The following is a 112,825-nucleotide window of genomic DNA, read 5'->3' as shown; positions in this document are numbered from 1 at the left end:
GGACGAGGGTGGCCTCGTCGTTGGACCGGTTCGGGTCGAGCTCGTTCGGGGAGTCGAGTGAGGCCGGCACCCGGTACGTCGTGCCGGCGGCCTTCTTCGGGAAGTACCAGGCGAAGGGGAGCGTGACGGTGTCGCCCGGGGCCAAATCCTTCTCGACGTCACAGGTCAGGTAGTACGGGTCGGCCCAGCAACTCTCGTCGTAGGAGCCCCGCTCGGGCCAGTAGTCCTCGCCCATGCTGAAACTCACGGCTCCCAGCCGGGCGGGCCCGGGACCGTGGTTGGTCACGACGAGGTCGGCCTTCACCCGCTCGCCGACCTTCACCGGACCGGCGGGCGCCTTCCACGCGATGCCGAGGTCGGCGGCCGTCCCGACCTTGACCTTCCCCGTCGCGGTGTTGTCCTGGGGCTTGGGGTCGACCGCGTCGCCGATGTCGGCGGTGGCGGTGAACACGAGTTCCGTCCCCGGCGTCACCTTCGTGTCGACCTTGACCAGCACGTACGCCGCCAGGCTGGACTTGTTCTCACTGTTCGCCACACAGATGACCGTCCGGCCGTCGGCGGACGGCGTGCAGTCGGCGTTGGTCGCGTCGTCGACGTTCTTCTCGAAGGTGACGCCTTCCGGCAGCGCCAACCGGACGGCGAGCCGCGACACCTTCCCCGACACGACGTCGACGCCCGCCCGCAGGCCGAGGCTCTTGCCCGGCGCGGTGGTCTTCCGGACCGGCTCGACGCCCGCCCGCACGTCGACCGGATCGGCGGCCGGCGCCGCGTGCGCTGCCGTCGCCGTCGCGGCCAGCAGCGACAGCGTCGCCGCCCCTGTTCCGGCGTACAGGCGTCCCCATCGTGTGCGCATGTGAGAGTTCCCCCTTGGTCAACAGGAATGGTCGGGATCAGGGGCGGTCAACGCGGGTCGCGCTCGTCGCGGCGCATCCGCGCGCGTACGGCGAGCAGCGCGCCGCCCGCGACGACGAGCACCGCGGCGCCGGCGGCGAGGGCGGGCATCGGCCCGGCGCCGGTGGCGGCGAGGTGCCCGCCCCCGCTCTGCGGGGTGACGCCCGAGCCGCCCCCGGTGACCGGCGCCGGTGAGGCGGTCGCCCCGGGCCCGGACCCGGACGCCGTCGGCGTGGGAGTCGGCTTCGGGCCGGACGTGGAAGTCGGCTTGGGAGTGGGCTTCGGGGGCTTCGGGCCGGGCGTGGGCGTCTTGGCGACGTCCAGGACCAGTTCGGCGCGGTCGTTGTCCGCGCACGGGTCGAGCGCGTCGTAGAACAGGGTGGTGAGGATCCGGAACTTCTTGCCGCCCGACTCCTTCGGGAAGGTCCAGCGCAGCTCGAAGGTGTGGCTCTCGCCGGCCGCCAGCTCCGACGGGGTCTCGCAGACCAGGACGTTCGGGTCCGCCCAGCAGCTCGCGGGCGCGGCCGGCCAGGTCCGCAACGCCCCCGAGTCGATGTGCAGCTTCACGGCCTGGCCCGCGGGGGCGGCGAGCGGCCCGTGGTTGGTGACGACCAGCTTCGTCACGACCGGCCGGCCGGGCCGCGCCGGGGCGGTCGGCGGCTGCCAGGAGACGCCGACGTCCGTGCCGGTCGCCGCCCTGACGGTCGCCGTCGCCGTGTTGTCCTCCGGCTTGTCGTCGACCGCGTCGCCGATGTCGGTCGTCGCCGTGACCGTGAGGGCGGCGCCCGGGTTCACGTCCTTGTCGACGCGGATGCCGAGCTGCTCCCAGACGTGCTCGTGCGGGGCGTCCAGTGAGCGGCAGGTGACGGTCCGGCCGTCGGCGGAGGGCAGACAGCGCTGGTACTCGAGGTTGTTCGGGTCGGTGGGGCGCGCGTAGGTCAGCCCGGCCGGCAGGGTGAGCGTGACGGCCAGCTTCGGGACGGCGCCGGTGACGAGGTCGGTGACGAGGTGCAGCTGGAACACGCGGCCCGGGGCCGCGGAGGTGGGCTCGGGGCGCAGGGTCGTCCGGACGTCGGCGTGAGCGGGTGGGGCGGGTGCTGCTGCGGGTGCGGCCTGGGCGATCGTCGGAGTGAGGGAGCCGAGCAGCAGCGCTGCGGTCGCCGTGGCCCCCGCCACCGTCGTCGCCGTGGGCCTCGCCGTCGTACGTCTCGGTCCGGACCGCATGTCCCCACACCCTTCACCCGGCTGGTTCGACGAACAGTTGGACAACCCGGGGACGCCGACGGTTGTACTTGAGTCGAGCGCGACGGTCGGAAGTCGTTTTCGTGCTCGGGGGTGGGGCTGGGACAATGGGTGAGCCGGACGTGCGACCGTGACGGCCGCCGTCGGGGAAGTTGCAGACGCATCCCTGATCGATCCAGACGCATTCCTGATCGATCACTGACAAAGAGGACGTGCCGAACGTGGCTCAGAGCACCGAGACCACCGACTGGGTCTCCCGTTTCGCGGATGAGGTCATCGAGGAGTCGGAGCGTCGGGCCCCCGGCAAACCCGTCGTGGTCGCGTCCGGTCTCTCCCCCTCCGGCCCCATCCACCTGGGGAACCTGCGCGAGGTCATGACCCCGCACCTCGTCGCCGACGAGGTCCGCCGGCGCGGACACGAGGTCCGGCACCTCATCTCCTGGGACGACTACGACCGCTACCGCAAGGTGCCGAACGGCATCCCCGGCGTGGACGCCTCCTACGCCGAGCACATCGGCAAGCCCCTGACCTCCGTACCGGCCCCGGCCGGGTCGCCGTACCCGAACTGGGCCGAGCACTTCAAGGCCGCGATGGTGGAGGCGCTGGCCGAGCTGGGCGTGGAGTTCGACGGGATCAGCCAGACCGCGCAGTACACCTCGGGCGTCTACCGGGAGCAGATCCTGCACGCCGTCCGGCACCGGGGCGAGATCGACGCGATCCTCGACCAGTACCGGACCAAGAAGGCCCCGGCGAAGAAGCAGCAGCAGAAGCCGGTCGACGCCGCCGAGCTGGAGGCCGCAGAGGGTTCGGGCGCGGCCGCCGAGGACGACGGCAGCTCCGCTTCCGCCGGCTACTTCCCGTACAAGCCGTACTGCGGCAACTGCGAGAAGGACCTCACCACGGTCACCTCCTACGACGACGACAGCACCGAGCTGACGTACGCCTGCGAGGCCTGCGGCTTCTCCGAGACCGTGCGGCTCAACGAGTTCAACCGCGGCAAGCTGGTCTGGAAGGTCGACTGGCCGATGCGCTGGGCGTACGAGGGCGTCGTGTTCGAGCCCAGCGGCGTCGACCACTCCTCCCCGGGGTCCAGCTTCCAGGTGGGCGGCCAGATCGTCGGCATCTTCGGCGGGAAGCAGCCGATCGGCCCGATGTACGCGTTCGTCGGCATCAGCGGCATGGCCAAGATGTCCTCGTCGAAGGGCGGGGTGCCCACCCCCGGCGACGCGCTGAAGATCATGGAGCCGCAGATCCTGCGCTGGCTGTACGCCCGCCGCCGGCCCAACCAGTCCTTCAAGATCGCCTTCGACCAGGAGATCCAGCGGCTCTACGACGAGTGGGACAAGCTGGACGCCAAGGTCGCCGACGGCTCCGCGCTGCCGGCCGACGTCGCCGCGCACTCGCGCGCGGTGCGCACCGCCGCCGGCGAGCTGCCCCGCACGGCCCGGCCGCTGCCGTACCGGACGCTGGCCTCCGTCGCCGACATCACCGCGGGCCACCAGGACCAGGCGCTGCGGATCCTCTCCGAGCTCGACCCGGAGAACCCGCTGACCTCCCTGGAGGAGGCCCGGCCGCGCTACGACCGGGCCGAGGCCTGGATCAACACGCAGGTCCCCGCCGACCAGCGGACCATCGTGCGCGAGGAGCCGGACGCGGAACTGCTGAAGTCCCTCGACGAGACATCCCGGCAGTCGCTGCAGTTGCTGCTCGACGGGCTGGAGTCGCACTGGTCGCTGGACGGGCTGACGCACCTCGTGTACGGCGTGCCGAAGGTGCAGGCCGGGTTCGCGGCGGACGCCACGCCCAAGGAGCTGCCGGCCGAGATCAAGACCGCGCAGCGGTCGTTCTTCGCGCTGCTCTACCACCTGCTGGTCGGCCGTGACACCGGCCCGCGCCTGCCCACGCTGCTGCTGGCGGTGGGACAGGAGCGGGTGCGGGCCCTGCTCGGGGAGTAACCGCCGGACGACGAGGGGCCCTCCTCGGAGGGCCCCTTCGTCATGCGATGTGGTCTTCTTCCAGTTCCGCCGAGTGGCGCTTCTGGAAGCGTTCCGTCAGCGTCTTCAGGTCGCCCGGGCTCAGGGTCCTCCCGTAGGTCGCCTGGATGTTGTCGCCGAGGACGCGCGGGGTGGGGTAACTGCCGTCTATCGACTGGCGGAACACCTGGTAGTAGGCGTCCTCGTCCGGCTCCGGGGCGCCGCCGCCGTCGCCCAGTTCCCGGGTGCGGCCGGGAGCCACGGGGATGGGGAAGCTGCCGGTCTCCTCGGGGGAAGGCTCCTGGGACGGGGGCTCCTGCGTGTACTGCTCCTCGTACTCCTCGGCCTGGAGCTGCTCCTCGTACCACTGCTGGTACTGGGCCTCGGGGTCGTAGTCAGGGTTGTAGCCGCCGTGGTACTCGACCTGCTGCGGGTGCCGGGCGTGCAGCCACTGGCTCACGTCGGGCTCTGCCTGGCCGCCCTGCTGCGGAGCGTTCCGGTCGCCGCCCAGTGCGGGGCGCTGCCGCTCGCCGGGAGCCGCCGCCACCCGTGCCGCCTCGGCCTGGGGCTCGGGTACCGGCTCGGGCTCGGGGGCCGGGGGCAGCAGGGCCGGCTTGATGCCCGCCGCCGCGAGACCCGCCGGGGCCGTCTCGGCCAGGGGGACGCCGTAGCGGGCCAGGCGCAGGGGCATCAGCGACTCGACCGGGGCCTTGCGCCGCCAGGCACGGCCGAAGCGGGAGCGCAGCCGGGCCTGGTAGACGAGACGTTCCTGCTCCAGCTTGATGACCTGCTCGTAGGAGCGCAGCTCCCACAGTTTCATCCGCCGCCACAGCAGGAACGTCGGAACCGGGGAGAGCAGCCAGCGGGTGAGGCGGACGCCCTCCATGTGCTTGTCGGCGGTGATGTCGGCGATCCGGCCGATGGCGTGCCGGGCGGCCTCGACAGACACCACGAACAGGACCGGGATCACCGCGTGCATGCCGACGCCGAGCGGGTCCGGCCAGGCGGCGGCGCCGTTGAACGCGATCGTCGCCGCCGTCAGCAGCCACGCCGTCTGCCGCAGCAGGGGGAACGGGATCCGGATCCACGTCAGCAGAAGATCCAGCGCGAGCAGGACGCAGATGCCCGCGTCGATGCCGATCGGGAACACGTAACTGAAGTTCCCGAAGCCCTTCTTGAGGGCCAGTTCACGTACCGCCGCGTAGGAACCGGCGAAGCCGATGCCCGCGATGATGACGGCGCCGAACACGACGACACCGATGAGAACGCGGTGTGTCCGAGTCAGCTCTATAGGCGCGGCCACCCGCACCCCCTCCCTTTGCGTGTTGTTGCGCGCAACAGGGTGGCACACGTGTACGGCGAACGTACTGCCGGTCTGTCAGCTCTTCGGTGCGGCGGAGGCCGAGGCGGACGGCGACCCGGTGGACGCGGACGGCGCCGGCGAGGAGGCCGGCGGCTTGGACGGCGACCCGGTCGAGGGCTTGGACGGCGAGGTGCCCGCGCCCGAACCGCCTTCCGTGGCACCGCCGTTGGCCGCGCGGACCGCCGACACGACTTCCTTGGCGGCCTTCTCCGCGGCCTTCGTCAGCGTGTCCGCGCTGGGGGCCTTCTCGCCGGCCAGACCCGCGCCGTTGTAGTCGAGGGAGACGACGACGTTTTCCACGCGCGCGACGACCGTCTGCTGCTTGAAGGCGCCCTCGCTCTTCTTCAGGTCGTACCGCACGGTCGTCGCCTGGTCGCCGGTGCCCGTGAGCGCCTGCGTCTTCGCGTTCGCCGCGCCGGATACCTCCTGGGCGCCCTTGACCTGCTTGGCGTAGTAGTCCTGCGCCTGCTGCTCGCCGGAGGTCGACGTGGTGGAGTCGAAGCGCAGCAGGGAGACGTTCAGCCAGCGGAACTGCGAGCCCTTGACCCCGTTGTTCTGGAGGCTGGACCAGGAGCACGAGGCGCGGGCGTCGGTGTCGCTCGACGCGCCCTCCTTGCCGGACGCCGACGCCTTCGGCACCAGATCGGTGAGGGTCTGCTTCGACAGCGACTTGCAGGCCTCCGGCAGCTTCGCGTACGCGGCCGCCGGCACGGTCGGCTGCGCGCTGACCGTGGCGCCGGCCCCCGCGGCGGCTTCGGCGCCGGTCTTCTGCGCGGCGTCCTCCGAGCCGGAGTCGGAGGAGCAGCCGACGGCGAGCAGCATCACGGGCAGCGCGGCCGCTGCGGCGAGGGCGCGGTTCAGGCCTCCGACGCGCCGCGTGCGGCGCTCGTGCGGGGCGCGCCCGTCACGGTCCGCGCGCTGGTCGTGCTGGTCGTCTCGCTGGGCTCGTCGCTGCATGGTTCCTTCACTCATCACGCTCGTGGTTCCTGCGGTCTGATCGGGTCCAAGGGGTCACGGTACGCCGTGAAGGAGGCGTGCGGTTCCGCTTCCCCCGGGCGGCCGGCGGAGGGCGGGCGGGGGTGAAGTCGCCTCAGCCGCGCAGGGAATCGGCGAGCTGGGCGGCCAGATTCCGGGCCCTGTCCTGCATTTCCTCGCTGTCGGGGACCGTGCCGATCGTCGTCGGCTGCTCCTCGTACCGGACGGTCACAATGACGTTCGACGTGCGGAACGCCACAGTCACCGTCCGCTGCTTGGCCGTCGAGGCGGAGCTGTCGAGGGCGTCGTCGACGAACGCCTCGTCGCCCAGGCCTTCGAGCAGGCGGGGCTGGAGCTCGGCGGAGGTGGTGGCCGACGGGGACGGGCCGGTGGACGAACTCCCCGAGGGGCTCGCGGGGGCGCTCGCCGGGGGAGCGGCCGAGGCGGAGCCCGCGCCGCCGGCCGCGGGGCTGACGCCCGAGGAGGGGCTCGTGCCCGTCGGCGAGGGGGCGGCGGAGGAGGAGGGCGAGGCGGACGGGGAGCCGGTCGCCGAGGAGACGGCGGGCGCGGGCAGGTCGGCCGCCGTGACCTTGCCCGCGAACAGGTCCTCGGCCTCGGTGTCGTCGCTGACGGCGGTGTCGTACGACACCACGCGCTCGAAGTCGACGAGGAGGTGGTCGGTGGCGTCCGCCGACTCCACCTTCCAACGGCAGCCCGTCTTGCGGTCGGTGTCGAACGTCTGGGTCGCCTCGCCCTCGTAGGCGGCCTCGCGCCGGACCGGGTCGGCGATCTCGCGCGCGCCGGGCAGCAGTGCGTCGAGCGTGCCGCGGCTGACGGCGCGACAGGCCTCCGGGAGGGTGGCGTACCGGCCGGGCTCCGCGGCGGCGCTGGCGGTGCCGGCCTTGCCCGGGTTGGCGTCGTCGGTGGGGCCCCGGTCGTCCGAGCCGCCGGTGCAGCCGGCCAGCAGCGCCGCGATGAGGGCGGCGGCGCCGGGTACGTACGCCTTCCGCTGCACGGTCGGCTCCTCTCGACGGTCACATCCTGGACGGTTATTCGCTTGCCGGGCGGGGGCGGCCGCTGCAGACAATGTGTATCGCACGCGACGCCGTGGATGCCGGTCCGCCGTCCGGTACGTCGACCTTGGCACCGGTTTTGCGATTCGATACTTCTGTTGGTTTTCCGGGGGAATGAGGGCTGTATGTCGTACGTGGAGATGCCAGGCGCGAAGGTCCCCATCCGTATGTGGGCCGACCCGGCGACGGTCGAGGAGGGGGCGCTCCAGCAGCTGCGCAACGTCGCCACCCTGCCCTGGATCAAGGGGCTCGCCGTGATGCCGGACGTGCACTACGGGAAGGGCGCGACGGTCGGTTCGGTCATCGCGATGCGGGGCGCGGTCTGTCCGGCGGCGGTCGGCGTCGACATCGGCTGCGGGATGTCCGCGGTGAGGACCTCCCTCACGGCGAACGACCTTCCCGGGGACCTGTCCCGGCTGCGCTCCAAGATCGAGCAGGCCATCCCGGTGGGGCGCGGGATGCACCAGGACGCGGTCGACCCGAGCGGGATGCACGGCTTCGCGACCGCGGGCTGGGACGACTTCTGGGGACGGTTCGACGGGATCGCGGACGCGGTCAAGTTCCGCCAGGAGCGCGCCACGAAGCAGATGGGAACGCTCGGTAGCGGTAACCATTTTGTCGAGGTCTGCACGGATACGACCGGTGCCGTCTGGCTGATGCTGCACTCCGGTTCCCGGAACATCGGCAAGGAGCTCGCCGAGTTCCACATCGGCGTGGCCCAGAAGCTGCCGCACAACCAGGGCCTGGTCGACCGTGACCTCGCCGTCTTCGTCGCGGACACCCCGCAGATGGCGGCGTACCGCAACGACCTGTTCTGGGCGCAGGAGTACGCGAAGTACAACCGCACGCTCATGATGGCGCTCCTGAAGGACGTGGTCCGCAAGGAGTTCCGGAAGGCGAAGCCGACGTTCGAGCCGGAGATCAGCGCGCACCACAACTACGTCGCGGAGGAGCGCTACGACGGGATGGACCTGCTCGTGACCCGCAAGGGCGCGATCCGGGCCGGTTCCGGCGAGTACGGGATCATCCCGGGCTCCATGGGCACGGGTTCCTACATCGTGAAGGGCCTCGGCAACGAGAAGGCGTTCAACTCGGCCTCGCACGGCGCGGGTCGGCGCATGAGCCGCAACGCGGCCAAGCGGCGCTTCTCCACGAGGGACCTGGAGGAGCAGACGCGGGGCGTGGAGTGCCGCAAGGACTCCGGCGTCGTGGACGAGATCCCGAGCGCGTACAAGCCGATCGAGCAGGTCATCGAGCAGCAGCGTGACCTGGTGGAGGTCGTGGCGAAGCTGAAGCAGGTCGTCTGCGTGAAGGGCTGACGACGGTGAGGGGCTCGGGCCGGTGGCCCGGGCCCCTTCTGCGCGCGTCAGCCGAGCCGTTTCTCCAGCAGTGTCACCGCGTACGGGCTTCCGCCGCCGCCGGGGCTGCCCGGGGTGTGGGGTTTGGCGCGCTGCTCGCCCACGACCTTGTAGCCGGCCGCCTCGTAGTAGGCGCGCAGGCGGGGGTTGGAGGCGAGGCAGTCCAGGCGGGCGTAGGCCCGGCCGGTCGCGGCGATGACGGACTCGGCGTGTGCCAGCATGCGGCGGCCGGTGCCGGGCGGGGACGTGTGCGGGGTCGTCATCAGACGGTGCACGTAGCCGGCCTCGGGCGGGCGGGGGCCCCAGGCCGCCGGGTCGTCCCACCAGAGTTCCCAGGCGCCGGCGACCGCGCCCGCCGCCCGGGCCAGCCACACCTCGCCCTCGCGCATCCGGGTGCGGAAATGGGCCTCGGACTTGCCGCCCGGCGCCCACTGGTCGATGCCCCGGGCCGTCTGCCACAGGGCGGCCGTGTCGTGCAGACGGACCAGCGCGGGGGCGTCCTCGGGGGTCGCCCGGTGGAACGTCAGCTCGGGCCAGGAGGTGGGGACCGGCTCCAGGAGCTTGCCGCGCAGGGTGGCGGCGAGGGCACGCGGGTCCAGGCCGAGGACCTGGGCCACGTACCGCTCGGCGCTGCCGTGGCGGGAGTTCAGGGCCGCGAGGTACAGGCGCATCACCTGCGCGGGGGCGCGGCCGAAGCCGGGCCAGGCGGGCGTGCGGCCGTCGTTGCGTGCGCGCCAGTCGGCGAGCAGGGCGCCCGTCGCCAGTTCCGTGAGGCTGAAGTCCTCGGCGATCACCTGCTCCTCGACGCCGAGCAGCCCCAGGACCAGCGCCGCCAGCTGGCCCGTGCGGTCCTTGCCCGAGGCGCAGTGGAAGACGAGCGGGGCGTCGGTCGCCGCGATCAGCTCCAGCGCCTCGCGGATCTCCTTCGCGCCGTCGTGCGCGACCTCCATGTACCGCTCGGCGAGGTAGGGGGCCGGGTCCACGTCGGCGCCCTGAACGGCCTGGTCGTAGGGGCGGTGCTCGATGCTGAGGTTGCGGTACGTGAAGGAGGGGTGCGCGGGGATCCGGCCCCGGCCCTCCGCCTCCCAGGGGTGGCGCAGGTCGATCACCGTGCCGACGCCGAGGGACAGGAACCGCTCCCAGTCCGGCGTTCCCTCGGTCAGCTTGCCCAGCGAGTCCGCCCGGAACAGCCGCCCCGGACGTACCCGGTGACGGCCGTCCGCGGTGCGATAGCCGCCCAGGTCACGGAAGTTGTGCAGCGTCTCGAACGGTAGGTGTCTGTCCACGGACGCGACTTTACGGCCCGGACGGGAACCGGGCCGGACCGTCGCGCTGTCTTCGCCTTCGCTGGAGACGCGAGTACACCGAGCCGTCCGGCCGCTGCCGGAGCCGTTCGGCTCGCCGAATACCGGATGACGGGGGGTTGCGATGGAGCGCGTGCGTGTGTCGGTCTGCGCGGCGGGACTGGTGCTGGTCCTGGGAGGTCTGCTCGCCGGCTGCTCCTCCGACGAGTACAACGACAAGCGGGGCAAGGGCGACGCCCCGGTGCAGGGCAAGGCGGGGGACGACACCCCGGCCGAGGTGTACAACATGCCCGACGGGTTCGGGAACGTCGCGACCAAGTGTGTGGGGCACGGGTACCGGGCGTATGTCACGACCAACAGCGGCGGGCCGTCCAACGTGCAGCTCGTCGAGGACAAGACGTGCGCGGGCTGAGGCGTCGGCGGCGGCGTGGGACCCGGTCCGCGCTAGCCCTGATGCTGCTGCTCGCCGCCGTCCTGTCGGGGTGCTCCCTGGACGACGACGAGCGGGGCATGGGCGACGCCCCGGTGCGGGGGAAGGCGGGGGAGGACACCCCGGCCGAGGTGTACAACTTCCCGGACGGATTCGGGAACCTCGCCACCAAGTGCGTGGGCAGGGGCAAGCGGAGCTACGTCACGACGAAGTACGTGACGTCGGACGGGGAGACTACGTCCACCGTCCCCGCCAACGCTCTGATCGTGGACGATCCCAAGTGCCCGTGAACGGGTGCGGCCCCGCGTGTGCCGCACCCGCGCACACCGCCGGGTGAGGGAGCCGGCCGGGCGTCAGAGTTCCCTGTGGACCTTCGTGTTGGAGGCCTGGGCGCGGGGGCGCAGGACCAGGAGGTCGACGTTGACGTGGCTGGGGCGGGTCACCGCCCAGGTGATCGTCTCGGCCACGTCGTCGGCGGTGAGGGGTTCGGCCACGCCCTCGTACACCTTCGCCGCCTTGTCCTGGTCGCCGCCGAAGCGGGTCAGGGCGAACTCGTCGGTCTTCACCATGCCGGGGGCGATCTCGATCACCCGGACCGGCTGTCCGACGATCTCCAGGCGCAGCGTCTCGGCCAGCACATGGGCGCCGTGCTTGGCGGCGACGTAGCCCGCGCCGCCCTCGTAGGTGCCGTGCCCGGCCGTGGAGGACACCACCACGACGGTGCCGTCGCCGCCGGCGACCAGCTTGGGCAGCAGGGCCTGGGTGAGGTTCAGGGTGCCGATGACGTTCGTCTCGTACATGGTGCGCCAGTCGGCCGGGTCGCCGGTGGCCACCGGGTCGGCGCCGAGCGCGCCGCCCGCGTTGTTGACGAGGACGCCGATCGTGCGGAACGCCGTGGCGAACTCGTCCACGGCGGCGCGGTCGGTGACGTCCAGCTGGTACGCGGTCGCCGAGCCGCCCGCCGCCACCAGTTCCTCGGCCAGCGCCTCGATACGGTCCTTGCGGCGGGCGGTGAGGACCACGCGGTAGCCGGCTGCGGCGAGCCGGCGGGCGGTGGCGGCGCCGATTCCGCTGCTCGCACCGGTGACGACGGCGATGCGGGAGGCGGCGGACGGTACGGCGGTGGCCATGGGACTGACTCCTGGGTCGGCGTGGGCGGTCGCGGGACGCGACGCGAGGTACGCGAGGGACTCAGCCAGGATAGGCACGCGGAGATCACCGGTGACCGGCGATCTTGCTTTTCGGACGCACCGGTTCGCGTCGCCCCCGGTCAGCCGCCGCTGCGCGGCGCCCACATGATCACGGCCATGCCGGCGAGGCAGACCAGTGCGCCGGTCACGTCCCACCGGTCGGGGCGGTAGCCGTCGGCGACCATGCCCCAGGCCAGCGAACCGGCGACGAACACCCCGCCGTACGCGGCCAGGACGCGGCCGAACTCGGCGTCCGCCTGGAGCGTGGCGACGAACCCGTACGCGCCGAGGGCCATGACGCCGGCGCCGATCCACAGCCATCCGCGGTGCTCGCGCACCCCCTGCCAGACCAGCCAGGCGCCCCCGATCTCCAGCAGCGCGGCGACGGCGAACAGGGCGGCGGAGCGGAGCACGGACATACGAGCAGCGTCGCACGCGCCGGGCGCCGTCTTCCGGTCGGCCCGGTTCCACGGCGTCGTACGATGCGCGGACGGCGCTGACGAAAGGGTGTGCGGGCGATGTCCGGGAACGTGCGGTCGCGGTTGCTGGACGAGCTGTCCACCGTCTCCCGCCGGTACATGGCGGCGTTCGCGCTGTTCAACCAGGCCGTCGCCGACCGCCTCGGGCTGCACCCCACCGATCTGCAGTGCCTGAACCTGCTGTCGCTGGAGCGGGAACCGGTGACGACGGGCCGGGTCGCGGAGCTGACGGGACTGACCACCGGGTCGGCGACCCGGCTGGTGGACCGGCTGGAGAAGGCGGGCTATGTGGTGCGGCGGCGGGACGCGGCCGACCGGCGGCGGGTGCTGGTGGCGGCCGTGCCGGAGCGGATCGCCGAGTTCGGGCGGACCTGCGAGCGGCTGGGCGGCGACTGGTCGCCGCTCTTCCAGGACCTGGACGACACCGAACTCGCCGTCATCGTCGGGCACATGAGGCGGACCGTGGAGTTCAGCGGCGAGCAGGTCGCGCGGCTGCGGGAAGGCGCGGTGTAGGGCATGGGGGCGGTCGGCGACACCGGCATACACACGGATGTACGGACGGACGGCGGGGACGGGCGCGAGGACGGCCACGGGCAGGACGGCGACCGGGAGGCGCGGCCCGCGCGCGGGCTGCCCCGGCACTGGCTTGTGCTGCTGCTCGCGGCCGCCGTGGCGCCGGGCGCGCTGCTGGTGCTGGTCGGGCGGGGGCTGGAGGAGCCGGCGGTGCAGGCGTGGCGGACGGTGTGCCTCGCGGTGACCGTGCAGGCGGTGCCGTTCCTGCTGCTGGGGACGGCCCTGTCGGGGGCGATCAACGCGTTCGTGCCGGAGCGGGTGTTCAGCCGGCTGCTGCCGAAGCGGCCGGCGCTCGCGGTGCCGGTGGCGGGGGCCGCGGGGGTGGTGCTGCCGGGCTGCGAGTGCGCGTCGGTGCCGGTGGCGAGCAGTCTCATCGGCCGGGGGGTCACCCCGGCCGCCGCGTTCGCGTTCCTGCTCTCCGCGCCGGCCGTGAACCCGGTGGTGCTGACGGCCACCGCGATCGCCTTCCCCGGCAGCCCGGCGATGGTGCTCGCGCGGCTGCTCGCCTCGCTGGTCACCGCGGCGGTGATGGGCTGGCTGTGGCTCTGGCTGGGGCGTGCGGAGTGGCTGAAGCCGGCCGTGCGGCACACCGGGCACCGGCCCGGGAACAGCCGGTGGACGGAGTTCCGGCGCGGCTTCCAGCACGACTTCCTGCACGCGGGCGGGTTCCTGGTGGTCGGCGCGATGGCCGCGGCGACCTTCAACGTGGCGGTGCCGCGTTCGGTCGTCGACACGTTCGCCGGTTCGCCCTGGCTGTCGGTGCTGTTCCTGGCGGTGCTGGCGATCGTGCTGGCGGTGTGCAGCGAGGCGGACGCGTTCGTGGCGGCCTCGCTGACCGGTTTCTCGCCGGTGGCGCGGCTGACGTTCATGGTGGTCGGCCCGATGGTCGACCTGAAGCTGATCGCCCTGCAGGCGGGGACGTTCGGGCGGGCCTTCGCGATCCGCTTCTCGACGGCCACGGCCGTCGTCGCGGTGGTGTGCAGCGCGGTGGTGGGAGGGGTGCTCCTTTGAAGCGGTTCGCGCAGGCGGGACTGCTGGTGCTGTGCGGGCTGGGCCTGTTGCAGGCCTCGCTGCTGACCGACGGCTATCTGCGCTACGTGAAGGAGGGCATGCGCCCGCTGCTGATCGTGTCGGGGGCGGTGCTGGTCGTGCTGGGGGCGGTGGAGGCGTGGTCGGCGTGGCGCGCCAGGGCCCGGGACGCCGGCGACCACGGGCCGGGCGGCCGGGTGCACGACGGTCGCGAGCACGCGGGTGACGGGCCGGGCGGCCACGCGCACGCCCCGGACGGGCACGACCACTCCGGCGTCCCCCGAGTCGCCTGGCTGCTGTTCCTCCCCGCGCTGAGCCTCCTCTTCTACGCCCCGCCCGCGCTGGGCTCGTACACCGCCGCCCGTGAGGCGCCCAAGGCGGTCGCCGTGGTCGACGAGGACGGGTTCGACCCGCTGCCCGCGACCTCGCCGCTGCCGATCACGCTGACCGACTTCACCCAGCGGGTGCAGCAGGACGCCGAGCAGGCGATCAAGGGCCGTACGGTCCGGATGACGGGGTTCGTCACCCCGGCCGGCGACGGCCGCGAAGGCTGGTACCTGACCCGGATCCTGCTGTCGTGCTGCGCGGCGGACGCCCAGTCGGTGAAGGTGCGGGTGTACGGGGTCCATGCGCCGAAGGCCGATGCCTGGGTGACGGTGACGGGCACCTGGCATGCCGAGGGCGCCCTCGGGACGTCGTCGGCGGCGGTCGCTCTGGACGCCCTGGGCGTCGAGACGGTCGAGCGTCCCACGAACGGCTACACGGACGCGCTGCCGATCGGCTCGTGACCCGCACCTCGTTTCCGGGCCGGTGAGTACGCGGTCGGCGGCACCCCCACGGTCGCCTTGAAGTCCCGTACGAGATGGGCCTGGTCCGCGTAGCCCAGGTCGGCGGCCAGGGCCGCCCAGTCGACGTTCGTCGAGGTCTCGGCGCGCTCCAGGGCCTCGTGGATGCGGTAGCGCAGGATGACCCACTTGGGGCCGACGCCCACATGGGCGGCGAAGAGGCGCTGGAGGCCGCGGACCGAGACGCCCTCCGCGCTCGCCAGGTCCGCGACGCGGCGGATCGTGCGGTCGGCGCGGATGCGGTCGGCCAGGGCCATGGCCCGGTCGGCGTCCGGGTCGGGCCGGGGGCCGAGGGTGAGGAGGCAGGCGTCGAGGGCCGCCACGCGGGCGTCCTCGTCGTCGGGACCGAGGACGGCGGCGGGGTCGACGCCGGTCAGGCGTACGCGGCGGCCCGTCCAGTCGCCGACCGGGCGGTCCGGGGCGAAGGGGCGGAAGCCGCCGGGCCGGAACTGCACGCCGCAGACCCGGCCGGCGCCTTCGAGCTTCTGTGTGAAGAGACCGAGGCCGACGCCGGCGATCTCGGCGAAGGGGGCCTGGTCCCCGTACCGCTGGAAGACGATGTTCACCGAGGGGTGCGGGACGACATGGGAGGCGTACGGCTGGTCGAGGTCCCAGTCGATCAGCCAGTAGTGCTCCAGGTAGGTGCGCAGCGGCGGGGCCGGTTCGCGGCGCCGGAAGCGGACGCGCGCGAAGAGCTCCGCGGCGTCGACGATGCCTCGGGTGTCGCGGCGTGGGGCGGCCATGCGTCGATCGTAGGACGGGCCACCGACATCGCATCCGCTACTCGTTGCCCGGTGATCGGGGTACCCGGCGAGCGGTCCCCGCGGAGGGGGAATAGGGGGCGTGGCGCTGTCGTTCAGCGGTATAGTTGAACAGTAAACAACTTTGGAGGTTGAGCGGCCATGCAGTTCGGGATCTTCACCGTCGGCGACGTCACGCCGGACCCCACCACGGGGCGCACGCCGACCGAGCGTGAGCGGATCAAGGCCATGGTCGCCATCGCGCAGAAGGCCGAGGAGGTCGGCCTCGACGTCTTCGCCACCGGTGAGCACCACAACCCGCCGTTCGTGCCGTCGTCCCCGACCACGATGCTCGGCTGGATAGCGGCCCGCACGGAGAACCTGATCCTCTCCACCGCGACCACCCTCATCACCACGAACGACCCGGTGAAGATCGCCGAGGACTTCGCGATGCTCCAGCACCTGGCCGACGGCCGCGTGGACCTGATGATGGGCCGCGGCAACACCGGCCCGGTCTACCCCTGGTTCGGCAAGGACATCCGCGAGGGCATCAACCTCGCCCTGGAGAACTACAACCTGCTGCACCGGCTGTGGCGCGAGGACGTCGTCGACTGGGAGGGCACGTTCCGCACGCCGCTCCAGGGCTTCACCTCGACGCCCCGCCCGATGGACGGTGTGCCGCCGTTCGTCTGGCACGGCTCCATCCGCTCGCCCGAGATCGCCGAGCAGGCCGCCTTCTACGGAGACGGCTTCTTCCACAACAACATCTTCTGGCCGGCCGACCACACCAAGCGGATGGTCGAGCTGTACCGGGCCCGCTACGCGCACTACGGGCACGGCACGGCCGAGCAGGCCATCGTCGGCCTCGGCGGCCAGGTGTTCATGCGCCGCAACTCGCAGGACGCGGTGCGCGAGTTCCGCCCCTACTTCGACAACGCGCCGGTCTACGGGCACGGGCCGTCCCTGGAGGACTTCACCGACCAGACCCCGCTGACCGTGGGCACCCCGGAGCAGGTCATCGAGAAGACCCTGACGTTCCGCGAGTACGCGGGCGACTACCAGCGCCAGCTGTTCCTCGTCGACCACGCGGGCCTGCCGCTGAAGACCGTACTGGAGCAGATCGACCTGCTCGGCGAGGAGGTCGTGCCGGTGCTCCGTGAGGAGTTCGCCAAGGGCCGCCCGGCGAACGTGCCGGACGCGCCGACCCACGCGTCCCTCAAGGCCGCCCAGGAGGTGACCGTCGCATGAAGCTCGTCGTCGTCTCGGCGGGACTGAGCGTCCCGTCGTCCACCCGGCTGCTGGCCGACCGGCTGGCGACGGCCACCGCCGAGCGGGCGGCGGCGGAGGTGGAGGTCGTGGAGCTGCGCGACCTCGCCGTGGAGATCGCGCACAACCTGACCAACGGCTTCCCCGGGCGCAGGCTGGCGGCCGCGCTGGACGCGGTGACCGCTGCGGACGGCCTGATCGTCGTCACGCCGGTGTTCTCGGCGTCGTACAGCGGACTGTTCAAGTCGTTCTTCGACGTCCTGGAGCAGGACGCGCTGGCGGGCAAGCCGGTCCTGATCGCCGCCACCGGCGGCTCGGCCCGCCACTCCCTCGTCCTGGAACACGCGCTGCGCCCCCTGTTCGCCTACCTGCGGGCCGTCGTGGTCCCGACCGCGGTCTACGCCGCCTCCGAGGACTGGGGCGCGCAGGGACTGCCCGAACGGGTGGACCGGGCGGCGGGCGAACTGGCGGCCTTGATGAAGGGCCTGCCGACGGCGAGGGGACCGAAGACCGGCGGTATCGAGGTCACCCCGTTCGCGGAACGACTGGCGTCGCTTTCGCGCCGCTGACCACTCGGCGCCGGCCGGTCTCTACAGCCCGTCCGGCGTCTGAGGACGAGGCCCGTCCAGGGCCGAAGCGGGGGCCTGGGGGCGGCAGCCCCCAGGACACGCCCGCACCATGGGTGAGAGCCGAGTAAGAAGCCCCACTGCACCCCGCCCGACCCAGCCGAACCGCCGGAGGCCCTGGCAGAGTGGACGCCGTGCCCCAGACCGTGCTCCTGGCCGAAGACGACCGCGCCATCCGCCATGCCCTGGAACGGGCCCTGACCCTGGAGGGCTACGAGGTCACCGCGGTCGCCGACGGCGTGGAGGCGCTGGCGCACGCCCACAAGTCGCCGCCGGACGTCCTCGTCCTCGACGTGATGATGCCCGGCATCGACGGCCTCCAGGTCTGCCGGGTGCTGCGCGCCGAGGGCGACCGCACGCCCATCCTGATGCTGACCGCGCTCGTGGAGACCGCGGACCGGATCGCCGGGCTGGACGCGGGCGCCGACGACTACGTGCCGAAGCCCTTCGACGTCGAGGAGGTCTTCGCCCGTCTGCGCGCGCTGCTGCGCCGCACCGGCCCCGGCGCCCGGCCGGAGATCCCGCCGAAGCCGACCGCGCCGCCCGCCCGCTTCCTGGAGGCGGCCGGGCTGCGCATGGACCCGCAGGCACGGCGGGCCTGGCGCGGCGAGCGGGAACTGGAGCTGACCCGCACCGAGTTCGAGCTGCTGGAACTGCTGGTCCGCAACGCCGGCATCGTTCTCGACCACTCCACGATCTACGACCGCATCTGGGGCTACGACTTCGGCCCCGGTTCCAAGAACCTCGCCGTCTACGTCGGCTATCTGCGCCGCAAGCTCGACGGGGCCGGTGGCGCCCCGCCGCTGATCCACACCGTGCGCGGCGTGGGCTACGTGCTGCGGGAAGACTGACGCGATGGCTCGCACGGGCCGTTTTGCCCGCACGGGCGGCCGGCTGGGCGGGCCGCTGTCCCGGCGGCGCGCGAAGCTCGTCTCGCTGCGCACCACCTTCGCGGTGTCCTTCGCCACCGTGACCGCCGTCGTCACCGTCCTCGTGGGCGTCCTGTCGTACAGCGCCGCGGCACGGCTGGTGCGGGTGGACCAGGAGTCGGTGTTCGACGAGGTCGTGCAGGACCTGCGGGACGAGGTGCGCGCGCGGGCGATGCGGCCCGGGGACTTCTCCTCGTCCGCGCCCGGCCACGACATCGTGCGCCCGGCCCGTACGGACGTGCAGGTGCTGGGGCCGGACGGCGCGGTCGTCGACCCCGGCGCGCCCGGGCTGCCGGTCAGGGCGGCCGACCGTGCCGTCGCGGCCGCCGCGACCGCCGGGACGCTCACCGAGCACGGTGACGTCGACGTGGGCCACGACGCGTACCGGGTGGCGACCGTCGCGCTCGGCGGCGGCCGGGGCGCGGTGCAGATCGCGCAGGAGTTCAGCGGCACGGAGGACCTGCTGCGGGCGCTCCAGCAGCGGACCCTGATCCTGATGATCGCCGTGGTGACGGCGGCCGGCCTGTTCGGCTGGTGGCTGGCCAGGCGCATCACCCACCGTCTGGTCATCCTCACCACCGCCGCCGAGGACGTCGCCCGCACCCGCAGGCTCGGCGTCCAGGTGCCCGTCACCGGTCATGACGAGGTCGGCCGCCTCGGGCGGGCCTTCGACCGGATGCTGGGGCGGCTCGCGCAGTCGGAGGAGGACCAGCGGCGGCTGGTGCAGGACGCGGGGCACGAGTTGCGCACCCCGCTGACCTCGCTGCGCACGAACATCTCGCTGCTGCGCCGTATCGACGAGCTGCCGCCCGCGGCCCGTGAGGAGCTGGTCGCCGACCTGGGCCAGGAGGCCCGTGAACTCACCGATCTCGTGAACGAGTTGGTGGAGCTGGCGGCCGGTCAGTCGGACACCGAGCCGCCCCGGCGGGTCGATCTGGCCGACCTCGCCGAGGACGTCGCCGGGCTCGCGCGCCGCCGTACCGGGCGGACCGTTCTGGTCCGGGCGAGCGGGGACACCACCACGGACGGGCGGCCGGCGATGCTCCAGCGGGCACTCAGCAACCTCGTGGAGAACGCGACCAAGTTCGACCGCGGGGGAGCGGGCCCGATCGAGATCGCCGTCACCGGCCCGGCGGGACCCGGACCGGTCCGGGTGGAGGTCCTCGACCGCGGTCCCGGCATCAGCGAGTCCGACCTCACCCGTGTCTTCGACCGCTTCTACCGCGCCGCCGACGCCCGCTCCCTCCCGGGCTCGGGGCTCGGCCTGTCGATCGTCCGGGAGGTGGCCCTGGCCCACGGCGGCGCCCCCTTCGCCGCCGGCCGGGAGGGCGGCGGCTCGACGATCGGCTTCACCGTGGGCGGCGGTCCCGCGGACCACCGGCTGGACGAGGTCTGAGGCGGCGTGCTCACCCGGTCGGGCGTGTTGATCCTCCCCGGACCGGCGAGCTGTGTGCTACGTTCTAAGCGTTGCAGTTGTGGTACCCATGAACCTATGTGCGCCTGACGGGAATGTTTCTCCTCGGGCGCATTAGTTTTTTCCGGCATCTCCGGATGGGGCCTCTGCCTACAGAAGGAGAAATGTCATGGCACAGGGAACCGTGAAGTGGTTCAACTCCGAAAAGGGTTTCGGTTTCATCGAGCAGGACGGCGGCGGCCCTGACGTCTTCGCCCACTACTCGAACATCGCGACCCAGGGATTCCGCGAGCTCCAGGAGGGCCAGCGGGTCTCCTTCGACGTCACGCAGGGCCAGAAGGGCCCGCAGGCGGAGAACATCGTCCCCGCCTGATCGCCGGACGCGTATCCACTCACCGGGGTCCGCACCGTCATGGTGCGGACCCCGGTTTGTGCTGTTCCCAGGAAGGCAGTAGTCGCATGTCCCGAAGAAGGTCCCAGAAGCCGAACCGGCGGACCTCGTCCCCCTCACCCTCGTCGTCGTCGGGGGCGTCGCCCACGGAGTTCCGGCTGCCGGAGAGCACGACCCCCGCGCTTCCCGCCGTCGAGGACTTCGCCGCTCTGGACATGCCCGCGGCACTGCTGAAGACCCTCACCGCACAGGGTGTGACCAGCCCCTTCCCCATCCAGGCCGCGACGCTGCCCAACTCGCTCGCCGGCCGGGACCTGCTGGGCCGCGGACGCACCGGCTCGGGCAAGACCCTCGCGTTCGGACTGGCGCTGCTGGCCCGCACGGCCGGACTGCGCGCGGAGCCCAAGGCGCCGCTCGCCCTCGTGCTGGTGCCCACCCGGGAACTCGCCCAGCAGGTCACGGACGCGCTGACCCCCTACGCGACGGCGGTCAACCTCCGGCTGACCACCGTGGTCGGCGGGCTGTCCCTCACCAAGCAGGCCGGCGCGCTGCGCCGAGGCGCCGAGGTGCTCGTGGCGACCCCCGGCCGGCTCAACGACCTCGTGGACCGCGGGGACTGCGTGCTGGACGACGTACGCATCACGGTGCTGGACGAGGCCGACCAGATGACCGACATGGGCTTCCTGCCGCAGATCACCAAGCTGATCCAGCGGGTGCGGCCCGACGGGCAGCGCATGCTCTTCTCGGCCACCCTGGACCGCAACATCGACCGTCTGGTCCAGCGGTTCCTGACCGACCCGGTGGTGCACTCGGTGGACCCGTCCGCCGGAGCGGTGACCACCATGGAGCACCACGTGCTCCACGTCCAGGACGAGACCGACAAGAAGGCCGTCACCACGCGCATCGCGGCCCGCGACGGCCGGGTCATCCTCTTCCTCGACACCAAGAGGTCCGCCGACCGGCTCGCCAAGCGGCTGCTGGCCGTCGGCGTCCGCGCGGCGGCACTGCACGGCGGCCGCTCCCAGCCGCAGCGCAACCGCACCCTGGAACAGTTCAAGACCGGCCAGGTCACCGCGCTGGTGGCGACGAACGTCGCGGCCCGCGGCATACACGTCGACGACCTCGACCTCGTCGTCAACGTCGACCCGCCCACCGACCACAAGGACTACGTCCACCGGGGCGGCCGCACGGCCCGCGCCGGGGGCTCCGGCAGCGTGGTCACGCTGGTCCTGCCGGACCAGAAGCGGGACGTCACGCGGCTCATGTCGGACGCGGGCATCCGCCCCCGCACGGCCCGCGTCACCTCGGGCGACACGGAACTGGCCACCCTCACCGGGGCCCGCGAGCCGTCCGGCGTGGCCGTCACCATCGAGGTCCCCCAGCAGCCGACGCCTCAGGCGTCCCGCCAGAAGCCTTCCCGCCGACGCCGCCCCGAGGGCGCCCGCAGGCCGGCGACGCCCACGGAAGGCCGCCCGACCCGGGCGAAGACGTCGGAGGACGCCCCCACGACAGGCGGCCGCGGCACCACCCGCCGCACGAAGCCCACCGGCTCCACAGCCCGCCGCACGGGAGCCGACGGAACTGCGAACGGGACCGGCAGGGCCGCGAACGGAACCGGCAGGACTGCGAACGGCGGCAACAGGACTGCGAACGGCGGCAACAGGACTGCGAACGGCGGCAACAGGACTGCGAACGGAACCGCGGCCGGCCGTGGCTCCACGCCCTCCGCCTCCGCCAAGCAGACGCGAGCGTCGGGCCGCCGGGCGACCCCCAAGACCGACACCCCGCGAACCGGCGACCGCAGCCGAGCCCCCCGCCGCTCCGCCACCCCCCGAAGCGACCGCCCCTGACCCGGCGGCGCTCCCCGCGCCGACGGCCCGACGCACACGACAAAGGGCGAGGCCAAAAGGCCTCGCCCTTTGTCGCGCGAGGCAGTCACACCGCGCGCTGTCCCTTTGCCGCACGCAGGTAGTCCAAGCCGACGCGATCCGTGACGTCGGGAGAATCGCTCAGGCGATGGACCACTGTCCAACGCCCGTCCGGGACGGCGCCGACGAAGACGGACGCTGTGCGTGTGGCTCCGTTGTGCCAGATCACGGGCAGCGGGCCGGTGCGCTGCCACCCCAGCCCGGGTTCTCCCAGCGAACGGTCGTGTACGAGACCCGTCAGTACGCGTGCCACGGTGCGGGGAGTCGCCCACAGCCCGCCGGCGGGCAGGATGGCTCCCGTCATGGTCCACGGTTTCATGGTGCGGCCGAACAGACCCGTCGGCAGCAGCCGACTGTGTCGCGGTGGGCGGGCGCTCATGGCTCCAGGCGGCAGGCCGAGCGGGGACAGCACGAGTTCGGTGACGAGATCCTCGTACTTCTTACCGGTTGCCGAGACCAGTGCAGCCCCGAGCACCGCATAGCCGAAGTTGGAGTACTCCTCACGCTCTCCGGCCGGGGCGACAGCGAGCTGATCGAGGCCGGCGAGCAGGTCCTGCAGCCGGTCGTCGGTGAACTTCTTGTACGGGTCGAGGCGTGATGTCCCCGGAGGCAGTCGAGGCAGACCTGAGGTGTGCTCCGCGAGGTGACGCAAAGTGATGCCGGTACCCGGGGGCACGCCGAGCCATCGCTCGACGGGATCGTCTGGCTTCAGCACGCCGTGCGAGGCCAGCTGCTCCAGGATCGTTCCGGTGATGACCTTGGTGAAGGATCCGACCTCGACGAACTTGTCGGGATCATGTTCGCCGGTGACGACCGGATCCTTGTCGGAGCTTCCGATGACACAAGTGGGGACGCTGCGCATGCCTGTCAGTTCGCCGTTCAGGAGGTCGAAAAGCCCGCCCGCTGCAATGGGCGGCCCCGCTCAGGGCCACACAAGGCAGTAAGGCTGGTGGCCCGCCTCGTGCAGGCGGTGACTGAAGTCCTGCCATTCGTGGAGGAGTTGGTACACGTTGAACGCGTCGCGGGGGCCGCCGCGGTCGGGGACCGTGGACCAGATGAACGCCGCCGCGCCCACCGCCTCCTCGCCGATGTCGCGGAGGGGGTCGACGACCGTCATGGGGAGCTTCACGACCGCGTAGTCGGGGTGCAGGACGACCAGTTCCAGCGGCGGCACCTTGTGCAGGGGGACGCCCTCGATGCCCGTGAGGACCATCGCCGCCATCGTCTCCGGCTTGATCTTGGTGAACATGCCGCCCATGCCGAGCTCGTCACCGCCGAGTTCCTCGGGGCGCATCGAGATCGGGACGCGGGCCGCGGTGGCGCCGTCCGGCGCGCCGAAGTACTTGTACGTCACCCCCACCCGACCACCATTCCTGCTCCCCGCCGAGAGCCGCTCGACCGCTTGGTCGAGGCGCTCGGACTCGCTCGGTACCCCGGGCACGTCCGGCATGCCGGGTACGCCCTGTGTCTGTCGTACGTCGTCGACTTCCTCCGCGTCGCGCCGGTGCCTTCCCCGCCGGGCACGTCGAGGACCCAGGTCATCAGTCCCCTCGCCCAGTCCGCCACCGCGATGCATATCTCCACCCGACTGCTTTTCTAGGACGCGCGGCCCCCGCCGCGCAACCCGATCATCGTGTCAGTGACCTCCCCCGCGGCCGCACGCCGAAACGTGCGGTGAAACTCGCGTCCGCGGGATGTGCGCAGTCACACGACACATCGTCGTAAGTGAGCTACGTCCACGAGGCTCGGTCCGTTTCAGTTTCGCAGACGACCGGCCGGTGGGGACTCGGTGACGGCCCCCGTTGTGGCCGAACCTCGCTGGCCTACCCTGAGGGGGTCACTGGCAACGCAGTCCCGGAACCCCCCAGAAGTCGGAGAAGGTCGGAGTAGCCGCAGGTCATGAGTGAAATGCCGTATTCATACGATGCGCCTGTCTCGCAGGCCCTGTTCGACCGGGCGGCCGCCGTCACGCCGGGCGGCGTGAACTCGCCGGTGCGCGCCTTCCGCGCCGTGGGCGGAACGCCCCGGTTCATGGTGTCCGGATCCGGCCCCTACCTGACCGACGCGGACGGGCGGGAGTACGTCGACCTGGTCTGCTCCTGGGGCCCCATGATCCTCGGGCACTCGCACCCCGAGGTCATCGCCGCCGTCCAGGAGGCCGTCGCCCGCGGCACGTCCTTCGGCACGCCCGGCGAGGGCGAGGTCGCCCTCGCCGAGGAGATCGTCGCGCGCGTCGAGCCCGTCCAGCAGGTGCGGCTGGTCTCCAGCGGCACCGAGGCGACCATGTCCGCGATCCGGCTGGCCCGCGGGTTCACCCGGCGCACCAAGGTCGTCAAGTTCGCCGGCTGCTACCACGGCCACGTCGACTCGCTGCTCGCCGCGGCGGGCTCCGGCGTCGCCACCTTCGCGCTGCCGGACACCCCGGGCGTCACCGGCGCCCAGGCCGGCGACACCATCGTGCTGCCGTACAACGACCTGGAGGCCGTGCACGAGGCCTTCCACCGGCACCCCGGCGAGATCGCCTGCGTGATCACCGAGGCCTCGCCCGGCAACATGGGCGTCGTGCCGCCGCTGCCCGGGTTCAACCAGGGCCTCAAGGACGCCTGTGCCGCCAACGGCGCGCTCTACATCTCCGACGAGGTCATGACCGGCTTCCGTACCAGCCGCGCCGGCTGGTACGGCGTCGACGGCGTCCGGCCCGACCTGATGACCTTCGGCAAGGTGATGGGCGGCGGCTTCCCGGCCGCCGCGTTCGGCGGTCGCGCCGACGTGATGGAGCACCTCGCCCCGGCCGGGCCCGTCTACCAGGCCGGCACCCTCTCCGGGAACCCGGTCGCCACCGCCGCCGGCCTCGCCCAGCTGCGGCTGCTCGACGACGCCGCGTACGCCACGGTGAACGCCGTGTCCGAGCAGGTCCAGGCGCTGGTGTCCCAGGCGCTGTCCAAGGAGGGCGTGGCGCACACGCTGCAGAGCGCCTCCAACATGTTCTCCGTGTTCTTCACGGACCGCGCGGTGCGCGACTACACGGACGCGCGGGCGCAGGACTCGTTCCGCTACACCGCCTTCTTCCACTCGCTGCTGGCGAACGGCGTCTATCTGCCGCCCTCGTCCTTCGAGTCCTGGTTCGTGTCCACGGCCCACGACGAGCGGGCCCTCCAGCGGATCGCCGACGCCCTCCCGGCGGCGGCCCGAGCGGCTGCGGAGGCCACCGCGTGAGCACCGAGAAGACCCCGGGCGCCGGGAACGACAGCGACATCACCGTCGTCCACCTCATGCGCCACGGCGAGGTGGAGAACCCCGACGGCGTCCTCTACGGCCGTCTCGGCGGATACCACCTCTCCGAGCTGGGCCGGCGGATGGCCGACCGGGTCGCCGAGCACCTCGCCCCGCGCGACGTCACCTACGTGTGCGCCTCCCCGCTGGAGCGGGCGCAGGAGACGGCCACGCCGATCGCCAAGGCGCACGGGCTGGACCTCGACAGCGACGCGCGGCTCATCGAGGCCGAGAACGTCTTCCAGGGCAAGACCTTCGGCGTCGGGGACGGCGCCCTGCGCCGGCCGGAGAACTGGAAGCACCTCGTCAACCCGTTCAAGCCGTCCTGGGGCGAACCGTACGTCGACCAGGTCGTGCGGATGATGGGCGCGCTGAACGCGGCGAAGGACCAGGCGCGCGGGCACGAGGCCGTGCTGGTCAGCCACCAGCTGCCGATCTGGATCGTGCGGTCCTACGTCGAGCGCCGGCGGCTCTGGCACGACCCGCGCAAGCGGCAGTGCACGCTCGCCTCGCTGACGACGTTCACCTACCGCGGCGACACCATCGTCTCCGTCGGCTACACCGAGCCCGCCCGCGACCTCGTCCCCGCCCACCTCCTCGCCGGCGCCAAGCCGGTGAAGGGCAAGGGCAAGGCCTTCGGCGCGTAAGAAGGTTCACACCCCCGGATTCCCCGCCGGGATCAACTGGCTCATTCCCGGCCATCGTTACGAAACTCGCACGAACAAGCGGAACCCCTTTGTTCGTCGCGTCCTCTCAGTGGGTGACCACCAGAGGACGTGACGAACGGGGATGCCATGCGCACTCTCAGCCGCAGGGGAGCGATCGGGCTCGGAGCAGGAGCCGTCGCCGCCGCCGGACTCGCCGGATGCGGCGGCTCCGCCGACCCGGACGGATCGAAGCCGTCGTCCGGTTCCGGGAAGAACCGTTCCGGCTCGGCCAAGCCCAGCCCGAGCCCGACCGCCCCGGCCCGCCCCCTCGGTGACGGCTCCACCTCCTTCACCGGCAAGCAGCCCCACCAGCCCGCCGCGCCCCGGCCGCTCGAACCCGGCCAGGAGCCGCCGCAGTTCGTGGTCTTCTCCTGGGACGGCGCCGGCGAGGTCGGCAACGGGCTCTTCCCGCGCTTCCTGGACCTCGCCAAGGAGCACGGCGCGGCGATGACCTTCTTCCTCTCCGGCATCTACCTGCTGCCCGAGTCCAAGAAGCGGCTCTACGACCCGCCGGGCAACCGTCGCGGGGCCTCCGACATCGGCTACCTCACCGACGCCCACATCAAGGACACCCTGAAGTACCTGCGCCGCGCCTGGCTCGAAGGGCACGAGATAGGCACCCACTTCAACGGCCACTTCTGCGGGGAGGGCAGCGGCTCGGTCGGCAACTGGACCTCTGAGCAGTGGCGCAGCGAGATAGACCAGGCCAAGGGCTTCGTGAAGGAGTGGCGCACCAACTCCGGCTGGACCGACCTGCCCGCGCTGCCCTTCGACTACGACAAGGAGCTCGTCGGCGGCCGCACCCCCTGCCTCCTCGGCCAGGACAACCTGCTGCCCACCGCCCGCGCCCTCGGCTGGCGCTACGACGCCTCCTCTCCCGGCGGCCGTCAGACCTGGCCGACCAAGAAGCAGGGCATATGGGACCTTCCGTTGCAGCAGATACCGTTCCCCGGCCGGGGGTTCGAGGTCCTGTCGATGGACTACAACATGCTCGCCAACCAGTCGATCAACTCCACCAAGGCGCCCAGCCACAACTACCCGCGCTGGCGCCAGCAGGCCGCACAGGCGTACATACAGGGATTCAAGCGGGCATTCGAGACGAACCGCGCGCCCTTCTTCGTCGGCAACCACTTCGAGCAGTGGAACGGCGGCATCTACATGGACGCCGTCGAGGAGGCCTTCAAGCACATCGCCCGGGAGAAGGAGAAGGGCGCGGACGTGCGGCTGGTCTCCTTCCGGCAGTTCGTCGACTGGCTCGACGTGCAGAAGCCCGAGGTGCTGGCCAAGCTCAGGACCCTGGAGGTCGGCCAGCGGCCAGCCGGCGGCTGGCAGGCCTTCCTCGGCGCCCAGGCCCCCGCCTCCCCCCGGCCGTCCGCCGCCTGAAATGCGGGTTTCCACCCGCAAGGGGGGTGCGCAAGATCCCCAGAACGGGCATGCGAAACTTTTCACATGAGTGCCGCCTGCCGCGCCCCCCGAAGCTCCAGGAACCGGACCCGTACGCGCCGCGCCGCCCTGACCGCCGGCGCCGCCGTCGCGGCGCTGCTCGTCTCCGCGTGCACCTCAGGGGGCACCTCGGGCGGGGGCGGCGACACCAACTTCATCATGGGCGAGGACGGCGTCGCGACCGCCGAGAAGGGGGAGCGGGCCGAGGTTCCCGACCTCTCCGGCACGACCGTGGACGGCGGGCAGCTCGCCGTCTCCTCCTTCAAGGGCAAGGTCGTCGTCCTGAACGTGTGGGGCTCCTGGTGCGCCCCCTGCCGTGCTGAAGCGCCGAACTTCGAGAAGGTCTACAACGACCTCAAGGGCAAGGGCGTGCAGTTCGTCGGCATCAACACCCGCGACCCCGCGGTGGACCGGGCCCGCTCCTTCGAGAAGCAGCAGGGTGTGACGTACCCGAGCCTGTACGACCCGACCGGCAAGCTGATGCTCCGCTTCAAGCGGGGCACGCTCAACCCGCAGGCGATCCCCTCCACCCTCGTCGTCGACCGGGAGGGGAAGGTCGCCGCCCGCGCTATGGCCCCGCTCAGCGAGGAGAAGCTGCGCGCCATGATCTCCCCGGTCCTCGCGGAGAAGTGACGTGAGCGCGGTCTCGACTCTCGCCCAGGAGGGCGTCAACGGCACGGTGCTCAACGGCGCCCTGCTCGTCGCCCTGCCCGTCGCCGTGCTCGGCGGCCTCGTCTCCTTCTTCTCCCCCTGCGTCCTGCCCCTCGTCCCCGGCTACCTGTCGTACGTCACCGGCGTCACCGGCACCGACCTCGGCGAGGCCCGGCGCGGCCGGATGGTCGCCGGCGCCTCCCTGTTCGTGCTCGGCTTCACCGCCGTGTTCGTCTCCAGCGGCGCCCTGTTCGGCTACTTCGGGGAGACCCTCCAGGACAACAAGGACGTCCTCAGCGATGTGCTGGGCGTGCTCATGATCCTCATGGGCGTCTTCTTCATGGGCCTGATGCCCTGGATGACCCAGCGCGAGTTCCGCTTCCATCGCAGGCCCGCCGCCGGTCTGGCCGGCGCCCCGCTGCTCGGCGCGCTGTTCGGCATCGGCTGGACGCCGTGCATCGGCCCGACCCTCGCCTCCGTCCTCGCCCTGTCCTCGCAGCAGTCGAGCGCGGGCCGCGGCGCGATACTGACCGTCGCCTACTGCCTCGGCCTCGGCGTGCCCTTCGTGCTCGCCGCGGTCGCCTTCCGCAAGGCGCTCGGCGCCTTCGGCTGGGTCAAGCGCCACTACGTCTGGGTGATGCGGATCGGCGGCACGATGATGATCGTGACCGGTCTGCTGCTGCTGACCGGCGTCTGGGACAGTCTCGTGCAGGACATGCAGTCCTGGTCCACCGGCTTCACTGTGGGGATCTGATCCATGAGCAACACGACCGCCGGCGAGCAGACCCCCGCCGCCCCCGACGACCAGGACCTCGGCGCGGCCGGCTCCCAGCTGTCCACCGCTCCGGCGGAGACGCTCTACGGCGGGCCCGCGCTCGGCGTCGTCGGCTGGGCCCGCTGGTTCTGGCGGCAGCTGACCTCCATGCGGGTCGCGCTGCTGCTCCTGCTGCTGCTCGCGCTCGGCGCGATCCCCGGCTCGCTGATCCCGCAGACGGGCACCGACGCCACCAAGGTCGACGCCTTCCTCAAGGACAACCCCACCCTCGGGCCGATCTACGAGAAGCTCGGCCTGTTCCACGTCTACAGCTCGGTGTGGTTCTCCGCGATCTACATCCTGCTGTTCGTCTCCCTCATCGGCTGCATCATCCCCCGCACCTGGCAGTTCGTGGGCCAGCTGCGCGGCCGCCCGCCGGGCGCGCCCAGGCGGCTGACCCGGCTGCCCGCCCACACCACGTGGCGCACGGGGGCCGAACCGGAGGAGGTCCGCGAGGCCGCCCTCGCGCTGCTGAAGAAGCGCCGCTTCCGCGCCCACATCGCCGGTGACGCGGTCGCCGCCGAGAAGGGCTACCTGCGCGAGGTCGGCAACCTCGCCTTCCACATCGCCCTCATCGTGATGCTGGTCGCCTTCGCCTGGGGCCAGCTGTTCAAGATGGAGGGCAACAAGCTGATCGTCGAGGGCGACGGGTTCTCCAACACCCTCACCCAGTACGACGACATCAAGTCCGGCACGCTCTTCAGCACCGACGACCTGGAGCCGTTCAGCTTCACCCTGGACGACTTCAAGGGCACCTACGAGGTGTCCGGCCCCAACAAGGGCACCCCGCGCACCTACCAGGCCTCCCTCACCTACTCCGAGGGCGCCTACGGCAAGGACCGCAAGACCGTCGTCAAGGTCAACCACCCGCTGGAGATCGGCGACTCCAAGGTCTACCTCACGGCCCACGGGTACGCCCCGGTCGTCACCGTCCGCGACGGCAAGGGCGAGGTCGTCTACCGCGACGCCGTGCCCCTGCTGCCGCTCGACTCCAACGTCACGTCCTCCGGTGTGATCAAGGTCTACGACGGCTACCGCGACGCCAAGGGCAAGAGCGAGCAGCTCGCCTTCCAGGCCTTCCTGCTGCCGAGCTACGCCAAGGGCAACGAGGTGTCCTCGGTGTTCCCGGCCCTGCTGAACCCGGTGCTGAACCTGGTGCCGTACCACGGGGACCTGGGCGTGAACGCGGGCATCCCGCAGAGCGTGTACCAGCTCGACAAGAGCCACATGAAGGCGTTCAAGGACGCCAAGGGCATCCAGATGCGGGAGAACCTCAAGCCCGGGGAGACCCTGACGCTTCCGGACGGCGCCGGTTCGATCACCTACGACGGCACCAAGGAGTGGGCGAACTTCCAGGTCACCCGGCAGCCCGGCAGCGGCTGGGCGCTGGGCGGCGCGCTCACCGCGATCTTCGGCCTGGCCGCCTCCCTGTTCATCCAGCGCCGCCGGGTGTGGGTGCGCGCGGTGAAGGGCGCCGACGGGGTGACGGTCGTGGAGATGGCCGGCCTCGGCCGCAGCGAGTCCGCGAAGCTCCCCGAGGAGCTCGGCGACCTCGCCGGGCTCCTGTACGACCAGGCCCCCGCAGCGCCCGACCCGGACGACGACCCCGACGGCCCTCCAGGCCCGGGGGCCGACCCCGACGCCGACCCTGAGCCGACCTCGGGGACCGCCCCCGAAGCCGCCCAGGGCTCCACGACCCCCCACCCCCGAGCCGTACCTGCCGAAGGGCTGGAGAAATGACTCTCGCCGCCGCCACCAACGAGAACCTCGCGAACGTCAGCAACACGCTGATCTACTCCGCGATGGCCGTCTACACCCTGGCCTTCTTCGCGTACATCGCCGAATGGCTCTTCGGCAGCCGCAGCAAGGTCGGCCGCACGGCCGCCGCGCTCACCGCCGGCGCCAAGGCGGCGAAGGGCCCGGCCGTGACCGTCAAGAAGGCCGGCGGCACCGCCGTGCTGGAGCGCCCGAAGGTCGTCGTACGGTCCGCGGCCGGCGCGCGTGACGTGCCCGACGGGCCGGGCGCGCACGGCGGGGACGAGCAGGGCGACCTCTACGGCCGCGTCGCCGTCTCCCTCACGGTGCTCGCGTTCCTCGTCGAGTTCGGCGGGGTGCTCACCCGGGCCCTCTCGGTGCAGCGCGCCCCCTGGGGCAACATGTACGAGTTCAACATCACCTTCTCCACGGTGGCCGTCGGCGTGTACCTCGCGCTGCTGGCGCTCAGGAAGAACGTGCGCTGGCTCGGCCTGTTCCTGATCACCACCGTGCTGCTGGACCTGGGCCTCGCCGTCACCGTCCTCTACACGGCGAGCGACCAGCTGGTCCCGGCCCTGCACTCCTACTGGCTGTACATCCACGTCTCCACCGCGATCTTCTGCGGCGCGGTGTTCTACGTCGGCGCGGTCGCCACGATCCTGTACCTGTTCAAGGACTCCTACGAGAGCAAGCTCGCGAGCGGCGGCACCCCCGGCCGGTTCGCGAACTCGGTCCTGGACCGGCTGCCGGCCGCGGCCTCCCTGGACAAGTTCTCCTACCGCGTCAACGCGGCCGTCTTCCCGCTGTGGACGTTCACGATCATCGCGGGCGCGATCTGGGCGGGCGACGCCTGGGGCCGCTACTGGGGCTGGGACCCCAAGGAGACCTGGTCGTTCATCACCTGGGTCGCCTACGCCGGCTATCTGCACGCCCGCGCCACCGCCGGCTGGAAGGGCCGCAAGGCCGCCTACCTCGCCCTGATCGCCTTCGCCTGCTGGCTGTTCAACTACTACGGCGTCAACATCTTCGTCAGCGGAAAGCACTCCTACTCGGGGGTGTGACCACCGGCCCGCCAAGGGGTGCGTGAGGTGTCGGTCGGGGTCACGCTGGTGTCATGAGCGGTTCGATCGAGCAGGGCACCAGCCAGACCCACGGCGACATCCGCATCCTGCACTTCCTGGTGCGGCTGCCGCGCCCCATGGAGGCGGTCTGGCCGGCGTTCACCACCCCGGACGGGCTCGCGCAGTGGTTCGGGCCCGTCGACGTGCTGGAACCCCGGTACGGGGGCGTGATCGGGCTGCCGGGCCTGGGCGGCGGACAGGTCACCGCGTGGGACGTGGACCGGGTCGCCGAGTACACGGTGGAGGGCGGCGGCCGGATGCGGTTCCACCTGGAGCGGGACGGGGAGCGCGGGTGCGCCCTCCGGTTCACCTACGAGTTCCAGGGCGGCCGGGACGACGACGAGGACGACGCGGGGGACACCGCTCCGGCCGCGGAACCCGAGGGCGGGAGCGAGCACGGCTGGCGGGAGCGTTTCGAGCGCCTGATCGAGCACATGGAGCGGGTCCCTTAGCCCGCCCGGGTCCCAGGGGAGGACCGACCGGGCCCGCCGGGAAGACGCCGCCCCCTACGACGGCGGCAGGCACTCCTTCTCCGGCGGCCTCCCCTCCGGCCAGGCGATGCGGACGAAGCGGGAGGCGCCCTGCGCGGTCAGCTCGACGATCGGCACGGCCTTGTCGTACGGGTTGCCGTGTACGTCCAGACAGATCCACCCGCTCGCCCCGCTCACCCGCAGCGAGCCCTTGACCTGCGGCCACTGAAGGCCGACGTCCGTGAGGGACGGCACGGTCCCGCCGTCGGGAGTGGCCTCCCGGATGCCGTGGACGGCTAGGCGCAGCGCGTCGTACGCGATGATCAACTGCCCGTCGTCCAGCGCCGTCGGGCCGATCGGGCCGACCGGCTCACGGACGGCGCGTTCCAGCAGCGAGGTCAGCGCCGCCGCGTCCCGCGCCGAGCCGCCCGTCGCCGGGGCGCCCCTGGTCCAGGCGTCCGGGTGGGCGAGGGCGGTGTAGCGGACGGAGAGGTTGCGGGTGAGGGCGGTGCGGTCCAGTTGCGGGTCGCCCGTCAGGTAGGAGCCCTCGTCGCCGGTGAGCAGGGTGAACCGGCGGTCCTGGCAGCCGCGGCCGCCGAGCGCGTTGATGAACTGCCGCAGCTGGGTGTGGCGGCCGGCGAACAGGATGGTGTCGGTCTCCGGCGAGGTGTCGCACACGAGGTGGGTGATCTGCCGGAAGGTGTTCGCGGTCGTGCCCTCCTGGGAGCGGTCGGCGGGCGGCGTGAACGGCTGCGGCTCGTAGGGGGAGCCCTTGATCAGCGCGGCGAACGACGTCTGCAGCGTCCGCGTGTACGGGTCGCCCGGCTTGTCGTACACCAGCAGCGCGCGCCCCGCGGTGACCTTCGCGAACGAGGCCAGAGCGCGCGCCTCGTCGGTGTTGGTGGGGGAGACCCGGGCGAGGCCGGGAAAGGGGTCCTTGCCGCCGTGCCCGTTGGCGAGGTCGTCGGCGGTGATGGACGCGCCGATGACCGGGATGCCCCGCCGGGTCAGCTCCGCCACGGCCCTCTTGTTGTCCTCGGTGCTCATGCCGACCCCGGCGACCGCGCGCAGCCGCTCCGGTCCCGTCGTCATCCGCTCCAGCTGGTCCACCAGGCGCTCCCAGTGCGCGCTGGTCGCTCCGGGGTTGGCGAGCACCAGCCGGATCGCGGGGGCCTGCCCGTTGGAGGTGTGGTTGGCCTCCCACTGGGCGAGATAGGCGCCCTGCACCTCGTGCAGGATGTCGCTGAGGGTGGAGGGGGTGGTGGCGGTGTACGGCATCATCAGCGCGACCGTGACGTAACTCCCCTCCTTCAGCCGGTCGTTCTCCCGGTCGATGGCCTGCACCGCGTCCCGGAACCGGGGCCGCCCGAAGTCGTACGCGGTCGACGTCACGCCCACGCACTCGTCGCTGCCCTCGGGACGGGACACGCCCGGCGCGCACGAGCGGTCCTCGCGGGTGAGCGCCCGCACCGCGAAGAACGCGCCGGTGACCAGCGCGGCCGTGACCAGCACCGCGACATAGCGGTAGAGGCGGATCTCCCAGACCTCCCGCAGCCACCGCCCGAAGGAGCCTCTGCCCCCGTCAGAACCTCTGCCCCCGTCGGCCATCACGCCTCCCCGTCCCCGTCGCCGTCATCCGCGTCGTCGTCCGCGGGGACGCGCAGGGGGCGGCCCGCGAGGGCGTCCCGGTGCCAGGCCCGGGACGTCGTGAACAGCAGCGCGCCCCCGGCGGGCCGCAGGTCGGACAGTTGCAGCAGTTCGAACCGCAGCCGGTCGCACACCGTCGCCTCGGGCGGCACCAGTGGGTCGCTCACCTGCCACACCGCGTGCAGCAGCCGCCGTACGCGCAGATGGAGGCCGGCGTCCACGCCGTCGGGCGGCCGCTCGGCCCCGTCCGTGCGGCCCAGGGCGATCGCCGTGCGGCGGTCGTCCTCGCGGGCCGGGAAGCAGGGCGCGGAGGCGAGGAAGGCGAGCGTGCCGAGCCAGGCGCGGGTGTCCAGCACGGGGAAGGTGTCCCGCAGATGGGCCACCGCGCCGGCGGTGTCGCCGAGGGCCAGCTCGTGGTGGAGCCGGTAGCGGGCGTGGGACGGGTCGGGGTCGCCCCCGGGGCCGGGCGTGTAGTGCCGGATCAACGTCTCGTGCACCTCACGCCACTCGGCGCGGTCGGCGTCGCGGTGGTGCAGCCGGAGCAGCAGCAGGGTGCGGACGAAGGGGTCGCCGACGAAGTGGTCCGGCCGGCCCGCGAGGCCCTCCGCGGCGAGCCGCGCCCGCAGGGACCGTACGCCCGACGAGCCGAAGTCGTCGGGCAGTCGGGCGGCGGCCAGGGCCACGGCGGAGTCGTGGTCGTGGGCGGCCGCGAGGACGGTCAGCTCGTCGAGGCGGTCGGCGGGGACCAGCCGGGTGAGCAACTCGGTGCAGGCGGGCCGTCCGTCGTCGGTCCGGTCCTCGGTGAGTTTGATCCGCGCGGTCAGCAGCCGGCCCAACGACGCCGCTCGGTCCGGGTGTTGGCGGGCGGCGGTGGCGGTGAGGACGATGCCCAGCGGGTTGCCGCCGGTCAACCGGTGCACCGCGTGCGGAAGTCGGGGCGGGACGACGACGTCGTCGCAGACCGCGCCCACCATGTGCAGGGTGTCGTCCGGGGACAGCGGCGGCAGCGGCACCAGCAGCGCCCGCGAGGACGGCGACGGGCCCGGCGTCCAGCCGGTCGCGCGGGCGACTTCCGCGAGGTCACGCCGTACGGCGTCCCGCAGCAGGGGGTGACCGGTCCCGCGTACGGTCGCCGCCCACACCACCTGGTCGGCGATCCCCTCGGCCCGGTCCCGCAGCACGGCGTCCAGCAACCCCGGGCCCGGTCCGCCGCGCGCGTTGTCCAGCAGGATCAACGGCCGCCCCAGCCGCCGCAGATGGGAGCCGAGGCCGGAGTACGCCTCGGCCAGGTCGGCGAGCAGCGCCCGCACCAGCCGGCGCTCGGCGTGCTCGCGGGACGCGCCGCCGGCCCGGAAGTTCCCCGCGAGCAGCAGCAGTCCGCGCTTGGCGTTGCCGCCCGCGTTGGGGTAGGCGCGGTACCAGGTGGCCGGCTTCTGCTCCTTGCGGGAGGTGACGCCCTCCGACAGCGCCTCCAGCGTGGCCTCGATGGCCGCCGCCACGAACGCGCCCTGGCCGCTCGCCGTCGAGACGACCTGCACCGCGACCCGCGCAGCCCACCGCCCGGCCATGCTGAACCGCGAACCCCGCTCGTTCAGCAGCAGGATCCGGGTCAGCTCCCGCCGGATGCGCTCCGAGTCGCCGCGTCCGCTCCAGTCGCCGGCCCGCACCGCCACCAGGCCCGCCGTCAGCCGCGGGAAGGTGAGCTGCCCGGCCGCCTTGACCGGCTCGGTCAGCTGCTCGGCCAGCACCAGCAGCGCCTGCCAGACGGGGGACCAGGACTCGGGGCTCTCTTCGTGCGGCGGGCGCGCGAACTGCTCGTCCTCGCAGTCGATCAGCGCGGCCGGCGTCCGCTTGCGCGACTCGCCGCCCCGCAGCCGCTCGGTGTACGCGCCGAGGATCTCCGCGAGCACCGCGCTCTTGCCCGCGCCCCGGCCGCCGGCCAGCACCAACAGGGGCGGCCCGCCGGGGTGTTCCACCCGCTCGGCGTGATGCTCGTACGGCCGCAGTCCGACCAGCCGGGACATGAGCCCGGCCGGCTCGACGTCGAACAGCGCCCCCCGTCCGTACAACTGTCCGTGCACCGCACCTCCCCCGTGGCCGGTCTACGACGCCAGGGTAAGGAGGGAGTGTTGATGTGTGCCAGACCGCGTGAGGCCGGCCGGGCGGGATCCGGCGGGTGAGAACCGCGTCAGGGCTGCTCGCCGTCGTCCTTGCGCCGCTTCTTCTCCTCCTCGTCCAGCGACTTCAGGAACTCGGGGTTGTCGTCGGGCGCGACCCACCCTCCGCGCTGCCGGCCGCCGCGGACGCCCGACCAGCCCTCGGCGGCCGGGCTGCGCTTCTTGCCCGCGATCAGCCAGGAGATCGAGCCGACGAGAGGGAACAGCAGCACGAGGATCGCCCACAGCGGCTTGGGCATGTGGCGGATGTCGTCGTCCTTCGTGCTGATGCAGTCGATGAACGCGTACACGCTCAACGCCAGCGGCACCAGGAACATCAGTACCCGGAGCATGGGGGCCTCTCAGAGCAGTCGTGGTCGGGGCCGCGGTCCGAGGGCCTTGCGCAGGTGCAAGGACCCCTGAGGGCCCCAGGTACTGGGTCAGGGTAGCCGCTCGGGGATACTTGGCCCCATGGCTTACGACGATCTTCGCTCCCTGCTCAGGGCCCTGGAACGCGAGGGCGACCTCAAGCGCGTCAAGGCCGAGGTCGATCCGTACCTGGAGGTCGGGGAGATCGTCGACCGGGTGCAGAAGGCCCAGGGCCCGGCGCTGCTCTTCGAGAACGTGAAGGGCTCCGCGATGCCCCTCGCCATGAACGTCTTCGGCACCGACCGCCGGCTCCTCAAGGCCCTCGGCCTCACCTCGTACGCGGAGATCTCCGAGAGGATCGGCGGTCTGCTCAAGCCCGAGCTGCCGCACGGCTTCGTCGGCGTCCGCGAGGCCTTCGGCAAGCTCGGCGCGATGGCGCACGTCCCGCCGAAGAAGGTGAAGGACGCCCCCGTGCAGGAGGTCGTCCTGCACGGCGACGACGTGGACCTCGACCGGCTGCCCGCGCTGTTCACCTGGCCCAAGGACGGCGGCTCCTTCTTCAACCTGGGCCTGACCCACACCAAGGACCCGGAGAGCGGGATCCGCAACCTCGGCCTGTACCGCCTCCAGCGCCACGACCGGCGCACCATCGGCATGCACTGGCAGATCCACAAGGACAGCCGCAACCACTACCAGGTGGCGGCCCGCCGCGGCGAACGCCTCCCGGTCGCCATCGCCTTCGGCTGCCCGCCCGCCGTGACGTACGCCTCCACCGCCCCGCTGCCCGGCGACATCGACGAGTACCTCTTCGCCGGGTTCCTCGCCGGCAAGCGGATCGAGATGGTCGACTGCAAGACCGTGCCGCTCCAGGTGCCGGCGCAGGCGGAGGTCGTCCTCGAAGGCTGGCTGGAGCCGGGGAAGATGCTCCCGGAGGGCCCCTTCGGCGACCACACCGGCTTCTACACCCCCCAGGAGCCGTTCCCCGCGCTCACCATCGACACCGTCACCATGCGCCGCCGACCGCTGCTCCAGTCGATCGTCGTCGGCCGCCCGCCGACGGAGGACGGCCCGCTCGGCCGGGCGACGGAGCGCTTCTTCCTCCCGCTCCTGAAGATCATCGTCCCGGACATCGTGGACTACCACCTGCCCGAGGCGGGCGGCTTCCACAACTGCGCGATCGTCTCGATCGACAAGAAGTATCCCAAGCACGCGCAGAAGGTCATGCACGCCATCTGGGGCGCGCACATGATGTCGCTGACCAAGCTGATCGTGGTCGTGGACTCCGACTGCGACGTCCACGACCTGCACGAGGTGGCCTGGCGCGCCCTCGGCAACACCGACTACGCCCGCGACCTGTCCCTCGTCGAAGGCCCGGTCGACCACCTCGACCACGCCTCCTACCAGCAGTTCTGGGGCGGCAAGGCGGGCATCGACGCGACGAGGAAGTGGCCCGAGGAGGGCTACACCCGCGACGGCGGCTGGCCCGACATGGTCCTGCCGGACCCGGAGACGGCGTCCCTGGTGGACCGCCGCTGGAAGGAGTACGGGCTGTGACCTCCGCCTCCGCGGCGCTCCCGCAGCAGCCGGGACGCACGAAAGCCTTCCTGCGCCTGGTGATGATCGAGCACTCGGTCTTCGCGCTGCCCTTCGCCTACATCGCCGCCCTCACCGCCATGTTCCAGCTGGACCGCAACGTCCACTGGGGCCGGCTCGCGCTGGTCACCGTCTGCATGGTGGGCCTGCGCACCTTCGCGATGGCGGTCAACCGGATCATCGACCGCGAGATCGACGCGCGGAACCCGCGCACCGCCGGGCGCGAGCTGGTCACCGGCGCGATGTCGGTGCGGCACGCGTGGACGGGCGCGCTGATCGCGCTGGCGGTCTTCCTGGGCGCGGCGGCCCTGCTGAACCCGCTCTGCCTGGCGCTCGCACCGGTCGCCGTGGTCCCGATGGTGGTCTACCCCTACGGCAAACGCTTCACGAACTTCCCCCAGGCCATCCTGGGTGTGGCCCAGGCGATGGGCCCGATCGGCGGCTGGCTCGCGATCACGGGGGAGTGGTCGTGGGACGCGGTGATCCTCGGGCTCGCCGTGGGCGTCTGGATCGGCGGCTTCGACCTGATCTACGCCTGCCAGGACGTCGAGACCGACCGCGAGATCGGCGTCAGGTCGGTCCCGGCCCGCTTCGGCGTCCCCGCGGCGATCTGGGGCGCCCGCGTCTGCCACGCGGTCACCACGGCCCTGTTCGTCTGGTACGCCCTGGCCACCGGCGCGGGCGCGTTCTTCTGGCTGGGCCTGCTGATCGTCGCCGGCGCGTTCGTCTACGAGCACACCATCGTCCGCCCGCACGACCTGTCCCGGGTGAACAGGGCGTTCTTCTCCGTCAACGGCTTCATCGGCATCGCCTTGTTCGTGTGCGCGCTGCTCGATCTCGCGGTGCGGGGTCTGACCGTCTGACCGCGCGCCCACCGGTACGCTCAAGGTGTGAACGCAGGAGAAACGCAGCGCGTGCCTTGGATCGTGGGGGTCTCCGGGGCGTCCGGTACGCCCTATGCCGCCGCTGTCCTGCGGGCGCTGCTCGCCGCGGGCGAGAGTGTCGACCTGGTGGTCAGCCGGGCCTCGCGGCTCACGCTGCTCGACGAGACGGGGATCTCGTTCCGGGACGCCCACTGGCGGGACGACCTGCGCGAATGGCTGGCGCGGGGCGCGGACGGCAAGCCGGACGCCTTCGACGTGAGCCTGGACGGGGTGCGGTACTGGGGCGCGGGGGACCTGGCGGCGGGGCCGTCCTCCGGGTCGTACGCGACGAAGGGGATGCTGATCGTCCCGGCGTCCACGGCCTGTGTGGCCGGGGTGGCCGTCGGCCTGTCCAAGGACCTCCTCCAGCGCGCGGCGAGCGTGACGCTGAAGGAGCGCCGGCCGCTGGTCGTCGCCGTCCGGGAGACCCCGTTGAACGGGCAGACGCTGCGGCACCTCGTGGCGCTCGACGACGCGGGCGCGAGCGTGGTGCCCGCCTCCCCCGCCTTCTACGCGGGCGCGACCCACATCCAGGACCTGGTCGACTTCGTAGCGGGCCGGGTGCTGGACGCGGCGGGCGTCGGGCACGGGCTGTACCGCCGCTGGGAGGGCGAGCTCGGCCGGGCCCAGGGCGGCGGCGGAACCCGCACGCCCTGAACGCCATCTGAGCAAGTCGCAGTACGTCTCATCACTTCAGGAACTCTTTCGGAAGGCTCGATCGCATGGACGCGGTGGACAGGCAGCTCATCCAGGCCCTGAGGGAGAACGGCCGGGCCTCGTACGCGGAGTTGGGGCGCCTCGTCGGCCTGTCGGGACCCAGCGTCACCGACCGCATCAACCGGCTGGAGGCGGCCGGCGTGATCACCGGCTACCGCGCGACGGTGGACTCCGCCTCCCTCGGCCTGGGCGTGACCGCCCTCATCGGCATCTCCCTCTCCGACGCTGCCGACCACGAGGACGTGGCCGCCCGGATGAAGGACCTCAGCGAGATCGAGGACTGCTGGTTCATCGCCGGCGACGACTCCTTCATGCTCAAGGTGCGGGCCAACGACGTCGACGGCCTGGAGCGGATCATCCGGCGGCTGTCCGGGACGAAGGGCGTCTCGCGGACCCGCACCACCATCGTGCTCTCCACGAAGTGGGAGAACCGGGTGGGGGAGCTGCCCGAGGAGGTCTAGGACTTCCACGGGCGTACGGTGTACGAAGTCTGTCTACGAGAGGGATGATCATGGACGTCGGGCTCAAGCGCGAGCTGGAGGAGAAGGTCCGTTCCGGTGAGCGGCTGACTCGCGAGGACGGCATCGCGCTGTACGAGTCGGACGACCTGGCCTGGCTCGGCGGCCTCGCGCACGAGGTGCGGACGCGCAAGAACGGCGACGTCGTGCACTTCAACGTCAACCGGCACCTCAACATGACCAACGTGTGCACGGCGTCGTGCGCGTACTGCTCCTTCCAGCGCAAGCCGGGGGAGAAGGACGCGTACACGATGCGCATCGAGGAGGCCGTCAAGCTCGCCAAGGCGATGGAGTCGGAGAACCTCACCGAGCTGCACATCGTCAACGGCCTGCACCCGAACCTGCCGTGGCGCTACTACCCGCGCTCGCTGCGGGAGTTGAAGGCCGCCCTCCCGGACGTCTCGCTCAAAGCCTTCACGGCCACGGAGATCCACCACTTCGAGACGATCAGCGGTCTGTCGGCCTCCGAGATCCTCGACGAGCTGATCGACGCCGGTCTTGAGTCCCTCACCGGCGGCGGCGCGGAGATCTTCGACTGGGAGGTGCGCCGGCACATCGTGGACCACCGCACCCACTGGGAGGACTGGTCCCGCATCCACCGCCTGGCGCACGAGAAGGGTCTCAAGACCCCGTCCACCATGCTCTACGGCCACATCGAGGAGCCCCGCCACCGCGTGGACCACGTGCTGCGGCTGCGTGAGCTCCAGGACGAGACGGGCGGCTTCCAGGTCTTCATCCCGCTGCGCTACCAGCACGACTTCGTGGACATGCAGGACGGCAAGGTCCGCAACCGCCTCCAGGCCCGCACCCAGATGGCGACCGGCGCGGAGGCCCTGAAGACCTTCGCGGTCTCCCGTCTCCTCTTCGACAACGTCCCGCACGTCAAGGTCTTCTGGGTCATGCACGGTGTGCAGACCGCGCAGCTCGCGCTGCAGCACGGGGCGGACGACATGGACGGCTCGGTCGTCGAGTACAAGATCACCCACGACGCGGACAACTACGGCACGCCGAACAAGCTGACCCGTGAGGACCTGCTGGACCTCATCCGCGACGCCGGCTTCCGCCCCGTGGAACGCAACACCCGCTACGAGATCATCCGAGAGTACGAAGGCCCCGACCCCCTCCTCCGAGAATCCCCCCAACCGATGCGAGTCTGACCCCCCGGTTTTAGCCCGTCTGGGGGTGCCCCTCTGGGGGAGTTTGAGGACGAGGCCCGTTCAGGGCCGACAGCGGGGGGCTGGGGGCGGCAGCCCCCGGGGTGGGACGGGAAAGGGCGGCGGGGGCGAGGAACACTCGCACCGAACGGGGTACCCGTCCCGCATGGCCGGCACGAAGGCTCCCGAGGACGCGTACACCGCCGCCCCCTTCGTCCCGAAGACACCGACAGGCCTCGCCCCCCTCAGCGAGGCCGCCGCCCACTGCAGAGGCTGCCCCCTGCACCACGCGGCCACCCAGACAGTCTTCGGCGCGGGCAACGAGCAGGCCCGCCTCATGCTCGTGGGCGAACAGCCCGGCGACCAGGAGGACCGTCAGGGCAAACCCTTCGTGGGCCCAGCCGGCAAGCTCCTCGACCGGGCCCTCGCCGACGCCGGCCTGAACCCCGCCGACGCGTACGTCACCAACGCCGTCAAGCACTTCAAGTTCACCCAGGCCGAACCCCGCAAGCGCCGCATCCACAAGGCGCCGACCCTCAGGGAGGCGGCGGCCTGCGCCCCCTGGCTGGCGGCCGAGCTGGCGATCGTGGAGCCCGAGCTGATCGTGGTGCTGGGGGCGACCGCCGGGAAGGCGCTGCTCGGCTCCTCGTTCAAGGTCACCGAGGCGCGCGGAACGCTCCTGGAGCGGGAGATCCACGGCCGCCCCGAGCGCCTGCTCCCCACCGTGCACCCCTCCTCCGTCCTGCGGGCCGACGACCGCGAGGCCGCCTACCGGGGCTTGGTCGCCGATCTGAGGACGGCGGCCCGCGCACTGTCGTGAGCATCACGGTGATTCCAGGCATCAGTAAGGGCTAAAGTTGCTCCGTGCCGCTTACCTTCACCCTCGATCCCGCCGTCACGCCCGACCTGCGCGACGGCGTCCTGGACCTCTGGACGGACGTCAGCAACGCCGGCGGAGCCGTCGGCTTCGTCGCGCCGGTCTCCCGGGAGGCGATCCGGCCCGAGCTGGTGCGGGCCCTCGCACAGATCGCCGAGGGCCGCACCCGCCTGCTCGTCGGGCACGACGAGAGCGGCCGGGTCGCGGCGACCGCGTTCATCACCTTCAACACCCACCGGCTGATGACGCACTGGGTGTGGCTCTACACGGTGATGGTGCACCCGCGGCACCAGGGCAAGGGCCACGGCCGTGACCTGCTCGCCGCCGCCGCGGAGGCGGCCCGCGGCTTCGACGGCGTCGAGGCGATACGGCTGTCCTGCCGGGGCGGCCTCGGCCTGGAGGACTTCTACGCCTCCTGCGGGTACAAGGAGGTCGGCCGCGTCCCCGGCGCGATCAGGGTGGCGCCCGGCGACGACCGGGACGACATCACGCTGCTGTTGCCCCTGACCTGACCGGCCCCGCAACCCCCGTGCAAGATCGGTCCCCCGGCGTGCTTCACTGGACAACGGACCCATATCCGACGGACCCACGTCCGACCGACCGGAAGACTGGATTGAGATGCTCCGCTACACGTTGATGCGCCTCGGTGTGTTCGCAGGCTGCCTCGTGGCCGTCTGGGGTCTCGTCTACTTCGGTGTGGTTCCGCGCGGCCTCGGCCAGTCCAACGGCATGTGGATCATCCTGCTCGCGCTGGTGATCTCCGCGCCGCTCAGCTTCGTCCTGCTGCGCAAGGAGCGCGACCGCGCCTCGGAGACGGTCGTGCGCCGGGTGGACCGGATGAAGGCCAACCTGGAGGCCAACCGCTCCCAGGAGGACGAGGCCGCCGACTCCGCCCGCCCGCAGGGGCAGACCTCGTAGCCGGACAGGCCCACGGGCCGGCGTACGGAAGTCCACCGCGCCGCCCCCCAACTAGGCTTGCCCCATGGGTGCCGTGAAGACCAAGCGGATGCCACGCGCCGTCCGTGAGCAGCAGATGCTGGACGCCGCCGTGGAGATCTTCGGGCGACGGGGGTACATGGCCGCGTCGATGGACGAGATCGCCGAACTGGCGGGCGTGTCCAAGCCGTTGGTGTACCTGTACCTGAACTCCAAGGAAGACCTCTTCACCGCCTGTATCCGGCGCGAGGCGAAGGCGCTGGTGGACGCGGTGCGTTCCGGCGTCCGCACCGACCTGCCCGCCGACCGCCAGCTGTGGGACGGCCTGCTGGCCTTCTTCGCGCACACCGTCCGGTACCCGCACGCCTGGTCCGTGCTGCACCTCCAGGCCCGCACCCACGGTGAGCCGTTCGCGGCCGAGGTCGCCGCGATGCGCGCGGAGATCGTCGTCTTCGTGACCCATCTGATCGCCGTCGCCGCCCGTGAGGCGCACCGCGCGCCCGACCTCCCCGAGCAGGAGGTCGGCGGCCTCGCCGAGGCCCTGGTGGGGGCCGCCGAGTCGCTGGCCGCCTGGGCCAACGCCACCGAGGGCGGCACACCCCGGCAGGCGGCGGCGACGCTGATGAACTTCGCCTGGGCGGGCCTGGCCAACCTGATGGCGGGCCGCCCCTGGTCCCCGCCGGAGGCGTAGCCGGGCCCCTCAGCCGAGGGGCTCCACCCGCCCGCTCACGTGCAGCCGACCCTCGTCCCCCGGCCCGCGCAGCTCGAAGCGGGTGCCGTCCGCCGCGAAGGTCACCGTTCCCGGCAGCAGGACCGGTGCCCGGAAGCCGGCCCGCACCCGGACCGCCTCCGGGGTGCCGTGGGCGGCGAGGCAGCGGGCCGCGGTCCACATGCCGTGGGCGATGGCGCGCGGGAAGCCGAACAGGCGGGCGGTGAGGGGATGCAGGTGGATGGGGTTGCGGTCGCCCGAGGCGGCGCCGTAGCGGCGGCCCACGTCGGCGGCGAGCCGCCACTCGTCGAGCACGGGCAGCGGGGTCCGCGGGTCGTCTGCGGGAGACACCCCGTCCCCGGCGCCGGCCCCCGTCGAGGCCGCCCCCGGAGTGCGGTGCCGTGCGAGATAGGTGCTGTGGGACTCCCACACCAGCTCGCCGCCGTCCCGTGCCTCGGTCACGACGGTCGCCTCGGTGCCGCGTCGGTGCGGTGCCAACCGGTCGACGTGGACGGCGAGTTCGTAGCACCCGGCGACCGGCAGCGGGCGATGGCGGGTGATCTCGATCGACGTGTGGACCAGGCCGAGCAGCGGCAGTGGGAAGCGCCGGTCGCTCATCAGCCGCATGGCCAGCGGGAAGCCGAGGACGTGCGGATAGGTGACCGGCAGCGTGTCCTCGCCCGCGCCGAAGCCGCACACCCGCTCGTACGCGGTCAGCCGCGCCTGGTCGATCCGCAGCCGGGGCAGGACGAGACGGACGCGCGGAGGGCCGGCGTCGGGGCGCGGCCGCTTGAACGGGGAGAGCAGCGCGCCCCGGGCGAGGAGCGGCGTGAGGGCGGGCGGCGCCGACAGGGGGACGGTCGTCATCACGCCCCCAGCAGGCTCTGCCCGCACACGCGCACGACCTGCCCGTTGACCGCGCCGGAGGCGGGATGGGCCAGCCAGGCGGTGGTCTCGGCGACGTCGACGGGCAGCCCGCCCTGGGCGAGGGAGTTCATACGGCGGCCCGCCTCGCGGATGAACAACGGCACCGCGGCGGTCATCTTCGTCTCGATGAAGCCCGGCGCGACCGCGTTCACCGTCACCCCGTGCTCGGCGAGGGCGCGCGGCGCGAGGGCGCGGACGAGCCCGGCGACGCCCGCCTTGCTCGCGCCGTAGTTGGTCTGGCCCGCGTTGCCCGCGAGCCCGGCGATGGACGCGGTGGCCACGATCCGCCCGCCGGGTCTCAACGCGCCCTTGGCGAACAGCGCGTCGGTGGTCCGCAGCACGCTCGCGAGGTTGACGTCGAGCACCGAACTCCAGCGCTCGGCGGACATGTTGACCAGCCGGCGGTCCCGGGTGACGCCCGCGTTGTGGATCAGCACGTCGATCCCGTCGGGGACGCCGGCGGCGATGCGCTCGCCGGCGTCGGCGGCCGTGATGTCGAGGGGGAGCGCGCCCGCGCCGCCGCCGAGGCGGGCGGCGAGGTCGCGGGCGTCCCGTTCCGCCGCCGGGACGTCCAGGACGACGACCCGTGCGCCGTCCCGGGCGAGCGTCTCGGCGACGGCCGCGCCGATCCCGCGGGCGGCGCCGGTGACGAGGGCGGTACGGCCGGCGAGGGGGCGGCTCCAGTCGTCGGGGACGGCGACCGCGCCCGCGCCCACGCCGATCACCTGGCCGCTGACGTAGGCCGACCTGGGGGAGAGGAGGAACCTCAGCGTGGACTCGGCGGCGGCCGCGTCGGCGAGCCGGACCAGGTTCACGGTCCTGCCCCGGCCGATCTCCTTGCCGAGCGAGCGCGTGAAGCCCTCCAGCGCCTGCTGCACGGCGGCCTGGTGGTGGTCCCCGGGGTCGAGGGGCGCGCCCAGCAGCACGATCCGCCCGCTCGCCGCGACCGACCGCACGACCGGGTGCAGGGCCGCGTGCACCTCGGCGAGGGTGTCGACGTCCCGGACGCCGGTCGCGTCGAGGACGACGGCCGCGAGGGGCGAGGAGGCCGAGGAGCCGGACGGCAGCCCCGTCCGGGCGAGTACGGGCGCGAGGTCGAGCGCCGACGCCCCGGCGGTGAGGTGGAGCAAGTCTCCGTCCAGCGAGGGGTGTTCGGCGCTCCAGCGCCTGAGCGCGGCCGGCTGCGGCAGCCCGAGCCGTCGGGTGAGGAAGCGGCCGGGCGCGGTGGCGGTGAGGCTCAGATAGCGGTCGGCCACGTTCGACTCCTGGCGATTGCGGGGCATGACGACAGTGACTCCGGTCCTTACTCTGAAGTAAGGTTACCGCCGGTAAGCTTATGTCACCGTTGAGGAGCAGGTCGAGATGATCCCCGTGAACCGGCAGCAGCGGGCCGTCCGCCGCGTCGCGATCGTCGGCGGCAGCCGGATCCCGTTCGCCCGCTCCGACGGCCCCTACGCCACCGCCTCCAACCAGGAGATGCTGACGGCGGCGGTGGACGGCCTGGCCAAGCGGTACGGGCTCGACGTGCCCGGCGTCGTGGGCGAACTGGTCGCCGGCGCCGTCCTCAAACACAGCCGCGACTTCAACCTGGCCCGCGAGACCGTCCTCGGCTCGAAACTGGACCCGCGCACCCCGGCGTACGACATCCAGCAGGCCTGCGGCACCGGGCTCCAGGCGGTCGTCGCCGCCGCCAACAAGATCGCCCTCGGGCAGACCGAGTCCGCGGTCGCGGGCGGCGCCGACACCGCGAGCGACGCCCCGCTCGGCGTCAACGACCGGCTGCGCCGCATCCTCCTCGAAGCCCGCCGCACCAAGACCGCCGGCGCCCGCCTCAAGGCCCTCGCCCAGGTGCGCCCCGCCCATCTGATCCCCGACATCCCGCGCAACGCCGAGCCGCGCACCCGGCTGTCCATGGGCGAGCACGCGGCGGTCACCGCCCGCGCCTGGGGCGTCGGCCGCGCGGCGCAGGACGAGCTGGCCGCGACCAGCCACCGACGGCTGGCGGCCGCCTACGACGACGGCTTCTTCCAGGACCTGGTCGTCCCCTTCCGGGGCCTCGACCGCGACCAGAACCTGCGCCCCGACTCGACCGTCGAGCAACTGGCCCGCCTGAAGCCGGTGTTCGGCCTCGACGCGCCCGACCCGACGATGACGGCGGGCAACTCCACCCCGCTGACCGACGGCGCGGCCGTGGTCCTGCTGGCCTCCGAGGAGTGGGCCGACGCGCGCGGCCTGGAACCGCTGGCCTACCTGACCGCGTACGAGACGGCCGCGGTGGACTTCGTGCACGGGGACGTCGCCGGCGGCGAGGACGGCCTGCTGATGGCGCCCGCGTACGCGGTGCCGCGCATGCTGGAGCGGGCCGGCCTCGGCACCGAGGACTTCGACCTGGTCGAGATCCACGAGGCGTTCGCCTCCCAGGTGCTGGCGACGCTGGCGGCCTGGGAGAAGCGCGGGCTCGCCCCGGTCGACCGGGACCGCCTGAACGCGGCCGGCTCCTCTCTCGCCACCGGCCACCCCTTCGCCGCGACGGGCGCCCGCATCGTGGCCACCCTCGCCAAGCTGCTCGCGGAGCGCGAGGGGCCGTCGAGGGGCCTGATCTCGATCTGCGCTGCCGGCGGCCAGGGCGTCACGGCGATCCTGGAACGCCCGTGACCCAGGTGGGCGTTCGAGGCTGCACAGCCTGACCCCCGGACCACCTCCGAACCCGCACACACCCCCCACGCGAGCGTCGTACGATCCCCTACCCAACCGGCGGTAACCCCGGCACTCGGGGCCAACCGGTGAACGCCTCCACACGCGAGGCACGTACCTCATGCAGCAAGCAGTCATGTGCCGCTGCACGCCCAGGGAGCTGCCCGTGTCCACCCCGTACCCCGAGCCCGCCCCGGACTACGCCGACCCCGACGCTCCTCCCGTGCTGGTGGAGCCGGAGACGCGCCGCCTGGACGGCGCGGTGCGGGAGGCGTCCGTGCCGGCGTTCGCGCGCCCGGTGACCTACGGCTCGCTCGCCGACCTGCCCTTCGAGAACGCGGCCGCCGCCCCCGACGCGGTGGTCCTCAGCCGCAAGACGGCGGACGGCGAGTGGACGGATGTCACGGCGGAGCAGTTCGCCGCCCAAGTCCACTCCGTCGCCAAGGGGTTGATCGGCGAGGGCCTGATGCCCGGCGACCGGATCGCCATCATGGCCAGAACGACCTACGAGTGGACGCTGCTCGACTTCGCCGCCTGGGCGGCCGGACTGGTCACCGTGCCCGTCTACCCCACCTCCTCCGTCTTCCAGACCCGCTGGATCCTCCAGGACTCCGGCGCGGTCGCCCTCGTCACCGAGACCTTGGGCCAGGCGGCGGCCGTCGGCCCCGAACGCGACCGGCTGCCCGACCTCCAGCACATCTGGGTGATGGAGAAGGGGCACCTCGACCGGCTGGCGGAACTCGGCGACCAGCACACAGCCGACGCCGAAGTCGACATCCGCAGAGGCATGCTGGTGCCCGACACCCTCGCCACCCTCATCTACACCTCCGGCACCACCGGCCGCCCCAAGGGCTGCGCGCTGACCCACGGCAACTTCTTCGCCGAGGTCGACAACGCGATCGAACTCCTCTACCCCGTGTTCAAGTCGGACACCGAGGACATCTCCGTCCTGCTCTTCCTCCCCATGTCCCACGTCTTCGGCCGGATGGTCGCCATCGCCTGCGTCCGCGCCCGCGTCCGCCTCGGCCACGCCCCCAGCCTCAAAGCAGACCAACTCCTGCCGGATCTGGCCGCGTTCAGACCCACCTGTCTTCTCGCCATCCCCTACATGCTGGAGAAGATCTTCAACTCCGCCCGCGCGAAAGCCGAGTCGGGCGGCCGGGTCGGCGCGTTCGACCGCGCCGTCAACACCGCCATCCGCTACGGCGAGGCCGTCGAGGCCCACAAGACCGGTACCGGCAACGGCCCCGCCGCCACCGTGCGAGCCGCCCGCACCTTCTACGACCCGCTCGTCTACCGCCGACTGCGCAACGCCATGGGCGGCCGGGTCCGGCACGCCATCTGCGGCGGCTCCCCGCTGGGCCGCCGCCTCGCCGCGTTCTACCTGGGCGCGGGCATCGAGATCTACGAGGGCTACGGCCTGACCGAGACCACGGGCGCGACCACCGTCACGCCACCTCTCAAACCCCGTCTCGGCACGGTGGGTTGGCCGCTCCCCGGGACGAAGATCCGTATCGCGGCCGACGGTGAGATCCTCGTCGCCGGCGAGCACGTGCTGCGCGGCTACTGGGACCCGGCGGCCGGCGGAGTCGTCCCCGCCACCCACGACGGTTGGCTCGCCACCGGCGACATAGGGGAGCTCGACGACGAGGGCTATCTGACGATCACCGGCCGCAAGAAGGAGATGATCATCACCGCGGGCGGCAAGAGCGTCGCCCCGGCTCCGCTGGAGAACTGGCTGCGCTCGCACCCCCTGATCTCCCAGTGCATCGTCCTCGGCGACGCCCGCCCGTACGTATCCGCGCTGATCACGCTCGACGTGGACGGCCTCACCCACTGGCGCCAGATGAACGGCAAGCACCCCGTCCCGCCGGAGCTGCTGATCGGCGACGAGGAGCTCAACGGCGTGCTCCAGCGGGCGGTCGACGAGGCCAACAAGCTCGTCTCCCGCCCGGAGTCGATCCGCCGTTTCGCCGTACTGCCCCGCGACTTCACCGAGGCGGACGGTCACCTCACCCCGTCGATGAAGCTGCGGCGCGAGGCGATCCTGCGGGACTTCGCGAAGGAGGTGGAGGGGCTCTACCCGGAGGTCACTTGAGCGCGGAGGTGAACGCGGCCCAGGTGGCGGGGGAGAGGTCCAGCACGGGACCGGAGGGGTCTTTGGAGTCGCGGATGTGGATGGTGGTGGGGCAGGTGGCTACCTCGAGGCATTCGCCGCCTTCGCCACTGCTGTAGCTGGACTTGAACCAGGTGAGTTCCCTGTCGCTCATAGCTCCACCAGCTTCTTCTCGATCAACATGCGCGTCTCCCGGGGGGGAGAGAGCCATCGCTCGCATGATCCCATAGCGGTCGGCGATCTTACGGACATCCTCCGGGTCGGTGATCAGCCTTGGGAAGCCCTGGGCTTCCGTGTACGCCACCTGTGCATGCTTCTTGGGCGTCAGCAGGTTGAACGCACTGTCCAGGTTCGGATGCTCCTCAAGCCGAGTGGGCATCACCTGAAGTGCCACGTTCCGCATGTTGCTGACCCGCAGCAGGTTCTGCAGCTGGGCTTTGAAGACGGAGGGTCCGCCGATCGGACGGTCCATCAGGACCTCTTCGATCACGTAGCTCACGATGGGAGCGGGCCAGCGCTCGAAGACCTGCTGCCGGGACAGCCGGTCGGTGACCCGCTTGTCGATCGTCTCCTTGCTCAACAGGGGCCGCCGCTGCCGGAAGACGGTGAGCGCGTACTCCTCCGTCTGCAACAACCCCGGCATGGCCTGGTTGGCATAGAAGTGCAGCTCGACGGCCTCCGCCTCGAGCGCGGCGTACCCCCGGTACCACTCCGGATGCCGAGTCCGAACGCGCCCCATGGCCTCCCGCACCTCAGGGATCGCGTCCTTCAGCATGCCGCCGGCGTCCAGCAGCACGTCGGCCTGCTCCAGCACCTCGGGGCGGATGAGCCGTACGCCGCGCTCCATCGCGGAGATGGCGTCCGGGCCGTACCCCACCAGTTGCCCGAACTCCTTCTGCGTCAGCCCCTTACGCTCGCGGAGCCGTTTCAGCATCTTGCCCAACGCTGTGAACAGCCCCGTCGTCCCGTCGGCCTCCGCCGGGGTCTCCGGCCTGCGCTCCCGTTCGTCCGTCATGGCACTGCACCGCCCTCACGTCGCTGATGTCACTGTCGACAGCACGTACGCCTCCTCCAGCGCATCCGTACGGCTACGGAGAGTCGCCAGGTCGCCCCTGGTCAGAGTAGAGACAACCGGCCACGCTCGGTGAGGTGAACTCCGAAAATTCCACCCGGATCCCGACCCCCCTCGGCGAGCTGGCCCTGCGGCTGAGCGCGACGCCCCGGGGCGCACGCCTGGCGCGGAGACTGACCGCGCAACAGCTCGACGCGTGGGGCTACCCGCACGACGGGGAGGTGAGCGACACCGCGCAGCACGTCGTCGCGGAGCTGGCGGCCAACGCCGTCACGCACGGACGGGTGCCGGGACGGGACTTCGAGCTGCGTCTGCTGCTGCTCCCGGAGGGCCTGCTGCGGATCGAGGTGAGCGACGCGCGGGGGGACAGGGGGCTGCGGATCGTGACGGAGGCGGACGCGGAGGGCGGGCGGGGGCTGGTCCTCGTCACCGTGCTGGCCACGACGTGGGGCGTCGCGGAGCGGGAGGTGGGCAAGACGGTGTGGGCCGAGCTGGCGCTCAGTCCGCCGCACCGGGAGACGCCGAGGCCGTCCGTCCGCGCTGCTCGATGACGAGGTCGGCGAAGGCCCGCGCCGGCGGGCTCAGCGCGTCCCAGCGGCGCACGGCCCAGCCGACGGGGAGGGGCCGCAGCGCGGGGACGGGGATCAGGCGCAGGGCGCCGTCGGCGGGCTGGGACAGGCCCGGCAGGGCGGGGACGACCGCGCGGCCCACGCCCAGCTCGGCGAGGAGCAGCGCGGTGTCCCAGTCGGCGACACCGGTGTCGTAGGAGAAGCGGACGCCCAACCGGGCGCAGGAGGCGTCGAGATGGGCGGCGGAGGCGGAGTTCGGGGGCAGCCGGATCAGCCGTACGTCGCGCAGGTCGGCGACGTCGACGTGGGGGAGGCCGGCGAGCGGGTCGTCGGCGGGTACGGCGAGCATCCAGGGGAGGTCGACGACCCGCCGCTGCTCGATGCCGCGCACCGGAGGGCCGAGGGTGATCCAGGCGAGGTCGAGTGTGCCGTCGGCGAGCGCGTCGAAGGAGCCGCGGCCCGAACTCACCGTACGGAACTCCAGGTTGACGCCGGGATGGGCGCGGCGGTACGCGACGAGGGCGTCGGACATGAAGTGCCGTACGGTCGTCGCGCCGGTGGCGACGCGGACGTACCCGCTGACGCCGTCGGACAGGTCGCGCACCTGCCGCAGCGCCAGACCGAGTCCGGCGATGCCCTCCGCGGCGGCGGCCTCGAGTATCCGGCCGGCCTGCGTGGGCACGACTCCGCGCGGCCGGCGTTCCAGCAGGCCCACGCCCGTCTCCCGTTCGAGGCGCTTGACGTGCTGGCTCACGGCCGACTGCGTGCACCCCAGTTCCCGCGCGACCGCGCTCAGGCTGCCCGCCCGGCACACGGCCACGAACACCCGCAGATCCTCCAGCGTCATGAGGGCCAAGCTTAGACTTGGGGATGGCTACAAATCCTTAGGATTGACTGAGCAGTTGGGGCCGTACGACGATCTCCCCGGGGCCCTGGGCGGCAACCCGCTCCGCACCCCCGTGGACGTCCGGACGCCAGGAGGGGGGAGCGGGTGCCGACCCTCGTCGCCCGGAGGAAGGGGGCCGCTGCCATGACCGAAGCCGTGTCTGTCGAGGGAGCCGAGGCGCTGCTGCGGGATCTGGGCGCGGGCGCGCTGGCGCACCCGGGTGGCACGCTCCTCGCCCATGTGCGCCGCGTACGCTCCCGGCTCGCCGCGTGGGAGGCGCGCCCGGCGCTGCAGACCGCCGGCCTCTGCCACGCCTTCTACGGCACCGACGGCTTCCCGGACGGTCTGCTCCCGCTGGAGCGCCGTTCCGAGCTCGCCCGGGTGATCGGGCGGGAGGCGGAGGCGATCGTATACCTGTACGCGAGCTGCGACCGCGGGGCGACGTACCCGGGCCTGGCCGGCCCGGCCCCCTGCTTCCACGACCGTTTCTCCGGCGTCCAGTGGACGCCCGCGCCCCGCACCCTGCGCGACTTCGCAGACCTCACCGCCGCCAACGAGCTCGACCTCGCCGCGCACGACCCGGAGTTCCGCGACCGGTGGGGCCCGGACCTGCTGGCGCTGTTCACCCGCCTCCGCCCGCTGCTGAGCCGTGCGGCGTGGGAGGACTGCCGCGAGATCCTGCCGAAGGCGGCGTGAGGCGGGAGGGCCCTTCACTCGCCCTGTGGCTTGCGGGCGATCAGATAGGCCTGCCGGACCTTCTCGCCGAAGGAGGGCTCAGGCTCCCGCACGGTCCACGAGCGCATCTCGAACCCGCCCGCGAGGAGCAACCCGGTCATCAGCTCGGGTTCCCGCCGCAGGAAGTCCAGCGCCACGGGGTGCCCCCAGGGCTGGTCGTGGCGCTGGACCTCGTCCCCGGCCTGGAAGGCGAGCAGCAGATGCCCGCCGGGGCGCAGGACCCGCAGGAACTCGGCGAAGAGCGCCGGCAGCTCCGGCTCGGGCGTGTGGATGGACGAGTACCAGGACACGACCCCGTCGACGGAGCCGTCCTCGTGCGGGAGGTCCGTCATCGACCCGAGCTCGAACGCGATCCCCGGATTCTCCCGCCGGGCGACGGCGAGCATCCCCTCCGAAAGGTCCACCCCGGACACCACCAGCCCGAGCGACCCGAGATACCGCGTGACTCGCCCCGGCCCACACCCCAGATCGACCACCACCCCACCCCGCCCGACGATCTCGGCAAACCCCCCGAGCACCGCCCGATCCATGGGCCGAGCCGGCTCCTCGGAGAAAACCTCGGCGTAATCACCGGCGACGGCGTCGTAGAAGGCACGGGTGTCGGAGAGAAAGTCGCGAGCGGTCATGAACTGCGAGGCTAGCGCGAGCGACTCAGCCCGTCCGGCGTTTGAGGACAGGCTGGGGGTGACTCAGCCCCTCCGGCACGGCTGGGGCAGACTCAGCCCCTCCGGCACGGCTGGGGCTGACTCAGCCCGTCCGGCATGGCTGGGGGTGACTCAGCCCGTCCGGCGTTTGAGGACGAGGCCCGTCCAGGGCCGAAGCGGGGGCCTGGGGGCGGCAGCCCCCAGGGACGGGATGGGAAGGGGCGGCGGGGGCGAAAAACACACCGAAGCGACACGCCCCCAACCCCCACCCGGGTGACCCCACAACAACCAGCACCCCCCCACCGCCCCCACACCCACCACCACCGCCCACCGACCAACCTCCGATCGGCGGCACCCAAACCACTCCCCCGAGTGAAGCCCCCCCCGCCCGAGCGCCACAGGCAAAGGCAGGAGCCCCACCGCCACAACAGTGGCGCGGGGCTCCTTGGGTACTGCTCTCAGACTTGCGATGTCACGGACGTGACGATCAGACGGGGGTGACGTTCTCCGCCTGCGGGCCCTTCGGACCCTGAGTCACGTCGAAGGAGACCTGCTGGTTCTCCTCCAGGGAACGGAAGCCCTGCGCGTTGATCGCGGAGTAGTGGACGAAGACGTCGGGGCCGCCGCCTTCCTGGGCGATGAAGCCAAAGCCCTTTTCGGCGTTGAACCACTTCACGGTTCCGGTAGCCATAAGCCCTCCTTGGGCCCAAAGGGTTGCCCTGCTCCAGAACCTGCAAGTGTGAAAACAGTGCCGCACAACTGCATACGTCTGAAAACGACGAGAGCCCGCGGTTACATGCTCCGCAGGCTCTGTACTGCAAGGGAAACCAAACTGCAACTTGCGGCGAGCCTAGCACGCGGGCAGCCGAACGCAATAGAGGTCAAGATCACGTCACCCGAATGTTTGAACATCCGGAGAAGCGGTTGACCGAGGGGCCGGGGACAGGAGCGTACCGGACGGGGTCTAGTCTCGCGATGTGGACAATTCTCGCAACCGACCCCGCGTGGGCCACATCCAGTTCCTCAACTGCCTGCCCCTCTACTGGGGGCTCGCGAGAACCGGCACGCTCCTCGACTTCGAGCTGACCAAGGACACCCCCGAGAAGCTCAGCGAACAGCTGGTGAGCGGGGACCTGGACATCGGCCCCGTCACCCTCGTCGAGTTCCTGAAGAACGCCGACGACCTGGTCGCCTTCCCCGACATCGCCGTCGGCTGCGACGGCCCGGTGATGTCCTGCGTGATCGTCTCCAAGGTCCCCCTGGGGGAACTGGACGGCGCGCGCGTCGCCCTGGGCTCCACCTCACGCACCTCGGTGCGCCTGGCCCAGCTCCTCCTGTCGGACCGCTACGGCGTCCGCCCCGACTACTACACCTGCCCGCCGGACCTGAGCCTGATGATGCAGGAGGCGGAGGCCGCCGTCCTGATCGGCGACGCGGCCCTGCGAGCCAACCTCCTGGACGGCCCGACGTACGGCCTGGAGGTCCACGACCTCGGCGCGCTCTGGAAGGAGTGGACGGGCCTGCCGTTCGTCTTCGCGGTCTGGGCGGCCCGCCGCGACTACCTGGAACGCGAGCCGGTCATCACCCGCAAGGTCCACGAGGCCTTCCTCGCCTCCCGCAACCTCTCCCTGGAGGAGGTCACCAAGGTCGCCGAACAGGCAGCCCGCTGGGAGGCCTTCGACGAACGGGTCCTGGAGCAGTACTTCACCACCCTCGACTTCCGCTTCGGCCCCGCCCAACTCGCAGCGGTAACAGAATTCGCCCGCCGCGTCGGCCCCACAACAGGCTTCCCGGCAGACGTAAAGGTGGAACTGCTCCAGCCCTAGTCAAGGTCGCCACCCGCACCCGACGCCTGCGGCTTGACCACGCCGCGGACGTCGGTTCGCGCGCAGCACCTCGCGTAGGCCCAGCAGCCGCCCCCGCCCGGAGGTGGGCCTCCGCAGGACCGCTCTAAGCGAGTCCACCCAAACGCACCTGTGGTCACCATGTCGACTTCGCTGCTCATGCGAACATCGCCGCATGGCCACATCTCGCTCGTCGGTGTACGAGGCTCGATACTCCTGGACCCCTTTCCAGCTTGTCAGCGGCGCGTGGGTGAGGCGGCTCGTCGCCCTCCGGGTCGACGAACGAGGTGTCACCCTCGGAGGGGCACCCGCACGCCATGCACGTCAGACCGCATTCGTGCCGTGGTCCGACATCACAGCCGTGGTCCTCTGGGACCAGGCGACGGCGGCAATGACGCCCATGCGCTACGTGGGACTGCGCCGCCGCCCGGGCGCACCGGCGCTTCCAGGCCCGAACTCCTCGCTCAGTCCGGAACAGACGACTCGGCTCGCTTCCCACGTCGATCACGAACTTTTTCTGGCCAGCAGGCACATCAACCTGTGGACTCTCGACCGTGAACGTCTCGTGAATGCTTTGCAGGCGTTCGCTCCGAAGGTTTCGCTGGAGGAAGTGGGTCATCCCGGCTAGGTGGGCCAGTGGTCTCCGTCGAGCGCCACAGAGTGCCGGGCGAGCCTCGTGTTTCGATCCGACCTCCACGCGACGAGGCCCCCGCCGGGGCGGGCTAGGCTCGGTGTCCGGTCTTACCGTGGGGCACTGAAGGGGAGGGGGCACGTCTTGATGCGAGTGCGGGCGACCTTGATTCAAGAAGGAGTCGCACCTCAGGACGCGATGATCAGCGCCGACAAAGCGGTGACAGCGGTCGAGTTGGCCGAGGCGCTGAGCCGCGTTCAGCGAGGCCGGGGCGCGTCAGGTGACCTGGCGTCAGGCGGCATCGAGCCTCTTCGCGGGTTGAAGCATTCGTGGCCCCTCAAGACAGTCTCCACGGCGCTATGGGTGGACGGGCGTCCCTTCCCACCCGAGGCACCTGTCGGCGATGCACTCAGGGACGGTGCGCGGATCACGACCGATGACGCCATCGGGCCCTTCCTGGCCGCGGGCGAGCCGACCGGTAGGTACGAGGTCCGGGTGTGTGGCGGTCCCGGAGCGGGACGCGTCGCCCGCCTGTCGGTGGGGGTCGCCACTCTCGGTTCTGCCGACACATGCACGCTCGGGGTCGAGGACGTCCGGTTGGCGGCAGTGGCGGCCCGGGTGACCGTCGACATCAAGGGCCACGTCGAGATCGCACCGTATGGCGACGCCCTGCTGTACCTCGACGACGAGCAGGTTTCCGCTGCACAGAAGTGGGAGCCCGGTGTGCTGCTCAGGGCCGGCGATTCGCTCTTCAGCCTCGAGGAACCAGGTGAACCGGATGCGCACCTCTCTCCTACGGGTGAGGGGGGACTCGCTTACAACCGCCCGCCCCGCTTGTCCTCCCCCCTGACCAGGCCGAGGCTCACGGTTCCCCTTCCGCCAGGCAAGGACGAGGGGATTCGCTTTCAGCTCCTCTCCATGCTGTTGCCGCTGTTCTTCGGCGCGGGCATGTATTTCGTCACCAAAACGATCTACATGCTTCTTTTCTGCTTGTTGTCGCCTTTGATGATGCTCGGACAGTGGTTCAGCGACCGGCGGCACGGCAAGAAGAAGTACCGCGCGGCGATGAAGGAGTACAAGAAGGCGAAGGAGGAACACGAGGCGGAGCTCAAGCGGCTGGCGGAGCGTGACCAGCGCCGCCGCCGCGAAGCGTTCCCCGATCCCGGGCAACTCCTCGTCTTCGCCACGGGGCCCCGCAGGCGCCTCTGGGAGCGTCGCATCACAGACCCGGACGCGATGCACCTTCGTGTCGGCTTCAGCGACCTCAAGGCCGAGATCGAGTTGGTGAACGGTCGTGCGAGCGGGATCGAGGCAGAAGATCCGGAGCCGCCGATCGTCACGAACGTGCCGATGACGCTTCCTTTCGCTGAGCTCGGGGTGGTGGGGGTCGCCGGCGATCGGGACCGCGCCGTTGGCACCGCGCGCTGGATGACCGCACAAGCCGCAGTGCTTCACAGCCCTCGTGACCTTTCGCTCGTCGTCCTCTCGTCGGCCTCTGACGCTGCCGACAACTGGAGCTGGACCCAGTGGCTTCCGCATGCCATACCGCAACACGGCCAGAACTGTGTGGCGTTGCTGGGAACGGATGCCGAGTCTGTCGCGAGACGTGTTCACGAACTGTTGAACGAACTGGCGCGAAGGCAAGCCGCGGCCCGGGAGGGCGGCGGTCTGGGTGTGTTGCGCCCAGATCCGCACGTGCTGGTCGTCCTCGACGGCGCCAGACTGCTGCGGCGAATCCCCGGCGTGCCCCAACTGCTGCAGGAGGGGCCGGGGCACGGCATCTTCGCACTCTGCGTCGACGAAGACGAACGGCTCCTCCCGGAGGAGTGCCGCACAGCAGTCTGCTGGCCGCCCGATACGTCGAGCTCCGTCCACCTGCGCGGTTACGGTTATGAGGCTGTCGGGGATGTGCTGGCCGATCAGGTGTCCGTCGCCTGGTGTGAGCGAGCGGCCCGGGCCATGGCGCCGGTGCGAGACGTGAGTCGTGACGACGCGGACAGCGCGCTTCCCACTGCCGCGAGGTTGCTCGAGCTGCTTCAGATGCCCGACCCGGCCGGTGCCGACATCGCTGCGATCTGGAAGCGTGGAGGGTCGACGACGACTGCGGCCATTGGCCTGGCAGCCGACGGGCCGTACCTACTGGACATCCGCAGAGACGGCCCGCATGCGCTGATCGCCGGTACCACGGGAGCCGGTAAGTCGGAACTCCTTCAGACGATCATCGCGTCTCTGGCCGTGGGCAACACACCGGACGCACTGAACTTCGTTCTCATCGACTACAAGGGAGGGAGTGCGTTCCAGGACTGCGCCAGGTTGCCTCACACAGTGGGCATGGTGAGCGATCTTGACGCCCACCTGACCGAGCGGGCGCTGGCCTCGCTGGCTGCGGAGCTGAGACGTCGCGAGGAGATCCTCTTCGAAGCAGCCACAAAGGACATCGAGGACTACAACGATGCCCGGCGCTTCCGGCCGGAACTGGAGCCGATGCCCAGGCTGGTCCTCATCATCGACGAGTTCGCCTCCCTGGTGGCGGAGCTGCCCGACTTCATCGCCGGGCTCGTGGACATCGCAAGGCGAGGTCGATCGCTCGGTGTTCATCTCGTGCTGGCCACTCAGCGTCCGGCCGGCGTGGTCAGCGCCGACATCAGGGCGAACACGAACCTGCGCATCGCCCTACGCGTCACCAACGCCGAGGAATCGCGTGACGTCATCGACGCACCCGACGCGGGGAACATCTCCAAATCCACACCAGGGCGTTGCTACGTGCGGTCCGGGTCACAATCGCTCGTCGGGGTGCAGTCCGCGCGCATCGGAGGGCGGCGCCCTGGAGCCGACACCGCTCCTGATGTGACCGTGAGCCTCCTCGACTGGACCGCGTATGGTCGCCCCCTGCCACGCGCTGTGCAGGACGAGGACGACGGGACCATGGTGACCGACCTCGCCGTGCTGGTCGACGCGATTGCTGACGGCGCCAAGGCACTCGGATGCGCGCAGCCGCGCAGCCCCTGGCTCCCTCCCATCCCCTCGCAGGTGACTCTCGCGGATCTGGAGTCGCTGCCTACGGGGAAGTCCAGCGGCGATTCGGTGGCCTCCGTGCCCTTCGGGCTCACCGACCTTCCTGCCCAACAGGCTCGCGAGGTGCTCGCCCTTGATCTGGCGGACGGCGAACACCTGATGATCGCTGGTGGCCCTCGTTCGGGACGGTCGACCGCCCTGCGAACCATCGCGGGAGCCGTCGCCCGTACCGCTTCCCCTCGCGACGTACACGTATACGGCATCGACTGTGGCGCCAACGCGCTGCTCCCGCTCACCAGCCTTCCGCACTGCGGCGCAGTAGTGACACGTGATCAGACCCCGCGTGTCGACCGGCTACTGGGACGGCTGCTGAGCGAGGTTTCCCGACGTCAGATGCTCCTCGCCGAGAGAGGGCAGTCCAGTGCCGCGGAACAGCGGGCGGCAGCTGATCCGGCGGATCGGCTTCCGTGGATGGTGGTTCTCCTGGACGGCTGGGACGCCTTTCGCCAGGCCTTCGAGAGCTACGACTACGGACGACTCGTCGACGCGGCCAAACGGCTGTTCCGAGAGGGTGCCGCGGTCGGAGTGAAGGTAGTCCTCACAACCGACCGCAGCGGACTCACCGGCGACATCTCAAGTTCGTTCAGCGAACGTCTCGTACTGCGTCTTGCCGACCAGGCGGATTACGCCCTTGCCGGCTTGTCCAGCAAAGACGTCCCTAAAGACGTTCCGACCGGAAGGGCGCTCAAGGCCACGGACGACGGGGTGCAGGAGAGCCAGTTGGCGCTGCTCGCAGAGAGCCCAGCAGGGCAGGCGCAGGTGGCGGCCTTGCAGGAGATCTCGCGCTCGGTGACTGACTGTGGACTCCAGGTGACGGAGCATCAGCGCCCTATCCGGGTCGACGTGCTGCCGGCTCGCATCGGCACACGCGAAGCCATGTCGCTGCTACCCGACTTCGCTCCGGTCTCGCCCCTCTGGGCCCTCTTCGCGGTAGGAGGAGACGAACTGCAACCGCTGGGCGTGGACCTGGAAGACGGGGGGCCGGGCTTCGTCATTTCGGGGCCCCCGAAGTCCGGCCGCTCCAGCACCCTGATCACAGCGACCAGCTCTCTGCTGCGGCGGGGAACCGAGGTCATCCTGATAACCCCGCGGCGGTCACCTCTGCGGGAGTTGGCCACGATGCCGGGCGTGCTTGGCTCCCTCGATGGTGAGAGCACCGAGGACGAGTTGGAGGCGTTGATCAGCAGAGCGCGGGGACCCTATGTCGTAGTGGTCGACGACGCGGAACTGTTGTACGACACGCCGCTCGACGAGGCGTTGGAAGAGGTCGTCAAACGCGGCATGGATGGCGGCCTTGGTGTGATCGCGGCAGGAGCCGTCGACACTCTGTCCTCGCAGTACCGGGGGTTCGTCGTGCAGGCGCGCCGCTCCCGCACCGGGTTTCTGCTGGCACCGCAGGGCTCGCAGGACGGCGAGATGTTCAGTATCCGACTGCCGTCCAACGTCGGCGGCGGTCCTACCGGGCGGGGGCTATTCGTGCAGGCCGGCGAAGCGATGCCGGCCCAGGCAGTTCTGCCGGAGTGAGGTCATGCACGTGCGAAGAAGGGGAGGTCGGACAGTCTTTTGGCTGTCCGGCCTCCCCCTGCTCATCGGCAGAGTCGCCGACGTCGAACTAGTCGTTGATGCGGTCGTTCGCGTCGGCCGCGTCCGTGGTCTCCTTCTGGGCATTTTCAAGAGACTGCAGGAAGTTCGTCAGGGAGGGCTTCAGCTTGTCCCACTCGCTGCGGAATCGGTTGGCCCGCGGGCCTTTCCAAAAGTCCTCACTCTCGAGCGTTCCCTTCGAGATCGCTCGAATCAGCTCGTCAAGGTTGGTGTGCTGAGCCTTGAAGGTCTTTGAAAGACTGCGAAGTCGAGTGGTGTCTGCGCCCTTGAGTGTCATGACCTGCCTCCCCGTGTGTCGAAGCCTGACGAACCCTGTGTTCGTCGCACCAGACACTATCGCAAATGGTCGAAGTCCGTCATCCGTTCTGCCCAGCCCTGCATCTCCTTGCGGTTGTTGCACGGGATGCTCCATAGTGCGAGTTCGTAGCGCTCCTGCAAGTGTTCGCAGCATCAACGTGAATCACCTCCGGAGGGAACTGTGGGAGAAGCGTCCGAACAGCCGGAAGTCGACAATCCGTATCGAGCTCGTCTCGAGGCGCTGAAGCGTAACCTGCACGATAAGGTGAAAGACCTCAGAAACCTTCACAAATCTGCCGCTCAGGACGTAGGGGATAAAAGGAAGTCCTGGGTCGGCAAGACGGCCGACCAATGGCACGCCGAGATGCGGTAGACCGCCTTGCCCGGCACCAAGTTTTTGATGAAATCTTCTTGCGAAGGAGACTTTTCTCCATCTCAACGCTAATCGTTCGAAAATGGGGGAGAAAATGTCTTTGGCGCATCGGAATAGTAGACTTCGGGGCGATTGAGGGGAGCCGCGAGATCGCCGCGTGATGCGTTGAGAGATCCCCCCCCGCGATCTCGGCGTCGAGTGCCCGCCCTATGCTCTCGAATGGGCGCTGAGGCTCCTCGATGCTACCGGGATCCTCGGCCCCGACCAGCGGATACAGCCTGCCGTCGGTACCAATCCGTCGGCGGCGAGATACACGGTCCCGTCGGATGCCACCGCTGCCTGCTCGGCTGTCCGGCTGTTCATGCCTACGAGGGGGACCTTCGAGGTCACACCGGAAGGCTGACGCTTCCACATCACCGTCCCCTGCTCGTCGTCGATGAAGAGGTACACAGTGCCGTCGGCGGCCGCGAGTCCGCGGAACTTCCCATGATCGCCAACTGCGCGTCCTCCGCTGCGTCTCCGGCAGGGTTGCCCGTCGTGGCCCCACCGCCGAGAACGAATTCGACCTCGACCGGTTGACTGCCCGCGCCACCGGATGCAGCTCGGTACATGGCGAATGCGGAGACTGTCGCGATCGCGACACCAACGCCGATCAGGGCTCGGTGTCGCCCGCGAGGCCGGGAGCTGAAGGGCATCGCAGCACTTCGTCTCTCTTGATCTGCCTCAGACACGCTTCGTTCGACGCACGATACGCAGACCCACCGCGTCTTGTTGTTCCACGCCGCTGTCCGTTGCCAGATGGAGAGGAACGAAGACGATCGACCAGTAGAAGCCGAAGAGCCATCGCCCCACGAGACGGACGAATCCGACACGATCTTCACCAGACGTCCGGACGACCCTCAGGCCCGTGATCAGCTTTCCCAAGCTGCCCTTCGTCACCATCGTGAGCAGGACATGGTTAGCGAAGGACAACGCGAGTGCCGCCCACAAACCCGTCGCCCAAAGGGCCGGAGACGCCAGTGGCAGCGCTGCCGGGCCTTGGCCGGCCGCGTCGATGGACACTGCGGTCACCGTGATGAACCCACCCGCTAGGGCAACCAGGGCGTCCAGGATCACAGCAGCAAGGCGACGCCCTTCGGATGGCGTTGCGGTGCCGCCGAGTACCTGCTGCTTTCCTCCCATGGACTAACTCCCGCTGCCGGTCTTCTTCTTGTCGGCCTCTTCTTGCTCGACCCGCTTGAGGGCATGCGCCATGGCCGCCCGCGCATCGGTCAAAGCGTTCTTTATCTCTTTTTTGTGTCTGTCGAACTCACTTCGGAAGCGTTCGCTCTTCGGCCCTTTCCATGTGCTCTCACCGCAAAGAGATTGCACGTTGTCGACGGCCTGCTCAAGCTCATCGGCGTACTTCTTGAGCTTGCGCAGGTCCTCGCGACAGTCGGTTTCGCGGCTCATTGTGGCTCCTGGCCGTCGGGAAGGGCGATGAGTCGGCGGATCATTCTGCTCAATGAGGACTTGCTGACCGTCCGAGCCTCGATGCCCGAAGGGGCATCGGGGTGTTCGACGAAAACAGTCCACAATGCCCGTTCCGTGGCGTATGTCGTCAGTAGGGGACCGGGTCGGCCGGAAAGCAGGACCAACTGTCCGACGACGAGGGCAGAGTTGATCGCCTCGCTGAGAGGGCTGCCCACATTCTCGTCGTTGATCTGTTGCGGAGTGAGTCGGTGCACCCGACCGTCCTTGTCCGCGACGTCGAACGGATCGACCAGCAGTTGCACGACATGGGCAGCGTCCTTGGCGGAGCCGGCCAGCGTGAACATGTGGAGGCCACCTGCTGTGACCCGCTCCACGAGGTAGAGGTCCGCGGCGTGGATGTAGACGATCGCATGAGCCACACCACCGGAGGTGTGCTGCTCGACGGCGAGAGCCCTGGAAGCCGTGCGTCGGAGAGTCAGAGCGAGGCTCACCTCAGGTGTGATCCGCAGATCCAGGTCGACACCGGAAGGCCTGTCGGCCGCTCCCTGTGCTCCCGATTCCTGGGCTGTGCGCAGGACGGCGTCGAGTTCATCGATGTTCGCGACCTCGACAGCCTCGCGTGAGACGAGGGAACGCAGAGCTGTGGCGTAGACCCACTCCCGCTCCTCGCGCGAGAGCTCGGCAAGCCGGGGAGTCGGGGCAATGCATTTCTCGAGCGACTCCGGGTCGAGGACGGCGATTTCCTCGTCGGTGAGCCTCAGAAGGTGTTGACTTCCTCCCTCCGCCAGGGCTTCCCCCAGGATCCCCCGAAACTCCTCGAGGTCCATGTCGATTTCATGGCTTTGCATGACTGTGTATCCGATGCTTGGTTACCAAAACTTATACTTGTGAATGGCGTTTGGAACAAGATTGGTCACGGCACTCTTCGTGCCGTTCACAATCTCTTCGGCTTTGTCCTTCGTTTTTCCGGCCCATTCCGTGGTGGCGTTCCATGCCTCCTTGGCCCCGGCTTTGATGTCGTCGCCCCACTTGTCCCAGGCCCAACTGCCGAGGAAGTAAGCACCTGTGACGCCCAGCGCGACCCAACCGACGACCGGCACTGCAGCAGCCACGGTCGCGGACGCGCCAAGGGCCGTGGCCATGCCGGCGCCGCCGAGCACAGCCACTGCGCCGGCGGCCTCTACGCCACCCATGCCCCGATCCACCCAACCTTGAGCCCCTTGGTGGTCGGGGATGAACATCTGCTTCACTCCGTGCAGCACGGTCAGCGGAAGGAGAACCCGGCGGGCGAGCACCCCCGTCCCGGGAGCCCTCTGGAAGAGCTTCTCGGCATATGGGATCTTGAGCTTCACGGCAGTGGCTCGCACGGCCTGCTGCCACTGCCAGGGCTCCTTGTAGAGATTGCGGAGGCTCTGTGCTTTGAGGAGCTCTCGCAACAACTCGCCGCGCGTGGCGCGGATGCGGGCCGCCTCCGAGCCGAAGTACTTGTTGAGTTCCCACACGGCTCGCGCGCCGTCGATGTTCTGGCCTTGAGCCCACATCTTGTAGAGCCGGAGCGAACCCTCGATCGCCGTCGGGATCTTGAGGATCTTCGTAGGCGTCTTGATGTCCTTGAGTGTGCCGTTCTTGAATTCCTGCCAGGTCTCGATTGCACCGGCCAGTCCGGCGAAGGTGAGGACGGTCTCAGGGTCGTCCAGCGCGATGCCCAGGCGTCGCCGGATGTCCTTCGCCTCGTCGCTCGCCCACTGTGCCTTCTTGGAGAAGTCGGAAACTCCCTCGGCCTTTGCATTCCATTTGGCGAGGATTCCGCTGATCAAGCCGCCTTGAATGCTGAGGGTTCCGCCCATTACGTCGACGGCAGCGGCGAGTTTGGGAGCTTGGACCGCGTCCATTCCCTTGAAACCCACGGCTATGCTCCTTGGTTGGTCTGGAAATAGCGTCGACTGCTGTTCAACGGTTCACCGCCTGGATCTCCTGAACCTTGACGTCCTGGTCGTTGCCGAACGTCCCGTCAGGGAGCCTGCCGCCCGCTCCGCCGCTGCCCGTCCAGCTGATCTCCCAGGTGACCGTCGCCTGCAGTTTGAAGGTGCCCTCACCCGAGGAGCGAAGGTACTTGAGGCCGCACGGCGGGGTCTGGTCCGCCTTGCCGGCGGCGTACGGTGCGCCGATCGAACCGTCCGCGTTGATCGTGCACTCGCCCGAGCCTGGGTAGGTTTCCGCGTCCGGGGTGCCCGGTTCGAGCTTCAGCGAGACCGGCTTGGCGGTGGTCGTAGCCTGGATGTTGAGACCGGGCACGGCGAGCGAGGCGGTGACCGAGACCTCCTTGAACCGGGCTTTGTCGAGCCAGGCCCAGGTCGGGAGGTTGACCTTGGTGGTGCCGGCAGGTGCCAGGGTGACCTTGGTGGTGGGGAGCTGGATGCGGTTGTAGGCGAGTTCAGCGAGGACTTGCGGGGTCACCGCGTTCGGTACTTGCGGGGAGGCGCCGTTCTCGACCCAGAAGGGCTGCTTGTCGCAGAGTTGGGCTTCGGGTTCCATCCACCGGTCCTCGTCGCGGACCGAGACCCACCAGTTGCCCTTGTCCTTCTGATCCAGGTTGTAGTTCTTGTACGTGCCGTCCTTGTACTCGTCGCGGAACATGCCGACGGAGGCCTTGGCGTAGCTGTGCTGGCCGGGCGTGTTGACCGTCTCGGTGTACATGTCCTCGACGTACTTGGCGAAGTCGTCCGCGCTTCTGGGTTCGTACCAGCAGGCGGGTGGGGTCCAGTCGCCGACGGGCTGCACCTGCTTGGTACCTCTGGTGTTGCCGCGGGTGGAGCCGGTGTACGACACCTTGGACACGATGCTGGTGCCCTGCTGTCCGCCACCGGTCACCGTTTTCTCACCGTTGGACCCGCCCGGAGTGCCCCATGCGAACGCTGAACCGGGCGTGAGAGCGAGAGTTGCTACCGTCGCCCCTGCGATGAGCCACTGACGCTGCGGCTTCACTGAAGGCACTTCTGGTTCCCCCGCTCTGATTCGAGCTTCGTGGTCTGCCAGACACCGTTGCTGTTCTTCTCCAGGCGCGTGCTGTACAGGACGTACGAGTCGTTGGTCGCCGCCACCTCGTCGACCTTGTTGGTCTTCCGGTTCTTGTTGAACGCCTTGCTCTCGTCCGCGCAGTACGAGACACCAGCGGACTTGGCGTCGAAGACGGCGATGTTGGGGGCGTAGTAGCGGACCGCACCGTGGTAGGTGAACCCTGCGTCCACGATCTCCTTGACCCAGTCCTGGCTTCCCGCGAGGGCCGCTCCGGTCTGGTAGAACTTCAGCGCTGCAGACTCGGGGTCCCCTTTGGTGACCGAGTAGGTCACCGCGGTTTGAGCTCGGCCGGCGTCCAGCAGGATGGCGTCCTTCGTGGCGTCACCCACCTTCCAGCTCTCGAAGGCTTCCGTGACGTCGCTCGGCAGCGTCATGTCGGGTCTCTGTAGAGCCCCGGTGGATGCGCTGGCCGAACCCGACGGTGAGCCGGACCCCGTGTCCGCTCCCGCGATCTTGTCTTTCCCTGTCGAGTCGTCACCCCCGCCCCCACAAGCGGTCAGCAGTAGGGCTGCAGTCGCGGTGAGCGCGAGAGCAACGGGCAAAGTGCGGCGCTTCACAGTGGACTCCCCGTGAGACAACAGTGCATGCAAGAGCACTGACGCTATCGGGGCGGCGCGTGGTTCGCCAGGTTGGGCCCTGTCACCGTGGCGGCAGAAGAAGCCACCGTCGAACACGGCTCATGGAGTGGACACTTCACTCGCTGCGCCACCTGGTGGCTTTGACCAACGGGCCCACTTCGCATGCGCTATCGGCAACCCAGCTGGGTCCGCGACCAGACCGGGTGGTCAGACTGGAGTTAGCGGTTGACGGCCTGGATCTCTTGGACCACCACGTTCTGGGGTGCACCGAAGGAGCCGTCCGGGAGGGTGCCGCCCGGGGTGCCGGTGCCGGTCCAGGTGATCTTCCAGGTGACGGTGGCCCTGAGGGTGAACGACGCGTCGCCCGAGGAGCGCAGGTACCTCACTCCGCAGGGTGGGGTCCGGTCGGCCTTGCCCTTCTCGTACGGTTCGCCGATGCGGCCGCCCGCGATCTCGCAGAGCCCTGAGGCGGGGTAGGTCTCCGCGTCCGGTGTGCCCGGGTCGATCTTCAACGAGAGCGGTGTGGCCGTGGTGGTGGCGCTGATGCCGAGGACGGGGACGGAGGCGGTGACGGAGACCGGTTCGAAGTCCGCGCCGTCCAGCCAGGCCCACGTCGGAAGGTTGACCTTCGTCGTGCCGGCGGGGGCGAGGGTGACCGCGGTGGTGGGGACTCGGATCTCGGCGTAGGCGAGTTCGGCGAGCATCTCGGGGGTGATCGCATTCTGGATGCCGGGGGGAGGGGGGTCGCCGGCGTCGACCCAGAAGTAGTCGGCTTCGCACTTGTCCCAGCCGGGCGGGAAGGACTTGTTGACGTACGAGCCCCACCAGTAGCCCTTGCCGGTCCTGTCCTTGTTGAAGTCCTTGGTCGGGTCTTCCTTGTTGAGGTACTTCTTCCGCTGCTCGGCGTCCCATTCGTAGCCGGTGGATTCCGCCGCCCAGATCGGTTCCAGGTAGGCCTTGAGCTGCTCCGGTGTGTACTTCGGCGCGTACCAGCAGGCGGGCGGGGTCCAGGAAGTCGTCGCGGTGACGGGGCCGGCGGTGGGGCCGGCGCCGTTCTTGGAACGATCGAAGACGATGCCTCCGGCGGTTGCGGAGAGGGTGTCGCCGTCGACGTCGCCCGAAGTCCCAGTCGAGTTCTGGGTGTTCCCGTTCAGTGTGTCATCAGCGTGCGCCACGCTCGGCAGAGCCAGAAGCACGAGGCACATTCCGGCAGTGATCAGTACCGGAGGCGTCGCTGATACGCGCATCAGGGCTGGCACTGGGCACTCCCGCTCTGAGAAACGATCTTCTGGATCACCCACACACCCTTGCTGTTCTTCTTCAGCGACGTGTGATACGACACGTAGCTCTTGGCCGTGACCTCGGTCCTCTTGACCTCGTTGGTCTTGAGGTACTTCACATACGCCTTGCCCTGGTCCTCGCAGTAGCTCAGTGACGCGGTCCCGCCTTTGTCGACGCTCACCTGCGGGTCGTAGAAGCGATAGGCCCCAGTGACGCTCGCTTTGTTGTCCACGTAGGTCTGGATGAACTTCTGCGTCCCCACGGCGGCTTCGCCCTCGTAGTAATAGAGGTACGCCTTGTCCAGGGCGTTCTGGTTCACGATGGCCAGGTCCACGGCCTTGATGGACTGCTCGCTGTCGCTCAGGACAGCGTCCTTGTCGGCGTCCCCGGTCTTGGACCAGTCGAAGGCGTATGACAAGTCGGAAGGCAGTTCGATGCGGGGCCGGTGCGCCGAAGGGCGGGGCGGGGTGGTCGATGTTGCGGTGGTCGCGGATGCTGTCTCCGCGCCGTCGATCTTGTCGTTGGACTTCGTGTCGTTGGTTCCGCCGCCGCAAGCCGTCAGCAGGAGGGCGGCCGTCGCTCCGGCGGCGGCTGTGGTGAGCAGGCGTGGGCGGCGGGTCACGAGGGGCTCCTGACGGGGCGTATGGGGTTGAGGAGGCAGCGTTACGGTAGCCGGGGTGCGGGTACGGCACCAGAGCGAATTGCTGTCGGGTGGGGAGCGAATGCCGTCCGGCGTGGACCAGAGACGCAATCCCCGCCCTGCACGGTTCCGTTGAGCTGGTCGTCGAATCCCTGGGTGACCACTGGGTTGGCCTGTGCAAAGAAAAGCGCCGTCCGCAGGGCTGCTCACCTTGCTCGGTGCGTGCCCCGCAGCATGCGGTCAACAGCAGGGCCGTGGTAGCGGTACCGCGCCAGTGACGGCAAATGAGCGGCGCGGCACAGCGGTTCCCGGTGAGACGACGGTGCCACCAAGGCGCCGGCCGACCTCGTCAGTGCCGGCAAGGACGCTTGAAGATTCCCTTTCGCACACCGTGCTCCAACGGATGCCACACGACGGCCAACGGAACTGCCGGGCGCAGCCGTTGACCCTCGACAGCGCCCCACTCGCTGTGCCGCGAGGGCCCGGACGCGCCTTGAGGGGCTTATGTGCGGCTGATACCGTGCGAACGCTTGACACTCACCCCGGTCCCGGCCGGCCGGTCGCCGCAGACCTCGCCGCGTTCGCCTCATGTGCGAAGTCCTCGGGGAGTCCTGAGTGAGTGTGCGCATGGTCGGTCATCGCCGTGCGTGTGACAGGCGGTCTCAAACGGTCCAGACGGTTTTCTGGGTGTGACGGGGAGCGGTTGCGTGAAGATCCAGGAGCGTACGGGGGCGGGCGCGGGTCGTTCCGCGGCTCCGGCTCAACCGCCGGTCGGCGACCGGCTTCCCACCCCGCCGCGCGAGCGCAAGCCGGCGCTGGCCGCCCTCGCGGTGCTGCTCATCCTGGTCGGCGCGCTCGGCGCGACGATGCTCGTGCTGCGGGCCGGTGACCGGATCGAGGTCATGAAGGTGGTCAAGGACGTTCCGGCCGGTGAGTCCGTCGAGGAGTCGGACGTGACCTCCGTGATGGTCGCCGCGGACAGTGGCGTCAAGTACGTCCACATGGACCAGATGGCGCAGCTCGCGAAGCTGAAGGCCAGGTCCACCATCTACGCAGGCACCGTGCTGGTCGGCCAGATGTTCGCCGACACCGCCGACATCCCCGCAGGCAAAGCCTCCGTCGGTCTCGCCCTCAAGGAGGGCCAATACCCGTCGGACATCAAGGCCGGCGACACCGTGAACGTCTACAACGTCGACGGCGGCACCGGGAAGAGCGGATCGGGATCCACGTCCTCCAGCGCGTCCAACCCGCTCATCGTGGCCGGCGCGAAGGTCGGCAAGGTGAAGGAGCAGGGTGACGCGACCGTCAGCACCGGCAACCTCGCCCTCACTCTTCTCGTCGACCAGGACGACGCCGCCGCGGTGACACGGGCCTCGTCCGCCGGCGCGGCCGCGATCGTGCGCGTCGCCGGCACGGGCACGGCCGCCGGCTCGGGCGGCGCTTCAGGTTCCGGCACCGCGTCCGGCGACAGCACGGGCGCGGACACAGGCTCTGACGCCGGTTCCGGCACCGGTTCTGGCAGCAGTTCCAGTTCCGGCACCGGCAACTAGAAGGCGGCACCCTCACCATGGCGCTCATCGCTCTCGCCGCCGACAAGGGGTCCCCCGGCGTCACCACCGCGGCCGTCGCTCTCGCGGCGGTCTGGCCGCGGCGCGCGCTGCTCGCCGAGACCGACCCGGCCGGCGGTGACCTCGTCTACCGCAGTGCCGCCGCCCACGGCGGTCCGCTCAACCCGAACACCGGGATGCTGTCCATCGCCGCCACCGCCCGCCGTGGCCTCGTTCCCGACCAACTCTGGGATCACGTGCAGCCGTTGAGCGGTGGCCTGGAGGTTCTCGCAGGGTTGGGGATCGCCGAGCAGGCGGCCGGTCTGGCCGGACTGTGGCCCACCCTCGGGCATGCCTTCGCCGCGCTCGGCGACTCCCCGCAGGCTCCCGCCGACGTGATCGCCGACTGCGGGCGCGTCAGCGGGGACAGCCCTGCCGTGGAGCTGTTCCCGCACGCCGCCCTCGTCCTCCTCGTCTCGCGCACCGAGCCGGAGGCGATCGCCCGCGTCCGTGACCGTGCCGCCGCCCTGTCGGCCCGGCTGCACGGCGGGCCGCGCGGCGCCGCGAGTCTCGCGACCCCGCTGATAGGCGTACTGCTGGTCGTCGATCCCGGTCACGCCGGCAAGATCTCGGGGCAGGTCAACGACATGCTGGTGCACGCCCAGACGGGCGCCAGGGTCGTCGGCACGCTCGCGGACGACCCCACCGGCGCGGACCAGCTGGCCGGCCGCAAGCGGGGCAGGCTCGACAAGTCGCTGCTCGTCCGCTCGGCCCGCAAGGTGGTCGCCGACGTCCACCAGCAGTACGGCGCGGCCTGGAGCATGCCCGCGCAGGCGCACCAGGGCCACGCTGGAGCCGGGCGGTGACGGCGGTCGACCACCAGTTGGTCAAGCGGTTCCGGCAGGACGCCGGCGACCGCATCGCCGAGCAGCGCCGCCTCGACCAGGCGTCCGGCGTCACCCCGATGTCCACCGAGGACGAGCGGCAGTACGCCCGCGCGGTCATCGCCCAGATCCTGGAGGAGTACGCCCGCGCCGAGATCACCGCGGGCCGTACGCCGCCGGACGCCGAGACGGAGGAGCAGTACGCGGCAGCCGTGCACGCCGCTCTGTTCGGCGTGGGCCGCCTCCAGCCCCTGCTGGACGACCCGCAGGTCGAGAACATCGACATCAACGGCTGCGACCAGGTCTTCGTCGGTTACGCCGACGGACGCGAGGTGCGCGGTGAGCCGGTCGCGGAGACCGACGAGGAACTCATCGAGCTGATCCAGGTGCTCGGCGCGTACAGCGGTCTGTCCTCCCGGCCCTTCGACTCCGCCAATCCGCAGCTCGACCTGCGGCTGCCGGACGGTTCGCGTCTGTCGGCCGTGATGGACGTGGCGCGGCGTCCGGCGCTGTCCATCCGCCGTGCCCGCATGGGCAAGGTGTTCATCTCCGACCTCGTCGGCAACGGCACCCTCAGCCCGGAGTTGGGCCACTTCCTGGCCTGCGCGGTCCGCGCCCGCAAGAACATCATGATCGCGGGAGCCACCAACGCCGGCAAGACGACGCTGCTGCGGGCCCTCGCCAACGAGATCCCGCCGAACGAGCGGCTCATCACCGTCGAGCGCGCGCTGGAGCTCGGGCTCGACACGTTCCCCGAACTCCACCCCAACGTGGTCGCGTTCGAGGAGAGGCTGCCCAACTCCGAGGGGCAGGGGGCCATCAGCATGGCCGAACTCGTGCGCCGTTCCCTGCGTATGAACCCTTCCCGGGTCATCGTCGGCGAGGTCCTCGGCGACGAGATCGTCACCATGCTCAACGCCATGTCGCAGGGCAACGACGGCTCGCTGTCGACGATCCACGCCAACAGCTCCAGCGAGGTGTTCAACCGCATCTCCACCTATGCGCTCCAGGCGACGGAACGGCTGCCCATCGAGGCCAGCCAGATGCTGATCGCGGGCGCGGTGAACTTCGTCGTCTTCGTCCAGCGGCGCAACAACTACGAGACGGGTGGCCGTCTGCAGCGCACGGTGACCTCCGTGCGCGAGGTCAACGGCGTCGACGGACGCGTTCTGTCCAGTGAGGTGTTCGCGGAGGCGCCCGACGGACGGGTCGTGCCGCACGCGCCCATCGCCTGCCTGGACGACCTGATCGCGTACGGCTACCGTCCCGCGGCGACGTGGGGGTGAGGTGACGCCATGAGCATGAACGCACTGGCTGTGAGCACAGTGACCGTCGGCACCACGAGTGCGAGCACCATGACCGCCGACGTGAGCGCGAGCAACATGACCGCGAGCGCGAATCCGCAGGCCGCACTCGGTTCGCTGGGATCGATGGGCGGGCTGTTCTCCCCGACTGTCCTGTACGCGCTCCTGTGCGGCGTCGCCGTCGGCGGCGGTCTCGCGCTGCTCCTGGTCGCCGTTCGCGGGCTGCCGGTCAAGCCGGAGCACGAGAAGCGCAAGGCCGGCCGGCGGGCGAACGAGCTGCTCCGGTTCGCCGGACAGCGCGGTTCCGTCGCCGCGCTCGTAGGCCTGGGCGTGCTGCTGCTCACCCGCTGGACGGTGGCCGGAATCGCGGCCGCCGTGCTCGTCTTCTTCTGGGACCGCCTCTTCGGCGGCGCGGCCGAGGAACGGGCCGCCATGAAGCGGGTGGAGGCCCTGGCCTCCTGGACGGAGTCGCTGCGCGACACCATCGCGGGCGCGGTCGGCCTGGAGCAGGCCATTCCCGCGTCCGCGCGCGCCGCCGCTCCCGTCCTGCGCCCCCATCTGGACGCCCTGGTCGACCGCCTGCGTGCCCGTACCCCGCTGCCGGACGCGCTCCAGGTCCTCGCCGACGAGATCGACGACGCGTCGGCGGACATCATCGTCGCCGCCCTGATCCTCAACGCGCGGCTGCGCGGCCCCGGTCTGCGCCAGGTCCTCGGCGCCCTCGCCAAGTCGGCGCGGGAGGAGGTCGACATGCGGCAGCGGGTCATGGCGCAGCGGGCGTCGACCCGCCGTTCGGTGCAGATCGTGGTCGCGGTGTCGATCGCGTTCGTGCTCGGACTGTCCGTCTTCAACCGCGAGTTCGTCGAGCCGTACGGCACGGCCGTCGGACAGCTCGTCCTCGCCTGCGTCTGCGGTCTGTTCGGGCTGGGATTCTGGTGGCTGCGCAAGCTGTCCACCATCGAGACGCCCGAACGCTTCCTGGTCCGCGACGAGTCGTCGGTGCGGTTCGTGCGACCGCGTACGGCGGCTTCGACGGCCTCCGCCACGACGCCGGGGCCGGTCCCCGGGGCGGCCGCCGCGTCGGGGCAGGCGCCGCTTCCCACCCACGAGGAGGGGGTACGACGGTGAACCTCACCGCACCGGTCATCGTCGGCGTCGTGCTCGGCCTGGGCGTCTACGCCCTCGTCCGCGCCCTGATGCCGTCCAAGCGCAGCGCGGTCGCGCAGGTCGCGCGGATCGACGCGATGCGGGCGCGCGGGGCGGCGTACGAGTCGGCGCGGCAGGCCGCGACCGGGGGCCGGTTCGGCTCGCTGCGCGCGGAGATCGGCCGCAAGGTCGCCGACCTGTATCGCCAACAGGGCTGGGAACAGCGCTCGTTGCGGGCCGACCTCAATGTGCTGGAGCGCAGCTGGGAGAGCTTCCTGGCCACGAAGGTGCTGCTGGCCGTCGCCGGTCTGTTCTTCGGCCCGCTGCTGTTCGCCGTCGTGTGGTCGATGGGGTTCCAGAGCAGCCCGGTCGTGCCGGTCTGGCTCGCTCTGCTCTGCGCGGTGCTGTTCTTCTTCCTGCCCGACCTGGAGATCCGGCGGGACGCGAGCCGGAAGCGCCGCGACCTGCGGCGGGTGATCGGCGCGTACCTCGACCTGGTGTCGATGAACCTGGCCGGCGGGCGAGGTCTGCCGGAGGCGCTCATGGCGGCCGCGGAGGTGTCCGACGGCTGGGCCACGCAGCGCATCCGCAACGCCCTCGCCGACGCCCGCATCACCGGCCTCAGCCAGTGGCAGGCGCTGGGCGCGCTGGGGGAGGAGCTGGGCGTGGAGGAGCTGAAGGACCTGTCGGCCTCGCTGGCCCTGGTCGCGGACGACGGCGCCAAGGTCCGTGAGTCCCTCGCCTCCCGTGCCGAGACCATGCGGCACCGCGAACTCGCCGAGATCGAGGGCAGCGCGGGCGAGAAGTCACAGTCGATGCTCGTGGCGCAGCTGCTGTTGTGCGCGGGGTTCCTGGTGTTCCTGATCTTTCCGGCGGCGATGCGGGTGTTCCAGGTATGAGGCAGGTCAGCAACCGTTTCCACAACTGACGAGACCGATCCGACAACGCGCAGAACACTGGCGAGCACGAGCACGTCGATCCATCCGAGAGGACAACTGACCATGACCCGTTGGAACGTGAGCACCGGCAACGCCGGCGTCGACTTCCTGATCGCCTTCCTCCAGGGACGCGTCCAGCGTGCCCGCTCCGGAGAACTGGACCGCGGCGCCTCCGCGGTGGAGTGGGTCATCATCTCGGCGGTCGTCGTGGCGATCGTCGGCGTGGTGGCCGCGATCATCAACCAGGCGCTGAAGGGCGGCGCCGAGAAGGTCGGCAAGTGCATCGACGGCGCGACCGCGAGCAGCACCTGCTGATCGGTCGGACGAGGTAACGCGAAAACGGGGGCGTTGTGGGCGTGGGCACAAGCGTGAGCGGCGTCGCCGGCGAAGCGATGCGCCGCAGGGCGCGGACCGTACGCAGGGGCACGGCCGCCCGCGGTGATTCCGGCATGACCGCGATCGAGTTCGTCTTCCTCACCCCCGTCCTCTTCTTCCTGATCTTCGCGACGGTGCAGTTCGCGCTGTACTTCTTCGCCGACCACGTGGCTCAGGCGGCGGCCCAGGCCGGCGCCCGCAAGGCTCGTGCCACCGCGGACGCCCAGCCGGGCGCCTGGCGGGGCGAGGCGCGAGGCGTCGTGGACTCCTACATCGATCAGTTGGGGCCGCAGTTGGTGCTGTCGCCGGACGTCACGCTGCTCCAGCCCGAACAGGACACGGTGGGCGTGGAGATCACGGCGCGGGTGCCGTCGGTGTTCCCGGGGCTGGACCTGACGGTGCACGCGCGGTCGATGGGCCCCGTGGAGGGGTTCGTGCCCGAGGGGGGAAACTGACATGGCCGTCGCTGCGAGCCGTCGCGCCGGTGACCGTGGACTGTCCACCGTGGAGGTGGTGATCCTCGCCCCGGTGATGATCCTGTTCATCCTGGTCCTGGTGGCCTTCGGTCAACTCGTCGACGGACGCGGCGCGATCGACGGCGCGGCCCGGGACGCGGCGCGCGCGGGCTCGATCCAGAAGGACCGGGCGACGGCGCTGGCCGAGGCGCGCAAGGCGGCGCGGGCCGACCTCGCGGACGTCTGCTCCGGCCCGGTGTCCGTGATCCAGACCAGCCCGGGCTTCGAACCCGACACCATCTTCACGGTCGAGGTGAGCTGCGAGGTGCGGGGCCTGTCGATGCTCGGCCTGAACATCCCGACCACCCTCTCGGCCAGCTTCAGCTCCCCACTGGACCCGTTCCGGAGGACGGCGTGAGGCCGGCGGGCGGGGCGAACCGGGCGCGCGGTGTGTCCGCGGTACGGGCTCTGCGGTCGGGCGGTGCGTCGGCGGTACGGTCCCTGCGGGCGCGCCGGTGCCGTGGTGACCGTGGCTCGGGCGCCGGGGCCGTCATCATCTTCGCCCTGGTCTTCCTCTCCCTGTCAGCCTTCGTCATCGACGGCGGGCTGTCCATCTCCAAGCGTGAACGGGCCGCGGACATAGCGGAACAGGCCGCCCGCTTCGCCGCCCAGGACATCGACCGCGAGGCCCTCTACGGCAACGAGGGCGGCGCCGCCCCCATCAACTTCCAGAACTGCGACACCCGTGTGAAGGCCTTCGCCCGCGAGATGGACATGTCCGGCTCGGACATCGCGGCCACCCACTGCGTGGCCGCGAACGCCGACCAGGTGGAGGTCGAGGTCCAACTCACCTACGAGCCGGTCTTCACCGGCATGTTCTTCGGCGGCGCGGTGACCGTCCACGGTCGGTCGGTGGCGGAGAACCTGGTGGGGTGACCGATCACCGATGACCGATGACCTAGGCCCTCTGACCGTGTCCCGCGACCCGTGTCAGTCCATAAGATCTCTGTAGGCTCAACGCATCCCTCTCACTCCGGACCCAGGACACCCGCCATGGCGCGACGCAGCACTTCAGGCTCGACGGGAAGCTCGAGGGGCTCCACCGGCTCGACGGGAAGTCCGGCGGGGCCGCGTAACCGGACTCCGCAGCCGGTGCGGGTGCGGCGGCGGACGGCCGGGGACTTCGTCAAGGCGTTCTTCGCGTTCGTCGCGTTGCTCGTCCTCCTCGTCGGGGTGCCGGCCGCGCTGGCCGTGCAGATCGGCTGGCCCCTGCCGGACGGCGTGCCCTCGCTCGACTGGCTCCAGCAGGAGATCACGGTCAGGACGTTCCTGAACATCCTGACCGTCGTCGTCTGGCTGGCCTGGGCGCAGTTCACCGCCTGTGTGCTGGTCGAGGTGAAGGCCGCGGTGTCCGGTGTGGGCGTGCCGGGGCGGGTGCCCGGCGCGGGGCCGAGTCAGCTGCTCGCCCGGCAACTCGTCGCCGCCCTGCTGCTCGCCGGCGCCACCGCGGCCAGCCTCACCCCGGGGCTCTCGCAGCTCGGCCACAGCCTGGACGGCAACCAGAGGGGGACCGTCGCCGCGGCCCAGCAGACCCCGGGGACCTTCATCGGCGCGCGGGAGCAGCCCGCCGCCGGCGTGGCGGCAGCCCTCGCCCAGCAGGCCTCGCACGCCGCGGCGCAGGCCGACGACGGCAGGGCGGCCCGTCTGCACGGCGACACGAAGTACTACCGGATCCAGCCCCCCGAGGGCCGCCACCACGACTCCCTGTGGGAGATAGCCGAGCGCCACCTCGGCGACGGACGCCGGTACAAGGAGATCTACGCGCTCAACAAGGACCGGGTGCAGCCGGACGGTTCCCGGCTGTCCGAGGCGAGTCTGATCCGGCCCGGCTGGATCATGGAGATGCCCGGCGACGCCCGCGGCGGCGACCTCGTCGAGCTGCCCGACGAAGCCGGGAAGGTCTCCGCGGACGTCGAGCAGCAGATCGATCAGTACGCGCGGACCGGCGGGGCGGCGGAGCCGGCCGGCACCGGTGCCGGTGGTGCCGCAGGGCACGAGGGCAGCAGCGGGCTGGTGCAGACCGACGTGCCCCGTGCCAACGGCGGCGGGCACGCCGGCGGTCGATCGGGTGAGGTCTCGCTGCCCGCCCAGCGGCACAGCCCTCCGGCCTCCGCGGCGGACGGGCGAGCCGACTCGCGCTCCGAGTCCGGCGACGCCTTCGGCCTCCCCGAGGCCCTGGTCACCGCGCCTCTCCTCGCCGCCGGCCTCCTCGGCGCCCTCGGCCGCCGACGCCGTCAGCTGCTGTGGCAGTCGGCGCTCGGGGCCGTCACCGGGCGGCGCGGCATGGAGCCGCCGACCCCGACCGGCGACGCCCAGGACGTCCAGGACGCGCTGTTCGTCGGTGCCGATCCCGAAGGCGTACGGCTGCTCGACCGCTCGCTGCGCGGTCTCGCCGCGTCCCTCGCCGCCGAGTCACGCGCCCTGCCCGTCGTCTACGCCGCCTGGATGACAGGCGGCGACCTGCACCTCCAGCTCGCCCAGCCGTCCGGCAAGCCGCCCGCGCCATGGCAGCTCGGGCAGGACCAGACGTTCTGGGTGCTGTCCCGCTCCGACGCCGAACGCTACGACGACGCCGACACCGCCGCCCCGTACCCCGGGCTCGTCAGCCTCGGCACCATGGACGACTCCCGCCTGCTGCTCAACCTGGAGGCCGTGCCCGGCATCGTCTCGCTCAGCGGGCGCCAGGAGGACCGCGCCGCCGTCTTCGCGTCCGTCGCCGCCGAGCTCGCCACCAACGGCTGGTCGGACCGCATGACCATCACCCTCGTCGGCTTCGGTGAGGACCTCACCCCGCTCGCCCCCAACCGCATCCGGCACCTGGACGACGTGGACGCGCTCGTCGAGACGATGGCGGCCGAGACCCGGCAGCGGCGGGGAGCGCTCGGCGCGGCCGGACAGGACTCCGTGCTCACCGGCCGCACCGGGCCTGCCCAGCACACCCGTTGGGCTCCGCACCTGGTCCTGCTCGCCGCCGAGCCCTCCGCCGAGGACGCCGTGAAGCTCGCCGAACTCGCCGCCGACGCGAGCCGGTTGGGCATCGGCTACCTCGTCGGCACCGAGAGCGGTGAACTTCCTGGTGCCGCCTGGGAGATGGAGATCACCGGCGAGGGCAGACTGCTCGCGCCGCTCCTCGGGCTGGAGTTGGAGGCCCAGTTGCTTCCGGCCGTTCAACGGCGGGCGGTGGTGGAGCTGTTCGTCGAGGCCGACCCCGAGCGCGGTCCGGACGGACCGGCCCCGACCCCGCCGTTCCTCGTCGACATCAGCGAGCAGGGGCGGCCCGCGGTGTACGCGCGGCTCGTCGGCTCGTACGAGATCATCGGGCTGGACGCACCGGACGGTGAGCGCAGCGTGCTGCTGCACGAGGCCCTCGCCCTGCTTCTGCTGCACCGCGAGGGCGTGCACCCGCGTGTGCTCACCTCCGCGCTGTGGCCGCGCGGAGTGACGGACGACGTCCGCGACGCGCTGATCGAACGGCTCCGCGCCTGGCTCGGGTCCGACCCCGACGGAGCCCCCCGCCTCGGCTCCGACGCGCGCGGACGCCTGGTCCTCGCCAAGTCCGTCGTCTCCGACCTGGACGTGCTGCGCTCGCTCTACCACGAGGCCACCCAGGGCAAGGGCGTCGACAGCCGGGCCGTGCGCGGACGGCTGCTCACCGACGCGCTGGTGCTGGTGCGCGGGCCGCTCCTCGCCGACCGGCCCGAGGGGCGCTATCGCTGGCTCACCCACGAGATCGTCGACGCCCAACTTCCGCTGCTCGTAGCTGACATCGGGCTCGCCCTGTCCGCGTTCCATCTGGAGAAGGACCGTGCCGAGAAGGCGATCGAGGCGCTGAACGCGGCACTGCGGACGGCTCCCACCGACGAGCGCCTGTGGAACGAACTGCTGCGCGCCACCCACGCCACCGGCGACACCGCCCGCCTCACCGCCCTCGCCGCCGACCTCGTCACCCGCAGCGGCGCCCGCGGCCTGCCTCCCCGCACCGAGGCCCTCCTGGACGAGCTCCAGCCCGGCTGGCGCGACTCCGCCCCGGCAGCGGGATGAACGGCCTCGGCACGTCCGGCGCCGTCGCACTGCTCGTCGTCGCGGCGACGTGGGGTGCGGTGGTGGGGGCTCTGCTGCCTCGGGCCGCGTACCGGTTCTCGGTGGCGTTGCCGCCGAGGGGGGCGGATGGCGCGGCGGGGGACGACGGGGCCGGGGCGGACGGTGCGGCCGGGGCCGGGGCGGACGGTGAAGAGGGATCGCCTGTGCCCGGGTGGCGCGACCGTTGTCCTCAGGGGCATCCCGTTCGCGGCTGGGCCGGTCCCGCCCGCTGTCCGCGTTGCGCCGAAGACGCCGGTGCCGGTGCGGGCACACGGGGGCGCCGTGGGGCGTACGGTCCCGGTGGGGCGCTCTTCGCCGGCGTCACCGCCGGCCTGTGCGCTGTCCTCGGCCTCGCCACCGGTCCCCGGCCCGAGTTGGCCGTCTGGCTGCTGCTTGCGCCGGTCGGGGTGCTGCTCGCCGTCGTCGATCTGCGGGTGCAGCGGCTGCCCGACCCGCTCACCCTGCCCTTCGCGGCGACCGCCCTCGCCCTGCTCGGCGTGGCCGCGCTGCTGCCGGAGCATGCCGGCGACTGGACGACGGCCCTCCTCGCGTCTCTCGCGCTCAGCGCCGGCTACCTCGTGCTGCACCTCGTCAACCCCGGCGGCATGGGCTTCGGCGACGTGAAGCTCGCGCTCGGCGCGGGTGCCGTCCTCGGCTGGTACGGCTGGCCCACCGTCATGCTGGGCACCTTCGCCGGGTTCCTGCTCGGCGCGCTGTACGGCGGCGCGCTCCTCGCCGCGCGCAAGGCCGACCGCAAGACGGCGATCCCGTTCGGGCCGTTCCTGATCGCGGGCGCGTACGTGGGGCTGTTGTTGGGCGCGTACACGGCCTGACGTCGGCCGTGGCGAGGGGCTGGCGTAGGCTGGCTTGGTCCGTCCACAACCCTTGACGAAAGGGACGCTCCGGTGACCGAGAAGGCCGACCTCACCTCTGTTGATGTCACAGCCGTCCTCGAACGTGCCGCCGCGGGCGGACGGATCACGCCCGAGGAGGCGCTCGTCCTCTACCGCGACGCGCCGCTGCACGCGCTGGGCGCCGCAGCCGACGCCGTGCGCCGCCGTCAGTACGCCGGCATCGAGCACATCGCGACGTACATCATCGAGCGGAACATCAACTACACGAACGTGTGCGTCACGGCATGCAGGTTCTGCGCCTTCTACGCGGCGCCGAAGGACACGGCCAAGGGCTGGACCCGCGACCTGGACGACATCCTGCGCCGGTGCGCGGAGACCGTGGAGCTGGGCGGCACCCAGATCATGTTCCAGGGCGGCCACCACCCGGACTACGGCGTCGAGTACTACGAGAAGCACTTCTCCGCCATCAAGCAGGCCTTCCCGCAGCTCGTCATCCACAGCCTGGGGGCGAGCGAGGTCGAGCACATGGCCCGCATCTCCAAGGTGTCGGTCGAGGAGGCCATCCAGCGCATCCACGCGGCGGGCCTGGACTCCTTCGCCGGCGCCGGCGCCGAGCTGCTGCCCGAGCGGCCGCGCAAGGCCATCGCCCCGCTGAAGGAGTCCGGCGAGCGCTGGCTGGAGATCATGGAGGCGGCGCACAACCTCGGCGTCGAGTCCACCTCGACCATGCTGATGGGCACCGGCGAGACCAACGCCGAGCGCATCGAGCACCTGCGGATGATCCGCGACGTACAGGACCGGACGGGCGGCTTCCGCGCCTTCATCCCGTACACGTACCAGCCCGAGAACAACCACCTGAAGGGCCGTACGCAGACGACCCTGTTCGAGTACCTGCGGATGATCGCGATCGCCCGCCTGTTCCTCGACAACGTCCGCCACATCCAGGGCTCCTGGCTGACGACGGGCAAGGAGGTCGGCCAACTCTCCCTGCACTACGGCGCGGACGACCTCGGCTCCATCATGCTGGAGGAGAACGTCGTCTCCTCGGCCGGCGCCAAGCACCGCTCCAACCGCCTGGAGATCATCGACCTGATCCGCAAGGCGGGCCGCGTCCCGGCGCAGCGCTCCACGACGTACGAGCACCTGGTCGTCCACGACGACCCGGCGAACGACCCCGTCGACGAGCGGGTCGTCTCCCACATCTCCTCGACCGCGATCGAAGGCGGCACCGCTCACCCCGAGTTGAAGCTGCTCGCGCCCAACTGACCGGCCGCCGCACCGAACTGACACTGCCGTGCTGACGATTCACGCCGCGGACGAGCTCCGGCGCGCCTGGGACGACCCGTCGCCGGTCGCGGAGGGAGCCGTCGCCGTCCAGGGCGACCGGGTCGTCGGCGTGGGCACACGCGCCGAGTTGGAGGCGCGGTTCCCCGGCGCGCGCGTGCGTCACTGGCCCGGCGTCCTCGGCCCCGCGCGCCTCCATGAAGGCCCCCTTCCCGACGCCCCCAGCGCACGCGAGCGCGTCCACGCTGTGCTGAAGCTGGGCGCGGCGGCCGTCCTGGCGGAGCACGCCGGCTCGCCCGAGCTCCGGGCGGCGGCGGCACGCAACCACGTTGCCGTGCTGTCCAGTTCACGGCCAGCCGCGATCGTGGAGAACGGGCGCGCCGACCTCGCCGTCTTCACACCCGACGAGTCGGGCGGCGGCGAGGAGGCGGGGGTCTGCATCGCCACGGTGTGCGCGGGGCGGCTGGTCCACCGTCGGCGGTGACCGGTCCGCCGGGGGCCGTGTGTGTCAGTTCGCCGCCGAGAACGCCTTCGCGAACGCCCCCGAACTCTGCTTCACCCCACTGCAGTCGGTGAGCGGTTCGTCCTGTCCGGTGACCCCGTCCGCGCAGCTCCGGTCGCGGAAGGCGGACCACATCGACACCCAGGCGACGCCCTTGCCCTCGGCGAACGTCCGCACCTGCGCCGCGTCCGCGAGCGTGAACGTCTCGTCGGCGACGTCGTTGACGCCGATCATCGAGGTGAGTGCCATCCCCTTCCACGCTCCGGCGTCCGTCGTGCCGAAGGCCCTCTTCAACTGCGCGTGCGCGGCCGTGGCGGCGGCGATCGCGTAGCCGCCCATGTCGCCGGTGTACGACTCGCCGTAGTTCATCGTCATGATGTTGACGGCGGAGACCTGGACGTCGTACTTGTTCGCCGCGTCGAGCAGCGCGAGGCCGCCGGCGTCCAGCCCGGAGGGCATCACCGGGAGCGTGAAGGTGACTTCGAGGTCCGTGCGCTCCTTCTGGAGCAGGGCGATGGCCTGGGAGCGCAGGGCGACCGAGCCGGCGTCGGCGAGGTCGTCGCCCTCGACGTCGAAGTCGGCCCGTGTCGAGCCTGCTGCGTCCAGGGCCGCGCCGTACGCCTCGGCCAGTTCCGCCGCGCTGCCGCAGACCGCCGCCAGTTCCTTTCCGGAGGCCCCGCCGAAGGAGACGCGGACCGAGGCGCCCGACTTCGTGAGAGCGGAGACACGGGAGGCGACGGACGTGTCGCCGATGGCGTGCGTGCCGTTCCACTTCGGCGTGCAGCCGCTTCCGTCGGAGATGACGAAAGCGAGGTTGTACGTCGCTGGGGAGCCTGCCGTGTCGTTGGCGGAGGCCGCCGTGGCGTTGACATAGGGCGCGTACGCCGTCGTCGTTCCTGTTGCCGGACTGGGTGTGGCGGTCAGAGAGGGAGATTCGATGGCGGACGGCGCTTTCGATGTGTCCTCGGGCGCCGCGGAGCAGCCTGCCATGGTCAGGGCGAACAGACAGGTCAGCCCGGCCGCCGGCTTCAGGAGGCTCCGCATTGCGCACGCACCCGCTCTCGTGAATTCAAACAGAGGTGACGAAAGGTGTTCCCGAAAGGGGAATGTCCCACATTCGGGCGGCGAGCGCGGGAACAGTGGCCACGCAGACATCTTGTGGACTCAACCGTGCAAACAGGGGCAACTGACCGCCCGAACGGGACAATCGGCCCTCTCGTTCTTGCAGGTCCTGGCGCAGCGATTCGCTGTTTCCCTCAGGTGAGTGACAGGTTCAGGCGTTTCTCATGGCCTCTCGCGAAATGCCAGAGTTGAGGGTGAATGAAGGGTCCCTGATATCCGGAAAACGCATTCCGAGAATGCCATCGAAAGCCGTGCCACCACTCGTGGTCACCGCGCGAACGCGTCGACGACTCCGGTGAAGGGCCCGTGGTCGGCTGATTGAACCAGAGGGGGCGCGGGCTGGCATGAGCCGGGCAGGCGGGGGCTGCCACAATGGGCGGGTGACCCGCGCTTCCCTGAACAAGCAGCCGCACGAAGTCGCTTCGATGTTCGACGACGTGGCGGAACGGTACGACCTGACGAACGACGTCCTCTCGCTCGGCCAGGACCGGAGGTGGCGCAAGGAGGTCGCCCGCGCGGTCGACGCCCGCCCCGCACAGAAGATCCTGGACCTGGCGGCCGGCACGGCCACCTCCTCCCTGCCCTTCGCCCGCGCCGGCGCCTACGTCGTCCCCTGCGACTTCTCCCTCGGCATGCTCCAGGTGGGCAAACGCAAGCACACCTGGCTGCCCTTCACCGCCGGCGACGCGACGAGGCTGCCGTTCAAGGACGACACCTTCGACGCCGTCACGATCTCCTTCGGCCTGCGCAACGTGCAGGACTTCGACTCCGCCCTGCGCGAGATGCACCGGGTGACCCGCCCCGGCGGCCGGGTCGTGATCTGCGAGTTCTCGCACCCGACCTGGGCGCCCTTCCGCACGGTCTACACCGAGTACCTGATGCGCGCCCTGCCGCCGGTCGCCCGGGCCGTCTCCTCGAACCCGGACGCGTATGTGTACCTCGCCGAGTCCATCCGCGCCTGGCCCGACCAGCCCGCCCTGGCCGGGCACCTGCGCAAGGCCGGCTGGTCGAAGGTCGCCTGGCGCAACCTGACCGGCGGCGTGGTCACCCTGCACCGGGGCTTCAAGGAGAGCTGAGCAGGAGCACGGCGGAGCAGGAGCGCGCCAAGGGCGTCGAACAGCGCGCCCGGTGCTTCAGCGAGAGGCCGTCTCGAAGGCGTCTCCCGGCCGGTCCAGCTCGCGTTCCAGCCCGCCTCCCCCCGGCCGGGGCACGCGCGGCTCGCGCACGCCCGAGCCTCCGCCGCCCTCGCCCTCGGCGAAGTCGAACCACACGGTGACGACGGCGCCGCGCGGCACCTCAACCCCGGGCGGCGGGTACTGCCGTACGACGTAGTCGACGACGGTGCGGTGGAAGTCGGGCCGGTCAGGCGCGGCCAGCAGCACGCCTCGCGCCGTGGCCGTCGCGCGCGCGTCCATCGCCATCAGGCCGACGAGTCTCGGCACGCGCACTTCGGGTGTTTTTGGCCGTATGAGCACAGATGTCACCCCCAGCGGTACTGGAAGGGTAACCGCCCGGGGGTGCCGTCCGGAAGCGCCCGGTGTCTTTGTGTGACAGTCGGTCACTCAGGGTCATGTGTCACAGGTCGAGGCGGTAGCAGTGCCCCTGCGACTTCGACTGCGGCGTGGTGAAGACCTCCGCCAGCCGCATCCCGAGCCGCTGCGTGACCGCGATGGAGCGGGCGTTGCGGGCGGCGACCATGGCCACCACGCTCGGCACGCCCGCCTGTCTCACTCGGTCCACCGTCATCCGCGCCGCCGCGGTGACGTACCCCCGGCCCCAGTGCTCCCGCCCCAGCCGCCACCCGATCTCGATCTCGCCCGACGGGCCCCAGTCCCGCTCCCAGGGCTGGGCGCCGGTGAAGCCGATGACTTGGCCCGACTCGTCGAGCATCGTCCACAGGCAGTACCCGCGCTCTGCGTCGTGCCGGCGCTGGCGGGCGGTGAGTTCCTCGTAGACGGAGAGCCCCGCGGACCGGCCGCCGTGGAACTCCATGACGTCGGGGTGGTCGAAGATCCGGTGCCAGGCGACCGCATCCTCGTCGGTGGGGACGCGCAGCCGTACCACGGGGAGAACTCGCTTCACGGGGGCAGCCCTTCAGCCGGTGATCAATGTCGCTGAATAGACTGCCCATGTCCAGTGCCCCTCGGCACCCAGATTCCGAACTTGGGGAGTTCCCGCCGTGACTCAGCCCCTCTCCGAAAACACCGCCGACGTGATCGTCGTCGGCGCTGGGCCGGCCGGCTCCACGACCGCGTACCACCTCGCCAAGGCCGGACTCGACGTGCTCCTGCTCGAGAAGACCGAGTTCCCGCGGGAGAAGGTCTGCGGCGACGGTCTCACCCCGCGCGCCGTCAAGCAGCTCGTCGCCATGGGCATCGACATCTCCGAAGAGGCAGGCTGGCTGCGCAACAAGGGGCTGCGCATCATCGGCGGAGGCGTCCGCCTCCAGCTGGACTGGCCGGATCTCGCCTCCTTCCCCGACTACGGTCTCGTCCGCAAGCGCGACGACTTCGACGAGCAGCTCGCCCGCCAGGCGCAGAAGGCGGGCGCCCGGCTCCACGAGCGCTGCAACGTCGGCGCCCCGATCGTCGACGACCGCACCGGCCGCATCACCGGGGTGCACGCCAAGCTGGGCGAGGACAAGCGCGAGGTCACCTTCCACGCCCCGCTGGTCGTCGCCGCCGACGGCAACTCCACCCGCCTCTCCCTGGCGATGGGCCTGCACCGCCGCGAGGACCGCCCCATGGGCGTCGCCGTGCGCACCTACTTCACCTCGCCGCGCCACGAGGACGACTACCTGGAGTCCTGGCTGGAGCTGTGGGACCGGCGCGGACCGGGCGAGGACCGGCTCCTGCCCGGCTACGGCTGGATCTTCGGCATGGGCGACGGCACGTCCAACGTCGGTCTCGGCGTCCTCAACACCTCCGACTCCTTCAAGGAACTGGACTGGCGCGAGGTCCTCAAGGCCTGGTGCGCCTCCATGCCGGAGGACTGGGGCTACACGCCGGACAACATGACGGGCCCGATCCGCGGCGCCGCCCTGCCCATGGCCTTCAACCGCCAGCCCCACTACACCAAGGGCCTGCTGCTCGTCGGCGACGCGGGCGGTCTGGTGAACCCCTTCAACGGCGAGGGCATCGCCTACGCCATGGAGTCCGGGCAGATCGCCGCAGACGTCATCGTCCAGGCCCACGCGCGGGCCACCCCGGGCCAGCGCGAGCTGGCTCTCCAGAGCTACCCGCGCATCCTCAAGGACACCTACGGCGGCTACTACACGCTGGGCCGCGCCTTCGTGAAGCTCATCGGCAACCCGAAGGTCATGAAGATCGCGGCGCAGCGCGGGCTCACGCACCCCGTGCTGATGAAGTTCACCCTGAAGCTCCTCGCGAACCTCACCGACCCCACGGGCGGCGACGCGATGGACCGCATCATCAACGGCCTGAGCAAGGTGGCCCCGAAGGCGTGACATCGCACGCGTGACGGTGACGGGGCGCTCCCTGGCGATGAAGCGGGGGAGCGCCCTCACTGTCAGTGGGCGGCGAACAGCCGCCGCCCCGCCCATCGGTGACCGGGCATCGACTCGCGCACGAGTGAACTCGGTTCCCGCGCACAGGCGTTGCCTCGGCGGCCGGTGCGTGCGCTGCGCGTGGGACGTCACGTCGGCCGGGGTCGATGAGGCAGGAAAAGTCCGAAGGGCCGCTGCCCCCGAGCGGCTGCGGCCCTTCTGTCGGTTCAGTACGTCTCAGAGGACGCGGACAGCGCCCGACGCCGGGTAACCGGAGAGGTCCTGGATGACGACGCCCTTGGACGGGTTGGCCGCGTCCAGGTACTGGCCGTTCCCGATGTAGACGCCCACGTGGTAGGCCGAACCCTTGCCGCCCCAGTACAGGATGTCGCCGACCTGCACGTCGGACAGCGACACGTCGGTGCCGGCCATCGACTGGTCCTGCGAGACGCGCGGCAGGTCGACGCCGACCTGCCGGAACGCGGCCTGGACCAGGCTGGAGCAGTCCCACGCGTTGGGGCCGGTGGCACCCATGACGTACGCGTCGCCCAGCTGCGCCTTGAGGAAGGAGATGACCGTCCCGACGCTGCCGCTGGCGGGAGCGGAGACCGACGTGGAGCCGGAGTCGGAGACGGATGCGGACGCGGATGCGGAGAGGGTGCTGCGCTCCGCGGAACGGGAGGCGGCGGCCTCGGCGGCGGCCTTGCGGGCTTCCTCGGCCTTCTTCTTGGCCTCGGCCTTCTTCGCGGCGGCGAGGTCCTTCTTGGCCTCGGCGGCCGCTGCTGCGGCGGCGGCGTCGCGCTCGGCTTCCAGCTGGTAGTTCGCGGCCGCCTGCTGCGTGACTTCGGCGGACTGCGCGACCTGCGCGGCCAGATCGCCCGTGAGGACGGGCAGTTCGAGCGTCTGCGTCACCGGCTCGGCGGCGTTGGCCGATCCTGCCGCCGTGGCGACGGCCAGCGTGCCGAGGACACCACTGGCGACTCCGGCCCGCATCGCGATCTTCGACGCGCTGCGGCGGGGTTTCCGGTGGCTGCGTATGTGAGCGGTGTGGGACATGGGTACAAGCGGTATCAGGGGCTCCCTCATACCTTCAAGAAACGTGTGCTGCGCCACAATTACTCAATGGGGGCCCTGAACACCTGTCACGCCGCACCTTATTGACGCCTTAACGGACATTGCGGACCTTGATGATCAAGCCCGTGATCATGGGCTTTCGCTGTTACGTCCGGATTGCCCCGCGCCTACCACTGGTTGAGGCGGTTGGCCAAGCCCGGTTATCGGACGCACTTTCAGGTGTGGCAGAGGTCACGGAACGGTTACCGGAGCCCGGGCGTCATGCGCGCGATGGAGCCGTCGGCTCCGCTCGTGAACGCGCGCACACGTCCACTCGACGCTGCCCCGGTCCCCCTGATGTGTGAACGCGGCCTCTAGCAGGACGCCCCGTCCAAGGCGAATTTGCATGCAGAGGAACTCTCTTGATATTGAGACGCGCCCTGCGGCCTGCGTGGACGAGCGTAAATGTCACCTCTTGTGATCACTCTGACGCTTCCCGTACGAAGATCACCGCTGATATGACTTCATGATCCTTCGTCAGGTGGTGGAGATCACAAAGCTTGTGCAATACCCCGTGTCGCAGATCACAGACCGGCAGGCATAAGATGCGTGGCAGTTGGGCTTGTGACCTGCTTCACATGTTCGCGATCTTCGCCGGGACGAGCGGGGTTCGAGGGGCTTGTGAGACGGATGTGAGCCCGTGCCATCGCCAGCAGTCAGTGCCGACTGAGAGGAGCGAGGAGCGGTGAACGCGTATGCGCCCATCCTCGTACTGGGAGCCCTCGGGGCAGGCTTTGCGATCTTCTCCGTGGTCATGGCCACGTTGATCGGGCCGAAGCGGTACAACCGCGCCAAGCTCGAGGCCTACGAGTGCGGTATCGAGCCGACCCCCACGCCGGCCGGCGGCGGGCGCTTCCCCATCAAGTACTACCTGACGGCGATGCTCTTCATCGTCTTCGACATCGAGATCGTCTTCCTCTACCCCTGGGCCGTCACCTTCGACGCCCTGGGGCTTTTCGGGCTCGTGGAGATGTTGCTCTTCGTGCTCACCGTCTTCGTCGCCTACGCGTACGTGTGGCGCCGCGGCGGCCTGGAATGGGACTGAGGGGCCTTTAGTCATGGGACTCGAAGAAAAGCTGCCGAGCGGTTTCCTGCTGACCACCGTCGAGCAGGCCGCGGGCTGGGTGCGCAAGGCGTCCGTCTTCCCCGCCACGTTCGGCCTCGCCTGCTGCGCCATCGAGATGATGACCACCGGCGCCGGCCGCTACGACCTGGCGCGCTTCGGCATGGAGGTCTTCCGCGGTTCGCCCCGCCAGGCGGACCTGATGATCGTCGCGGGCCGGGTCAGCCAGAAGATGGCACCCGTGCTCCGGCAGGTCTACGACCAGATGCCGAACCCCAAGTGGGTGATCTCCATGGGGGTCTGCGCTTCCTCGGGCGGCATGTTCAACAACTACGCGATCGTCCAGGGCGTCGACCACATCGTCCCCGTCGACATCTACCTCCCGGGCTGCCCGCCGCGCCCGGAGATGCTCATGGACGCCATCCTCAAGCTCCACCACAAGATCCAGAACTCCAAGCTGGGCGTAAACGCCGAGGAAGCGGCCCGCGAGGCGGAGGAAGCGGCGCTCAAGGCCCTGCCCACGATCGAGATGAAGGGGCTGCTGCGGTGAGCGACGTGAACGGCGCCGGCGCGGGGTCCGGCGGGACCAACCCCGACAAGGACCTCTCCGCATCGAACCTCCCGGGACAGCGGGGCCAGGGCGGTGAGGAGATCCGCGTGCAGCGCGGCATGTTCGGCGCCGACAGGGGCGGCGACACCTCCGGCTACGGCGGTCTGGTCCGCTCCGTCCGGCTGCCGGGACCGGCGAGCCGGCCCTACGGCGGCTGGTTCGACGAGGTCGCCGACGAACTCGACGGCGCGCTGGAGGAACAGGGGCTCCTCCCCGACAACGCGATCGAGAAGACCGTCGTCGACCGCGGCGAACTCACCTTCCACATCGAACGCGAGCACATGGTGACCGTCGCCCGCACCCTGCGCGACGACCCCGCCCTGCGCTTCGAGCTGTGCACCGGCGTCAGCGGCGTCCACTACCCCGCCGACAAGGGACGCGAGCTGCACGCCGTCTACCACCTGCGCTCGATCACCCACAACCGGCTGATCCGCCTCGAAGTCAGCGCCCCCGACAGCGACCCGCACGTGCCGTCCCTGGTCTCCGTCTATCCGACCAACGACTGGCACGAGCGTGAGACCTACGACTTCTTCGGGATCGTCTTCGACGGTCACCCGGCCCTGACGCGGATCATGATGCCGGACGACTGGCAGGGCCACCCGCAGCGCAAGGACTACCCCCTCGGCGGCATCGCCGTCGAGTACAAGGGCGCCCAGATCCCGGCTCCGGACCAGCGGAGGTCGTACTCGTGAGCACTTCGCACGCTTCCCCCAGGGAGACCACCGAGGGCACCGTCTACACGGTCACCGGCGGCGACTGGGACGAGGTCGTCCAGTCCGCGGCCCGCGCCGACGACGAGCGCATCGTCGTCAACATGGGCCCCCAGCACCCCTCCACCCACGGGGTGCTCCGCCTCATCCTGGAGATCGAGGGCGAGACGGTCACCGAGGCCCGCTGCGGCATCGGCTACCTGCACACCGGCATCGAGAAGAACCTCGAGTACCGCACGTGGACCCAGGGCACCACGTTCGTGACGCGCATGGACTACCTGACGTCCTTCTTCAACGAGACCGCCTACTGTCTCGCCGTCGAGAAGCTCCTCGGCATCGAGGACCAGCTCACCGAGCGGGCCAAGATCATCCGGGTGCTCCTGATGGAGCTGAACCGGATGTCCTCCCACCTGGTGTGCATCGCCACCGGCGGCATGGAACTCGGCGCCACCACGATCATGATCTACGGATTCCGCGATCGTGAAATGATTCTCGACATCTACGAGCTCATCACGGGCCTCAGGATGAACCACGCGTACATCCGCCCCGGCGGACTCGCCCAGGACCTGCCGCCCGGCGCGGTGGACCAGATCCGCGAGTTCGTGAAGAAGATGAAGAAGAACCTCCCGGAGTACGACAAGCTCGCCACCGGGAACCCCATCTTCAAGGCCCGCATGCAGGACGTCGGCTACCTCGACCTGGCCGGCTGCATGGCCCTCGGCGCCACCGGCCCCATCCTGCGCTCCACCGGCCTCCCGCACGACCTGCGCAAGGCACAGCCCTACTGCGACTACGAGACCTACGACTTCGAGGTCCCGACCGCCGACTCCTGCGACTCCTACGGCCGCTTCCTCGTCCGCCTGGAGGAGATGCGCCAGTCGCTGCTGATCGTCGAGCAGTGCCTGGACCGGCTCCAGCCCGGGCCCGTCATGATCGCCGACCGCAAGATCGCCTGGCCCGCCCAGCTCGCCCTGGGACCCGACGGGCTCGGCAACTCCCTCGACCACATCAAGAAGATCATGGGCACCTCCATGGAGGCCCTGATCCACCACTTCAAGCTGGTCACCGAGGGCTTCCGCGTACCGCCGGGACAGGCGTACACGGCCGTCGAGTCGCCCAAGGGCGAACTCGGGGTGCACGCCGTCTCCGACGGAGGCACCCGCCCCTTCCGGGTCCACTTCCGCGACCCGTCCTTCACCAACCTGCAGGCGATGGCGGCGATGTGCGAAGGCGGCCAGGTCGCCGACGTCATCGTCGCCGTAGCGTCCATCGACCCCGTGATGGGAGGCGTCGACCGGTGACCACCACCCCTTCCTCGGAGCGGGGCGTCAGCCTGGGCATGCCCGAACTGCCCGCGCCCGCGTACCCGGACGACGTCCGAGCCCGACTCGAGCGGGACGCGCGCGAGATCATCGCCCGCTACCCCGACTCCCGGTCCGCGCTCCTGCCGTTGCTGCACCTGGTGCAGTCGGAGGAGGGACACGTCACGCGCACCGGGATGCGGTTCTGCGCGGACGTCCTGGACCTGACCACCGCCGAGGTCACCGCGGTCGCCACCTTCTACACCATGTACCGGCGCCGCCCCAGTGGTGACTACCAGGTGGGCGTCTGCACCAACACGCTGTGCGCGGTGATGGGCGGCGACGCCATCTTCGAGGCGCTCCAGGAGCACCTGGGACTCGCCAACGGCGGGACCACCGACGACGGCAAGGTCACCCTGGAGCACATCGAGTGCAACGCGGCCTGCGACTTCGCGCCGGTCGTGATGGTCAACTGGGAGTTCTTCGACAACCAGACCGTACAGAGCGCGAAGCGCCTGGTGGACGACCTGCGGGCGGGACGCCCCGCGTCGCCCACGCGCGGGGCGCCGCTGTGCACCTTCAAGGAGACCGCCCGGATCCTGGCGGGCTTCCCGGACGAGCGCGACGGCGCCGTCGAGGCGAGCGGCAGCGCGGGGCCGGCGTCACTGGTGGGCCTTCGCCTGGCAAGGGGAGAGGCCGCACCCGCGCGCGTGGTCCATCCGCGCGACGGCAAACCGCACGCCGAGCCGCAGGACAGGCCCGTCCACGAACCGTCGCCGACCGAACACCTCAGTTCACATGACGCGCCGCAGGACACATCGGCCTCCGACCCGGCTCACCCGGCAGGGCCTACCGCCGAGGAGGGGGAGTGATGACCTTGGTATCCGAGCTGAAAGACACCGGCCCCGAGAAGCTGCTCGCACCCGTGCTGTCGGCCTTCTGGGACGAGGACCGGTCCTGGACTCTGGACGTCTACCGGAGGCACGAGGGGTACGAGGGGCTCCGCAAGGCGCTCGCCATGTCGCCGGACGACCTGATCGCGTACGTCAAGGACTCCGGTCTGCGCGGCCGCGGTGGCGCTGGATTCCCCACGGGAATGAAATGGCAGTTCATTCCCCAAGGGGATGGAAAACCGCACTATCTAGTTGTCAACGCCGACGAATCGGAGCCCGGGACCTGCAAGGACATCCCGCTCCTCTTCGCGAACCCGCACAGCCTCATCGAGGGCATCGTCATCGCGTGTTACGCCATCAGGTCGTCTCATGCCTTCATCTATCTGCGTGGTGAAGTCGTCCCCGTTCTGCGGCGGTTGCACGAGGCCGTGCGCGAGGCCTACGCGGCGGGCTACCTCGGCGAGAACATCCTGGGCAGCGGACTCGACCTCCAACTCACCGTGCACGCCGGCGCCGGCGCGTACATCTGCGGTGAGGAGACCGCGCTGCTCGACTCGCTCGAAGGCCGCCGTGGTCAACCGCGGCTACGCCCTCCTTTCCCTGCTGTGGCAGGTCTCTACGCCTGCCCGACTGTGGTGAATAACGTCGAGTCCATCGCGTCAGTTCCCGCGATTCTGAACAACGGGAAAGAATGGTTCAGGTCGATGGGAAGCGAGAAGTCCCCGGGCTTCACGCTGTACTCGCTCAGCGGCCATGTCGCCAGCCCCGGCCAGTACGAGGCCCCGCTAGGAATCACCCTCCGTCAGCTCCTGGAGATGAGCGGCGGCATGCGACCGGGCCACCGCCTGAAGTTCTGGACCCCGGGCGGCTCCTCGACCCCGATGTTCACCGACGAGCATCTCGACGTCCCTCTTGACTACGAAGGAGTGGGCGCCGCGGGTTCCATGCTCGGCACGAAAGCACTCCAGTGCTTCGACGAGACGACCTGCGTCGTGCGGGCCGTCACCCGCTGGACCGAGTTCTACGCCCACGAGTCCTGCGGCAAGTGCACCCCCTGCCGCGAAGGCACGTACTGGCTCGTGCAGTTGCTGCGGGACATCGAGGCCGGCAAGGGAGCGATGTCCGACCTCGACAAGCTCAACGACATCGCCGACAACATCAACGGCAAGTCCTTCTGCGCCCTCGGCGACGGCGCCGCCTCGCCGATCTTCTCCTCGCTCAAGTACTTCCGCGAGGAGTACGAGCAGCACATCACGGGCCGCGGCTGCCCCTTCGACCCGGCCAAGTCGACGGCCTGGGCCGACCGCACGGAGGTGAACGCATGACCGTGACCACCAACGCCCCCACCGGCGGGGGCGAGGCGGCCGTCCCGCCGGAAGACCTGGTGACGCTGACCATCGACGGCGCCGAGATCAGCGTGCCCAAGGGCACCCTGGTCATCCGGGCCGCCGAGCAGCTCGGCATCGAGATCCCGCGCTTTTGCGACCACCCTCTCCTCGACCCGGCCGGCGCCTGCCGCCAGTGCATCGTCGAGGTGGAGGGCCAGCGCAAGCCCATGGCCTCCTGCACCATCACCTGCACGGACGGGATGGTGGTGAAGACCCACCTCACCTCGCCCGCGGCCGAGAAGGCCCAGCACGGTGTGATGGAACTGCTCCTCATCAACCACCCGCTGGACTGCCCGGTCTGCGACAAGGGCGGCGAGTGCCCCCTGCAGAACCAGGCCATGTCCCACGGCCAGGCCGAGTCCCGGTTCGAGGGCCGCAAGCGGACGTACGAGAAGCCCGTCCCCATCTCCACACAGGTGCTGCTCGACCGTGAGCGGTGCGTGCTGTGCGCCCGCTGCACCCGCTTCTCCAACCAGGTCGCGGGCGACCCCATGATCGAACTGGTCGAGCGGGGCGCGCTCCAGCAGGTCGGCACCGGAGAGGGCGACCCCTTCGAGTCGTACTTCTCCGGCAACACCATCCAGATCTGCCCGGTCGGCGCGCTGACCTCGGCGGCGTACCGCTTCCGCTCCCGGCCCTTCGACCTCGTCTCCTCGCCCTCCGTGTGCGAGCACTGCTCCGGCGGCTGCGCCACGCGCACCGACCACCGGCGCGGCAAGGTCATGCGGCGCCTCGCCGCGAACGACCCCGAGGTCAACGAGGAGTGGATCTGCGACAAGGGACGCTTCGCGTTCCGGTACGCGCAGCAGCGTGACCGGCTCGACACGCCGCTCGTGCGTGACGCCGAGGGCGTCCTGACGCCGGCGTCCTGGCCGGAGGCCCTGCAGATCGCGGCGCAGGGACTGCTCGCCTCCCGCGGCCGGACCGGCGTCCTGACCGGCGGGCGTCTGACCATCGAGGACGCGTACGCGTACAGCAAGTTCGCGCGCGTGGCGCTCGACACCAACGACATCGACTTCCGCGCGCGGGTGCACAGCACCGAGGAAGCGGACTTCCTGGCCGCGCGGGTGGCCGGGCACGGCCGCGACCTCGACGGCACGGGCGTCACGTACACCGCGCTGGAGAAGGCGCCCGCCGTCCTCCTCGTCGGCTTCGAGTCGGAGGAGGAGGCCCCCGGCGTCTTCCTGCGGCTGCGCAAGGCCTGGCGCAAGCACGGGCAGAAGGTGTTCTCCCTGGCCACGCACGCCACGCGCGGTCTGGAGAAGGCGGGAGGCACGCTGCTGCCCGCCGCTCCCGGCACCGAGACCGAGTGGCTGGACGCGCTGTCCGGCGGCGTCGGCCTGGAGGCCGACGGCAGCAGGGCCGCCGAAGCGCTGCGCGCCGAGGGCGCGGTGATCGTCGTGGGCGAGCGGCTGGCCGCCGTGGCAGGCGGTCTCACCGCCGCCGCGCGGGCCGCGAACGCGACCGGGGCCGCCCTGGTGTGGATCCCGCGCCGGGCAGGAGAACGGGGCGCTGTCGAGGCCGGCGCGCTGCCCTCGCTGCTGCCGGGAGGGCGTCCGGCCACCGACCCGCGCGCGCGGCAGGAGGTCGCGGCCGCCTGGGGCGTCGCGGAACTCCCGCACCGCTACGGGCGGGACACCGGGCAGATCATCGAGGCCGCCGCCGGCGGTGAGCTGCAGGCGCTGCTCGTCGCCGGTGTGGAGGTCGCCGACCTGCCGGATCCGGCACGCGCGCGTGAGGCGCTCGCCGAGGTCGGGTTCGTGGTGTCTTTGGAGCTGCGTCCCGGGGAGGTCACCGAGCACGCCGATGTGGTCCTGCCGGTGGCCGCGGTCGCCGAGAAGGCGGGTGCCTTCCTCAACTGGGAGGGCCGGGTGCGCTTCTTCGAGGCCGCGCTCAAGCCCGACCAGATGACCCGGCGCCTCGCGCCGGCCGACGCGCGCGTGCTGCAGATGCTCGCCGACGCCATGGACGTCCACCTGGGCCTGCCGGACCTGCGCACCGCACGTGCGGAACTGGACCGGCTCGGCGCCTGGGACGGACCGCGGGCCACCGAACCCCTCGACACCGCGGGCGTCCTGCCGCGGCCCGCCGCCGGCGAGGCCGTGCTCGCGGGTCACCGTCTGCTGCTCGACCGGGGCGTCCTCCAGCAGGGCGACGAGGCGCTCGCCGGGACGCGGCACGCCGCACACGCACGCGTGTCGCCCGCGACGGCCGCCGAGGCGGGCGTCAAGGACGGCGACGCGCTCGCGGTGACCGGACCGGCCGGAACCGTGGAACTGCCGCTGGAGATCACCGAGATGCCCGACCGGGTGGTGTGGCTCCCGCTGAACTCCGTGGGCGGGGGCGTCGCCTCCGACACCGGAGCGCGGCCCGGCTCCCTCGTCCGTATCGGTCCGGCGATGCTTACCGCCGACGCCCCCGAGGAGGTGGAGGCATGAACATGTATCTCGCCGCTGAAGACCTCTCCATGTTCGGCCGCGACCCGTGGTGGCTGGTCGTCGTCAAGGCGGTCTTCTGCTTCGCCTTCCTGATGGTGACCGTGCTGTTCTCCATCGTCTGGGAGCGCAAGGTCGTCGCCTGGATGCAGCTGCGCGTCGGCCCCAACCGGCACGGCCCCTGGGGCATGCTCCAGTCGCTCGCCGACGGCATCAAGCTGATGCTGAAGGAAGACGTCATCGTCAAACGCGCCGACAAGGTGGTGTACGTCCTCGCGCCGATCGTCGCGGCCGTCCCCGCCTTCATGGCCATCGCGGTGATCCCCTTCGGCCCGGCCGGCAACGAGATCTCGATCTTCGGCCAGCGCACCACGATGCAGCTCACCGACCTGCCGATCGCGATGCTCTACATCCTCGCGGTCGCCTCGGTCGGCATCTACGGCATCGTCCTGGCGGGCTGGAGTTCCGGGTCCACCTATCCGCTGCTCGGCGGTCTGCGCTCCTGCGCGCAGATGATCTCCTACGAGATCGCGATGGGTGCCGCGTTCGCCTCCGTCTTCCTGTACTCCGGTTCGATGTCGACGTCGACGATCGTCGAACAACAGCACGACCGCTGGTACGTCATCCTGCTGCCGGTCTCCTTCGTCCTCTACATCGTCACGATGGTCGGCGAGACCAACCGCGCCCCCTTCGACATGCCGGAGTCCGAAGGCGACCTGGTCGGCGGCTTCAACACCGAGTACTCGTCGATCAAGTTCGCGATGTTCATGCTCGCCGAGTACGTGAACATGGTGACGGTCTCGGCCGTGTCGGTGACGCTCTTCCTCGGTGGCTGGCGGGCCCCGTGGCCGATCAGCGGCTTCTGGGAGGGCGCGAACCACGGCTGGTGGCCGATGCTCTGGTTCACCGTCAAGGTCCAGCTGCTGCTGTTCTTCTTCATCTGGCTGCGCGGCACGCTCCCGCGCGTGCGCTACGACCAGCTGATGAAGCTCGGCTGGAAGGTCCTCATCCCGGTCTCGGTGACCTGGCTGATGCTCGTCGCGACCGTGCGGACCCTGCGCAACGAGAACTACGACTTCGCCGACATCGCCCTCTACGTCGGCGGCGCGGTCCTGCTCCTGCTGCTGCTCTCCTTCGTCGCGGACATGTACCGCGACCGCGGCAAGCAGGCCGAGACCCCCGTCGAGCCCGCCGCGTTCGACCCGATGGCGGGCGGGTTCCCCGTGCCGCCGCTGCCCGGGCAGGAGTTGCCGCTGGTCCCGAGGCGCCGCCCGCGCCGGGAGCGGGAGCTGATTGTCAGTGGTGGGCCCGATACTCAGAGTGACGGATCTCTGGATGGAAAGGAGGCGTCCGATGGCTGAGGAGCCCAAGGAGGCCGGGCACACGTCGCCCGGTTTCCAGAACCCCGTCGCCGGCTTCGGCGTGACCTTCAAGGCCATGTTCAAGAAGCGGCTGACCGAGCAGTACCCGGAGCAGAAGAAGACCACGGCTCCGCGCTTCCACGGACGGCACCAGCTCAACCGCCATCCGGACGGCCTGGAGAAGTGCGTCGGCTGCGAGCTGTGCGCCTGGGCCTGCCCCGCCGACGCGATCTACGTCGAGGGCGCGGACAACACCGAGGAGGAGCGCTACTCGCCGGGCGAGCGGTACGGCCGCGTCTACCAGATCAACTACGCCCGCTGCATCCTGTGCGGCCTGTGCATCGAGGCGTGCCCCACGCGCGCGTTGACGATGACCAACGAGTTCGAGCTCGCCGACTCCAGCCGGGCCAACCTGATCTACACCAAGGAGCAGCTGCTCGCCGGCCTCGACGACGGCATGGTCGACACGCCGCACGCGATCTACCCCGGGACGGACGAGCAGGACTACTACCGGGGACTGGTCACGGAGGCCGCGCCCGGCACCGAGCGGCAGGTGGCCGTCTCCAAGGGCGAGGTCCCGCAGGAGGCCGAGTCCACTTTCGGTGAGGACGAGCCCGCCTCGCAGGAGGTGATCGGCCGATGAGCGCCCAGTTCGCCGCGCACTCCGTCGGCAGGCTCGCCGCCGACTCGGCCCCGCAGCTCGCCGCCTACTCCACCTCCACCGGTGAGGCGTTCCAGTTCTGGGTGCTCGGCACCGTCGCGGTGATCGGCGCCCTGTGCACCGTCTTCATGAAGAGGGCCGTGCACAGCGCGCTCTGTCTCGCCGGCACCATGATCATCCTGGCGGTTTTCTACCTCGCCAACGGCGCCTACTTCCTGGGCATCGTGCAGATCGTGGTCTACACCGGCGCGATCATGATGCTGTTCCTCTTCGTGGTGATGCTCGTCGGCGTCACCGCGGCGGACTCCCTCAAGGAGACCATCAAGGGCCAGCGCTGGCTGGCCCTCCTGTGCGGCGTCGGTTTCGGGGTCCTCCTCTTCGCGGGCATCGGCAACGCCGCCCTGACGGAGTTCGACGGCCTCGCCGACGCCAACGCGGGCGGCAACGTGGAGGGCCTCGCCGCCCTCATCTTCACCAAGTACGTCTTCGCCTTCGAGATCACCGGCGCCCTGCTCATCACGGCCGCCGTCGGCGCGATGGTGCTCACCCACCGCGAGCGCACCGAGCGGCCCCCCACCCAGCGCGAGCTGGCCGAGAAGCGCGTACGCGAGGGCAAGCACGTCCCGCCCCTGCCGGCCCCCGGCGTGTACGCGCGGCACAACGCCGTCGACATCGCCGGGCTGCTGCCCGACGGCACCCCGTCGGAGCTCACCGTCAGCAAGACGCTGCGCGAGCGCGGCCAGATGCGTGATGTGTCCACCGAGGCGCTCAACGACCTCAAGGCGCTGGAACAGCGCGCCGAGGACCGCCTGGAGCGGGCCGCGGTCGAGCCGCCGACCTTCAAGCGGACCGAGGAGGCGTCGAAGTGAACCCAGTCAACTATGTCTACCTCGCCGCCCTGTTGTTCACGATCGGCGCGACGGGCGTACTGATCCGGCGCAACGCGATCGTCGTGTTCATGTGCGTCGAGCTGATGCTCAACGCCTGCAACCTCACGCTCGTCGCCTTCTCCCGGATGCACGGCAATCTCGACGGCCAGATCATCGCCTTCTTCACGATGGTCGTCGCCGCCGCGGAGGTCGTGGTCGGACTCGCGATCATCGTGTCGCTGTTCCGTTCCCGCCACTCGGCCTCGGTCGACGACGCCAGCCTGATGAAGCTGTAAGGGGTCGGAAGAATCGTGGACAACCTGATTGCGCTGCTCGTCGCGGCGCCCCTGCTCGGAGCGGCCGTCCTGCTGCTCGGCGGACGCCGGCTCGACGCCGTCGGCCAGTGGGTCGGCACCGTGTTCGCGGCCGCCTCCTTCGTGATCGGCCTCATCCTCTTCGCCGACATGCTCGGCAAGGAGGCCGACGACCGCACGCTGACACAGCACCTGTTCAGCTGGATCCCCGTCGGGGGCTTCCAGGCGGACGTCGCCTTCCGTGTCGACCAGTTGTCGATGACCTTCGTACTGCTGATCACGGGCGTGGGCTCGCTGATCCACCTGTACTCGGTCGGGTACATGGAGCACGACGAGCGGCGCCGCCGCTTCTTCGGCTACCTCAACCTGTTCCTCGCGGCGATGCTCTTGCTCGTCCTCGCCGACAACTACCTGCTGCTGTACGTCGGCTGGGAGGGCGTCGGTCTCGCCTCGTACCTGCTCATCGGCTTCTGGCAGCACAAGCCCAGCGCCGCCACCGCCGCGAAGAAGGCCTTCCTGGTCAACCGCGTCGGCGACGTGGGCCTGTCGATCGCCATCATGCTGATGTTCACCACCTTCGGCACCTTCGCCTTCGGCCCGCTCCTCGGCACGCAGGAGAAGCCCGGGCTCGCCGGGGACGCCACCGAGGGACAGCTCACCGCGATCGCCCTGATGCTGCTGCTCGCGGCCTGCGGCAAGTCCGCCCAGGTGCCGCTGCAGTCCTGGCTCGGGGACGCCATGGAGGGCCCGACCCCGGTCTCCGCCCTCATCCACGCGGCGACCATGGTGACCGCGGGCGTCTACCTGATCGTCCGCTCCGCGGCGATCTTCAACGCGGCCCCCGACGCGCAGCTCGTCGTCACGGTCGTCGGCGCCGTCACGCTCCTCTTCGGTGCGATCGTCGGTTGCGCGAAGGACGACATCAAGAAGGCGCTGGCCGGCTCGACCATGTCGCAGATCGGCTACATGGTCCTCGCCGCCGGCCTCGGCCCCATCGGCTACGCCTTCGCGATCATGCACCTGGTCACGCACGGCTTCTTCAAGGCGGGCCTGTTCCTCGGGGCCGGCTCGGTCATGCACGGCATGAACGACGAGGTCGACATGCGCAAGTACGGCGGTCTGCGCAAGTACATGCCGATCACCTTCGTCACCTTCGGCCTCGGCTACCTCGCGATCATCGGCTTCCCGGGTCTGTCCGGCTTCTTCTCCAAGGACAAGATCATCGAGGCGGCGTTCGCCAAGGGCGGCGCCGAGGGCTGGATCCTCGGCGGCTGCGCGCTGCTGGGCGCGGCCATCACCGCGTACTACATGACGCGCGTGATGCTGATGACGTTCTTCGGCGAGGAGCGCTGGAAGAACCAGCCCACCCGCTCCCCCGAGGCACCGAGCGCGGAGCCCGCCGCCGAACACCACGGCGAACACGGCGAGCCGCACCCGCACGAGTCGCCCAAGGTCATGACGGCCCCGATGATCGTGCTGGCCGTCGGGTCGGTCTTCGCCGGCGGCTTCTTCAGCATCGGTGAGCGCTTCGTGCACTGGCTGGAGCCCGTCACCGGCTTCGAGCACGGGCACCCGCCGGTCAGCGCCCTGACGGTCACGATGTCCACGGTGGCCGTGATGATCCTGGGCGTCGCCGTCGCCTACGCCCAGTACGGCCGCCGCCCCGTCCCGGTCGTCGCCCCGCGCGGATCGCTGCTCACCCGGGCCGCCCGGCGGGACCTGTTCCAGGACGACTTCAACCACGTCGTCCTGGTCCGCGGCGGCGAGCACCTCACGCGGTCCCTGGTCTACGTCGACCACACCCTGGTCGACGGCGTCGTCAACGGCACCGCGGCCTCGGTCGGCGGCCTCTCCGGGCGTATGCGCAAGCTGCAGAACGGCTTCGCGCGGTCCTACGCGGTCTCGATGTTCGGCGGTGCGGCGGTCCTTATCGCCGCGACCCTGCTGATGAGGGCGGTCTGATACCGATGTCCTTTCCCCTCCTGACAGCGACGGCCGCGCTCCCCGCGATCGGGGCGATCGCGACGGCCGCCGTGCCCGCCGCGCGGCGCAACGCCGCCAAGTCCCTGGCGCTGTTCTTCTCACTCGCCACACTCGCCCTGGCGATCGTCGTCCTGGTCCGCTTCGACCCGGACAGCGACCGCTACCAGCTCACCGAGTCCCACTCCTGGATCAAGGACTTCGGCGTCCGCTACGAACTGGGTGTCGACGGCATCGCGGTGGCGCTCATCGCCCTCACCGCACTGCTGATCCCGTTCATCATCCTGGCGGGCTGGCACGACGCCGACCCGCTGGAGACCGGCAGCAGGCGCTGGCGGCCGACACAGGGCTTCTTCGCCCTGATCCTGGCCGTCGAGGCGATGGTGATCATCTCCTTCGAGGCCACCGACGTCTTCCTCTTCTACATCTTCTTCGAAGCCATGCTCATCCCGATGTACTTCCTCATCGGCGGCTTCGGGGACCGGGCCCACGAACACGGCGAGCAGGCGGCGTCCACGCAACGCACCTACGCCGCCGTGAAGTTCCTGCTCTACAACCTCGTGGGCGGGCTGATCATGCTGGCCGCGGTGATCGGGCTGTACGTGGTCGCCGGGAGCTTCTCTCTCACGGAGATCGCCGCAGCGCGGGCCGACGGCTCCCTCGACATGGCGACGAACACCGAGCGCTGGCTGTTCCTGGGCTTCTTCTTCGCCTTCGCGGTCAAGGCGCCCCTGTGGCCGCTGCACACCTGGCTGCCCAACGCCATGGGCGAGTCCACCGCGCCGGTCGCCGTCCTCATCACGGCGGTCGTCGACAAGGTGGGCACGTTCGCGATGCTCCGCTTCTGCCTCCAGCTCTTCCCGGAGGCGTCGAAGTGGGCGACGCCCGTCATCCTCGTCCTCGCCGTCGTCAGCATCGTCTACGGGGCGCTGCTCGCCGTGGGCCAGCGGGACATCAAGCGGCTGGTGGCCTACGCGTCGATCTCCCACTTCGGCTTCATCATCCTGGGCATCTTCGCGATGACCAGCCAGGGCCAGTCCGGTGCGACGCTCTACATGGTCAACCACGGCATCTCCACCGCCGCGCTCATGCTGGTCGCCGGCTTCCTGATCTCGCGGCGCGGCTCGCGGCTCATCGCCGACTACGGCGGGGTGCAGAAGGTCGCTCCGGTGCTCGCCGGCACATTCCTCATCGGTGGTCTGGCGACCTTGTCGCTGCCCGGACTCGCCCCGTTCGTGAGCGAGTTCCTGGTGCTGGTCGGCACGTTCTCCCGGTATCCGGTGATCGGCGTCATCGCCACCTCGGGCATCGTCCTGGCCGCGCTCTACACCCTGGTCCTCTACCAGAGGACCATGACCGGCCCGGTGAAACCGGAGGTCTCCGCGATGCCGGACCTCCGCGCGCGTGAACTCCTGGTCGTCGCCCCGCTGATCGCACTGCTGATCATCCTGGGCGTCTACCCGAAGCCCGTGACGGACATCGTGGACCCGGCGGTCAAGCAGACCCTGTCCGACGTACAGAAGAAGGACCCCCAGCCCGAGGTGGAGGCGGCCAAGTGAGCACAGCAGTCGTCCACAGCCTGTGGACAACCGCGGCCGACCCGATCTCGAAGATCGACGCGCCGAAGATCGAATACGCACAGCTGTCGCCCACCCTGATCGTCGTGGGAGCGGCGATCGTCGGGGTGCTGGTCGAGGCATTCGTCCCGCGCAAGCACCGCTACTACGCGCAACTGTTCGTCTCCGTCGTCGCCCTGGCCGCCGCCTTCGCCGCGGTCGTGGCCCTCGCGGCGGACGGCTACGGCACGACCAAGGCACGCATCGCCGCGATGGGAGCGATCGCCGTCGACGGGCCGGCCCTGTTCCTCCAGGGCACGATCCTGCTGGCCGCCCTGGTCGGCCTGTTCACCTTCGCCGAACGGCGGCTGGACCCCGAATCCCACGGCAACCGCGTCGACTCCTTCGCCGCCCAGGCCGCCTCGGTGCCGGGCAGCGACAGCGAGAAGGCCGCGGTCAAGGCCGGGTTCACCACCACCGAGGTCTTCCCGCTCCTGCTGTTCGCGGTCGCGGGCATGCTGGTCTTCCCGTCGGCCAACGACCTGCTGACCCTCTTCATCGCCCTGGAAGTCTTCTCGCTCCCGCTGTACCTCCTGTGCGCGCTGGCCCGCCGCAAGCGGCTGATGTCGCAGGAGGCCGCGGTCAAGTACTTCCTGCTCGGCGCGTTCGCCTCGGCGTTCACGCTGTTCGGCATCGCCCTTGTCTACGGGTACGCCGGCTCGGTGTCGTACGCCACCGTCGCGCAGGTCGTCGACGGCACGGTCACCGACGTGAGCCCGGCGCTCGCCGACACCATGGGCAATGACGCGCTGCTCCTCATCGGCGCCGCCATGATCGTCATGGGCCTGCTGTTCAAGGTGGGCGCGGTGCCGTTCCACATGTGGACGCCCGACGTCTACCAGGGCGCGCCCACGCCGGTCACCGGCTTCATGGCCGCCGCGACCAAGGTGGCCGCCTTCGGCGCGCTGCTGCGGATCCTGTACGTCGTCCTGCCCGGCCTGCGCTGGGACTGGCGGCCGGTGATGTGGGGCGTGGCGATCGTCACCATGCTGGGAGGCGCGATCGTCGCGATCACACAGACCGACATCAAGCGGCTTCTGGCGTACTCGTCGATCGCGCACGCCGGATTCATCCTCGCGGGTGTCATCGCGACCACCCCTGACGGGGTCTCCTCCGTCCTCTTCTACCTCGCCGCGTACTCCTTCGTGACGATCGGCGCGTTCGCCGTGGTCACCCTGGTGCGCGACGCCGGCGGCGAGGCCACCCACCTGTCCAAGTGGGCCGGGCTGGGCCGTCGCTCGCCCCTGGTGGCGGCGGTGTTCGCGGTGTTCCTGCTCGCCTTCGCCGGCATCCCGCTGACCAGCGGTTTCGCCGGGAAGTTCGCCGTGTTCAAGGCGGCGGCGGAAGGTGGGGCGGCCCCGCTGGTCGTGGTCGGTGTGATCTCCTCGGCGATCGCCGCGTTCTTCTACATCCGCGTCATCGTGCTGATGTTCTTCAGCGAACCGCGGCCGGAGGGTCCGACCGTCGCCGTGCCGTCACCGCTGACGACGACGGCGATCGCGGTGGGTCTGGCGGTGACCGTGGTCCTCGGCGTGGCACCGCAGTACTTCCTGGATCTGGCGGGACAGGCGGGCGTCTTCGTGCGCTGACACCCGTCCGAGGCTCCCTGCCGTCCTCGGCTCGGCCCGGCACCCGCTCACGGGGCGCCGGGCCGAGCCGTGTGACGGGGCGAGTGTGGGAGGGGGCGAGTGTGTTTTGGGGCGAGCCGTGTGACGGGGCGAGTGTGTGTCGGGCGAGCCCGTGTGACGGGCGAGCCTGTGGATAACTCCGGCGGTGTCAGTCCTGACGCCTATGGTGGAGGCATTGGTCGAGGGACGACGTACGGGGGACGAGACGATGGGCGGGACGGGCGGGATCAGGGAGATGACAGACGTCAAGGAGCTGCCGGGTACGGAGAGCGAGGCGCTGGCCACGCTGCACCGGGTCTTCGGGTACGACGCCTTCCGTGGAGAACAAGAAGCCGTCGTGGAGCACGTGGTGGCCGGCGGGGACGCGGTCGTCCTCATGCCGACCGGCGGCGGCAAGTCCCTCTGCTACCAGATCCCGTCCCTGGTCAGAGCGGGTACGGGCATCGTCGTCTCACCGCTGATCGCGCTCATGCAGGACCAGGTGGACGCACTGCGGGCCCTGGGTGTGCGCGCCGGGTTCATGAACTCCACGCAGGACTTCGACGAGCGGCGCATGGTCGAGGCCGAGTTCCTCGCCGGCGAGCTGGACCTGCTGTACCTCGCGCCGGAGAGGCTGCGCCTGGACTCCACGCTGGAGCTGCTCTCCCGCGGCAAGATCGCCCTCTTCGCGATCGACGAGGCGCACTGCGTGTCCCAGTGGGGGCACGACTTCCGCCCCGACTACCTCGCCCTGTCCCTGCTGGGCGAGCGCTGGCCGGACGTCCCGAGGATCGCCCTCACGGCGACGGCCACGCGTGCGACCCACCAGGAGCTCACCCAGCGGCTCAACATGCCGGCGGCCCGCCACTTCGTGGCCAGCTTCGACCGGCCCAACATCCAGTACCGGATCGTGCCGAAGTCCGACCCGAAGAAGCAGCTGCTGAGCTTCTTGCGAGAGGAGCACGCCGGAGACGCGGGCATCGTGTACTGCCTCTCCCGCAACTCCGTGGAGAAGACGGCCGAGTTCCTCTCCCGCAACGGCGTCGAGGCGGTGCCGTACCACGCGGGCCTGGACGCGGGCACGCGTGCGGCGCACCAGTCGCGGTTCCTGCGCGAGGAGGGCCTGGTCGTGGTGGCGACCATCGCCTTCGGCATGGGCATCGACAAGCCGGACGTGCGGTTCGTCGCCCATCTCGACCTGCCCAAGTCCATCGAGGGCTACTACCAGGAGACCGGCCGCGCGGGGCGCGACGGGCTTCCGTCGACGGCCTGGATGGCCTATGGCCTCAACGACGTCATCCAGCAGCGCAAGCTGATCCAGTCGGGTGAGGGCGACGAGGCGTTCCGGCGGCGGGCCGCCGCCCACCTGGACTCCATGCTGGCGCTGTGCGAGACGGTCGCCTGCCGCCGCGGCCAGCTCCTCGCCTACTTCGGCCAGGATGCCGCCGCCGAGGCATGCGGCAACTGCGACACCTGCCTCACCGCACCCGAGACGTGGGACGGCACCGTTGCCGCGCAGAAGGCGCTGTCGACGGTGGTGCGGCTGCAACGCGAGCGCGGGCAGAAGTTCGGCGCGGTGCAGATCGTCGACATCCTGCTGGGCCGGCGCACGGCCAAGGTGATCCAGTTCGACCACGACCAGCTCTCCGTGTTCGGTATCGGCGAGGACCTGGCCGAGGGCGAATGGCGCGGAGTGATACGCCAGTTGCTGGCGCAGGGGCTGCTCGCGGTCGAGGGGGAGTACGGCACGCTGGTACTGACCGAGGCCAGCGGGGCGGTGCTCCGCAGGGAGCGGGAGGTCCCGCTGCGCAAGGAGCCGAAGAAGCCGACAGCGGCCAAGGCGGGAGCGTCCTCCGCCGGGCGCGGCGACCGCAAGGCCAAGACGGCCGCGGCCGAGCTGCCCGAGGAACTGCTCCCCGCGTTCGAGGCCCTGCGTGCCTGGCGCGCGGAACAGGCCCGCGAGCAGGGCGTCCCGGCGTACGTCATCTTCCACGACGCGACGCTGCGGGAGATCGCCACGGTGTGGCCGACGTCGGTGGGGCAGCTCGGCGGGATCAGCGGAGTCGGCGAGAAGAAGTTGGCGACGTACGGGGAGGGCGTGGTCGCGGTCCTGGCCTCGCTGGGTGGCGCGCCGGGCTCGGCGCCGCAGGCCGCCCAGGAGAAGGGCGGGCCGGACGGCGCGGACGACTGGCCGGAAATGGCGGAGGAGCCGGAACCGGAGGACTGGATATAGGGCTCGCCACGGGGGCTCGGGCGCCTCGCCGTAAGGGCAGCGTGCACCTCTCTGCCCCGCCGCGCGGCCCCTCTCCGACCTCATGCCCTGCCGTTAGGCCAGGCCTGGTCTGCCGTCCTTCCGGCCCATCGCCTTCCGGCGCGGAAAGCGGTGCCCGGTGCCTGAGGGAGGCACCCACACCGCTCTCCGCGCGGTCGGGTGTGCTCGGACGGACTCAGAGCCCTCGCGCCGCGTACGCCCTGACGTCCGCGTCCGAGTCCGTCGTCGCCGTGGCGAGGGCTGACCTGGCTGCGTCGGTGGCGCGGTGCCGGGTCAGTGCCAGCACGGCGGCCTTGCGGACGTCGCCGTTCGGGTCGGCCAGGACCTTGGCGAGCACCGGAACCGCTGTGTCGGGGTCCGTGGCGGACAGGGCGGTGGCGGCGCCGGCCCGGACCTGCCACGCCGGGTCGTCCAGGGCGCTCACCGCGCGGGCGGCGAGCGGTGCGGGGCAGCCGGTGGTGCCGAGCGCCCCGTAGGCGGCCGCGCGGACCAGGGCGTCGGGATCGGCGATGAGGGAGGTGAGGGCAGTGCGGACGGAGGTGACGTCGGCTGGTGTCAGGGTGTCCGTGCTCCCGCCGGTGCCGGTGCCGGTGTTGGAGTCGGTGCTGGGATCGGCGCCGGAGTCGCTCGACGGGGTGTCGGCCAGGCTGCCCGCAGCCACGGTGGCCAGGGCCTTGGCGAGGGTGACGCGGACCTCGCGGGACGGGTCGGCGGGGGCCGCGTGGGCGAGTTCGGCGGCGGCGTCGACGGAGACCAGGGCGCGGACCGCCTCGATGCGGACGGTGATGTCGGCGTCCGCCAGGGAGCCCGCGAACAGACCGGCGTCGCCCAGGCGCAGCGCGCGCAGCACGTCGAGCGCGGCGGCGCGGACGACGGGGTCGGGCTCGGCCAGAGCGGCGGAGAGGCCGTCGCGCAGGGCCGGTTCGGGCGGCAGGGTCTCGACGAGTTCGCGCAGTGACGCCGCGGCGGCGGCCCGCACCTCGGGGGCGGTGTCCCGCAGCGCCCCGGCGAGCGCGGTTCCGGTGCCGGGCGGAACCGTCTCGGTCAGGACGGAGACCGCCTCGCGCCGGACAGCCGGGGCCGGGTCGGTGAGATAGGGGCGCAGGGCGTCGAGTTCGGGCTGTTCCTCGGCGAGAGCGACCAGGGTGAGGAGGCGGGACGAGGACTCTTCCGGGGCGGGCCCGGTGACCGCAAGGGCGGGGGAGACGACGTCGTCGGGCGACGGCGAGGTCCCACCGGGGTGGGTCGCCACGGGCGCCACCTCGCGCGAGCCGGCCGTTGCCACGTCCTCGGCGTGGACCTCTCCGAGATGCCGGGAAGGGCCACCGACCGGGGTGAACTCCTCGACCGGGACCAGATAGGGAGCCACGGGACGGGCCGTGAACTCCATGGCGCCAGAGGGGGACTTGTGCAGATCGAGGTGATGGAACCAGGAGGCGTCGTCGCGGCCGGGGTGGTCGAGGCGGTCGTGGTAGAGGCCCCAGCGGGACTCCGTACGGGCGAGGGAGGCGCGCGCGGCCATCTCTGCGCAGTCGCGGATGAAGGTGACCTCGGCGCAGCGCATGAGCTCGTGCGGGGTGTGCGCGCCCATCGCGGCGATGTCGTCGTGCATCCGCTCGAACGCCTCCAGGGCCAGGGAGAGCCGGGCGCCCGACTTCGGCGGGGCCACGTAGTCGTTCACGAAGCGGCGCAGCTTGTACTCGACCTGGGTCTGCGGCGCACCGTCCGGGTTGCGCAGCGGGCGGTAGATCAGCTCGTGCGCCTCCCGGAGCTGCTCGGCAGGCAGGTCGCCCTCGTACGCGCGGTACTGGGCGGCGTCGGAGCCCGCGAGGTCGCCGTAGACGAACGCGCCGATCATGTAGTTGTGCGGGACGCAGGCCAGGTCGCCGGCGGCGTACAGGCGGGGCACGGTCGTGCGGGCGTGGTCGTCGACGCGGACGCCGGAGGCGGAGTGCCCGCCGCACAGGCCGATCTCGGAGATGTGCATCTCGATGTCGTGGGTGCGGTAGTCGTGGCCGCGGCCGGAGTGGAAGGTGCCTCGGGTGGGGCGCTCGGTGGTGTGCAGGATCGACTCCAGCGCGGAGACCGACTCCTCGGGGAGATGGCTCAGCTTCAGGTACACGGGCCCCCGGTCGGAGGCGACCTCGGCCGCGAACTCGGCCATCATCTGGCCCGACCAGTAGTCGGAGTCGACGAAGCGCTCGCCGTGCCGGTTGACCTGGTAGCCGCCGAAGGGGTTGGCGACGTAGGCGCAGGCCGGGCCGTTGTAGTCCTTGATCAGCGGGTTGATCTGGAAGCACTCGATGCCGGTCAGCTCAGCGCCCGCGTGGTAGGCCATGGCGTAGCCGTCGCCCGCGTTGGTCGGGTTCTCGTACGTGCCGTACAGGTAGCCGGAGGCGGGCAGGCCGAGCCGGCCGCACGGTCCGGTCGCGAGGATGACCGCGCCCGCGCGGACCGTCACGAACTGACCCGTGCGGGTGTTGAAGCCCGCGGCGCCCACGGCGCGCCCCTCGGCCGTGAGCACGCGCACCGGCATCACCCGGTTCTCGATGCGGATCCGCTCCCGCATCTCCCGCCGCCGGAGCTGGCGGTACAGCACCTTCTTGACGTCCTTGCCCTCCGGCATGGGCAGGACGTAGGAACCGGAGCGGTGGACCTGGCGGACCGCGTACTCGCCGTGCTCGTCCTTCTCGAACTTGACTCCGTACGACTCCAGCCGCTGCACCATGGCGAATCCGCGGGTGGCGGTCTGGCGGACGGTGGACTGGTCGACGATGCCGTCGTTGGCGCGGGTGATCTCGGCGACGTAGTCGTCCGGTTCGGCGCGGCCCGGGATGACCGCGTTGTTGACGCCGTCCATGCCCATGGCGAGCGCGCCCGAGTGGCGCACGTGCGCCTTCTCCAGCAGCAGGACGCTCGCTCCCTGTTCGGCCGCGGTCAGCGCCGCCATGGTGCCGGCGGTGCCGCCGCCGATGACGAGGACGTCGCAGCTCAGTTCCTCGGCGTCGGCGAGCGCGGGGATCTGTGCGAGGGCGTTGGCGGGGGGAGTGTTGACGACGGTGGCCACCGGGGTGCCTTTCACGAGCCGAGGGGGGTGAGGACGTCGTGCCGCAGGACCACGCGCGCGGGGTCGTCGTGGGCGGAGCGGTCGCGTGGGCGTGGGACGTCCCGGACGGCGGCGAGGCCGCCCGCGCCGAGCAGGGCGACGCGGTCGCCGAGGAACAGTGCCTCGTCCACGTCATGGGTGACGAAGACGACGGTCGCGCCCGTGCCGTGCAGCACCTCCACCAGCAGGTCCTGCATCCCCGCGCGGGTCTGCGCGTCGAGCGCGCCGAACGGTTCGTCCATGAGGACGGCGCGCGGACGGCCGGCCAGTGCGCGCGCCAACTGGGCGCGCTGGCGCTGTCCGCCGGAGACGCGGTGGGGCAACTGCCGGGTCAGGTCGGCGAGTCCGACACGGCCGAGCCAGGACTGCGCCTGTTCCCTGCGCTGCGCGCGCGGCAGGCCCTGGATGGCGAGCGGGAGTTCGACGTTGGAGCGCAGGGTGCGCCAGGGCAGGAGGGCGTCCTCCTGGAAGACCAGCGCGCGGTCCGCCTCCGGGCCGGTGATCGGCCTGCCGTCCTGTTCCACGGTTCCGGCGAGGGTGGGCAGCAGCCCGGCCAGCGTGCGCAGCAGCGTCGACTTGCCGCAGCCCGAGGGGCCGACGACGGTGAGGATCTCGCCCGGCGCGATGTCGAGGTCGACGCCGGACAGGGCCGGGGCGTCGGGGCGGCCGAGCGTGGCGGCGCGGAAGGTGAGCCGGGTGCCGCGGCCCGGTGACGGCGTGGGCGTCGTCGAAGCCTGGCGGACCTCGGCGGCGACGGGTGTTCCACCCTGCGCGCGGCGCTCGGACGTTTCAGACGAGGTGCTCATCGCGTGCCTCCTCGGCGCTGGATGCGGAGCCCCTGCGCGGGGATCCCCCGAGCACGGAGCCCCTGCGGGCGGATCCCTTGGCCGCGGGGGCGGCAGCGGACGGCGTCGGTGCGCCGGCCTTGGGGGTGCGGAGCCGGGCCCCGGGGACGTACGACGTCCTGGGCAGCCAGCGGGTCAGCCGGCGGCCCAGGAGCTCCACGGCCGTGGAGGTGAGCCAGCCGAGCACGCCGATGGTGACCATGCCGACGAAGACGCCCGGGTAGTTGACGATCGTGTAGTCCTGCCAGGTGCGGTAGCCGACGCCGTACTGGCCGGAGATCATCTCGGCGGAGATCACGCAGATCCACGACACGCCGATGCCGACCGACAGGCCGCCGAAGATGCCGGGCAGCGCCCCCGGCAGGACGACCGAGCCGAGGATCCGCCACCGGCCGCCGCCCATGGTGCTCACCGCCTCCTCCCAGACGGGGGTGAGCGCCCGGACCGCGTGGCGCGTGGACACCAGGACGGGGAAGAACGCGGCGGTGAAGGTGATGAAGACGATGCCCTGCTCGTTGGAGGGGAAGAGCAGGATCGCGACGGGGACCAGGGCGATCGCCGGGATCGGGCGGACGACTTCGAGGACGGGGCCGAGCAGGTCCTCGGCGAGCCGCGAACGCGCCACGAGCACGCCCGTGGCCACCCCCAGGACGGCGGCCAGCAGGAACCCGGTGAGGATGCGGGTGAGGCTGTCGGCGAGGTCGGTCCAGTAGTCGCCGCCGGCCAGACGGTCGGCGAAGGCGTGGGCGACCTCGGTGACCGTCGGGAACTGAGAGAAGCGCAGCCACAGGTCGACGTCCTGGCTGGTCAGCAGCTGCCACAGACCGAGGGCGGCGGCGAGGGAGAGCAGCCGGAGGGCGTAGCGGCCGACGCGTGTGGCGGGCCGGCTCACGCGGCACGCTCCAGGGCCTCCGCGTACGTGATGACGCGGGCGCCCCTGTGGGCGCCGATGTAGGCCTGCGCGGTGGCCGGGGCGACGAACGGCACCAGGTTCGCTCCGTCCGCCACCCAGACGGCCTTGTCGGCGAACCAGAGGGTGCCGGTGGTGGCGTCGGGGACGTAGGCGGCGCGGACGGCGTCGCGGTGTGCGGCCACGTAGGCGAGGAGCTGCGCGGGCGAGGTGAAGGAACGGGTCTCGGAGGCGCCCTTGGGCCACACCTCGCTCGCGGCCGGCGGGGGCGTGGCGGCGAGCCGCTTGCCGTAGGAGGCGCCGAGGGCCTTCTTGACGTACTGGTCGTCGACGAAGGAGTCCACGTCCACGTCCCCGGTCAGCTTCGCCGCCTCGAGGATCGACACGTCGTTCTTGAGAGCCGCGACGAGCTGCGGTTTGACGGAGGGGTCGAAGGTGGAGATGCCGTGGTCGCCGTTGTAGAGGTAGACGACCTCCGCGGGCAGGCCGGTGGCCTTGGCGACCGACTCGGCGGCGGCCACGGGGTGTGCGTCGAGGTAGTCGGTCGCCTGGGCCTGCGCCTTCAGGAACGCTTCGAGCACGGCCGGGCGGTCCTTCGCGAACTTCTCGCGGGCGGTGACGCCGTGGAAGGTCGGGAGGTTCAGCTGGGCGCCGTCGTAGAGGGCCTTGGCCTTGCCCTGGAAGGCGAGCAGACCGGGCCAGGCGACGAACTGGGAGAGGGCGTCCGCGCTGCCCGCGGAGAGCGCGGACGCCCCAACTGCGGGCTGCTGGTTGAGCTTGTCGATGTCCTTGCCGGGGTCGAGGCCGGCGCGTTGCAGGGCCCGGACGAGAGTGCCGTCGGCGGCCGAGCCCACGCTCGTGGAGACCTTCTTGCCCTTGAGGTCCGTCAGCGAGGCGAGCTTGGAGTCGGGGGCGGTGACGATGGTGTTGAGGCCGCCGCGGAGGTTGTAACCGGTGACCGAGACCAGGTGGGTGGGCTGGTCGAGCTGCTTGCCGCGGGCCGCGTTGATGAGGAGGGGAAAGTCGCCCATCGAGCCGATGTCGATCTTTCCCGCGGTCATCTGGGCGGTGATCGGCGCGCCGGTGGCGAAGTCCTGCCACTTCACCTTGTAGGTGGTGCCGTCGCCGAGCGCGTTGAGCTGTTTCTCGAAGTAGCCGAGGGAGCGCAGGAGGGTGCCGGCGGTGACCGTGTTGATGGTCTTGGACTGGTAGCCGACGGTGACGGTGACCGTCTTGCCGTCGCCTGCCTCCGCGCTGCCGCCGCAGGCGGCGAGCGGCAGCAGGAGCGCGGCGGCGCCGGCGGCGGCCGCTGTGCGTTTCACGTCGAGTGCGATGCGTTTCATGGGGT

104 protein-coding genes and 1 pseudogene (1 of these 105 running past the window's edge) are annotated in these 112,825 nt (G+C 70.7%); 67 read left to right on the top strand and 38 right to left on the bottom strand.

Translation table 11 applies throughout. The features are described from left to right. Both ACFYXA_RS21410 and ACFYXA_RS21405 read right to left on the bottom strand, forming a co-directional pair. On the bottom strand, positions 1–853 hold the 5' portion of the coding sequence (locus ACFYXA_RS21410; RefSeq protein WP_352245160.1) for a hypothetical protein. It extends 308 nt beyond the left edge of the window; 853 of the gene's 1,161 nt are visible here — the first part of the coding sequence; it begins with the start codon at positions 851–853; its stop codon lies off the left edge, out of view. A 47-nt stretch (positions 854–900) separates the two neighbouring features. After that, entirely contained in the window at positions 901–2,115 is a 1,215-nt protein-coding gene (locus ACFYXA_RS21405; RefSeq protein ID WP_352245161.1) for a hypothetical protein, read from the bottom strand. A gap of 230 nt (positions 2,116–2,345) precedes the next feature. Between ACFYXA_RS21405 and lysS the strand changes: the two genes are divergently transcribed. Beyond that, positions 2,346–4,088 carry a lysine--tRNA ligase gene (lysS, locus tag ACFYXA_RS21400; RefSeq protein WP_389034989.1) on the top strand — a complete coding sequence of 581 codons (1,743 nt, stop codon included), beginning with the start codon at positions 2,346–2,348 and terminating at the stop codon, positions 4,086–4,088. A gap of 40 nt (positions 4,089–4,128) precedes the next feature. Here lysS and ACFYXA_RS21395 read toward each other — a convergent pair whose 3' ends face one another. From ACFYXA_RS21395 to ACFYXA_RS21385, 3 genes are all read right to left on the bottom strand, one after another. Beyond that, complete coding sequence (locus tag ACFYXA_RS21395; protein ID WP_389034986.1) at positions 4,129–5,409, bottom strand: DUF2637 domain-containing protein; 1,281 nt, start codon at positions 5,407–5,409, stop codon at positions 4,129–4,131. A 75-nt stretch (positions 5,410–5,484) separates the two neighbouring features. Continuing rightward, on the bottom strand, positions 5,485–6,426 hold the full coding sequence (locus ACFYXA_RS21390; protein ID WP_389034983.1) for a DUF3558 domain-containing protein: 942 nt from the start codon (positions 6,424–6,426) through the stop codon (positions 5,485–5,487). 133 nt (positions 6,427–6,559) lie between these two features. Further along, entirely contained in the window at positions 6,560–7,459 is a 900-nt protein-coding gene (locus ACFYXA_RS21385; protein WP_352245164.1) for a DUF3558 domain-containing protein, read from the bottom strand. Between the two features lie 183 nt (positions 7,460–7,642). Between ACFYXA_RS21385 and ACFYXA_RS21380 the strand changes: the two genes are divergently transcribed. Then, the gene (locus ACFYXA_RS21380) at positions 7,643–8,836 is read left to right on the top strand and encodes an RtcB family protein (RefSeq protein ID WP_352245165.1); all 1,194 of its coding nucleotides are present in this window, start codon (positions 7,643–7,645) and stop codon (positions 8,834–8,836) included. A 47-nt stretch (positions 8,837–8,883) separates the two neighbouring features. On the opposite strand, the gene ACFYXA_RS21375 is transcribed toward ACFYXA_RS21380, so the two are convergent. Then, a complete protein-coding gene (locus tag ACFYXA_RS21375; RefSeq protein WP_352245166.1) occupies positions 8,884–10,161 on the bottom strand; it encodes a tyrosine-protein phosphatase in 1,278 nt (425 codons plus the stop codon). Positions 10,162–10,303: 142 nt separating this feature from the next. Between ACFYXA_RS21375 and ACFYXA_RS21370 the strand changes: the two genes are divergently transcribed. Both ACFYXA_RS21370 and ACFYXA_RS21365 read left to right on the top strand, forming a co-directional pair. Beyond that, positions 10,304–10,591, top strand: coding sequence for a hypothetical protein (locus ACFYXA_RS21370; protein ID WP_352245167.1), 288 nt, complete (start codon positions 10,304–10,306; stop codon positions 10,589–10,591). 41 nt (positions 10,592–10,632) lie between these two features. Then, positions 10,633–10,899, top strand: coding sequence for a hypothetical protein (locus tag ACFYXA_RS21365; RefSeq protein WP_351094753.1), 267 nt, complete (start codon positions 10,633–10,635; stop codon positions 10,897–10,899). A gap of 63 nt (positions 10,900–10,962) precedes the next feature. Here the strand turns inward: ACFYXA_RS21365 and ACFYXA_RS21360 are convergent, their stop codons facing one another. Together ACFYXA_RS21360 and ACFYXA_RS21355 are read right to left on the bottom strand one after the other, a co-directional pair. Next, a complete protein-coding gene (locus ACFYXA_RS21360) occupies positions 10,963–11,739 on the bottom strand; it encodes an SDR family NAD(P)-dependent oxidoreductase (protein ID WP_351094751.1) in 777 nt (258 codons plus the stop codon). Positions 11,740–11,879: 140 nt separating this feature from the next. Next, the gene (locus ACFYXA_RS21355) at positions 11,880–12,218 is read right to left on the bottom strand and encodes a YnfA family protein (RefSeq protein WP_352245170.1); all 339 of its coding nucleotides are present in this window, start codon (positions 12,216–12,218) and stop codon (positions 11,880–11,882) included. 99 nt (positions 12,219–12,317) lie between these two features. On the opposite strand from ACFYXA_RS21355, the gene ACFYXA_RS21350 reads away from it, so the two are divergent. Genes ACFYXA_RS21350 through ACFYXA_RS21340 form a run of 3 tightly spaced genes read left to right on the top strand, consistent with a single transcriptional unit; the run spans position 12,318 to position 14,668 of the window. Then, the gene (locus ACFYXA_RS21350; protein ID WP_130440789.1) at positions 12,318–12,791 is read left to right on the top strand and encodes a MarR family winged helix-turn-helix transcriptional regulator; all 474 of its coding nucleotides are present in this window, start codon (positions 12,318–12,320) and stop codon (positions 12,789–12,791) included. 3 nt (positions 12,792–12,794) lie between these two features. Continuing rightward, positions 12,795–13,862 (top strand): permease, encoded by a 1,068-nt coding sequence (locus ACFYXA_RS21345; RefSeq protein ID WP_389034975.1) that lies wholly within the window; start codon positions 12,795–12,797, stop codon positions 13,860–13,862. Beyond that, positions 13,859–14,668, top strand: coding sequence for a TIGR03943 family putative permease subunit (locus tag ACFYXA_RS21340; protein ID WP_389034972.1), 810 nt, complete (start codon positions 13,859–13,861; stop codon positions 14,666–14,668). The genes ACFYXA_RS21345 and ACFYXA_RS21340 overlap by 4 nt, the downstream gene beginning before the upstream one ends. Here ACFYXA_RS21340 and ACFYXA_RS21335 read toward each other — a convergent pair. Beyond that, complete coding sequence (locus ACFYXA_RS21335) at positions 14,638–15,468, bottom strand: helix-turn-helix domain-containing protein (RefSeq protein ID WP_352245173.1); 831 nt, start codon at positions 15,466–15,468, stop codon at positions 14,638–14,640. The two genes, ACFYXA_RS21340 and ACFYXA_RS21335, sit on opposite strands and share 31 nt — an antisense overlap. A 159-nt stretch (positions 15,469–15,627) precedes the next feature. Here ACFYXA_RS21335 and ACFYXA_RS21330 point away from each other — a divergent pair, with 159 nt between their 5' ends. From ACFYXA_RS21330 to ACFYXA_RS21305, 6 genes are all read left to right on the top strand, one after another. Next, positions 15,628–16,713 carry an LLM class flavin-dependent oxidoreductase gene (locus ACFYXA_RS21330; protein WP_351094741.1) on the top strand — a complete coding sequence of 362 codons (1,086 nt, stop codon included), beginning with the start codon at positions 15,628–15,630 and terminating at the stop codon, positions 16,711–16,713. Beyond that, on the top strand, positions 16,710–17,300 hold the full coding sequence (locus tag ACFYXA_RS21325; RefSeq protein WP_389034967.1) for a CE1759 family FMN reductase: 591 nt from the start codon (positions 16,710–16,712) through the stop codon (positions 17,298–17,300). Before ACFYXA_RS21330 ends, ACFYXA_RS21325 begins: the two co-directional genes overlap by 4 nt. Positions 17,301–17,491: 191 nt before the next feature. Next, complete coding sequence (locus ACFYXA_RS21320) at positions 17,492–18,208, top strand: response regulator transcription factor (protein WP_352245175.1); 717 nt, start codon at positions 17,492–17,494, stop codon at positions 18,206–18,208. Between the two features lie 4 nt (positions 18,209–18,212). Then, positions 18,213–19,682 carry a HAMP domain-containing sensor histidine kinase gene (locus ACFYXA_RS21315; RefSeq protein WP_352245176.1) on the top strand — a complete coding sequence of 490 codons (1,470 nt, stop codon included), beginning with the start codon at positions 18,213–18,215 and terminating at the stop codon, positions 19,680–19,682. A 187-nt stretch (positions 19,683–19,869) separates the two neighbouring features. Further along, positions 19,870–20,073, top strand: coding sequence for a cold-shock protein (locus ACFYXA_RS21310; protein WP_007502648.1), 204 nt, complete (start codon positions 19,870–19,872; stop codon positions 20,071–20,073). A gap of 86 nt (positions 20,074–20,159) precedes the next feature. Further along, entirely contained in the window at positions 20,160–21,941 is a 1,782-nt protein-coding gene (locus tag ACFYXA_RS21305) for a DEAD/DEAH box helicase (protein WP_389034962.1), read from the top strand. 85 nt (positions 21,942–22,026) lie between these two features. Here ACFYXA_RS21305 and ACFYXA_RS21300 read toward each other — a convergent pair whose 3' ends face one another. Next, complete coding sequence (locus tag ACFYXA_RS21300) at positions 22,027–22,881, bottom strand: serine hydrolase domain-containing protein (protein ID WP_352245178.1); 855 nt, start codon at positions 22,879–22,881, stop codon at positions 22,027–22,029. 60 nt (positions 22,882–22,941) lie between these two features. Beyond that, positions 22,942–23,595: a hypothetical protein gene (locus ACFYXA_RS21295; RefSeq protein WP_130440804.1), complete on the bottom strand. Its 654-nt coding sequence runs from the start codon at positions 23,593–23,595 to the stop codon at positions 22,942–22,944. 323 nt (positions 23,596–23,918) lie between these two features. Here ACFYXA_RS21295 and hemL point away from each other — a divergent pair, with 323 nt between their 5' ends. The 8 genes from hemL (at position 23,919) to ACFYXA_RS21255 (ending at position 32,235) form a co-directional block, all read left to right on the top strand. Then, complete coding sequence (hemL, locus tag ACFYXA_RS21290; RefSeq protein ID WP_352245179.1) at positions 23,919–25,235, top strand: glutamate-1-semialdehyde 2,1-aminomutase; 1,317 nt, start codon at positions 23,919–23,921, stop codon at positions 25,233–25,235. A gap of 56 nt (positions 25,236–25,291) precedes the next feature. Continuing rightward, on the top strand, positions 25,292–25,939 hold the full coding sequence (locus ACFYXA_RS21285) for a histidine phosphatase family protein (RefSeq protein WP_352245335.1): 648 nt from the start codon (positions 25,292–25,294) through the stop codon (positions 25,937–25,939). A 147-nt stretch (positions 25,940–26,086) separates the two neighbouring features. Continuing rightward, entirely contained in the window at positions 26,087–27,382 is a 1,296-nt protein-coding gene (locus ACFYXA_RS21280) for a hypothetical protein (RefSeq protein ID WP_389034957.1), read from the top strand. Positions 27,383–27,448: 66 nt separating this feature from the next. Continuing rightward, positions 27,449–28,075 (top strand): TlpA disulfide reductase family protein, encoded by a 627-nt coding sequence (locus tag ACFYXA_RS21275; RefSeq protein ID WP_352245181.1) that lies wholly within the window; start codon positions 27,449–27,451, stop codon positions 28,073–28,075. 1 nt (position 28,076) lies between these two features. Beyond that, the gene (locus tag ACFYXA_RS21270) at positions 28,077–28,847 is read left to right on the top strand and encodes a cytochrome c biogenesis protein CcdA (protein WP_352245182.1); all 771 of its coding nucleotides are present in this window, start codon (positions 28,077–28,079) and stop codon (positions 28,845–28,847) included. Positions 28,848–28,850: 3 nt separating this feature from the next. Beyond that, positions 28,851–30,647, top strand: a complete 1,797-nt coding sequence (locus tag ACFYXA_RS21265) for a cytochrome c biogenesis protein ResB (RefSeq protein WP_389034953.1) — start codon at positions 28,851–28,853, stop codon at positions 30,645–30,647. Next, positions 30,644–31,723, top strand: coding sequence for a c-type cytochrome biogenesis protein CcsB (gene ccsB, locus ACFYXA_RS21260; RefSeq protein WP_389034950.1), 1,080 nt, complete (start codon positions 30,644–30,646; stop codon positions 31,721–31,723). The genes ACFYXA_RS21265 and ccsB overlap by 4 nt, the downstream gene beginning before the upstream one ends. A 53-nt stretch (positions 31,724–31,776) precedes the next feature. Next, a complete protein-coding gene (locus ACFYXA_RS21255; protein WP_352245185.1) occupies positions 31,777–32,235 on the top strand; it encodes an SRPBCC domain-containing protein in 459 nt (152 codons plus the stop codon). Between the two features lie 54 nt (positions 32,236–32,289). Here the strand turns inward: ACFYXA_RS21255 and ACFYXA_RS21250 are convergent, their stop codons facing one another. The 3 genes from ACFYXA_RS21250 to ACFYXA_RS21240 all read right to left on the bottom strand — a co-directional run bounded on the left by ACFYXA_RS21250 (position 32,290) and on the right by ACFYXA_RS21240 (position 36,409). After that, a complete protein-coding gene (locus ACFYXA_RS21250; protein WP_389034945.1) occupies positions 32,290–33,861 on the bottom strand; it encodes a hypothetical protein in 1,572 nt (523 codons plus the stop codon). Further along, on the bottom strand, positions 33,861–35,924 hold the full coding sequence (locus ACFYXA_RS21245) for a hypothetical protein (protein ID WP_389035126.1): 2,064 nt from the start codon (positions 35,922–35,924) through the stop codon (positions 33,861–33,863). The genes ACFYXA_RS21250 and ACFYXA_RS21245 overlap by 1 nt, the downstream gene beginning before the upstream one ends. A 164-nt stretch (positions 35,925–36,088) precedes the next feature. Further along, positions 36,089–36,409 (bottom strand): PLD nuclease N-terminal domain-containing protein, encoded by a 321-nt coding sequence (locus ACFYXA_RS21240; RefSeq protein ID WP_352245187.1) that lies wholly within the window; start codon positions 36,407–36,409, stop codon positions 36,089–36,091. A gap of 118 nt (positions 36,410–36,527) precedes the next feature. On the opposite strand from ACFYXA_RS21240, the gene ACFYXA_RS21235 reads away from it, so the two are divergent. From ACFYXA_RS21235 to ACFYXA_RS21195, 9 genes are all read left to right on the top strand, one after another. Then, positions 36,528–37,979, top strand: coding sequence for a menaquinone biosynthesis decarboxylase (locus tag ACFYXA_RS21235; protein WP_389034941.1), 1,452 nt, complete (start codon positions 36,528–36,530; stop codon positions 37,977–37,979). Next, positions 37,976–38,881, top strand: a complete 906-nt coding sequence (gene mqnP / locus ACFYXA_RS21230) for a menaquinone biosynthesis prenyltransferase MqnP (RefSeq protein WP_352245189.1) — start codon at positions 37,976–37,978, stop codon at positions 38,879–38,881. The genes ACFYXA_RS21235 and mqnP overlap by 4 nt, the downstream gene beginning before the upstream one ends. A 51-nt stretch (positions 38,882–38,932) precedes the next feature. Then, a complete protein-coding gene (locus ACFYXA_RS21225; protein WP_130441638.1) occupies positions 38,933–39,598 on the top strand; it encodes a UbiX family flavin prenyltransferase in 666 nt (221 codons plus the stop codon). 65 nt (positions 39,599–39,663) lie between these two features. Beyond that, a complete protein-coding gene (locus ACFYXA_RS21220) occupies positions 39,664–40,119 on the top strand; it encodes an Lrp/AsnC family transcriptional regulator (protein ID WP_130440828.1) in 456 nt (151 codons plus the stop codon). Between the two features lie 50 nt (positions 40,120–40,169). Next, entirely contained in the window at positions 40,170–41,333 is a 1,164-nt protein-coding gene (mqnE, locus tag ACFYXA_RS21215) for an aminofutalosine synthase MqnE (protein WP_351094710.1), read from the top strand. A gap of 163 nt (positions 41,334–41,496) precedes the next feature. Further along, positions 41,497–42,150, top strand: a complete 654-nt coding sequence (locus tag ACFYXA_RS21210; RefSeq protein WP_389034935.1) for a UdgX family uracil-DNA binding protein — start codon at positions 41,497–41,499, stop codon at positions 42,148–42,150. Between the two features lie 44 nt (positions 42,151–42,194). Next, a complete protein-coding gene (locus tag ACFYXA_RS21205) occupies positions 42,195–42,719 on the top strand; it encodes a GNAT family N-acetyltransferase (protein ID WP_389034932.1) in 525 nt (174 codons plus the stop codon). Between the two features lie 106 nt (positions 42,720–42,825). Continuing rightward, positions 42,826–43,125, top strand: a complete 300-nt coding sequence (locus ACFYXA_RS21200; protein WP_351094704.1) for a DUF4229 domain-containing protein — start codon at positions 42,826–42,828, stop codon at positions 43,123–43,125. A 64-nt stretch (positions 43,126–43,189) separates the two neighbouring features. Then, positions 43,190–43,834, top strand: a complete 645-nt coding sequence (locus ACFYXA_RS21195) for a TetR/AcrR family transcriptional regulator (protein ID WP_352245192.1) — start codon at positions 43,190–43,192, stop codon at positions 43,832–43,834. 9 nt (positions 43,835–43,843) lie between these two features. On the opposite strand, the gene ACFYXA_RS21190 is transcribed toward ACFYXA_RS21195, so the two are convergent. Then, positions 43,844–44,719, bottom strand: a complete 876-nt coding sequence (locus ACFYXA_RS21190) for a MaoC/PaaZ C-terminal domain-containing protein (protein WP_389034927.1) — start codon at positions 44,717–44,719, stop codon at positions 43,844–43,846. Continuing rightward, positions 44,719–46,035, bottom strand: a complete 1,317-nt coding sequence (locus ACFYXA_RS21185) for a 3-oxoacyl-ACP reductase (protein ID WP_389035124.1) — start codon at positions 46,033–46,035, stop codon at positions 44,719–44,721. Before ACFYXA_RS21185 ends, ACFYXA_RS21190 begins: the two co-directional genes overlap by 1 nt. A 106-nt stretch (positions 46,036–46,141) precedes the next feature. On the opposite strand from ACFYXA_RS21185, the gene ACFYXA_RS21180 reads away from it, so the two are divergent. Both ACFYXA_RS21180 and ACFYXA_RS21175 read left to right on the top strand, forming a co-directional pair. Then, positions 46,142–47,434 (top strand): acetyl-CoA C-acetyltransferase, encoded by a 1,293-nt coding sequence (locus tag ACFYXA_RS21180; protein WP_389034923.1) that lies wholly within the window; start codon positions 46,142–46,144, stop codon positions 47,432–47,434. Between the two features lie 205 nt (positions 47,435–47,639). Beyond that, positions 47,640–49,571, top strand: coding sequence for an AMP-dependent synthetase/ligase (locus ACFYXA_RS21175; protein WP_389034920.1), 1,932 nt, complete (start codon positions 47,640–47,642; stop codon positions 49,569–49,571). Here the strand turns inward: ACFYXA_RS21175 and ACFYXA_RS21170 are convergent. Together ACFYXA_RS21170 and ACFYXA_RS21165 are read right to left on the bottom strand one after the other, a co-directional pair. Then, positions 49,564–49,743 (bottom strand): DUF397 domain-containing protein, encoded by a 180-nt coding sequence (locus ACFYXA_RS21170; RefSeq protein WP_389034917.1) that lies wholly within the window; start codon positions 49,741–49,743, stop codon positions 49,564–49,566. The genes ACFYXA_RS21175 and ACFYXA_RS21170 overlap by 8 nt on opposite strands. Beyond that, positions 49,740–50,604: pseudogene (locus ACFYXA_RS21165) on the bottom strand (helix-turn-helix domain-containing protein). The gene ACFYXA_RS21170 and the pseudogene ACFYXA_RS21165 overlap by 4 nt, the downstream one beginning before the upstream one ends. Before the next feature lie 134 nt (positions 50,605–50,738). Here ACFYXA_RS21165 and ACFYXA_RS21160 point away from each other — a divergent pair. After that, a complete protein-coding gene (locus ACFYXA_RS21160; RefSeq protein WP_389034914.1) occupies positions 50,739–51,212 on the top strand; it encodes an ATP-binding protein in 474 nt (157 codons plus the stop codon). On the opposite strand, the gene ACFYXA_RS21155 is transcribed toward ACFYXA_RS21160, so the two are convergent. Beyond that, on the bottom strand, positions 51,160–52,077 hold the full coding sequence (locus tag ACFYXA_RS21155) for a LysR family transcriptional regulator (protein ID WP_389034911.1): 918 nt from the start codon (positions 52,075–52,077) through the stop codon (positions 51,160–51,162). The two genes, ACFYXA_RS21160 and ACFYXA_RS21155, sit on opposite strands and share 53 nt — an antisense overlap. 183 nt (positions 52,078–52,260) lie before the next feature. Between ACFYXA_RS21155 and ACFYXA_RS21150 the strand changes: the two genes are divergently transcribed. Beyond that, positions 52,261–52,812, top strand: a complete 552-nt coding sequence (locus ACFYXA_RS21150) for a DUF6817 domain-containing protein (RefSeq protein ID WP_389034908.1) — start codon at positions 52,261–52,263, stop codon at positions 52,810–52,812. A 14-nt stretch (positions 52,813–52,826) separates the two neighbouring features. Here ACFYXA_RS21150 and ACFYXA_RS21145 read toward each other — a convergent pair whose 3' ends face one another. Both ACFYXA_RS21145 and ACFYXA_RS21140 read right to left on the bottom strand, forming a co-directional pair. Beyond that, positions 52,827–53,477: a class I SAM-dependent methyltransferase gene (locus ACFYXA_RS21145; protein WP_389034905.1), complete on the bottom strand. Its 651-nt coding sequence runs from the start codon at positions 53,475–53,477 to the stop codon at positions 52,827–52,829. Between the two features lie 505 nt (positions 53,478–53,982). Continuing rightward, positions 53,983–54,186 (bottom strand): cold-shock protein, encoded by a 204-nt coding sequence (locus ACFYXA_RS21140; protein WP_003974443.1) that lies wholly within the window; start codon positions 54,184–54,186, stop codon positions 53,983–53,985. 286 nt (positions 54,187–54,472) lie between these two features. On the opposite strand from ACFYXA_RS21140, the gene ACFYXA_RS21135 reads away from it, so the two are divergent. The 3 genes from ACFYXA_RS21135 to ACFYXA_RS21125 all read left to right on the top strand — a co-directional run bounded on the left by ACFYXA_RS21135 (position 54,473) and on the right by ACFYXA_RS21125 (position 60,569). Then, positions 54,473–55,321: a menaquinone biosynthetic enzyme MqnA/MqnD family protein gene (locus ACFYXA_RS21135; RefSeq protein ID WP_389034900.1), complete on the top strand. Its 849-nt coding sequence runs from the start codon at positions 54,473–54,475 to the stop codon at positions 55,319–55,321. 193 nt (positions 55,322–55,514) lie between these two features. After that, on the top strand, positions 55,515–55,967 hold the full coding sequence (locus tag ACFYXA_RS21130; protein ID WP_389034896.1) for a hypothetical protein: 453 nt from the start codon (positions 55,515–55,517) through the stop codon (positions 55,965–55,967). A 201-nt stretch (positions 55,968–56,168) separates the two neighbouring features. Next, a complete protein-coding gene (locus tag ACFYXA_RS21125) occupies positions 56,169–60,569 on the top strand; it encodes an FtsK/SpoIIIE domain-containing protein (RefSeq protein WP_389034893.1) in 4,401 nt (1,466 codons plus the stop codon). Positions 60,570–60,657: 88 nt separating this feature from the next. Here ACFYXA_RS21125 and ACFYXA_RS21120 read toward each other — a convergent pair whose 3' ends face one another. From ACFYXA_RS21120 to ACFYXA_RS21080, 9 genes are all read right to left on the bottom strand, one after another. Beyond that, on the bottom strand, positions 60,658–60,924 hold the full coding sequence (locus ACFYXA_RS21120) for a WXG100 family type VII secretion target (RefSeq protein WP_351332920.1): 267 nt from the start codon (positions 60,922–60,924) through the stop codon (positions 60,658–60,660). Positions 60,925–62,040: 1,116 nt separating this feature from the next. Beyond that, positions 62,041–62,499: an RDD family protein gene (locus tag ACFYXA_RS21115; protein WP_389034889.1), complete on the bottom strand. Its 459-nt coding sequence runs from the start codon at positions 62,497–62,499 to the stop codon at positions 62,041–62,043. Between the two features lie 3 nt (positions 62,500–62,502). Continuing rightward, a complete protein-coding gene (locus tag ACFYXA_RS21110; RefSeq protein WP_351332926.1) occupies positions 62,503–62,769 on the bottom strand; it encodes a hypothetical protein in 267 nt (88 codons plus the stop codon). After that, complete coding sequence (locus ACFYXA_RS21105) at positions 62,766–63,617, bottom strand: hypothetical protein (RefSeq protein ID WP_351332929.1); 852 nt, start codon at positions 63,615–63,617, stop codon at positions 62,766–62,768. The genes ACFYXA_RS21110 and ACFYXA_RS21105 overlap by 4 nt, the downstream gene beginning before the upstream one ends. Positions 63,618–63,659: 42 nt before the next feature. Next, positions 63,660–64,697, bottom strand: coding sequence for a hypothetical protein (locus ACFYXA_RS21100; RefSeq protein WP_389034885.1), 1,038 nt, complete (start codon positions 64,695–64,697; stop codon positions 63,660–63,662). 43 nt (positions 64,698–64,740) lie between these two features. After that, positions 64,741–65,775 carry a hypothetical protein gene (locus ACFYXA_RS21095; RefSeq protein ID WP_389034882.1) on the bottom strand — a complete coding sequence of 345 codons (1,035 nt, stop codon included), beginning with the start codon at positions 65,773–65,775 and terminating at the stop codon, positions 64,741–64,743. Next, on the bottom strand, positions 65,772–66,242 hold the full coding sequence (locus tag ACFYXA_RS21090) for a hypothetical protein (protein WP_389034880.1): 471 nt from the start codon (positions 66,240–66,242) through the stop codon (positions 65,772–65,774). The genes ACFYXA_RS21095 and ACFYXA_RS21090 overlap by 4 nt, the downstream gene beginning before the upstream one ends. A gap of 422 nt (positions 66,243–66,664) precedes the next feature. Next, on the bottom strand, positions 66,665–67,651 hold the full coding sequence (locus ACFYXA_RS21085) for a hypothetical protein (protein WP_389034878.1): 987 nt from the start codon (positions 67,649–67,651) through the stop codon (positions 66,665–66,667). 41 nt (positions 67,652–67,692) lie between these two features. Then, positions 67,693–68,349: a hypothetical protein gene (locus ACFYXA_RS21080; protein ID WP_389034873.1), complete on the bottom strand. Its 657-nt coding sequence runs from the start codon at positions 68,347–68,349 to the stop codon at positions 67,693–67,695. 725 nt (positions 68,350–69,074) lie between these two features. Here ACFYXA_RS21080 and ACFYXA_RS21075 point away from each other — a divergent pair. The 13 genes from ACFYXA_RS21075 (at position 69,075) to ACFYXA_RS21015 (ending at position 81,778) form a co-directional block, all read left to right on the top strand. Continuing rightward, on the top strand, positions 69,075–69,917 hold the full coding sequence (locus tag ACFYXA_RS21075; protein ID WP_389034870.1) for a hypothetical protein: 843 nt from the start codon (positions 69,075–69,077) through the stop codon (positions 69,915–69,917). Between the two features lie 17 nt (positions 69,918–69,934). After that, positions 69,935–70,780 carry a hypothetical protein gene (locus tag ACFYXA_RS21070; protein WP_389034867.1) on the top strand — a complete coding sequence of 282 codons (846 nt, stop codon included), beginning with the start codon at positions 69,935–69,937 and terminating at the stop codon, positions 70,778–70,780. Beyond that, positions 70,777–72,084 carry a CpaF family protein gene (locus tag ACFYXA_RS21065; protein WP_389034864.1) on the top strand — a complete coding sequence of 436 codons (1,308 nt, stop codon included), beginning with the start codon at positions 70,777–70,779 and terminating at the stop codon, positions 72,082–72,084. The genes ACFYXA_RS21070 and ACFYXA_RS21065 overlap by 4 nt, the downstream gene beginning before the upstream one ends. A gap of 144 nt (positions 72,085–72,228) precedes the next feature. Next, positions 72,229–73,230, top strand: coding sequence for a type II secretion system F family protein (locus tag ACFYXA_RS21060; protein ID WP_389035121.1), 1,002 nt, complete (start codon positions 72,229–72,231; stop codon positions 73,228–73,230). Continuing rightward, entirely contained in the window at positions 73,227–74,147 is a 921-nt protein-coding gene (locus ACFYXA_RS21055; protein WP_352245219.1) for a type II secretion system F family protein, read from the top strand. Before ACFYXA_RS21060 ends, ACFYXA_RS21055 begins: the two co-directional genes overlap by 4 nt. Positions 74,148–74,249: 102 nt before the next feature. Beyond that, entirely contained in the window at positions 74,250–74,501 is a 252-nt protein-coding gene (locus ACFYXA_RS21050; RefSeq protein ID WP_130440876.1) for a hypothetical protein, read from the top strand. 77 nt (positions 74,502–74,578) lie between these two features. Further along, the gene (locus ACFYXA_RS21045; RefSeq protein WP_389035119.1) at positions 74,579–75,016 is read left to right on the top strand and encodes a TadE family protein; all 438 of its coding nucleotides are present in this window, start codon (positions 74,579–74,581) and stop codon (positions 75,014–75,016) included. Between the two features lies 1 nt (position 75,017). Then, a complete protein-coding gene (locus ACFYXA_RS21040; protein WP_352245220.1) occupies positions 75,018–75,434 on the top strand; it encodes a TadE/TadG family type IV pilus assembly protein in 417 nt (138 codons plus the stop codon). A gap of 83 nt (positions 75,435–75,517) precedes the next feature. Further along, complete coding sequence (locus tag ACFYXA_RS21035; protein ID WP_130441660.1) at positions 75,518–75,952, top strand: pilus assembly protein TadG-related protein; 435 nt, start codon at positions 75,518–75,520, stop codon at positions 75,950–75,952. A gap of 117 nt (positions 75,953–76,069) precedes the next feature. Continuing rightward, complete coding sequence (locus ACFYXA_RS21030) at positions 76,070–79,117, top strand: BTAD domain-containing putative transcriptional regulator (RefSeq protein WP_389034857.1); 3,048 nt, start codon at positions 76,070–76,072, stop codon at positions 79,115–79,117. Next, positions 79,114–79,989 carry a prepilin peptidase gene (locus tag ACFYXA_RS21025; protein WP_389034854.1) on the top strand — a complete coding sequence of 292 codons (876 nt, stop codon included), beginning with the start codon at positions 79,114–79,116 and terminating at the stop codon, positions 79,987–79,989. The genes ACFYXA_RS21030 and ACFYXA_RS21025 overlap by 4 nt, the downstream gene beginning before the upstream one ends. 72 nt (positions 79,990–80,061) lie before the next feature. After that, positions 80,062–81,276: a cyclic dehypoxanthinyl futalosine synthase gene (mqnC, locus tag ACFYXA_RS21020; RefSeq protein ID WP_352245223.1), complete on the top strand. Its 1,215-nt coding sequence runs from the start codon at positions 80,062–80,064 to the stop codon at positions 81,274–81,276. 28 nt (positions 81,277–81,304) lie between these two features. Further along, on the top strand, positions 81,305–81,778 hold the full coding sequence (locus ACFYXA_RS21015) for a hypothetical protein (RefSeq protein WP_352245224.1): 474 nt from the start codon (positions 81,305–81,307) through the stop codon (positions 81,776–81,778). Between the two features lie 24 nt (positions 81,779–81,802). Here the strand turns inward: ACFYXA_RS21015 and ACFYXA_RS21010 are convergent, their stop codons facing one another. After that, the gene (locus ACFYXA_RS21010; protein WP_389034849.1) at positions 81,803–82,840 is read right to left on the bottom strand and encodes a chitinase; all 1,038 of its coding nucleotides are present in this window, start codon (positions 82,838–82,840) and stop codon (positions 81,803–81,805) included. 458 nt (positions 82,841–83,298) lie between these two features. Here ACFYXA_RS21010 and ACFYXA_RS21005 point away from each other — a divergent pair, with 458 nt between their 5' ends. Beyond that, the gene (locus ACFYXA_RS21005; RefSeq protein ID WP_352245226.1) at positions 83,299–83,994 is read left to right on the top strand and encodes a demethylmenaquinone methyltransferase; all 696 of its coding nucleotides are present in this window, start codon (positions 83,299–83,301) and stop codon (positions 83,992–83,994) included. Positions 83,995–84,051: 57 nt separating this feature from the next. Here ACFYXA_RS21005 and ACFYXA_RS21000 read toward each other — a convergent pair whose 3' ends face one another. Further along, the gene (locus ACFYXA_RS21000; protein WP_352245227.1) at positions 84,052–84,366 is read right to left on the bottom strand and encodes a PASTA domain-containing protein; all 315 of its coding nucleotides are present in this window, start codon (positions 84,364–84,366) and stop codon (positions 84,052–84,054) included. A 127-nt stretch (positions 84,367–84,493) separates the two neighbouring features. Next, positions 84,494–85,000, bottom strand: coding sequence for a GNAT family N-acetyltransferase (locus tag ACFYXA_RS20995; RefSeq protein ID WP_352245228.1), 507 nt, complete (start codon positions 84,998–85,000; stop codon positions 84,494–84,496). A gap of 97 nt (positions 85,001–85,097) precedes the next feature. Between ACFYXA_RS20995 and ACFYXA_RS20990 the strand changes: the two genes are divergently transcribed. After that, positions 85,098–86,384, top strand: coding sequence for a geranylgeranyl reductase family protein (locus tag ACFYXA_RS20990; RefSeq protein WP_389034843.1), 1,287 nt, complete (start codon positions 85,098–85,100; stop codon positions 86,382–86,384). 276 nt (positions 86,385–86,660) lie between these two features. Here ACFYXA_RS20990 and ACFYXA_RS20985 read toward each other — a convergent pair whose 3' ends face one another. Next, on the bottom strand, positions 86,661–87,509 hold the full coding sequence (locus tag ACFYXA_RS20985) for a C40 family peptidase (RefSeq protein ID WP_351094671.1): 849 nt from the start codon (positions 87,507–87,509) through the stop codon (positions 86,661–86,663). A gap of 712 nt (positions 87,510–88,221) precedes the next feature. Between ACFYXA_RS20985 and ACFYXA_RS20980 the strand changes: the two genes are divergently transcribed. The 15 genes from ACFYXA_RS20980 to recQ all read left to right on the top strand — a co-directional run bounded on the left by ACFYXA_RS20980 (position 88,222) and on the right by recQ (position 106,577). Continuing rightward, positions 88,222–88,581: an NADH-quinone oxidoreductase subunit A gene (locus tag ACFYXA_RS20980; RefSeq protein WP_030494815.1), complete on the top strand. Its 360-nt coding sequence runs from the start codon at positions 88,222–88,224 to the stop codon at positions 88,579–88,581. Positions 88,582–88,594: 13 nt separating this feature from the next. Next, positions 88,595–89,149, top strand: coding sequence for an NADH-quinone oxidoreductase subunit B family protein (locus tag ACFYXA_RS20975; protein ID WP_055635348.1), 555 nt, complete (start codon positions 88,595–88,597; stop codon positions 89,147–89,149). After that, positions 89,146–89,901, top strand: a complete 756-nt coding sequence (locus ACFYXA_RS20970; protein WP_389034836.1) for an NADH-quinone oxidoreductase subunit C — start codon at positions 89,146–89,148, stop codon at positions 89,899–89,901. The genes ACFYXA_RS20975 and ACFYXA_RS20970 overlap by 4 nt, the downstream gene beginning before the upstream one ends. Further along, positions 89,898–91,220, top strand: coding sequence for an NADH-quinone oxidoreductase subunit D (locus ACFYXA_RS20965; RefSeq protein ID WP_352245230.1), 1,323 nt, complete (start codon positions 89,898–89,900; stop codon positions 91,218–91,220). The genes ACFYXA_RS20970 and ACFYXA_RS20965 overlap by 4 nt, the downstream gene beginning before the upstream one ends. A 38-nt stretch (positions 91,221–91,258) precedes the next feature. Further along, entirely contained in the window at positions 91,259–92,092 is an 834-nt protein-coding gene (gene nuoE, locus ACFYXA_RS20960; protein WP_389035115.1) for an NADH-quinone oxidoreductase subunit NuoE, read from the top strand. Then, on the top strand, positions 92,092–93,438 hold the full coding sequence (nuoF, locus tag ACFYXA_RS20955) for an NADH-quinone oxidoreductase subunit NuoF (RefSeq protein ID WP_130440902.1): 1,347 nt from the start codon (positions 92,092–92,094) through the stop codon (positions 93,436–93,438). Before nuoE ends, nuoF begins: the two co-directional genes overlap by 1 nt. Next, on the top strand, positions 93,435–95,939 hold the full coding sequence (locus tag ACFYXA_RS20950; RefSeq protein WP_389034830.1) for an NADH-quinone oxidoreductase subunit G: 2,505 nt from the start codon (positions 93,435–93,437) through the stop codon (positions 95,937–95,939). Before nuoF ends, ACFYXA_RS20950 begins: the two co-directional genes overlap by 4 nt. After that, positions 95,936–97,297 (top strand): NADH-quinone oxidoreductase subunit NuoH, encoded by a 1,362-nt coding sequence (nuoH, locus tag ACFYXA_RS20945; protein WP_389034827.1) that lies wholly within the window; start codon positions 95,936–95,938, stop codon positions 97,295–97,297. The genes ACFYXA_RS20950 and nuoH overlap by 4 nt, the downstream gene beginning before the upstream one ends. Next, entirely contained in the window at positions 97,290–97,940 is a 651-nt protein-coding gene (gene nuoI / locus ACFYXA_RS20940; protein WP_351094660.1) for an NADH-quinone oxidoreductase subunit NuoI, read from the top strand. Before nuoH ends, nuoI begins: the two co-directional genes overlap by 8 nt. Next, positions 97,937–98,827, top strand: a complete 891-nt coding sequence (locus ACFYXA_RS20935) for an NADH-quinone oxidoreductase subunit J (protein ID WP_130440910.1) — start codon at positions 97,937–97,939, stop codon at positions 98,825–98,827. The genes nuoI and ACFYXA_RS20935 overlap by 4 nt, the downstream gene beginning before the upstream one ends. Then, entirely contained in the window at positions 98,824–99,123 is a 300-nt protein-coding gene (gene nuoK / locus ACFYXA_RS20930) for an NADH-quinone oxidoreductase subunit NuoK (protein ID WP_130440912.1), read from the top strand. Before ACFYXA_RS20935 ends, nuoK begins: the two co-directional genes overlap by 4 nt. Before the next feature lie 15 nt (positions 99,124–99,138). Then, positions 99,139–101,103 (top strand): NADH-quinone oxidoreductase subunit L, encoded by a 1,965-nt coding sequence (nuoL, locus tag ACFYXA_RS20925; protein ID WP_389034821.1) that lies wholly within the window; start codon positions 99,139–99,141, stop codon positions 101,101–101,103. Between the two features lie 5 nt (positions 101,104–101,108). Beyond that, a complete protein-coding gene (locus tag ACFYXA_RS20920) occupies positions 101,109–102,680 on the top strand; it encodes an NADH-quinone oxidoreductase subunit M (protein ID WP_389034818.1) in 1,572 nt (523 codons plus the stop codon). Further along, positions 102,677–104,326 (top strand): NADH-quinone oxidoreductase subunit NuoN, encoded by a 1,650-nt coding sequence (nuoN, locus tag ACFYXA_RS20915; protein WP_352245236.1) that lies wholly within the window; start codon positions 102,677–102,679, stop codon positions 104,324–104,326. The genes ACFYXA_RS20920 and nuoN overlap by 4 nt, the downstream gene beginning before the upstream one ends. A 247-nt stretch (positions 104,327–104,573) precedes the next feature. Further along, complete coding sequence (recQ, locus tag ACFYXA_RS20910; RefSeq protein WP_389035112.1) at positions 104,574–106,577, top strand: DNA helicase RecQ; 2,004 nt, start codon at positions 104,574–104,576, stop codon at positions 106,575–106,577. Positions 106,578–106,791: 214 nt separating this feature from the next. Here the strand turns inward: recQ and ACFYXA_RS20905 are convergent, their stop codons facing one another. The 4 genes from ACFYXA_RS20905 to ACFYXA_RS20890 are packed head-to-tail and all read right to left on the bottom strand — an operon-like array spanning position 106,792 to position 112,820. Then, positions 106,792–109,683 (bottom strand): fumarate reductase/succinate dehydrogenase flavoprotein subunit, encoded by a 2,892-nt coding sequence (locus ACFYXA_RS20905; protein WP_389035109.1) that lies wholly within the window; start codon positions 109,681–109,683, stop codon positions 106,792–106,794. Positions 109,684–109,694: 11 nt separating this feature from the next. After that, positions 109,695–110,528 carry an ABC transporter ATP-binding protein gene (locus ACFYXA_RS20900; RefSeq protein ID WP_389034813.1) on the bottom strand — a complete coding sequence of 278 codons (834 nt, stop codon included), beginning with the start codon at positions 110,526–110,528 and terminating at the stop codon, positions 109,695–109,697. After that, complete coding sequence (locus ACFYXA_RS20895; RefSeq protein ID WP_389034810.1) at positions 110,512–111,459, bottom strand: ABC transporter permease; 948 nt, start codon at positions 111,457–111,459, stop codon at positions 110,512–110,514. The genes ACFYXA_RS20900 and ACFYXA_RS20895 overlap by 17 nt, the downstream gene beginning before the upstream one ends. Next, entirely contained in the window at positions 111,456–112,820 is a 1,365-nt protein-coding gene (locus ACFYXA_RS20890; RefSeq protein ID WP_389034807.1) for an ABC transporter substrate-binding protein, read from the bottom strand. The genes ACFYXA_RS20895 and ACFYXA_RS20890 overlap by 4 nt, the downstream gene beginning before the upstream one ends. Positions 112,821–112,825: the final 5 nt, after the last annotated feature.

The organism is Streptomyces sp. NPDC002566 (assembly GCF_042889585.1).
Classification (GTDB): domain Bacteria; phylum Actinomycetota; class Actinomycetes; order Streptomycetales; family Streptomycetaceae; genus Streptomyces.
This window is presented reverse-complemented; position numbering and strand designations above follow the sequence as displayed.

What these genes read in the sequence shown, in the direction of transcription:
- ACFYXA_RS21405 (WP_352245161.1), bottom strand. Translation starts at nt 2,115, where the DNA reads ATGCGGTCCGGACCGAGACGTACGACGGCGAGGCCCACGGCGACGACG.
- ACFYXA_RS21390 (WP_389034983.1), bottom strand. Translation starts at nt 6,426, where the DNA reads ATGCAGCGACGAGCCCAGCGAGACGACCAGCACGACCAGCGCGCGGAC.
- ACFYXA_RS21380 (WP_352245165.1), top strand. Translation starts at nt 7,643, where the DNA reads ATGTCGTACGTGGAGATGCCAGGCGCGAAGGTCCCCATCCGTATGTGG.
- ACFYXA_RS21370 (WP_352245167.1), top strand. Translation starts at nt 10,304, where the DNA reads ATGGAGCGCGTGCGTGTGTCGGTCTGCGCGGCGGGACTGGTGCTGGTC.
- ACFYXA_RS21365 (WP_351094753.1), top strand. Translation starts at nt 10,633, where the DNA reads ATGCTGCTGCTCGCCGCCGTCCTGTCGGGGTGCTCCCTGGACGACGAC.
- ACFYXA_RS21360 (WP_351094751.1), bottom strand. Translation starts at nt 11,739, where the DNA reads ATGGCCACCGCCGTACCGTCCGCCGCCTCCCGCATCGCCGTCGTCACC.
- ACFYXA_RS21355 (WP_352245170.1), bottom strand. Translation starts at nt 12,218, where the DNA reads ATGTCCGTGCTCCGCTCCGCCGCCCTGTTCGCCGTCGCCGCGCTGCTG.
- ACFYXA_RS21350 (WP_130440789.1), top strand. Translation starts at nt 12,318, where the DNA reads ATGTCCGGGAACGTGCGGTCGCGGTTGCTGGACGAGCTGTCCACCGTC.
- ACFYXA_RS21345 (WP_389034975.1), top strand. Translation starts at nt 12,795, where the DNA reads ATGGGGGCGGTCGGCGACACCGGCATACACACGGATGTACGGACGGAC.
- ACFYXA_RS21335 (WP_352245173.1), bottom strand. Translation starts at nt 15,468, where the DNA reads ATGGCCGCCCCACGCCGCGACACCCGAGGCATCGTCGACGCCGCGGAG.
- ACFYXA_RS21330 (WP_351094741.1), top strand. Translation starts at nt 15,628, where the DNA reads ATGCAGTTCGGGATCTTCACCGTCGGCGACGTCACGCCGGACCCCACC.
- ACFYXA_RS21325 (WP_389034967.1), top strand. Translation starts at nt 16,710, where the DNA reads ATGAAGCTCGTCGTCGTCTCGGCGGGACTGAGCGTCCCGTCGTCCACC.
- ACFYXA_RS21315 (WP_352245176.1), top strand. Translation starts at nt 18,213, where the DNA reads ATGGCTCGCACGGGCCGTTTTGCCCGCACGGGCGGCCGGCTGGGCGGG.
- ACFYXA_RS21310 (WP_007502648.1), top strand. Translation starts at nt 19,870, where the DNA reads ATGGCACAGGGAACCGTGAAGTGGTTCAACTCCGAAAAGGGTTTCGGT.
- ACFYXA_RS21305 (WP_389034962.1), top strand. Translation starts at nt 20,160, where the DNA reads ATGTCCCGAAGAAGGTCCCAGAAGCCGAACCGGCGGACCTCGTCCCCC.
- ACFYXA_RS21300 (WP_352245178.1), bottom strand. Translation starts at nt 22,881, where the DNA reads ATGCGCAGCGTCCCCACTTGTGTCATCGGAAGCTCCGACAAGGATCCG.
- ACFYXA_RS21295 (WP_130440804.1), bottom strand. Translation starts at nt 23,595, where the DNA reads ATGCATCGCGGTGGCGGACTGGGCGAGGGGACTGATGACCTGGGTCCT.
- hemL (WP_352245179.1), top strand. Translation starts at nt 23,919, where the DNA reads ATGAGTGAAATGCCGTATTCATACGATGCGCCTGTCTCGCAGGCCCTG.
- ACFYXA_RS21285 (WP_352245335.1), top strand. Translation starts at nt 25,292, where the DNA reads ATGCGCCACGGCGAGGTGGAGAACCCCGACGGCGTCCTCTACGGCCGT.
- ACFYXA_RS21280 (WP_389034957.1), top strand. Translation starts at nt 26,087, where the DNA reads ATGCGCACTCTCAGCCGCAGGGGAGCGATCGGGCTCGGAGCAGGAGCC.
- ACFYXA_RS21275 (WP_352245181.1), top strand. Translation starts at nt 27,449, where the DNA reads ATGAGTGCCGCCTGCCGCGCCCCCCGAAGCTCCAGGAACCGGACCCGT.
- ACFYXA_RS21265 (WP_389034953.1), top strand. Translation starts at nt 28,851, where the DNA reads ATGAGCAACACGACCGCCGGCGAGCAGACCCCCGCCGCCCCCGACGAC.
- ccsB (WP_389034950.1), top strand. Translation starts at nt 30,644, where the DNA reads ATGACTCTCGCCGCCGCCACCAACGAGAACCTCGCGAACGTCAGCAAC.
- ACFYXA_RS21255 (WP_352245185.1), top strand. Translation starts at nt 31,777, where the DNA reads ATGAGCGGTTCGATCGAGCAGGGCACCAGCCAGACCCACGGCGACATC.
- ACFYXA_RS21250 (WP_389034945.1), bottom strand. Translation starts at nt 33,861, where the DNA reads ATGGCCGACGGGGGCAGAGGTTCTGACGGGGGCAGAGGCTCCTTCGGG.
- ACFYXA_RS21245 (WP_389035126.1), bottom strand. Translation starts at nt 35,924, where the DNA reads ATGTCCCGGCTGGTCGGACTGCGGCCGTACGAGCATCACGCCGAGCGG.
- ACFYXA_RS21240 (WP_352245187.1), bottom strand. Translation starts at nt 36,409, where the DNA reads ATGCTCCGGGTACTGATGTTCCTGGTGCCGCTGGCGTTGAGCGTGTAC.
- ACFYXA_RS21235 (WP_389034941.1), top strand. Translation starts at nt 36,528, where the DNA reads ATGGCTTACGACGATCTTCGCTCCCTGCTCAGGGCCCTGGAACGCGAG.
- ACFYXA_RS21220 (WP_130440828.1), top strand. Translation starts at nt 39,664, where the DNA reads ATGGACGCGGTGGACAGGCAGCTCATCCAGGCCCTGAGGGAGAACGGC.
- mqnE (WP_351094710.1), top strand. Translation starts at nt 40,170, where the DNA reads ATGGACGTCGGGCTCAAGCGCGAGCTGGAGGAGAAGGTCCGTTCCGGT.
- ACFYXA_RS21210 (WP_389034935.1), top strand. Translation starts at nt 41,497, where the DNA reads ATGGCCGGCACGAAGGCTCCCGAGGACGCGTACACCGCCGCCCCCTTC.
- ACFYXA_RS21200 (WP_351094704.1), top strand. Translation starts at nt 42,826, where the DNA reads ATGCTCCGCTACACGTTGATGCGCCTCGGTGTGTTCGCAGGCTGCCTC.
- ACFYXA_RS21195 (WP_352245192.1), top strand. Translation starts at nt 43,190, where the DNA reads ATGGGTGCCGTGAAGACCAAGCGGATGCCACGCGCCGTCCGTGAGCAG.
- ACFYXA_RS21190 (WP_389034927.1), bottom strand. Translation starts at nt 44,719, where the DNA reads ATGACGACCGTCCCCCTGTCGGCGCCGCCCGCCCTCACGCCGCTCCTC.
- ACFYXA_RS21180 (WP_389034923.1), top strand. Translation starts at nt 46,142, where the DNA reads ATGATCCCCGTGAACCGGCAGCAGCGGGCCGTCCGCCGCGTCGCGATC.
- ACFYXA_RS21170 (WP_389034917.1), bottom strand. Translation starts at nt 49,743, where the DNA reads ATGAGCGACAGGGAACTCACCTGGTTCAAGTCCAGCTACAGCAGTGGC.
- ACFYXA_RS21155 (WP_389034911.1), bottom strand. Translation starts at nt 52,077, where the DNA reads ATGACGCTGGAGGATCTGCGGGTGTTCGTGGCCGTGTGCCGGGCGGGC.
- ACFYXA_RS21150 (WP_389034908.1), top strand. Translation starts at nt 52,261, where the DNA reads ATGACCGAAGCCGTGTCTGTCGAGGGAGCCGAGGCGCTGCTGCGGGAT.
- ACFYXA_RS21145 (WP_389034905.1), bottom strand. Translation starts at nt 53,477, where the DNA reads ATGACCGCTCGCGACTTTCTCTCCGACACCCGTGCCTTCTACGACGCC.
- ACFYXA_RS21140 (WP_003974443.1), bottom strand. Translation starts at nt 54,186, where the DNA reads ATGGCTACCGGAACCGTGAAGTGGTTCAACGCCGAAAAGGGCTTTGGC.
- ACFYXA_RS21130 (WP_389034896.1), top strand. Translation starts at nt 55,515, where the DNA reads ATGGCCACATCTCGCTCGTCGGTGTACGAGGCTCGATACTCCTGGACC.
- ACFYXA_RS21125 (WP_389034893.1), top strand. Translation starts at nt 56,169, where the DNA reads ATGATCAGCGCCGACAAAGCGGTGACAGCGGTCGAGTTGGCCGAGGCG.
- ACFYXA_RS21120 (WP_351332920.1), bottom strand. Translation starts at nt 60,924, where the DNA reads ATGACACTCAAGGGCGCAGACACCACTCGACTTCGCAGTCTTTCAAAG.
- ACFYXA_RS21115 (WP_389034889.1), bottom strand. Translation starts at nt 62,499, where the DNA reads ATGGGAGGAAAGCAGCAGGTACTCGGCGGCACCGCAACGCCATCCGAA.
- ACFYXA_RS21110 (WP_351332926.1), bottom strand. Translation starts at nt 62,769, where the DNA reads ATGAGCCGCGAAACCGACTGTCGCGAGGACCTGCGCAAGCTCAAGAAG.
- ACFYXA_RS21105 (WP_351332929.1), bottom strand. Translation starts at nt 63,617, where the DNA reads ATGGACCTCGAGGAGTTTCGGGGGATCCTGGGGGAAGCCCTGGCGGAG.
- ACFYXA_RS21090 (WP_389034880.1), bottom strand. Translation starts at nt 66,242, where the DNA reads ATGACGCTGCCGAGCGACGTCACGGAAGCCTTCGAGAGCTGGAAGGTG.
- ACFYXA_RS21085 (WP_389034878.1), bottom strand. Translation starts at nt 67,651, where the DNA reads ATGTGCCTCGTGCTTCTGGCTCTGCCGAGCGTGGCGCACGCTGATGAC.
- ACFYXA_RS21070 (WP_389034867.1), top strand. Translation starts at nt 69,935, where the DNA reads ATGGCGCTCATCGCTCTCGCCGCCGACAAGGGGTCCCCCGGCGTCACC.
- ACFYXA_RS21060 (WP_389035121.1), top strand. Translation starts at nt 72,229, where the DNA reads ATGGGCGGGCTGTTCTCCCCGACTGTCCTGTACGCGCTCCTGTGCGGC.
- ACFYXA_RS21050 (WP_130440876.1), top strand. Translation starts at nt 74,250, where the DNA reads ATGACCCGTTGGAACGTGAGCACCGGCAACGCCGGCGTCGACTTCCTG.
- ACFYXA_RS21045 (WP_389035119.1), top strand. Translation starts at nt 74,579, where the DNA reads ATGCGCCGCAGGGCGCGGACCGTACGCAGGGGCACGGCCGCCCGCGGT.
- ACFYXA_RS21040 (WP_352245220.1), top strand. Translation starts at nt 75,018, where the DNA reads ATGGCCGTCGCTGCGAGCCGTCGCGCCGGTGACCGTGGACTGTCCACC.
- ACFYXA_RS21030 (WP_389034857.1), top strand. Translation starts at nt 76,070, where the DNA reads ATGGCGCGACGCAGCACTTCAGGCTCGACGGGAAGCTCGAGGGGCTCC.
- ACFYXA_RS21025 (WP_389034854.1), top strand. Translation starts at nt 79,114, where the DNA reads ATGAACGGCCTCGGCACGTCCGGCGCCGTCGCACTGCTCGTCGTCGCG.
- ACFYXA_RS21010 (WP_389034849.1), bottom strand. Translation starts at nt 82,840, where the DNA reads ATGCGGAGCCTCCTGAAGCCGGCGGCCGGGCTGACCTGTCTGTTCGCC.
- ACFYXA_RS20985 (WP_351094671.1), bottom strand. Translation starts at nt 87,509, where the DNA reads ATGAGGGAGCCCCTGATACCGCTTGTACCCATGTCCCACACCGCTCAC.
- ACFYXA_RS20975 (WP_055635348.1), top strand. Translation starts at nt 88,595, where the DNA reads ATGGGACTCGAAGAAAAGCTGCCGAGCGGTTTCCTGCTGACCACCGTC.
- nuoE (WP_389035115.1), top strand. Translation starts at nt 91,259, where the DNA reads ATGCCCGAACTGCCCGCGCCCGCGTACCCGGACGACGTCCGAGCCCGA.
- nuoF (WP_130440902.1), top strand. Translation starts at nt 92,092, where the DNA reads ATGACCTTGGTATCCGAGCTGAAAGACACCGGCCCCGAGAAGCTGCTC.
- ACFYXA_RS20950 (WP_389034830.1), top strand. Translation starts at nt 93,435, where the DNA reads ATGACCGTGACCACCAACGCCCCCACCGGCGGGGGCGAGGCGGCCGTC.
- nuoH (WP_389034827.1), top strand. Translation starts at nt 95,936, where the DNA reads ATGAACATGTATCTCGCCGCTGAAGACCTCTCCATGTTCGGCCGCGAC.
- nuoI (WP_351094660.1), top strand. Translation starts at nt 97,290, where the DNA reads ATGGCTGAGGAGCCCAAGGAGGCCGGGCACACGTCGCCCGGTTTCCAG.
- ACFYXA_RS20935 (WP_130440910.1), top strand. Translation starts at nt 97,937, where the DNA reads ATGAGCGCCCAGTTCGCCGCGCACTCCGTCGGCAGGCTCGCCGCCGAC.
- ACFYXA_RS20920 (WP_389034818.1), top strand. Translation starts at nt 101,109, where the DNA reads ATGTCCTTTCCCCTCCTGACAGCGACGGCCGCGCTCCCCGCGATCGGG.
- recQ (WP_389035112.1), top strand. Translation starts at nt 104,574, where the DNA reads ATGGGCGGGACGGGCGGGATCAGGGAGATGACAGACGTCAAGGAGCTG.
- ACFYXA_RS20900 (WP_389034813.1), bottom strand. Translation starts at nt 110,528, where the DNA reads ATGAGCACCTCGTCTGAAACGTCCGAGCGCCGCGCGCAGGGTGGAACA.
- ACFYXA_RS20890 (WP_389034807.1), bottom strand. Translation starts at nt 112,820, where the DNA reads ATGAAACGCATCGCACTCGACGTGAAACGCACAGCGGCCGCCGCCGGC.